Source organism: Roseomonas elaeocarpi, from assembly GCF_042433915.1.
GTDB classification, from domain to species: Bacteria; Pseudomonadota; Alphaproteobacteria; order Acetobacterales; family Acetobacteraceae; genus Roseomonas; species Roseomonas elaeocarpi.
The window spans coordinates 55920-169082 of sequence record NZ_JBHLUN010000002.1; the positions used below are offsets into that span (position 1 = coordinate 55920).

Sequence of the window (113163 nt, forward strand, 5' to 3'; positions counted from 1 at the left end):
CCACCTGCCCAACGACCGCTACGTGCTGGGCCCCCAGGCGGTGCAGGCCGTGGCGCAGATGTGGACGCGCATCGGTGTGAAGACGACGGTGGAGGCGGTGCCCTGGTCCGTGTACTCCGCCGGGGTCAACACGGGCGACTACGCCGTGACGACGCTGGCCTGGGGCAACGGCACCGGCGAAGGCAGCTACGCCCTCATCAACGTGCTGGGCAGCATGGACCCGCAGCAGGGACGCGGCGTCTCTAATTGGGGCCACTACAACAACCCCCAGGTGGACAAGGCCCTGGAGGACGCCATGCAGGAATTCGACGATGGAAAGCGCGAGGCGATCCTGCAGCACTCCGCGCGCGTGGTGGCGGAGGATGCGGGCATCTTTCCGCTGTTTCACTACCAGAACCTCTGGGCGGCCCGGCGCGGGTTGAAGGTCACGCCACTGACGTCCGACCGCACGACCGCCTCCATGGTCACGCCGGAGGCCTGACACAGCGATGAACCCAGCCGATATTCCGGACTTGGCCGAGCACCTGCTCGGCCTGGACGCCAACTCCCCGCTCGGTGAGCTGCGGCGACAGCGTGCCGACATCCTGCAGCACGAGGAAGGCGCCTACCGTGAGCTGGTGCTGCCGCCCTTTCCCGGCGGCGTGTCGCTGGCGGAACGCGCGGCGCTGGCGCTGCGCGTCGCGCTGATCGAGGGCGACACGGCACTGGGCGCCCATTACCGCGCGCTGCTGGCGGCCACGGGCGACGCTGTGTTGATCGCTGCCGCCGAAGTCTTCCCCCCGCCCGAGGGGCAGGACCGTCAGGCCGTCCTGTTCCGCTACGCCGACACTGTGGCGCGCAGGCCCGAGGCCATCGACCAGGCGGAGATCAACCGCCTCAGCGGCTTCGGCCTTTCCGCACAGGACATCGTGGCAGTCACGCAGCTGGTGTCCTTCGTGCCTTATCAGGTGCGGCTGCTCGCTGGTCTACGCCAGCTGATGGGGGAGAACGCCGCATGAGTCGCTTCACCATGGACGTTGTGGACTGGGAACCGCGCGTATCGCCGGTTGAGATCGAGACGGCAACGCCGGAACAGATGGCCGCGCTGGAAGCCTGTCCGCCAGCACAGCGCACCTCCGTGTACTTCCGCACGCTGGTGAACGACCCGGGCTCGCTGAGCCAGCGCGGTGCGTTGTTCACCAAGGTCATGTACGCCCCTCGCGGGTTGCCGCGTGCGGAGCGGGAGCTGGCGACGGCAGCAGTGTCCATCGTCAACGGCTGCATCTACTGTACATCCGTGCACGCCCGCCGCTACGTGGAGTTGAAGGGGCCGGAAGCAGCGATGCGCGCGTTGCTGGCAGAGGGCGTCGGCGCCGTTGGGCTGGATGCCCGCCAGCAGGCCATCGTGGACTACGCAGCGAAGATGACTGCACGGCCGCAGGACACAACCAGCGACGACCTGAAGCCGCTGCGGGCGGCAGGCTTCAACGATCTGGAGATCCTGGATCTGATCCACGCCGTTGCCATGTTCGCCAATGCCAACCGGCTGATGCAGGCCCTTGGTCGCTCAGTTATGCTTGACCCTACGTGAGAGAACACGCTGCTTTCGGAGACCGAAACGCGATGATCGGTGACCGGACGGAGACGATCCCAGGGGCCAGGATGTTGGAGCGGCCGAGAAGCAGTCAATCCTGAGCCAGATGTTCATCTGCGGCTGGAAGGCCAGCCTCGCGCTGACATCTGGTCTAGGCACAACGCGTTCAAGATGATCGCACCGGGTCGACAACCCTGAACCAGAAGAACTCCGAACTGAAGCAGTGCGTTGCCGGGAGCTTCCGAGCGAACGAGGATGGGAGGAGCGGGCGTAAGGGCCGGCCCGCTGACCGAGGAGCGGACCGGTCGTTCGAGGCGTGAATTCGTCGGACGGATGCTGGTAGCGAGCGTGTACTGGTCGCCGCGCGGCTCCATGGTCAGGCCCTGACGCGGGCTCCAGGCACCCTTCAGGTAGAAGACTGGAATGGTCGCCAGGTGTCGATGAGCCCGTCCAGCTCCGGATTGCTGTCGTGGCCGAGGCTGGAACACAGCCAAGCAGCTGTGCCCGGCGCACCTGCGCCGCCTGACGCAAAAGGCACGGCAACTGAGAGAACACCTTCGGCCAGCGGGCGGCACACGACCCGATGGGGGGGGCAGCGGGTTACGTAGGGCACGAGCCTCGGTAGGCAACCCGCAGCACCCCTGGGCAGCCGTCCACTTCGCCCTCCAGTCCTTCGACACGGCTTTCCTATGCGCCAGGCCCGCTTTTAGCTCTTTAGCCCTGCCCGACTTTCTTCCTCCGGCCCTCGATCGCTGATGGTCAACCTACCTTTCCGAACTTCGCCCGCATCCACACTACCACCCTTGCATACAAGCATTGGAGACGGGTAGGCTGATGATGTGACGGATTTTATGATCAATGCCGCGCGTCGGCGTCCGACAGTCGCCGACCAAGTGCGCCTCTACCTTCGGGAGCGGATCGTGGACGTGCGTCTGCTGCCCAACCATCCGCTCTCAGAAAATGAGATCGCCAATCAACTCGGGCTGAGTCGGACACCCGTCCGAGAAGCCTTCATCAAACTGGAGGAAGAAGGTCTCATCACCATCTACCCCCAGTACGGAACCTTCGTGGCGCCGATCCGGGTATCCGATGTTTATGATGGGCAATTCGTCCGGGAGGCCGTGGAGAGCGCTGCGCTCGTGCGCGTTGTGGATCGGATTCAGCCTTCGGACATCCCTCCCCTCAAGTCTTTGCTGCAAACGCAAGCGCGCTTTCAGGATGGCGACCCTGCGCCGTTCTTCGAGGCTGATGAGGCCTTGCACGCCAGCCTTCTCCGCATCGCGGGTCACGAACGCGCATGGCACGTGGTGGAAACGGCCAAGGCTCAGCACGACCGGGTGCGTCGCCTTAACGTTCGAAACCCACTTAAACGCAGTTCGGTGTTGCAAGAGCACCGTGAAATCTTAGACCGCGTGATTGCCCATGATACCGCCGGGGCCGTGGCAGCAATGTCCAACCACCTGCGTGGCGTGTTCATGTCGGTCGAGAATGTCATGGCACAGCATCCGGAGTTCTTCGTGTCGGCTGAGACGCTGCACGAAATGCCACGCCGCTTGCCGGTAAGGTCACGCGTCCCGCCCGCATCCCGAGCAGAACCCGGCCAACCCTGAAAATCCCGCTTCGCCTGTTACTGGCCCGAAGCTGTTCCTCGAGGATCCTATGCCATTCAAACTACCGCCTTCCCCTGATGCTCGACCAACAGAGACACCGATCCGGGTGCTTTACCTCACCCGCGGCGAACCCGAGCTTTATGCAGTAGCCCGCGGGTACGTTCCTCCCGGGTTTGAGCTTGTGACGCTGGAGACTGACAGTTCCGCCGAACTCGCCGCAGCATTGCAAAATTGCGAAGTGATTATCGTTGCTACGCGCCGCCTGGACGCGGAGATGGTTGCGGCCGCCCCGCACCTTCAGCTCGTCCTGCATCAGGGAGTCGGTTACCACGATACGATTGACGTTCCGGCATTGCAGGCACTGGGCGTACCGGTCGCAACGACGCCTGACGGTACGGCAACAGGCGTATCGGAACACGCTGTGATGCTGATGTTGGCCGCGTGCCGGCACCTGACCTTCGCCGATACCGAGCTGCGCGCCGGGCGCTTCCCCGTCAACGCGTTGCGTCTCGTGTCTCGGACCCTCGCCGGGCGGACTATCGGCTATGTGGGTATGGGACGCATTGGGCAGGCGACTGCACGTCGGCTTTGCGGATGGGGAACGAAGGGAATCTACACAGATCCCAGCCCCCTATCTGACCAAGTTGAGTCCGAGCTTGGACTTCAACGCGTGGAGTTCGAAGAACTCCTGGAGCGTGCAGATGTGGTAACCCTTCATCTTCCACTGACGGCCTCCACGCGAGGACTGATCAACGCCCGTGCCTTCGCGCACATGCGGCGTGGCACCGTACTAATCAACACTGCTCGCGGACCGATCGTCGACGAAGACGCGCTCCTGCAGGCGCTGGAAACCAAGCATCTCGGTGCCGCGGCGCTCGACGTGTTCGAACGGGAACCGGTTGGGCCCGCCCACCCGCTCGCACGGTTCTCGAACGTCGTGCTGACCCCTCATATCGCAGCCGGCACGCTGGATACCTACGGCGCCAAGATGCGCGGAGTTTTCGCGAACGTTGCCCGCTTCTACTCGGGACAGCAGTTGCAGGATCAGGTCGCCTAGCGGCTGTCTTTCCGCATCATCGGTAACAATCAAAACAACAGGTCCGTTCCCCGAGAACGGTCAGGAAATGCCTTGATGGACGACAACCGTGAAAATCTGCTGCTCAAGCGTATAGCGTGGCGGCTCGTGCCACTGCTGACCATTATTTATCTGATCGCCTACATCGATCGCGCGAACATCTCCTACGCCAAACTAACCATGGTGCAGGCACTACATATCACGGAAGCCGAGTTCGGCTTTGCTGCGTCTCTATTCTTCATCGGATACCTGATCTTCGAAGTGCCAAGCAACTTGGCATTGAACTATTTCGGAGCGCGGCCCTGGATTGCGCGGATCATGTTCACCTGGGGCCTCGCCACCGTACTGACAGCGTTCGTCTCCTCATCGACCTTCTTCCTGATCGTGCGCTTCATCGTCGGTACTTGCGAAGCCGGGCTCTACCCGGGACTTATCTTCTACCTATCGCTTTGGTTCCCACAGAAGCAGCGCACCGGCATCGTAGGCTTGCTGACCTTGGGCAGCAGCCTCGGCAACATGTTCGGCTCGCTGATCGGCGGTTACTCGCTCGAACTCGATGGCCTGTTCGGATTTCAGGGTTGGCAGTGGGTTTTCCTGATCACCGGGATGCCAGCTGTGCTGATGACCTTCGTCACGCTGCTCTACCTCCCCAACAGCCCACAGGAAGCTCGCTTCATCACGGATGAGGAGAGGAACACTCTCGACACCGCGCTGCGGCGAGATCCGCCGCCACCGAAGCCGGCCGGTGGCGCTCCTTGGACGCTAGGTTCGCTCCTCACGGTGCTGGCGCTGTCAGCGGGCTACGGCACCATCTCGGTGGCGATCTATGGCATTGCCTACTGGCTCCCGACCCTGGTGAAGGGGTTCGGGGTTAGCAGTGGCACCAACGGCCTCCTCAACATGGTGCCTTGGGCCCTCGCCTCCGTCGTCCTCTTTTGGCTTCCGCGTCGTCTGAGGAGCTTTCGCGCCGTTCTGATCACCGCCATGACCGCCGCTGCTCTTGGGATTGCTTTATTCCTGATCAGCGTTTCCCCGGTCTCCAATGCACTACGCTTTACGGCTCTCGCTCTGGGAGCGCCCACTCTCTACCTGATGATACCTTGCTTCTGGGCCACGCCTCCACGGTTGCTCCCGAGTGCCTTTCTCAAGGGGTCAGGCGGTGCCGCCGCGATGGCCGTGATTGTGTCGGGTTCGGGGCTCGGCGGCTTCGTAGCCCAAAACCTGATGCCTTGGATTGCTCAGGCTTCCGGTAGCGCCAGCGCTCCCATGATCGCTCCGGCAGTCTCTCTGCTGCTGCTCGGTCTCGCTGCCTTCGTAGTTCTGCTCTCCACCAACAACACGAGGGATGTTGAGGGCGAAACCGTTCCGGTGCGTTAGGACCGCGAAGTTTCGCCCGGCACAGCAGGCACAATCAGTCGATCGAGGCGTTGGCCCGTGCTGCGGGCCAGCGCCCGCCAAGGACATCAAGCATTATGAGTGCAGAGTTTCACAACCTCCTGGATCCGGCATCCTCGCCGACTAAAATGATACCAGAGATGGCTCGGGCGCCGCGCCAGATGAAGCGGATCTTCGCGCTGGAGGATCTGGAGCCTGCTGCTCGGCGCCTGCTGCCAAGTCCTATCTTTGGCTATGTTGCGGGAGGGGCGGAAACAAACTCGTCGATGACTGACAACCGTCGGGTCTTCGATGAAATCCAGTTTCTGCCGCGCATGCTGGTCGGTGTGGCCAATCGAACACTCGACTGCGAGGTGATGGGCAAGCATTACGCCCTCCCCTTCGGCATCGCGCCGATGGGAGTGAGCGCCCTTACTGGTTATCGCGGTGACCTTTCCCTCGCTCGCTCCGCTTCCCGTGCCGGGATCCCCATGATCATCAGCGCCGCGTCCCTGATCCCGTTGGAGGAGATCGCCGAAGCGGCTCCTGGTGTCTGGTACCAAGCCTATCTCTCAGGTGACAGGGAGGAAGCGGCGGCGATGGTCGAGCGCGTGTCCCATGCTGGCATCGATACCTTCGTGATCACCGCCGACAGTGCGGTTGTGCCTAGCCGCGAGAATAATCTGAGGACTGGATACCGCACGCCGATTCGCCCGAACTTAGCGCTTCTCCGGGACGGGATCATGCATCCACGTTGGTCGATAGGGACCTTTCTCCGCACTTTCCTACACCATGGGGTCCCACATTTTGAAAACGCGGCTCCAGGACGTGGAGCACCTCTGCTGTCTCGCCAAGCCGTACGTGACTTCTCAGGGCGTGAAGCGCTGGACTGGGATGTCGTAAGATTCGTGCGATCGCGGTGGAAGGGCCGCCTCGTCATCAAGGGATTACTGCACGCCGGAGATGTCGCGCTCGCCAGGCAGGCCGGTGCCGATGCTGTTATCCTTTCGAACCACGGTGGACGCCAACTCGATGGGGCGCTTTCACCCATGCGTGCGTTGCCTGCCGCACTCGAGCAAGCCAGTGGCATGTGCGTCATGATCGACAGCGGCTTTCGCCGTGGGACAGACATCTTGAAGGCCATCGGCCTGGGAGCCAAGTTTGTCTTCATTGGTCGTCCGTTCAACTACGCCTCGGCCTTGGCTGGTGAGGCTGGTGTCGATTACGTTATAGGCCTCCTCCGCACGCAACTTCGCGCTGATCTCGGTATGCTTGGCTTAAGGAGTATTCGAGAGATGAGCCAGGAAGTTCTTTTCTTGGAGAAGTTTGCGCGAGTCAGAGTTCAGTGAACTCCGCCCTACCGAGGTTTTCTCACTCGCGCTCGTGGACAAAGCTGATCCAGAGGAAAGCTGAGGCGATGGGCGAAGCCAAGATATGAGGCGGCGGTCTTGTCGTAGCGGGTGGCGACGCGCCGCCAGTTCTTCGGCTTGTTGAACATGCGCTCGATCCGGTTGCGCAGCCTGTAGGCGCTTCTGTTGTGCAGGATGGGCTGACGCCGTCCGCGCTTGGCTTGGATGACGGCCCGGATCCCGGTAAAGGCGATCTCACCGTCTAGGGCGGCTCGGCCCCGGCTGGTGCCGTGATCTCGTCCGGAAGTCCGCGTCGATCGGGGTGGAGTTTCTGGAGGCCGTCTGGGCTTCCTCACCTACGTGCTGTTCGAGCTCCTGGCCGGGGTGGGGATCCACCTGGTCCAGTACGGACTGCTCGGCCTGTCCATCGTGCTTTTCCCACTCCTCCTGCTCGCCTTCGGCGAGCCGGTGGGCTTCGCCGCTGCCTACGCGATCAGCACGGCCGCCATGGTGGGGCAGGCCTCGGCCTACACGGCGGGGGTGACGCGTCGCATGAGGCTGGCCGCGCCCTTTGCCGGTGTGCTGGGCGTCCTGTTCGGCTTCCTCTACGTCGTGCTGAACCTCGAAGCCGATGCCCTGCTGGTCGGTGCCGTGGCGCTCTTCGCCGCCCTCTCGGTGGTCATGATGGTGACCCGCCACGTGGACTGGTCGAAAGCCTGAGCCGGCGTGCTCGAACCAATCTCCTGTCCCGACCCTTCCCAGAGTCTCGGCACCGCGGATGCGGTGCCCTCTGTGGCCCTGGCTCGTTCAGCTGCAACCTCACGAGGTCGGCTGGACATCCAACTCCTTCCGGGCGCTCCAGGTGACGAAGTTCTCAGGGGCGTGCTGCTCCCTCGTGATCGCCGCCAGGTAGTGTGGCTTCCAGACATCCCGGACAAAGGCTTCCATCGTGGTGGGCAGCGAGGAGCGGTCGTCGTGGAACCGCACACGGCCATCGTTGAGCGCATCCAGTGTCTGACTGTCATCGAGCCACCGTTCGGAGGTCCCGAACCTCCTGAGGAACTCCGCTTCGATCTCGCGCCGCCTTCTGTCGACGAAGCGGTACTCCACCGGTCGGCCGATCTCGGTCCCGATGATGTTGGCCATCTCCGACATCGTGAAATCCATACCAAGCTCACGGACCATGCGGTGCTGACCGGTCGGATGCGTGAGTTCCCGGGCAGCCAGGTCGGCGATGTCTTCCGTGGCCACCCAGGGCGTCTTCACGTCCGGGTCCAGCGACCAGCCGATGCGACCATGTTTTGCGATCGCGTCGGTCCACATGAACAGGTTCTCCATGAACCAGCCAGCCCGCAGGTGCACCAGGTCCATGGTCTGGAGACGGTTCAGCACCTGCTCAAGCTGGTAGAAGGGCTGGAAGTGGCCGGTGCTCCCTCTCACCTCGGCTCCCATCGCTGTCAGGCTCACGGCCAGCCTGACCGGAGATCCCCGGAGTGCGTCGAAGAAGCGGAGGGCGACCTCGGGGTAGTGCCCGTGGATGTTGTTCCAGTCCGTCTTGACCATGAGGAACGCGGCATCGGCATCCTGGAAGAACCGGTCGAGCTCTCCCGCTCCGGTGTCGAAGCTCCCCAGGAGCGGCTCCGCGCCCATCCTGACCAGTGCGTCCAGCGCCGGACCGCCTCGCGACAAGGCTTTCACCTGGTGCCCGGCACCTAGCAGGGTGCGGGTAAGCCTGGCGCCGATCCGGCCTGTTGCACCGACGACGGCAATTCGCATGACGGTCTCCATTGCATTGGTGGCCGCCATCCGTAGCGCGTTGCGGCGCGCAGGAATTTGGAGATACTGCCATATGATCTCTAAATCCGGTCAATCCGCGGCAAAGCGACCGCCCTGCGGCAGCGGCTGCGATCTCGCCCGCTCGGACCGCCCGGCCTTCGCCCTGCACCTCGACTTCAGCGACTACGAGGCCGAGGTGTGCCAGCATCAGCACCGGCAGGGCCAACTGGTCCTGGCCCTGCACGGTGCCGTCACCTGCACGGCTGCGAACGGCCGCTGGATTGTGCCGCCAGGCTGCGGGGTCTGGATCCCGGGCGGCGTGCCGCACAGCAACCAGGTCACGGCCAACGCCCGCCTGTCCTACCTGTTCGTCGAACCCGACGCCGCGGCGCTGCCGACGCAGTGCTGCACGCTGTCGGTGTCGCCCATGCTCCGCGAGATGATCTTCCGCCTGACGGACGTGCCCGGCAGCTACGCACCGGACGGCCATACTGGCCGCCTGGTGCGGGTCCTGCTGGATGAGTTGGCGATGATGCCCAAGCAGAAGCTGGAACTGCCCGTGTCCGGCCATCCCAAGATCGCGGCCATCGCCGCCGCATTGACGGCGGAGCCCGGCGACCGCCGCACCATGGCTGAGTGGGCCGCCCACGTCGCATTGAGCGAACGGTCCCTGGAACGGCTGATGGTGGCCGAGACAGGACTGACCTTCGGACGGTGGCGACGCCAGTTGCATCTGGTCATCGCACTGCGCGAGCTCGCTGGCGGCGCTACGGTCCAGAGGGTGTCGAGTGACCTCGGCTACGAGTCCCCCACCGCATTCATAGTGATGTTCAAGAAGGCATTCGGAACGACGCCTGCTCGCTACTTCGCAACCTGACCGGTCGCACTCGTGACCTGTATGCGGCGCGCCGCTGCCTGACATTGAGCAGGGCCAGCGAGTATCGGGCAGCGCATCCTGCCGTCGCAGCTGCAGGAGTGCCGCTTGTAAGATATCTTCATGGAGCCAGGTTTTGCGGCCATTCGGCAGGACGGTGTGATCCGGGCAGGTCTGGCCCGCAGCCGTGTGGCAGATCTACTCCAGCCTCCTATCATCACGGCGCTGTTGATCCGTGAGGCGAGAATTGCTTGCACGGGATTCTACCATGCTCGTTATGAGCAGCGTCCGGTACGGTCCTGAACATCACTCGGATGACGGGATCCACGGCTGAAAGCTGCCAAGCACGGCTGGCTTGCGCCTGATGGGACGCCGGCTTTTCACATGCTTGATCTCACTGCGTTCACAGCATGGGTCCTGGATTGACATGACGCCGTTCCAGCCAACGACCACTACCCGGTTGTGCCGTGACGACGCCGTCGCGCATCACGACCACACCCCGAGCTATCGTGCAGATCGGCCAGCCGGTCACCGCCATTCCTTCGTAAGGCGTGTAGTCGATCGCGTGATTCATCAAAACATTGGTCATGGTGACCCGCTTGTTCGCATCCCACAGCACCAGATCCGCGTCAGCACCCACCGCGATGCAACCCTTCCGTCCAGCAAGCCCGGCAATACGGGCCGGGTTGGTGCTCACCAGCGCCACGAACTGCTCGAGCGTGATGCGCCCCTTCGATACTCCTTCCGAGAACAGGATGGGCAGCCGCGCTGCGAGGCCCGGGATGCCGTTGGGAACTTGGTCGAAGCTGGCGTCGCGCCCGTTCTTTGCCTTGCCACGGTCCCCATCGTAGGAGAAGCCGCAATGATCCGAGGACGCGACGTCAAGCACGCCGCGCCGGATCATCGCCCAGACACCCTCGTGGTCGACGGCGTCGCGCGGCGGCGGGCTGCACATGAACTTCGCGCCTTCGAAGCCGGGCCGGTCCATGTCCGCAGCCGTCAGCGTCACGTATTGCGGGCAGGTTTCGCCCCATACGTGCAGGCCACGTGCCTGGGCCCGCACGATCTCCTCCGCCACCTCGGCGCAGGACACGTGGAACACCTGAATCGGCTGCTTCACGAGTTCCGCCAAGGCAATCGCACGGCCCGTCGCCTCACGTTCCACCACCACGGGCCGCGACAGGGCGTGGTAACGTGGGCGGGTGTGCCCTTCGGCCAGAAACGCCGCCTGACGCCAGGCCACGGCGTCATGGTTCTCGCAATGGACGTGCACCATCAGCCCGTGTCGCCGCGCCGCCACCAGCACCTCGAGGAACTGCGCATCGGTCAGGTGCAGAGGGTCGTAGGTGAGAAAGGCCTTGAGCGACCCGACACCATCGGCGATCACCTGGGGCAGCTCCTCCTCCATCACCAGCGGCGTCGGGTCGGTGATGATCTGATGGAAGCCGTGATCGATCATGCCGCACGCCGCACGCTCACGATTGCGGCGGTGTTGTTCAAGGATGCCCTCACCACGGAACTGCGGCGTGAAGCAGATGATCGTGGTGGTGCCGCCGGAAAAGGCGGAACGGCTGGCGGAAACGAAGCTTTCCTCGTGCACGGTGCCGTCCGCCTGCGGCTCCTCCACGTGGCAGTGCGTGTCCACGCCGCCCGGCAGCACCAGCAGGCCGGAGGCGTCGATCACCTCGGCCGCCGAGCCGAGAGCCTCGCCCAGGGCGACGACGCGGCCGCCCAGCACCCCCACGTCGCAGCGCGTGGTGCCGGAGGCGGTGACCACGGTGCCGTTCCGTACGATCAGGTCGAGAGGGGACATCGCAGTGTATTCTCCCGTGCCGGCTCAGCGGTCGCGAAAAGGGTGCGTCGCGGCCCAATGCCGCGCGATCTCCGCACGCGGGGCGACCCAGGCTTCGTCGCCTGCCGCAAGAACGTGGTCGAGGAATCGTTCCAGCGCTGGGGCGCGCGAGAAATGGCCGATCATGCGCATATGCAGGCCGACCGACATCATCTTTGGCGCCCCGGCCCGTCCTTCCCGTCGCAACAGGTCGAACCCGTCGCTCAGAAAGGATGCCCATGCGCCGGGGCTGGCGAGCGGGCCCTGCATCTTGCTGTCGTTGGTCGCGAGCGAATAGGGCACCACCAGGTGTCCCTGCCCTCCCACCTCCGTCCAGAAGGGCAGGTCGTCGGCGTAGCTGTCGCTGTCGTACAGGAAGCCGCCGTGTTCGCGCAGCAGGCGGCGCGTGTTCACCGAGGGTCCGTAACGGCAGTACCAGCCTTCCGGCCGTTGTCCCAACGTGCGCTCCAGCGAGGCCACGGCGCGGGCGATGCGGTCGCGCTCCTCTGCCTCGCTCAGGGCGAAGTGGTTTTCCCAGCGCCAGCCATGACAGCAGATGTCGAGCCCCGCCTCACGGATCGCCGCGGCCGCTTCGGGGTTGCGCTCCAGCGCCAGGGCACAGGCGAAGATCGTCGGCTTGAGGCCGCGCTCGGCAAAGATCCGCAACAGGCGCCAGAAACCCGCCCGGCTGCCATACTCGAACATGCCCTCGGCCGCGAGGTCACGGCCCTGGATCCCGCGCGGCGGCCCGGCGGCATCGGACACGCCGGTCTCGGTCGCCGCGTCGCCGTCGGCGATCGAGGGCTCGGAGCCTTCCTCGAAGTTGATCACGAAGTTCACCGCGACGCGCGCGCCGCCCGGCCAGCGCGGATCGGGCGGATGGCCGCCGTAGCCCCGGAAATCCCGCTGCACCTCGTAGGTCATCGCCTGCCCTTCCTCCTCACGCCGCCATCCAGCCGCCGTCCACCATCAGCACCTCGCCCGTCAGGAAGCTGGCATCGTCGGAGGCGAGGAACAGCGCCGCGCCCGCCACATCCTCCGGCCTCCCGAGGCGCGGCCAGGGCGTCCTGGCGCGCGAATAGTCGAGCCAGCGCGGCTCCACCGCCCGTCCCGTCTTGCCGGTGAGGATCTTGCCCGGCGCCACCGCGTTGCAGACGATCCCCTGCCCCGCGTAATCGGCGGCGACCTGCCGCGTCAGGTAGGCGATGCCGGCCTTCGAGGTGCCGTAGGCCAGGGCCTCCGGCGCGGCCACCATGCCGTGCTGGGAGGCGAGGTTCACCAGCCGGCCGCGCACCTCCCCGCGGGGGTCCTGCAGCACCATGGCCCGCACGGCGGCGCGGCTCATCAGGAAGGTGCCGGTCAGGTTCACCGCGAGTACCCGCTCCCATTCCTCGCGCGTGCAGTCCAGCAGCGGCGTACCCGAGGCTATGGCAGCGTTGTTCACCAGCACGTCGATCCGGCCGTGCCGCGCCACGGCTTCGGCAACCACCGCCTCACACTCCTCCTCGCGCGACACATCGCAGCGGCGGAAGCGGCACTCGAGGCCCTGGGCACGCAGCAGCGCCTCGGTCGGCACGCCACCTTCGCGCACCTCCTCGGTGGTGTCGGCCACGATCACGCGGGCTCCTTCCCGCGCGAAACGGGCGGCGATGGCGCGGCCGATGCCGGAACTGCCGCCGGTGACGATCGCCACCCGTCCGGAAAGGCGATCCGTCATGGCCTCTTCCGCCTCACGTTACCCGTGCCGGCTGCGGCGTCCTCACCGCCACCGGCACCGCCCGGCCCGTGTCGGCGTAGCCCCGCCCGTAATGCGCTTCCAGCCGCACCTGTACGAGGTTCCACAGCGTCGTCAGCACCAGGTAGTAGACCGCCGCGACGCAGTAGAGCTCCAGAACCTCGAATTTCTCCTGCATCAGCACCTGGCTGCGACGCATCAGCTCTTCCAGCGAGATCACCGAGGCGAGCGAGGTCGCCTTCAGCAATCCGTTCAGGGAATTGCCCAGCGGCGGGATGATCAACCGCGCAACCTGCGGCATCAGCACCAGCCGCAGCGTCCGCCAGCGCGACAGGCCGAGTGCGCTCGCGGCCTCGGTCTGTCCCTTCGCCACGCCCTTGAACCCGCCGCGGATGGTTTCCGACAGGTAGGCGGCCTCGTTGAGGCTCAGCGCCGTCAGTGCGGAGGCCAGCACGCCCAGCTTGATCCCGGCCTGCGGCAGGCCGGTGTAGATCAGCACCAGCTGAACCAGCAGCGGCGTGCCGCGGAAGATCCAGACGTAGAAACCTGCGACACCCGACGCCAGCTTGTTCTTCGACATCCGCATCAGCGCAAGCACGGTGCCCAGGATCAGGCCGATGGCCATGGTGGCGATCGTCAGGCCGATCGTCACCAGCACGCCCTGCAGGAGGTAGGCGTTGGTCAGGTACGACAGAAAGGCTTCGACGCTGAACATCGACCAGATCCTTCCGTTGTCTCGAACTCTTCAGTGCAGGCCGCTCAGGTCGGACCCGTGCCGCGGATCGCGAACTCACCTGCCGGCAGGCGGGTCATGCCGAACTTATCGAACAGCCGGTCGTAGGTTCCGTCCGCCCGCAATCCGTTCAGCGCCACCGCCGCAGCCTGGGCCACGTCACGGTCGCGAAAGGCAAAGGTGATATCGGTGCCGAACAACCCGTGCAGCCAGATCTTCGCGACCTTCTTCTGCGCTAGATCGTTCGTGGTCTCGTCGATGTTGATCCCGGCTTCCAGCTGCCCGGCCCGCAGCGCCGCCACGGTTTCGCTGGCGGTGGAGAAGGTGCGGAAATCGATCGGCTTCAGGCCGCGCGCCACCATCTCGGCGTTGACCTCGCGCGACTTACGCTCCTGGTAGGTCGCGCTTTCCACGCCCACCACGCGACCCGCGAGATCATCGAAGCTGGTGATCGTCAGCTTGCTGTCCGGCAACGTGTAAACGCTGATCGCCTGCTGCGCGTAGGGCACCATGAAGAGGATCTTCGACCGTTCCTCGGTCCAGAACAGACCGGTGTTGATCGTGTCGAACCGTCCCGCGCGGAGACCCGGGATCATCGGCGGGAAGTCCATGCGCAGGAAGACCGGCTCCACGCACATCTTCGCCGCCATGGCCTTGGCCAGTTCAACGTTGAGCCCCTGCAGCTCACCCTTGCTGTCCACGAACTGCTGCGGCGGCAGGGTAGGGTTGATGGACATCTGCCACTTGCCCGCTTCCAGCAGGTGGTTGCCCCCGATGACGGGCTTGCAGGCCGGAGACTGCGCCTGGGCCTGCGTCGCAGCGGTCAGGAGAATTGCGCCAGCGAGACCGAGAAGAAGACGCCGAGTTCGCATCACAGGGTTCCCTTCCAAGGAAGTACCGGGCCGGCGCGGTGCGCGTCGGCTATGTTCCAAGGTGGAAGGCTATGCCTAGCAAGAAGCGTGCACGTCCCTGTTCGCACCGCTCCGGCCGAGGATCAACGAAGCATGCTCCGCGTCGATGACGACCTCGTCGCGGGCGTTCACGAGTTCCAGGAACTCCGTCACGATGCCGCGCCCCGGCTGACGGCTAGGCCGCTTGGCAATGAAGCGCATGCGAAGGTGCAACTCGTCGCCCGCGAGCACCGGCCGGCGGAAGCGGACCTTGTCCCAGCCCAGTGAAGCAATGGAGGTGGTCTCGTACAGGCGAAGCTCTGTTTTCAGCCCCTCCATCAGCGACAAGCCGAAGAGCCCGTGCGCGATCACCGCGGGGAAGCCACGCGCGCGGCAATATGCGTCATCCATGTGCAGCGGGTGGTGATCGCGCGTCAGTTCCGCGAAAGCTGCGATCTGCGCGGCCGTCATCCGGTGCGTGCCGGTGACGTATTCCCGCCCGACTTCCACGTCCTCGAAGAACAGGCTGCCGCTCATCGCGCCACCTTCGCGCGGGCGGCCTGCAAAAGGAAGCCGTCGCGCAACCCCATCGGACCGGGGCGGAACAGGCGCTCGTCCATCGGCTTCACCGCCGGGCTGACGAGGGGCGCGAAATCCATCCGATCGAGCACGTCCTCCTGCAGGCGCAGGCCCGGGGCGAGCTCGGTCAGTACGACGCCCTCGGCCGCCAGCTGGAACACCGCGCGCTCGGTCACGAAGGTGACCTCCTGCCCCTTGCTGCGCGCGAGATGGCCGCTGAAGCTCACCTGATCCACCACGCGCACGAACTTCCGCAGGCGTCCTTCGCACCGGATCTCGGGACCGCCCGCCGTGACCGCGACGTCGAGGCCACCGCCCGTCAGCGTGCCGCTGAACACCAACCGCCGCGTGTTCTGGGTGATGTTGATGAAGCCGCCGGCGCCGGCGAAGCGGTTGCCGAAGCGGGTGACGTTGACGTTGCCCTCGGCATCGACCTCGGCGAAGCTCAGGAAGGCGCAGCTGAGGCCGCCGCCGTCGTAGAAGTCGAATTGGTAGCCCTGATCCAGGATCGCACGCGGATTGACCGCGGTGCCGAATTCACGGGCATGCCCTGGCACGCCGCCGATCACGCCGGCTTCGACGGTGAGCGTGATCAGATCCTCGATCCCCTCCTCGGCCGCGACGTTGGGGATCATGGCAGACACCCCGACACCAAGGTTCACCACGTCGCCCGGTCGCAGCTCGAAGGCCGCACGACGCGCCATGACGCGGCGTTCGCTCATGGGGTCGGGCAGGATGGAGGAGGTCGGCACCCGCGTTTCGCCGCAGCGGCTGGGATCGAAGCGCGTGCCGAAGGTCTGCATCTGGTTCGGGTCGACCACGATGAAGTCGATCAGGTAGCCCGGGATCTTCACCATCTGCGGGTGCAGCGTGCCGCGGCGAGCCAGGCGCTCCACCTGGCAGATGACGATGCCGCCGGCGTTGCGAACCGCCTGGGCGATCGACAACTCCTCGCGCGTCGTCGCCTCGTGCTCCATGCTGACATAGCCGTCCTCATCCGCGGTGGTGCCGCGGATGATGGCGATCTTCGGCACGCCCGGCACGCGGTAGAGCAACCATTCCCGCATGCCCCGTTCCCGGTCCGGGAGGGTGACCAGCTCCACAAGCTGTTCTTCGGTCCGCGGGTTCATGCGGCCGCCACCCAGCCGCGGGTCCATGTAGGTTTCGAGACCCACATGGGTCAGCACACCAGGCTGGTTGGAGGCCATGGCACGGCAGAGCCCCGTCATCACGCCCTGCGGAAAGTTATAGGCTTCGATCTCGTTGTTATCGATCAGCGCCATGAAAGGCACCTGCGGGCCGTAGTGGCCGCCGATCACGCGCCGCACGAGGCCGCGATGCACGAAGTGGCACATGCCGTGCTCGGTGGTGGCACCGAGGCCGGTGACGTGAAACAGCGTCAGGTCGTGCGGCCCCTGCCCCGCCAGGAAGCGCCGCTCCACCGCCTCGATCACGGCTTCCGGCACGCCGGTGCCGCCATTGCCGCCGACGATGAGGAAGTCGCCGTCGCGGATCAGCGCGGCCGCCTCGTCGGCGCTGACCTGGCGCGGACCGATGGCGCTCACGTCACGCCATCTCCCGTTCGACCTGACGGGCGATGATGAGGCGTTGGATCTGGTTGGTGCCCTCGTAGATCTGCGCGAGGCGGACATCGCGGAACAGGCGCTCCACCCGGTATTCGCGGGAATACCCGTTGCCGCCGTGGATCTGCAGCGCGTTGGACACGTTGCGGGTGGCCATGTCGGTGGTGAATAGCTTGGCCTGCGCCGCTTCCTTCACGATCGGCAGCCCGGCGTCGTAGAGGCGCGCCGCGTGGTGGATCAGCAGCCGCGCCGCGTCGATCTCGGTGGACATGTCGGCCAGCATGAACTGCACCGCCTGGAAGTTGATGATCGGACCGCCGAACTGCTTCCGCGACTTCGCGTAGCTCACCGCGTCCTCGAAGGCCGCCTGGGCGATGCCGAGCGCCATGGCCGACATCATCAGGCGGGAAAAGTTGAAGTTCGCCATGGCCATCTTGAAAGCGCCGTTCTCGGGCCCGACCAGGGCGTCGGCCGGGGCTCGCACGCCATCGAGCGTGATCTGGCAATCCTCCAGCCCGTGCATGCCCAGCAGCTCCTCGTTCTTGCCGCGAAGCAGGCCGGGAGACTTACCGTCGAGCAGGAAGCAACTGATCGCGCGGTGCCCGCCATCCTCGGCGGTGCGGGCGAAGACCATCAGCGCGTCCACCACGCCCCCAAGCGTCACCCAGGCCTTGGTCCCGTTGAGCACCCAGCCCTCGCCGTCGCGCCGCGCGGTGGTGCGAAGGCCCGCCACGTCGGAACCATGGTCGGGCTCGGTAACGGCGGTGGCGGGGATGATCTCGCCCGACAGGATGCCAGGGATCCTGGCCTGCTGAGCGGCATTGCCGTGCTGGTCGAGGAACAGCGCCGCTTCCACCGGGATGGCGAAGGCATTGGCCACCGCGCCGGAACAGCGCGCCAGCTCCTCCATCGCCACGCAGGCGCCGAGCGCGCCCATGCCGGCCCCGCCCGCCTCCTCACGCAGTGCCACGGCAAAAAGGCCGATTTCCGCCATGCCGCGATAGAGCTCACGGTCGAAGCGGTCTTCCCGGTCGATTGCGGCGGCACGCGGCAGGACCTCGCGCTCCGCGAAACGTCGGGCGGTGTCGCGCAGCGCGACGAGTTCCTCGGACAGGAAGGGATGCATCGGCGGTCTCAGTCCGGTTGCACGTCCGAGGAAAGCCGGCCGCCATGGGCCACCTCGTCCTTGGCGCGATCAAAGAAGTAGATGGCCAGCGTCGCCTCGGGCACGCCGTAGTGCCGCGCCAGCGCCGGCGTCAGCGCCGCCGCCGCCGCGCGCCGCTCCGCCACGCCGCGACGGTAGGCGTGGACCTTCACGAAGATCCTCTGGGTTCCGGCCGCCTCGCCCGCCCGCCCGGCATGGGCGTAGTGCGCCCCGGCGACGTCGAGGAAGTAGAGCGTCACCGTCTGCGGCCCGACGGCGAAGGCCTCGCAGATCCCTGCGGTGACGCCCTCGGCCACCGCCTGACGGGTTTCGGGCAGAACGGGAGGTGCCAGGATCTCGACATAGGGCATGAACGGTCAGGCTTCCGTGTGGGGGCTGCAGGACTGTCGCCGGATCAGCCGCGCGCCGACGCGGTATTCCTGGCCGCGCCGCAAGGCCGCGCCGGCCCCACCGCCGAGGCGTTGCAACAGGCGATCGGCCGCCAGTTCCGCCATCGCCACCGCGCCGCTGTCCACGACGCTGATCGCCGGCCGCTGCCAGGCGAGGCCGGGCATGTCCTCGTAGCAGAGCAGCGAGAGCCCGTCCGGCACCGCGATCCCGCGCTCGGCGACGCCGCGCAGCACGCCCAGCGTCGACTCATGATTGGCCACGAAGAGGGCGGTCGGCCTGTGGGGGCGGTCCAGCAGCGCCGCGCAGCCAGCCAGACCGGTTTCCGGCACGTAGGGGCCGGCATGAACCAGCTCGGCCAGGAAGGGCAGCCCGGCCTCCTCCAGCGCGCGCCGGTAACCCGACAGCCGCTCCCGGCCCGAGGTGGTTTCCTGCCGCCCCACGATCAGCCCGATGCGCCGGTGCCCCAGTTCGAGGAGATAGCGCGTGCCGGCGTAGGCGCCTTCGGGGTCGGCCGCGAGCACGGTCTCGGCTTCCGCGGCCGGGTCCTGCCGGACCACGCAGACCACCGGCGTATTGCCGCGCTCCAGCATCGCGAGCTGCGCACCGTTCCGGCCGGTCGGGCAGATGATAAGGCCGTCCACCCGCTGGTCCGTCAGCGTCGCGATGGTTTCGCGCTCCCGCTCCGGCTCATCCGATGTCACGCAGAGCAGCATCTGGTAGCCCGCCGCCCGCAGCCGCTCGCCCACCACCTCGGCGAGCACGCGGAAGGACGCGTTGGTGAGGTTGTGCACCACCAGCCCGACCAGCTTGGAGGAGCGGGTCTTGAGCCCGCGCGCCAGCGTGTTGGGGCGGTAGCCGAGCTCCGCCGCGATGCGCTGCAGCCGCTGCTCCGTGCCACGGCTGGTCAGGCCGGCGCCGGTGAGCGCACGTGAGGCGGTGCTCACCGACACCTTGGCGGCGAGTGCCACGTCGCGAAGCGTGACCGGACCATTCATGCGGCGCAGCATGGACCGCAAACGTTTGCGGGCGCAAGCTGCATCTCGTCGGCATATTCGTTTGACCGCAACGAAGAACTTGCGTCAGATACGCCGCAATCGTTTGCGACAGCTGATCGTGGCGGGCGGCAGGAGAACTCCATGGACCTCACCGGCATCGGCGGCATCTGGCCCGCTTCCCTCACCCCCTTCGCCCCCGATGGCAGCATCGACGGAGGCGCCTTGCGCGCCCATCTGCGCCACCTGGCGGAAACCGACGGCGTTCGGGCGCTGGTGGTGAACGGGCATGCGGGCGAGGCCACTTCGCTCGATCGCGAGGAGCGTCAGGCCGTGATCCGCGCGGCGCGCGAGGTAGCGGGCGAGCGGGTCGGCGTCGTGGCGGGCGTGGTGGCGGAGGACACGCGCGGCGCCTGCGCGCTGGCCCGGGACGCGGCCGAGGCAGGGGCCGACGCGATCCTGCTGTTCCCGCCCCTCCTCTTCGCGGGCGGTGCGGAAGCGCGCCCCGAGATGGCGTTGCGCTTCGTGTCCGCGGTCGCCGCCGCCACGGCGCTGCCGATCGTGCTGTTCCAGCTCAGCCGCGCGTCGGGCCTCGGCTACGCGCCGGAGCTGCTGGGGCGCCTGTGCCGCGAAGTGCCCGGCATCATCGCCGTGAAGGAGGGCAGCGACATCCCCGCCGCCTACGAGGCCAGCCTGGAGGCCATCCGCGGCTGCGGGCGCCCGGTCACGGTGCTGACCACCAACAACACCTGGCTCTTCGCCTCCCTCGCCTACGGTGCGGACGGCATCCTTTCGGGCGTGGGCAGCGTGGCCTCGGCGATCCTGGCGGACATGTTTGCGGCCTCGCAACGCGGCGACATCGCGGCCGCCCGCCGCGCCAACGCGCGCCTGCTGCCGCTGACCCGCGTCTTTTATCGCCGCCCGGCGCTCGACATGCACAACCGGATGAAGACGGCGCTGCACCTGATGGGCCTGCTGCCCCACCCCGATCCGCGCCCGCCGCTGCTGCCGATCGAGCCCGCCGAGCGCGGCGAGATCCGTGCCGCCCTGGTCGCTGCCGGCCTGCTCGGCGCCTGAGGGGTTCCACACGCCATGAAGACCTTTCGCGGCACCTTTACCGTCATGGTCACGCCCTTCACCGAGGCGGGCGCGCTGGACCTCGCGGCATTGCGGCGCTTCGTGGACTGGCAGATCGAGCAGGGTATCCACGGGCTGATCCCGCTGGGCTCCACCGGCGAGTTCCTGAGCCTGTCCGACGAGGAGCACGTCGCCGTCGCCGAGACGGTGATCCGCCAGGCCGCCGGCCGCGTGCCGGTGCTGATCGGCACCGGTGCCGAGGACACGCGCGAGGCGGTGCGGCTGAGCCGCCGTGCAGAGGCGCTGGGCGCGGACGGCGTGATGATCATCCCGCCCTTCTATTCCACGCCCACCGAGGACGAGCTGTACCACCACTACAGGACGATCGCCGGCGCGATCGGCCTGCCGATCATGCTCTACAACAATCCCGCAACCGCCAACGTGGACCTCACGCCGCCGGTGGTGGCGCGGCTCTCCACCATCGACAACTGCCGCTACATCAAGGAGTCGACGCTCGAGGTCACGCGCGTGCGCGACATCCTGCGCCTGTGCGGCGACCGCATGACGGTGTTCGGCGGCATCCTGGGCTTCGAATCCTTCGTGGAGGGGGCGGAAGGCTGGGTCGCCGTCGCCTCCAACGCCGCGCCGCAGGCGCTGTCGCGGCTCTTCACCCTGGTGGCGGATGAGGAACGCGTCAGCGAAGCGCGCAGCCTCTACCTCCGTTACCTGCCGCTGATCGAATTCGTGGGCGGCCAGCGCTACGTCGCCGGCAGCAAGGCCTTGCTCGGCCATATGGGCCTGCCTGTCGGCACGCCGCGCCCGCCGCGCCTGCCGTTGCCGGACGCACAGGACGCCGTGGCGCGCGACATCGTAGCGAAGCTGGCGCTGCGCTTCGGCTGACGCGGTGCGGGGCGGAGGATCTGAACCCTCCGCCCCGCGCATCCACTCAGCCGGGACCGGTGCCACGGATGGCGAAGGGCTGGTCCGCGGGCAGCTGCGTCAGCCCGAACCGGTCGAACAGCTTGCCGTAGGAGCCGTCGTCGCGCGCAGCGGTCAGCGCCTTGGCCACGGCCTCGGCCACGCTCCGGTCGCGGAAGGCCATCGCGCTGGGCGCGCCCCCGAGGCGGAACAGCTCGGTCTTCACCACGCCGCGCCGGGTCATGTCCACGGCCATGTAGTCCAGCAGCGCCGCGGCATCGGCCTGGCCCGCCCGCAGCGCCGTCATCGCTTCCGTCGCGGTGGTGAAGCCGCGCACGTTGATGGCCGCCTTGCCACGCTTCACCAGGTCGTCGCTCAGGCCCTTGAGCCAGCGCTCCTGATAGGTGTTGACCTCGATCACCACGGTCTTGCCAGCGAGGTCGTCCGGATCCGCCAGTTTCAGGCTGCTGTTCGCCGGCACGGTGATGCTGATCGACTGCAACGCGTAGGGCACGAGAAAGAGGATCTTCGACCTTTCCTCCGTCCAGAACATGCCGGTATGGATGCCATCGAAGCGCCCGGCCTGAAGCGCCGGGATCATCGGCGGGAAGTCCATCCGCACGAAGCTCATCTGCAGGCAGAGACGCTTGGCGATGTCGTTGCCGAGCTCGACGTTCAGGCCTTGCAGCTCGCCCTTGCTGTCCACGAATTGCTGCGGCGGCAAGGTGGGATTGATCGCGAGCTGCAGCTTGCCGGCCTCCACCAGATGGCTCGGCGCGATCGCCGCGACGGGGGCGCAGCCTTGCGCCCGGGCGGAGGCCATGAAGGGCAGCGGCATCGTGAACAGGGCAGCGGCCAGAACAAGCTTGAAGCGCGTGCGTGATCTCAACGTCGTGTCTCCGGTTCGTCGCGTCACGGCGAAAGGCCGCGTGGCCGCAGGATCGAAAGCGAGGCTAGGGTTCAGCGTGTCACGCGCACAGCACGCGACACTATCAGAACAAGGCATCGAACTATGTCGCCAGCAAATAGGCTGCGGCGTCAGGCGCTGGCGCGCAGCGGCGGAAACGTATCGCGCAGCGTTTCGCGCACTTCAGCGAGGAAGGATCGCACCAGCCGCGACACCGGCTTGCCATGCGCCAGCACGGCGTAGATCGTGATCGGCACGGCCGGCCGGAATGGCCGCACCACCAGCCCCTCGCCGCCCGCTGCCGCGGTGAGCGGATCCACCACGCTGCTGCCCAGGCCACGTTCCACCAGCCGCGCACCCACGTTCATGAAGCGGACCTCGACGGTCGGTGCGAAAGGTTGCGCGGCGCGGCGGAAGGCTTCCGCCACCAGCCCGTGCACGCGCGTGCCGGCCGGCGGTGCGATCACCACGCCGTTCTGCAGGTCCCCCGGCGTGACGAAGGGCAGACTTGCCAGGGGGCTTCCCGCCGGGCACGCGCAAACCATGTCGAGCTGCACCAGCGGCTGCGCCTCGATACCCGGGCGGGGGTCGGGTTCCATCACCAGGCCCAGATGTGTGATGCCCGCTTCAAGTCCGTCCAGCATTTCGGTCATGGAGCGCGTCTCGATGCTCAGCGCGACCTTCGGATGGTTCGGCGCGAAGCGCTCCACCACTCGCGGCAGCAGCGACTCCGAGAGTTCCGCCGTCGCGGTGACGCGCACCCGGCCAATGCGACTGGCGCGCAGATCGCCTGCCTTCTGCCGGATACCCTGGAACATCAGGAACAACGGCTCGCTGTCCTGGAACAGCACCGCGGCTTCCTCGGTGGGGAGCAGCCGGTTGCTGACACGGTGGAACAGCGGAAAGCCGAGATGCGCCTCCATGTTCTTGATGGCGTTGCTCACCGCCGGCTGCGACATGCCGAGCTCAGTCGCTGCGCCCACTGTCGTACGCAGACGCATCACGGCACGCAGCACCTCGAGCTGGCGCAGGTTCAACATGACGCCTCCTCATCCTGAGAGGAAGCCAAGCAGGAACCGGGCCAGCCGTCCCGAGCCGCCTTACCGCGGCGTCAACACCTGCCGTTGAAAGTCGCGGATATGCGGCGTGAGGGGACCGAAGCCCTGCACCGCCGCGAATTCCGGCGAAGCATAGGCCTCGGGACCGCTGATCTCGTAGACCGCGACGTGGCGCGGACCGCCATCCTCGGACAGGTAGCGACGCGCCGAAAGCCAGCCCGGGCAGCCGAGAAGGTCGGGAATATGCTTCTCCTCGTACCAGCGATTGAATTCCGCCTCGATCTCGGGGGCGACGTTGACGCGCACGATGTGCAGCCAGGGCGTTCCAGTCATGCCATGATCCCTTCCACGCCTGCCGCGGTCATCGCCGCGCGGAGCACCGCGCGCTCCTCCGCGTCCAGTTCCGGCAGCGGCGCGCGGCAGGTCGCCTCCGGGATGCGGCCCAGCAGGTGCAGGCAGGCCTTCAGCCTCGGCGTGGCGAGACCCGGCGGCGCCGCGCCGTAGATCGCGCGTGCCAGCGGCTGCACCCGTTCGTGCAACTGCCGCGCTGCCGTCATGTCGCCCGCCCGCACGGCACGGTGCAGCGCCACGATCAGCTCCGGCACCACCGCCGCCAGGCTGACGAGGCTGCCGGCCGAGCCGGCGGCGAAGCAGGCGAGGAGATGCTCGTCACCCGACGCCATTACCGCGACACCGGGCCGCTCCGCCGTCACGACCTCGCGCGTCAGATCGTAGGCCGCGCTGTCCCAGCTGCCTTCCTTGATGCCCACCACGCGCGGAAGTTGCACCAGCGCCCGTAGCAGGGCAGGCGGAAAGTGCAGGCCGCCGGACCGGACCGAGCCCTGGAACAGAAAGAGGGGAAGCTCCGTCGCATCGTGGATTGCCTGGTGGTGGCGCAGCGCCACGCGCGGATCCACGCCCATTGCCCAGGAAAACGGCGCGAAGACCATGATGGCGTCGGCCCCGGCATCCGCCGCGTCACGCGACAGCGCCGCCGCCGACGCGCTCCCCTCGGCCGCGACGCCGGCCACCACCGGTGCCCGGCCGGCCGCCGCGCGCGCAAGCTGCACCACCCGGTGCATCTCCTCGGGCGTCAGCAGCGTGTTCTCGCCCGCGTGGCCATTGACCAGCAGGCCGTGCATCCCGGGGCAGCCCAACACGTCACGGAGGTGACTGGTGAAGGCCTCCTCGTCCACCGTGCCGTCGCGGCGCATCGGACAGACCACGGAGGCGTAGAGGCCGTGGAAGCGGGTGCTCATGCGGCGCTCTCCGCGAGCCCGGGCGGCGGACCCGGCTTTGGGCGCGGGTACTTCAACGTGGCGCGAGCCTTGAGAACCTCCAACCCCGCCTCGTTGCGGGCGCTGGCCTCCCACACGAGGGTGCGGGTGTCGGGGTGCCGCTCCGCGATCCAGACCTCGATCGTGACGGTGTCACCGTAGAAGACCGGGCCGGTGAACCAGAAGCGGTCCTCCACCGACACGCCGATCGTGCCCGCGAGCTCGGCCGTCAGGACGCTGGTGCAAAGCCCCGCCACCATGATGCCGGGCGCGAGCCGCCGTCCGAAGCGAGTGCCGCCGGCATAGCCCTCGTCCACGTGCACCGGGCCGAAATCCCCGGTGGCGGCGATGTAGAGCGCGCCGTCCGCCTCGGTGACCGTCTTGCTGACCACGGCGCGGTCGCCCACGGCCAGGCTGTCGAAGGGCTTGGGGTCGTACATGCCGCTCGGCCCTCAGCTGCCGGGATGGAGGCAGGCGGAGCGCGACGCGACGTCCCGCACCGGCACCAGCGTCGCCTCGCCCTCCATGACGGGGCCGGTGCCGTCGAGCAGGCCGGTCAGGCGCAGGTGCAGGGTTTCACCCTCGGCCGCCACGATCTCGGCCCCCGCCTCCACCGTGCCGCCCACCGGCACCGCGCCGAGGAAGCGCAGGTTCATCGCGCCGATCCGCCGCGATGGCCCGCCCAGCCGCGCAAGGCAGGTGCTGGCCAGCGCCCCCAGGATCAGCTCGAAGGCCACCATTCCCGGCGCACCCTCCGCCCTGGCGCGGGCGGCATCCACGTAGAGAGGGCCGAGATTGCCGGAGATGCCGGTGAAGAAGGCCTGCTCGGCACTGGTCAGCGTCTTGCGGAAGGTGATGCGCGCCCCGGGCTCTGGCATCGTGGCGGCGCTCACAGCGACAGCCCGTGCTTGATCACGCCGCGTGCGACCAGCATCCGGTGGATTTCGGAGGTTCCGTCGTAGATCCGCGTCACCCGTGCGTCGCGGTAGATGCGCTCCAGCGGCAGCTCCTTGCTGTAGCCGGCGCCGCCGAAGATCTGGATGCCGCGATCCGCCACGCGGCACAGCATTTCCGAGGCGCTGAACTTCACCATCGAAACCTTGTCGCGCGCATCCACGCCGCGGTCGATCTCCCAGGCCGTGTTGAGCACCATCATCCGCGTCGCGAAGATCTCGGCGGCAGAGTCCGCGATCATCTGCCCCACCATCTGGAATTCACCGATCGGCTGCCCGAACTGCCGGCGCTCGGCAGCCTGGACGCGCATCATCTCCAGCACGCGCGTCGCCATGCCGACCGCCCGGGCGCCGATATGGCCGAGGCGGATGGCCGACACGCTGCCCATAATCAGCCGGAAGCCGCCGCCGACCTCGCCCAGCACAGCGTCACGCGGGATGCGGCACTCGTTGAAGCTCAGCTCCGCGTGGCCGTAGCCACGATGGCCCATCATCGGCTGCTTCCGTGCCACGGTGAAGCCCGGGGTATCGCGGTCCACCAGGAACAGCGTGATGCCGCCGCGCGCACGCTTCTCGGCGTCGGTCACGGCCATGACGATGGTGTAGTCCGCCACGTCCCCATCGCTGATGTAGTGCTTGGTGCCGTTGAGCACCCATTCTTCGCCGTCGAGGTGCGCGGTGGTAGAGATCGCGGCCGCGTCGGAGCCGGCACCGGGCTCGGTGATCGCCATGGCGCAGATCTTCTCGCCACGCACGGTGGGCAGAAGGTAACGGTCCCGCTGCTCACCCCTGCAGACCATCAGCATCGGGTAGACCTGCCCGAAGACGCGACGGATCAGCGCGTCGGAGGTCTTGCCCAGTTCTTCCTCGACCAGGCACATCTCAACCACGGACAGGCCGCCGCCGCCGACCTCGGCCGGCATGTTCATGGCAAAGAGGCCCAGTTCCTGCGCCTTCGCGCGCAGCGGGCGCAGCTTGCCTTCGGGAACCTGGCCGAGGCTCTCGACCTCGGCTTCCAGGGGCTGCACCTCGGTGGTGACGAAGCGGCGCACCGTTTCCGTCAGCAGCCGGATGTCCTCGGGAACGGAAAAGTCGATCATGCCGCGGTTCCTTCCGGCCAGCTCACCGCGCCGCTTTCGCGCAGCGCCTCGATCTCACCTGGCGCGTAGCCGAGCTCGCCCAGGATCCCGCGCGTCTGAGCGCCCAGTGGCTGCGGCACCAGCCGCACCGCGGGTACCTGACCGTCGTAGCGGGCGGGGTGGCTCACCAGCGTCACCGGATGGCCGGTGGCGCCATCGAGCGTGGCGAAGGCCCCCAGGTGCTGGAGTTGCGGGTCGTCCGGCAGGTCGCCATAGTCGGCCACGGGAGCGTGCCAGATGCGCTCGCGCTCCAGCCCCGGCAGCCAGTGCGCGGTTGGCTGCTCGCGCAGACGCTCGGTGACGAGGCGGGCGATCTCCTCTCGCCGAAGCAATGCTTCGTTCTCGGGAATGGCGGCGAGGGCCGGCAATTCCAACGCCGCCCCGACCGTGGAAGGGGGCGACATGGACAGCGCCAGGTGACCATCCGCCGTAGCGTAGAGACCATAAGGACCTGCGCTGAACCAGGAGGCGATGCCCCCGGGCGCTCGTGGTGACGCGGAAGGAGCACCGTTCAGAAAGGCGGTCAGCGCCTCGGTTTGCAGGTCAAGCGCGGCCTGGAAGAGGTTGACCTCGACGAGGCGACCCGCCCCCGTACGCTCCCGTCGGAACAGTGCCGCCAGGATCGCCATGGCGTAGATCATCGCCGCGTGCTGATCGACCACCACCGCGCCAGCCGGAGTGGGCGGGCCGTCGGCGCGACCGCTGCGGGCAGCCAGGCCCGACATGGCCTGAAGCAGCAGGTCCTGGCCCGGTCGGTCCCGGTACGGGCCTGAGGAGCCGAACCCGCTGGCGGCAGCGTAGATCAGACGAGGGTTCCCGGCTCGCAAAGCTTCGTGCCCGAAGCCCATGCGCTCCATGGTGCCGGGCCGGAAGTTCTCCATCACCACATCCGCTTCACGCAGCAGACGCGCCACCACGGCTCGACCCTCCGGATGCTTCACGTCCACCGCGAGGCTGCGCTTGTTGCGGCCCGTTGAAAGGAAGTTGACGCTCTGCCCCCCGACGAAGTGCCCAGCGACGGCCCAGTTGCGGTGAAATGCGCCTCCTGGAGGTTCAACCGCGATGACCTCCGCACCGAGGTCGGCCAGGATTTGTGCCGCAAGAGGACCAGCCAGGAAGTGATTGAAGCTGACGACGCGAACACCCTCAAGAAGGTCCATGCCGCCGCTCCCGTGTCGGTCTAGGGTACATCCGCCGTACGCTCGCAAGGCTGCGGGACCAAGCCAAGGCGGTTAGCAATCCGAATCAGGCACCCCGGTATAACTTCGGTAAATGCAGATCTCTCATGCTCCGTCGCGAGGCTCACATGGCTCCAGGCGCTCCGGATCAGCCACTCCCGAGCGCCCGGACCGACACCGCAGCGGCCGAGGCACGATTTTCAACACCCAGCTTGCTGTAAATGCCTTCCAGATGCTTGTTCACCGTGCGTGGGCTCATCACCAAGATCTCGGCAATGTCGCGGTTGGACTTGCCGCGACCGAGCCAGAGCAGCACCTCTGCTTCGCGTACCGTCAGCCCGAGGCGCATGCGCAGCAGGTTCTCTTCGGCGTAGGGGTCGTGCGCCGTGACCCGGAGCAGGATCTCGTCCCGGCTGATGCGACCGACGTGATGAAACTCCACCGTGCGGCCATCAGGCAGGATTACGGTGGGCGGGGTGTTCACCTCGTCGCCGGCCGGCGGTACCCAGCCCGGAATGCGCGCCCCCTCTCCCACACCGGCCACCGCGGGTCTCGTGGCACCGGGAGCGGACGCGCCGACGAGGCGAAGGAGGATCGCCGCCTGGGGCGTGGCCCAGAGCACCTCACCATCACGGTCCACTGCCAGCAGGAAACGCCCGGCCACGTCCAGCGCCGCATGGGCACTTCGCGTCCGTCGCGCATTGGCCAGGTGCGCGCCGAGGCGGGCCAGCACCTCGCCCGGCACCACGGGCTTGATCACGTAGTCCACACCCCCCGCCTCGAAGCCGCGCACCACGTCCTCGCTGTCGGCCAGGCCGGTCATGAAGATCACGGGCACGGAAACGAGGCGCGCGTCGCGCTTCATGCGGCGGCAGGCCTCGAAGCCGTCCATCCCCGGCATGACCGCGTCCAGCAGCACGATATCGGGCGTGATGCGCTCGATCACCGCCATGGCCGCGGCGGCCGACTGCGCCACGAGCACCATGTGGCCCGCAGCCTCCAGCGTGTCGTTCAACATCCCCAGCGTGCCCGGGGCGTCGTCGACCACCAGCACGATGTCGCGGCGCGGCGCGTCAGCGGTCATGGGGGCTTCCCGGACCAGTTCCTGGGTCATCCGCCGCTTCCGAAGCCCCCGACAGGGCGGCCAGGAAGTCGTCCAGCCGGTACTCGGCGATCAGGCTCCGCAGGGCGGCAACGGCGTCGCGCGCGCCTGGATCTTCCCGCTCCAGGGCGTCCAGCCTGTCGCGGATACCGCCGACGTAGCCGATGACGGCCAGTTGCCGCAGCTCGGCCGCCTGTGCCGGAGCGAGGTTCAGCCTGCCGCCCAGCAACGGCGCAGGGGGCGCGTCAGCGAAGGTCCAGGCGATCCCGAGCAACCTGCCGATCTTGTCCAGCAGAGCCGGCAAGGACACGGGCTTGGCCAGCACGTCGTCGTGGTGGAGGCCCTCGCCGGTCGCCCCGACCTCGGGCACGTTGGCCGAGACGATGACGATCGGGGCGGACTGCCCCGCTTCCTCGCGCAAGCGCCGGGCCAGTTCCCACCCCGTCATCCCCGGCATGGCGATGTCGAGCAGGAAAAGGTCCGGTGCCGCTTCCCGGGCGATCCGCAATGCTTCCGGGGCGTCGGCCGCCTGCCGCACGGTGAAGCCCAGCGGTTCCAAGAGGTCGGCCACCAGCGCGCGGTGGTCGGGGTCGTCGTCGGCCACCAGCACCTCGGCCGGGCGGCCGCGCCGGGTCTGGCCGGTGATGTGCCGCTCGGGCGCCGTCTGCTGCGCCGGGACCTTACCCGAAAGCAGCAGCCTGACCCGGAAGCGGCTGCCTGACCCAGGCGTGCTCGCCGCGGTGATCTCGCCGCCCATGATCTCGGTCAGCGCCTTGGTGATGGTCAGGCCGAGCCCGGCACCGGGGGTCGCGGGCAGGCGCGCGTTTCCGCCGCGCTGGAAGGGTTCGAAGATACGCGGCAGGTCTGCCTCGGGGATGCCGATGCCGGTGTCCGTCACCTCGAACTCCGCCACCTCGGAACGAAAGCGCAGACGGAACGACACGCTGCCCCGCGGCGTGAACTTGATGGCATTGCTCAGGAGGTTGATGAGGATCTGCCGCAGCCGTCGCTCGTCGGCATGCACCACGGGCGGCACCCGTTCCGGGGGGTCGAACACGAAGGCGAGGCCCTTTGCCTCGGCCTGGAAGCGCATCATGTCGACAATCGCGTCCAGAAATTCCGGCAGCCGGATCTCGTCACGGTAAAGCTCGATCCGTCCGGCCTCGATCTTGGAGATGTCGAGCAGCCCCTCGATCAGCGCCGCCAGGTGCTCGCCGGAGCGGCGGATGGTGCGCAACCCGTCCCGCCGGCGCTCCGGGATCGACGGGTCGCGCTCCAGCAACTGCGCATAGCCGAGGATGGCGTTGAGAGGGGAGCGCAGCTCGTGGCTGATGCCGACGACGTAGCGGCTCTTGGCCTTGTTGGCCGCCTCGGCAACGTCGCGGGCCTTCTGCAGCGCGGCGTCGGTGCGCTTGTGGGCGCGGATCTCGTTCATCAGCAGGGTGGTCTGACGGCGTGTTTCCTCCTGCGCCACCAGCTGGCTCTGTCGCGCCAGTACCAGCGCCCAGGCCGCCACACCGCCGATGATGGCTAGCACGAAGAAGGCTTTCCGCAGCGCCGTGTCGAGGCCCGCGACGGCGGGCGCCTGCGCCCTGATCAGCAGGAACACAAGGCCGATCGTGGCGACGAAGAGCGGGAAGACCAGCAGGAAGGAGCCGACCGGCGTTGCGAGTGCCCCGGTCACGCGCGTCGGCAGCAGGCTTCGCAGCGATCCTATGACTTGCGCAGCCAGCCTCGCCTGCGGCTTGCAGCCATCGCCGCAGCGCGCGTCGAGCGAGCAGCAGAGCGAACAGATCGGGCCGGTGTAGACGGGGCAGTACGCCATGTCGCGCGGCTCGAAGACGTGCTCACAGATCACGCATTGCAGTTCGGTCCGCGTGGCCCAGGCAGCGCGGGGCTTGCGCGCCAGGTAGAAGCGGCCACCTGTGGCCCAGGCGATGGACGGGGCCGCCATGAAAGCCACGCCGAAGGCGATAAAGGTCGCGAAGGCCTGCGCCAACGAGCCCAGCACGCCGTGATAGGCCGTGAAGGACACGAGGACGGCGAGCGCCATGCTGCCCACCCCCACGGGATTTACATCGTAAAGGTGAGCGCGCTTGAATTCGATCCCCGGTGGCGACAGGCCGAGCGGTTTGTTCACCGCGAGATCCGCCACCAGCGCCCCCATCCAGGCCGCCGCGACGCCGCTGTAGACGGACAGGACGCTTTCCATCGTCTCGTAAGCGCCGAGCTCCATCAGCAGAAGGGCGATGGCGCTGTTGAACACCAGCCAGACCACGCGCCCCGGATGGCTGTGGGTGAGGCGCGAGAAGAAGTTCGACCAGGCAAGCGAGCCGGCGTAAGCGTTCGTGATGTTGATTTTGATTTGTGAGATCGCAACAAAGATCGCGGTTGCCGCCAGCACCAGCGTCGGCGAGGCGATGAGGTAGCCGAAGGCCAGCCGGTACATCTCGGCCGGCTGCACCGCGTGAAAGGCGGACATGCCCGCCCGGATCGCGGCGTAGGCGAGAAACGAGCCTGCCAGCAGCTTCATCAGGTCGAACAGCACCCATCCGGGCCCGCCCAGCAGCAACGCCGTCCACCACACGACCGGGCGTTGCGTGCGACGCGGCGGCAGGAAGCGCATGTAATCCACCTGCTCCGCCGTCTGGGTAATCAGCGCGAACAGGATGGAGGCCGCGGCGCCGAAGCCAAGGAGGTCGAAGCCGTCCGTTCCGCCCCTCGTCCCGTACTGGCCGCCATAGTCTGTCCAGTCCCTCAGCCAATCGGGCCGGGCGGTGGCGAGTGCCACCAGCGGCAGGATGTTCAGCAGCAGCCAGACAGGCTGGGTCCAGGTCTGCACCTGACTTATGAAGGTGATGCCGTAGGCCACCAGCGGCACCGCCACCACGGCGCACAGGATGTAGCCGAGCCAGAGCGGCACACCGAAGAAGCTGTCCAGCATCGTGGCCAGGATCACCGCTTCGATCCCGAAGAACAGGAAGGTGAAGGAGGCGTAGATGAGGGAGGTGACCGTGGAGCCGACGTAGCCGAACCCGGCACCCCGGGTCAGCAGGTCCACGTCCACCCCCGCCCGCGCGGCGTGGAAGCAGATCGGGATGGACAGCGCGAAGATGAGCACCGACACGAACAGGATGGCGGCCACGCTGACCGTGAAGCCGTGCGTCACCGTCAGCGCCCCACCGATCGCTTCCAGCGCCAGGAAGGAGATCGAGCCCAGGGCGGTATTGGCCACGCCGAAGGCTGACCACCTGCGCGCCCGCTCCGCCGTGAAGCGCAGCGCGTAGTCTTCCATCGTTTCGTCAGCGACCAGGCGGTTGTAGTCGCGCCGGATGCGGATGATGCGCTGGCGCGTCGGCAATCGGGCCTCGGGCGGATGGGGTGCGATCCGAGGGTGTTCCACCCCCCGGTGGGGCGTCAAGCGCAGCCTCGGCTACGTCATTCGACGTATTCGCCCCCGGAATGAGCAAGAGCAGCATCCCCCGGCCATGATCCATATGTCCCGGCCGCCGGGACGCTGCCAGGAGAGATCAATGACCCAGCAGACCCAGGGTATGTCGCGTCGCGGCCTCGGCCGGCTGGCACTTGGCCTGGGCGGCGCCCTGGCGCTGCCCGCCATCCGCCCAGGCTTCGCGCAAGGCGCGCCGATCAAGGTCGGCGTGCTCCATTCGCTGTCGGGCACCATGGCGATCAGCGAAACGGCGCTCCGTGACACGGTGCTGATGATGATCGAGTGGGCCAACAGCCAGGGCGGGCTGCTCGGCCGCAAGCTGGAGCCGGTGGTGGTCGACCCCGCGTCGAACTGGCCGCTGTTCGCCGAGAAGGCGCGCGAACTACTGGCGGTGAGCAAGGTGGACGTGACCTACGGCTGCTGGACCTCGGTGTCGCGCAAGTCCGTGCTGCCGGTCTTCGAGGAGCTGAACGGATTGCTCTTCTATCCCGTACAGTACGAGGGCGAGGAGCAGTCGAGGAACGTCTTCTACACCGGCGCGGCGCCGAACCAGCAGGCGATCCCGGCGGTGGAATACCTGATGGGCAAGGACGGCGGCGAGGCGAAGCGCATCGCGCTGCTCGGCACCGACTACGTCTATCCCCGCACCACGAACCGCATCCTGCGCGCGTACCTGAACAGCAAGGGCATCGCGGACGCCGACATCATGGAGGAATACACCCCCTTCGGGCACTCCGACTGGCAGGGCATCGTTTCCAGCGTGAAGCGCTTCGCGGGCGAGGGCAAGCGCACCGCCATCGTTTCCACCATCAATGGCGACGCCAACGTTCCCTTCTACCGCGAGCTCGGCAACCAGGGCATCAAGGCCGAGGACATTCCCTGCGTGGCGTTCAGCGTCGGGGAAGAGGAACTGGCCGGCATCGACACCAAGCCGCTGGTCGGCCACCTCGCGGCCTGGAACTACTTCATGTCGGTGCCGGGCAAGCCGAACGACGACTTCAAGGCGATGTGGCGTGCCTACATCAAGAACGACCGCCGCGTGACCAACGACCCGATGGAAGCCACCTACACCGGCTTCCGCATGTGGATGCAGGCCGTCACCAAGGCCGGCACCACGAGCGTGGATAAGGTGCGCGAGGCCATGTACGGCCAGAAACTGATGACGCCCTGCGGCTACGAGGAAACAATGGGCACCAACCACCACCTGTCCAAGCCGGTTATGATCGGCGAGGTGCAGGACAACGGGCAGTTCAACATCGTCTACAAGACGCCCACCGCCATCCCGGCCGAGAACTGGTCGCCCTACATTCCCGAGAACAAGAACCGCCGGGGCTGAAAGCAGAAGGGCGGCGGGGCGACCCGCCGTTCGCACGAGCCATGACGCGCCTCCTCCTCCTTCTCGTTCTGCTTTGCGCCGGGCTTCCCGCGCGAGCGCAGGACGCTTACCTCGATGCCCTGCCCGGCCTCGCCGGCGGCTTCGGCGCCCAAGCGGAAGCGGTGGAGCGGCTGGGTGCGTCGGGAGACCCGCGCGCTCTTCCTCTGCTGCGCGCCCTGTCCGATGGACAGCTGAGCAAGCGCGAGAACACGCTGATCCTGAATGGCACCGACGCCGCAACCGGCCAGCCGCTTGATGCCGCCGGTGCCGAGCCGGTGCGCATCAACAACCGCGTTCGCGCTGCCCTGCGCGGGGCGCTGGGCCGCCTCCAGCTCATCTCCGCCAATGCCGACGAACGCCTCGCCGCGGCGGACGCGGTGTTCCGCAGCCGCAGCGCCGAGAACATCGCGCCGCTGGAAGCCGCCATCGCCCGGGAAAGCGTGCCCCGCGTGCGGGAACGCCAGCAGCTGGCCCTGGCCGCATCGCGCCTCGTCACCGACGATCCGGTGGTGAAGCGCCAGGGCATCGCGACGCTGGGCGAAGCTTCCTCCGAGGAGGCGCGTGCCCTGCTGCTGGAGGCCCGCGCCGCGAACCCCGAACTTGCTGCCGAAGCAGATCGGGCGGTCGCGGCCATCGACGGCCGCCTCGCCTTCAAGCGTGCCGCCGAAACCCTGTTCCAGGGCCTGTCGCTGGGCTCCGTGCTGCTGCTGGCGGCGCTGGGCCTCGCCATCACTTTCGGCGTCATGGGCGTGATCAACATGGCGCACGGCGAGTTCGTGATGCTCGGTGCCTATACCACCTTCGCGGTGCAGGAAGCCTGCCGCGGCATTCCCTGGCTTCTGCCCTGGTCGCTGCCGTTGTCCGTTCCCGCCGCCTTCCTGGTCGCTGGCCTGGGCGGCGCGCTGCTGGAGCGCGGGCTGATCCGCCACCTGTATGGCCGGCCGCTCGAAACGCTGCTGATGACCTTCGGCGTCGGCATGATCCTGCAGCAGGCCGTGCGCCTCCTGTTTGGCGCGCAGAACCGGGAGGTGCTGTCGCCCGCCTGGATGCAGGGTACGCTGTCGCTGCCGGGCGGCATCCTGATCACCCAGAACCGTCTGTGGGTGATCGTGTTTTCGCTTCTCGTGCTGGGCCTGGCTGTCGCCGCCATCCGGCTGACGCGCTTCGGGCTCGAGATGCGCGCAGTGGTGCAGAACCGCCGCACCGCGGCCACCATGGGCATCCGCACCGGTCGCGTGGACGCGCTGACCTTCGCCTTCGGATCCGGCATCGCCGGCATGGCGGGCGTGGCCCTGAGCCAGATCGACAACGTGTCGCCCAATCTCGGCACCGGCTACATCATCGACAGCTTCATGGTCGTGGTGTTCGGCGGCGTCGGCAGCCTGGTCGGTACGTTGGTGGGTGCCATGGGCCTGGGGGTGCTGAACAAGATGATCGAGCCCTGGGCCGGCGCCGTGCTGGCCAAGATCGCCGTGCTGGTGATCATCATGCTCTTTATCCAGCGCCGTCCGCGCGGTCTCTTCGCCCTCAAGGGTCGGGCGGCCGAGGCATGAGCGCCAGCACGACCTCCGCCCCCGTCTCGCGCGGCATTCCGGCACGCGCGCTGTTACGCGGTGCCATCCTCCTCGCCATCGCGCTGCTCGCGCTGCTGCCGCTGCTCAACCTGCTCCCGGAAGGCAGCGTGCTGCGGGTGTCCGACTTCACCGTTTCCGTCACCGGCAAGTGGATCTGTTACGCCGTGCTGGCGCTGGCGATCGACCTTGCCTGGGGCTACTCGGGGATCCTTTCGCTCGGCCACGGGGCATTCTTCGCACTGGGTGGCTACGCCATGGGGATGCACCTGATGCGCCTCATCGGTCCCCGCGGCGTGTACGGTCACCCGGTGCTGCCGGACTTCATGGTCTTTCTGGGCTACCGGGAGCTGCCCTGGTACTGGCTGGGCTTCGATCACTTTCCCTACGCAATCCTGATGGCAATGCTGGCCCCGGGACTGCTCGCCTTCGTGGTAGGCTACCTGTCTTTCCGCAGCCGTATCACCGGCGTTTACTTCTCGATCATCACCCAGGCGATGACCTACGCGCTGATGCTCGCCTTCTTCCGCAACGACATGGGCTTCGGCGGCAACAACGGCTTCACTGACTTCAAGGAATTACTGGGCGTGCCGCTGAATACGCGAGGCGCGCGTGCCGGCCTGTTCTACGCCGCGCTGGTGCTGCTGGCGGGCTCGCTCGCCCTGTGCACCCACCTCGTCGGCACCAAGCTCGGCCGCGTGCTGGTGGCAGTGCGCGACGCCGAAAGCCGGGTGCGCTTCCTGGGCTATTCCGTCACCGCCTTCAAGCTTTCGGTCTTCGTGCTGTCCGCCGCGCTGGCGGGCCTCGCCGGTGCGCTCTACGTGCCGCTGGTGGGCATCATCAATCCCGGTGAGTTCGCCCCGGCCAACTCGATCGAGGCGGTGATCTGGGTGGCCGTCGGCGGCCGAGGCACGCTGGTGGGCGCCATCCTCGGTGCCTTCTCGGTGAACGCGCTCAAGACCTGGCTTACCTCCGTTGCGCCCGATCTCTGGCTTTTCGTGCTCGGCGGCCTCTTCGTCGCCGTCACCCTGTTCCTGCCGCGCGGCCTGGTCGGATTGTTCCGGGGCCGCGCGATGAGGAACGAGCCATGAGCCGGCCCGCCCTCTACCTAGACGGCGTTTCGGTGGTCTTCGACGGCTTCCGGGCGCTGAACAACCTGTCCCTGATCGTCGATCCCGGCGAGCTGCGCGCGATCATCGGCCCCAACGGCGCGGGCAAGACCACGATGATGGACGTCATTACCGGCAAGACCCGCCCCACCGCCGGCACGGCCCGCTTCGGTGACCACGACCTGACGCGGCTGGACGAGGCGCGCATCGCCAATCTCGGCATCGGCCGCAAGTTCCAAAAGCCCACCGTCTTCGACGCGTTGACGGTGTTCGAGAACCTGGAGCTGGCGCTGAAGGCGCCGCGCAGCCCCTGGCGCTGCCTGCGCTGGCGCCTGGACGGGAGTGCCCGCGCGCGGATCGGGGGAGTGATGGAGGAGATCGGCCTCACCCCGCGCGCCACGGATCGCGCCGCCATCCTGTCGCACGGGCAGCGGCAATGGCTGGAGATCGGGATGCTGCTGATCCAGGACCCGGAACTGCTGCTGGTGGACGAGCCTGTCGCCGGCATGACCGACCAGGAAACCGAGCACACTGCCGCCCTGCTCCGCCGCATTGCCGGAAGCCGCAGCGTCGTGGTGGTGGAGCACGACCTGGAGTTCGTGCGCGCCCTGAACAGCAAGGTCACGGTGCTGCACGAGGGCACACTGCTGTCGGAAGGCTCGATCGACGCGGTGCAGAACGACCCGCGCGTGGTCGAGGTCTACCTGGGCCGCTGAGGGAACACGCCAGACCATGCTGCGCGCTACGGATATCCGCCTTTCCTACGGCGCCAGCCTTTGCCTCCGCGGCGTCGGCCTGTCCGCCGATCCAGGCAGGATCACCTGCGTTCTCGGGCGTAACGGCGTCGGCAAATCCTCGCTGATGCGCGCGGTCATGGGGGTGGAACGCATCTCCTCCGGTCGCATTGAGTGGGAAGGCCACGACATCGCCGTGCTGCCACCGGCCGAACGGGCCCGCGCCGGAATCGGCTACGTCCCCCAGGGTCGCGAGATCTTCCCGTTCCTGACGGTAGGAGAGAACCTGGAAACGGCGCTGGCTGCCGCCCCGCGCGGCAGCAAGGTGCCGCCCGAGGTCTTTGATCTGTTCCCCATCCTGCGGCAGTTCCTGCGCCGCCGCGGCGGCGACCTGTCGGGCGGCCAGCAGCAGCAGCTCGCCATCGCGCGGGCGCTGACCGCCCGGCCGCGACTGCTCATCCTGGACGAGCCGACCGAAGGCATCCAGCCCAGCGTCATCAAGGACATCGCCCGCGTCATCCGCCATCTGGCCAGGGACCGCGGCATGGCGGTGGTGCTGGTGGAACAGTATTACGAATTCGCCCGCGACCTGGCGGACCGAATCTCGGTGATGGTACGCGGCGAGGTCGTGCTGGAAGGTGAGGCCGGGACGCTTGAGGAAGACGCCGTCCGTCGTCTCCTGACCGTTTGATCCGCGGCTGCACAGGTCTGGGCCTGCGGTTAGAGCTTGCTGGAACACAAGCTTCGCGGGATCACCGCAGCAATAGCGACGCACCGTTTCGTTCCGCTCCGGCCGCTGCGACGGCATGAGCACCGGGCTGTCCCGGAAGAAGCGTGGCCGGTCCGGCCACGCGAAGTTCCGATCAGGCTGAAGTCAGCAGCGCCAGCATCGCCACGGCCATGGCCGCCCCGGCACCGCGCGCCAGGAAGCGGGCCGGACCGGACTGCAAGCGACCGACGGCGACGCCCAGCGCGTGCAGCGCGGCAGTGGCCAGCAGGAAGCCCGCCGCGTAGGTCACGGCGCCGGCGCCCTCGATCATCTCGGCGCCGTGCGCATGGCCGTGAAACAGCCCGAACAGCACCGCCGCACCCGCCACCGCCGCCAGAGGCAATCGCAGCGCCAGCGCCACGGCGGCGCCGAGCACGATCACCGAGGCAGCGATACCCACTTCCACCATCGGCAGCGCCACCCCTGCCATGCCCAGTGCCCCGCCGGCGGCCATGCCGCCCAGGAAGGCCGCCGGCAGTGCCCAGACCGCCCGGCCGCCCAGCAAACCGGCGAGCAACCCGATCGCGACCATGGCCATGAGGTGATCGGCCCCACTGAGAGGGTGCCAAAACCCCGCCGTGAAACCCGAAACTTCGGTGACGCCGGTATGGGCGAGCGCCGGCATCGCCGGCAGCAGAAACGGCAACAGCAGAACAATCAGCAGATAGCGGCGCATCAGGCGGCACTCCCTTCCGGCGCATGGCGGTCGATGCCGCCAGCTTCGAGAATAAACGTGGCGATCTCGTTCACGCCCTGGTTTTCTTTGAGATTGGTGAACAGGAACGGCCGCGAGCCCCGCATCCGCTTGGAATCCCGGTCCATGACCCCGAGGTCGGCGCCCACCAGCGGGGCGAGGTCGATCTTGTTGATCACCAGCAGGTCGGAGCGCGTGATGCCCGGTCCGCCCTTACGCGGGATCTTGTCGCCGGCGGACACGTCGATGACGTAGATCGTCAGATCCGCCAGCTCAGGCGAGAAGGTGGCGGCCAGGTTGTCGCCGCCGCTCTCGATGAACAGGATTTCCAGGCCTGGGAAGCGCTCGTTCATCTCCTCCACGGCGGCGAGGTTGATCGAAGCATCCTCGCGGATCGCAGTATGCGGGCAGCCACCGGTCTCGACGCCGGTGATCCGCTCGGGCGCCAGCGCGCCGGAGCGGGTGAGGAACTCCGCGTCCTCGCGCGTGTAGATATCGTTGGTGATCACCGCGATATCGTGGGTGTCGCGCAGGTGCTTACAGAGTCGGTCCGTGAGTGCGGTCTTGCCGGAGCCGACGGGGCCGCCGATGCCGACACGGAAAGGACCGTTGCCGGCACCGGCACGGGGCGAAGCGTTCATGAGCGGAAGAGCCTTGTGTACTGCGTTTCATGGCGCATGGAGAAGAGGTCGAGGATCGGGGACGCCGTTCCGACCTCCTCGAGGTCAGCCAGCAAGGCCGCCTCCGTCGCGGCGGTGACGGCGGCAAGCAGGGCCGCGGTGGCGATCTGGCCATCAGTCTGTCCCAGCGGCACGAGCCGGACACCCGCGGAAACGAGGCTGGCGGCAAAGCCGGCGAACCATCCGAACAACGCCGCACGCAGCGGCACACCGTTCCAGGCCGCCGCCGCTCCGAAGGCCACCGGATGCGCGAGGCGACGAGGGTGGCGTGCCGCCAGGGCGGCGAAGCGCGGCTCCGGCCAGGCGCTTGCCGTCACGGTGGCGAAGGCCGCTCCCTGCGCGCTGCTTTCCAGCGCTGTCTCGGCCGTGCCGCGCCAGGCGGCGGCGAGTTCGGCCACTTCGTCCAGCACGACGTCGTCATCCGCCCCGGCGGCGCGCCACGCGGCGGCGAGCAAGGGTCCGTCCACCGCGCCGACGCCGCGGCGCAGTGCGGCCTCGACAAAGGCGATCAGGTCAGCGCGGTTCTCCACCGCACCATCTTGCACCGCTCGCTCAAGCCCGTGGCTGTAGGTATAGGCGCCGACCGGGTAGGCCGGGGATGTCCAGGCGAGCAGGCGGTAAAGCGCCGCATCGCCTTCAGCCATGGTGGTGATGGTGGTGGCCATCGCCGTGATCGTGCGCGTGGCCGTGCGAGTGCTCGTGCCCGCCTTGCGGATGCTCTCCCTGAGCGTGCTGCGGGCCGTGGTGATGCCCGGTCTGTCGGTTGTGCTCACCGTAGGCGCCGCCTTCCGGGTTAAAGGGCGCCTGCACGCTCCGCAGCGTCGCACCGAGGCCCCGCAGCATCGCCGTGATGACGTGGTCGTCGCGGATCAGGATCCGGCCGGCGTCGATCTCGGCGGGCAGGTGACGGTTGCCGAGGTGCCAGGCCAACCGGGCGAAATGGGCGGGATCGGTGGAGGTCACCTCCACCAGCGGCTCCGGCGCCGCGCGCACGGCCACTGCCCCACCTCCCTCCAGCGCAAGACCGTCGCCGTCGCGCAACACCACCGCGTCCGGCAGGTCGAGCACGAAAGCAAAGCCACCCTCCCCGGTATAGCGGCGGCGGCGGCGGTGACGATCATCGAAGTCGAGGGTGATGGTGTCGCGTGCCGCGCTTGCGTCCCAGCGCCCCGCAGGAAGGACGGTGGTGGCGCGGGGAAGGATGCTGTCGGTCATGTCGTGCCTCAGAACAGGAAATAGCGCTGCGCCATCGGCAGCACGCGCGCGGGCTCGCAGACCAGCAGCTCGCCATCGGCGCGCACCTCGTAGGTCTCGGCATCCACCTCGATGCGGGGAAGGTAATCGTTGAGCACCATGTCGCGCTTGGAAATGCCACCGCGCGTGTTCCGCACCGCCAGCAGCGGGCGCGACAGCCCCAGCTTCTCGCCGATCCCTGCGTCCAGCGCGATCTGCGACGTGAAGGTCACGGCCACCGCCGGCAGCGCCTTGCCGAAAGCGCCAAACATCGGGCGGTAATGCACCGGCTGCGGCGTGGGGATGGAAGCGTTGGGGTCGCCCATCGGCGCCATGACGATGGTGCCGCATTTCAGCACTAGGTCTGGCTTCACGCCGAAGAAGGCAGGGGCCCACAGCACGAGGTCGGCCAGCTTGCCCACCTCCACGCTGCCCACATGCTCCGCGATGCCCTGGGAAATGGCAGGGTTGATGGTGTACTTGGCGATGTAGCGACGGGCGCGCAGGTTGTCGTTATCGCCCACCTCACCGGGCAGGCGACCGCGCTGCTGCTTCATCTTGTGTGCGGTCTGCCAGGTGCGGATGATCACCTCGCCCACGCGGCCCATCGCCTGGCTGTCGGACGACATCATGGAAATGGCGCCGAGGTCGTGGAGGATGTCCTCGGCCGCTATTGTTTCGCGGCGGATGCGGCTTTCCGCGAATGCCACGTCCTCGGGAATCCGTGGGTCGAGGTGGTGGCACACCATGAGCATGTCGAGATGCTCATCCAGCGTGTTCACCGTGTAGGGCATGGTGGGGTTGGTGGAACTCGGCAGCACGTTCGGCTCGCCGACCAGGCGGAGGATGTCCGGCGCGTGGCCGCCGCCGGCCCCTTCCGTGTGAAAGGCCTGGATTGTGCGGCCGCCGATCGCCTTGATCGTGCTTTCGACGAAGCCGCTCTCGTTCAGCGTATCCGTGTGGATGGCGATCTGCACATCCAGCGCATCCGCCACGGCGAGGCAGGTGTCGATTGCCTTCGGTGTCGTCCCCCAGTCCTCGTGCAGCTTCAAACCGGCGGCGCCGGCCTGGATCTGCTCCTCCAGCCCACGCGGCAGCGCGGCATTGCCCTTGCCGAGGAAGCCGAGGTTCACCGGGAAGCCTTCGGCCGCCTGGAGCATGCGGGCAAGATGGAAGGCGCCGGGCGTCGCGGTGGTGGCGAGCGTGCCGTGAGCGGGACCGGTGCCGCCACCGAACATCGTCGTCACGCCAGAGGCCAGCGCGTGCTCGATCTGCTGCGGGCAGATGAAGTGGATGTGCACGTCGATCCCGCCCGCGGTCAGGATCTTGCCCTCGCCTGCGATGATTTCCGTGCCTGGACCTATGACGATGCCCACACCCGGTTGCGTGTCGGGATTCCCAGCCTTGCCAACCGCGGCGATCCGCCCGTCCCGTACGCCGACATCCGCCTTGTAGATGCCGGTGTGATCAAGGATCAGCGCGTTGGTGATGACGGTGTCCATTGCCCCGCCGTCCCGTCCGACCTGGGACTGTCCCATGCCGTCGCGGATCACCTTGCCACCGCCGAACTTCACCTCCTCGCCGTAGGTGGTGAAGTCGCGCTCAACCTCGATGACGATATCGGTATCGGCCAGCCGTACGCGGTCGCCCGTGGTCGGGCCGTACATGCCCGCGTAGGCCGAGCGGGAAAGGCGGACAGGCATGGCTACAGGGCTCCTTCCACGTCACCGCGGAAGCCGTGCACCACCCGCGCGCCTCCGCAGGGGATCAGTCGCACGGTGCGGCTCTGACCCGGCTCGAAGCGGACGGCGGTACCGGCGGCGATGTCCAGGCGCTGGCCGCGAGCTTTGTCACGGTCGAATAGCAAGGCGGGGTTCGCCTCGGCAAAGTGGTAGTGGCTGCCGACCTGCACGGGGCGGTCGCCGGTATTGGCGACATCCAGCTCCGTGACCGGGCGCCCGGCGTTCAGCTCGAGGTCGCCGCCAGCAGGAAAGATCTCTCCGGGGATCATGCTCGGTCTGCTAGCGGATCGGCGCGTGGACGGTGACAAGCTTCGTGCCGTCGGGGAAGGTGGCTTCCACCTGGATCTCTTGGATCATCTCGGCCACGCCCTCCATCACCTGGTCCCGCCCGACCACGCTCGCGCCGTCTCGCATCAGCTCGGCAACGGAGCGGCCATCGCGCGCCCCCTCCACCACGAAGTCGGTCACGAGCGCCACGGCCTCGGGGTAGTTCAGCCGCACGCCGCGTTCCAGCCGGCGGCGTGCCACGTTCGCCGCCATCGCAATCAGCAGCTTGTCCTTCTCGCGCGGCGTCAGCTGCATCCCGATCTCCCTGGCTGCCTCATTCCCTGGAACCGGGCCGGCAGCGAAGAATGCCCTCGGAACGAGACTATGGGGATGATCCTACGTGGTCCAGAGCCGCGGCAGCGTTGCCGGAAAGCCCAGCCAAGCCGCGCGCAGGAGCGGCACCGCCCCGGCCAGCCACCTCCGGACCTCAACTGCGGGGCCCAGCCAACGCAACAATGCAACACCCTCGCGCGGCAAGGTCGCCGCGCCGAGCGGCCCGGCCAGCTCGCGTAGGAGCGGCAGGTGGGCACTCACGTCCTGCCCAGCCAGCAACAGCGTCGCGAAGGCTCCCGCCCCGCCGAAGCCGAAACGGTCTTTCAATGCCGTCCCGGGCTCATCCAGCCGCGTCGCATCGATCCAACTTAATTTCCCCGCCACGCGCAGCCGCCACGCGTCATGTAACGCACCGCTCTCGAAGTACTCTCCTCGGGCAGATCGCCCGAAAACCAGCATCTCCGCTGCCAGGAGCCGCGCACACGAGGTCATCTCCACCTGCAGTCGTCGCTTCAACCGGGCGCCGTTGAACAGGATCGTTTCCTGCGGGAGCCACTCTAGCCGTGCACCCGCTTCGATCCTGAGCGAGGTCTGGATCACCGTTTCAGGTCCCAGCGACCGGTATATCTTCTCCGCCGCCGGCGTGCAGAGGGTGGCAGTGCCACCCTCACCCACCATTACCTCCAGGCTCAGGGCGTCGCCCCCCGCGAGCCCCCCGGCGGTGTTGACCAATGCTCCCAGCGGTGGCTCTCCCGCTTCCACGCGCGGGAACAGCACGCGCGACGGAGCCTGCTGGTACAGGTGCTTCAGGACGGTGTCGCCGCCGAGACGTCCGAAGCGAAGGTCGATCGCGCCGTCAGCACGTTGATGCGACGGAACAGCACACCCGGCAGCATGAGACAGCATCAAAATCCACTCTCCGGTAAGCCGGGTCGATCGCGCCCCGCGACTGATAGAGCCAGATCCCTGATCAGGCACAACCACCCGACCAGACGGCGTTGTGCAAGGAGCCGGTGCCGGCCCGAAAGGATCGACGGGCGGGCGGAGCCCGGCTGAACCGCCCTTGAGCGGAGTTCTCCCCGCTCCACCCCTTTTCAGCTGCCGATCGCCCTCGCCGCCGCAGTTTCCCGTTCCGGCACCTGGCCGCCCGGCTCCGGGATGACGCGCCAGAGGTCACCCGCGCGGAGAGCATCGTCTGGTCTGGACCTGGTCCCTGTCAGATGTTCGGCGCGGGGGAGCTTCGTTCACGCCGCGTGCTCCCCCTTCCGGCGAGGCCCTCTCCCAGCCCCTTCGCAACGTGACCGATCTCGCGAAAGCCCGGACAGCGTAGAGCTCAGATCTGTTCAGCATCAAAGAGGCGAAAGACTGCATCCGGGTACTGCGTCCAGCGCAGCCGGCTGGAGGAGGCCTGAAGGATGGCATCGAAATGGAGGAACAGCATCGGCGCATCCTCCACCAGCTTTGCCTGCGCCTGGCGGTAGAGCGCGGCGCGCGCATCGCGCGACGACTCCGAGCGGGCACGCTCCAGCAGTTCCGCGGCCTCGGCGCCGTCGTAGCCCGCGAAGTTGTTCGGGCCGCCCTTGGTGAAGTAGTTGTAGGTGTTGCCGTCCGGGTCGTAGCGGCCGCTCCAGGGCGCCATGCAAAGGTCGAAGTCGCGCTGCCGCAGCACCGTGATCAGGCTGGTCGGATCGATCTGGCGCACCTCGACCTTGAAGCCCGCAACCCCTGCCTGCGCCTGCAGCACCTGGGCGATCCGCACCAGTTGGGGTGAGTTGGTGACGGTGATCGTAACGGGCACGGGGGATGCCGCGCCCGCCTCGGTCAGCATCGCCTTGGCGCGCGTCGCGTCGAAGGGGATGCCCTTTTGCGCCTCGTCGAAAGCCCAGCCCACGGCAGGCGACAGCGGACCGTGCGAAACGCGGCCGGTGTTGAAGTACACCACGCGCTGGATCACCTCCGGGTCGATCGCGGCGGTAAAGGCGCGCCGCACCCGCGCGTCGTTGAAGGGCGCACGGGTGCAGTTGAAGGCGAAGGCGTTGAAGCCCAGGCTCGGCATTTGCGCCACGTGGACGTTGTTCTCGCGCGCCAGCGCCGCCACGGCCTGCGGCGGCACGCCGTCGATCAGCTGCAGGGTGCCGGAGCGCAGGTTGGCCAGCCGCACCGTCTCGTCGGGCAGCGGGCGATACACCAGCCGGTCGAAGTTCTTCGGGGCGCCCTGCCAGTAGCCATCGAACTTCTCGAGCACGAGCTCGGCATTCTTGGTCCAGCTCGCGAGCTTCCAGGGGCCGGCGCCCACGGCCTGGGCGGCGAAGTCGGCACCCAGCCGCTGTACCGCGGTGGGCGAGACCATCATGCCCGCCCGGTTGGTCAGCACCAGCGGCAGCGGCGCATAGGGCGCGCTCAGGGCGATCTCAAAGGTCCTTGGACCCGTTACCGTCACCTCCTTGAGCGGTCCGAAATCAGCGCGACGGATGGAGCCGGAGGACGGGTCCATGTAGCGGTCGATGTTGGCCTTGGCGGCCGCGGCGTCGAGGGGCGTACCGTCGTGAAAACGCAGGTTCTCGCGCAGCGTGAAGACGTAGCGCAGTGGGTCGGCCATCTCGACGCTGGCAAGGCCAGGCACAACGGAGCCGTCGGGACGCGCCACCAGCAGCGTTTCGTGCAGGTTGTAGAGAACCTGTGTTTCAAAGAACGAGGCGGAGAAGGCCGGGTCCAGCGTGACCGGGTCCGACACCACGCCGATGTTCAGCGTGCCGCCGGGCGCGGCTCGGGTGGCGGCACCCTGCGCGAAGGCGCCCCGCGCCGCGACCAGGGCTGGTGCGGCGAGCGTGGCGCCGAGCAGGGCGCGTCGTGTGTTGGCCATGGTGGCGTCTCCGTAGGGAACAGGTTGGCAGATCTGTGGCGAAGAAGTCCTAGTCGCGCGGGTCGAGGCGGTCGCGCAGCGCGTCGCCCAGGAGGTTGAAGCCCAGCACGGTGAGAAAGATTGCCGCCCCCGGGAACCAAGCGAGCCAAACGGCCTGGTCCAGGAAGCCCACGGCGTCGTGCAGCATGTTGCCCCAGGAGGGCGTCGGCGGCTGCACGCCCAGACCCAGGAAGGAAAGGTAGCTCTCGGTGATGATGGAAGAGGCCAGGAGCAGCGAGGCCTGTACCAGGATCGGCGACAGGGCGTTGGGCAGAACGCAGCGCAGGAGGATACTCACCTCGCCGAAGCCCAGGGCGCGCTCGGCCGATACGAAGTCGAGGTTGCGCAGCGCCAGCGCCTGCCCTCGCGCGACGCGCGCCAGCACCGGCAGGTTCACCGCCGCGATCGCGATCACGGTGACCGGCAGCGAGGCGCCCAGCGCCGCCGTGATACCCAGTGCCAGCAGAATGCCGGGAAACGCCAGCAGCACGTCCATGCAGCGCATCAGCGTGCCATCGGTCCAGCCGCCAACATAGCCCGCGACGAGGCCGATGGGCGTACCCAGCAGCAGCGCCGCGGCAACGCTCGACAGCCCCACCAGCAGCGACACGCGCGCGCCCTCGAGGATGCGCGAGAGCACATCGCGGCCGAGGTCGTCGGTTCCCAGCAAGTGCGTGGTGGAAGGAGCAGCCAGCGTTGCCAGGAAGTCGGGCTCGGCCGGCGCGTAACCACTCACTGCTGGTCCGAGCACCGCCGCCAGGAGCACCAGGAACACGAGCGCGACGCCGAGCAGGCTGCGCGGTTCGCGCAGCAGCCGCCACCAGGAAGAACGCTGTCCCGGTGCGAGCATGGCAGCGCTCATCGCCGTGCCCTCAGCCGCGGGTCAAGCACGGCGTAGAGCACGTCCGTGGCGAGGTTGACCAGCACGAACAGCGTGGCCGTCACCAGGATCGCGCCCTGCACCACGGGAAAGTCGCGCGCGAAGATCGCGTCCACCGTCAGCTTGCCGATGCCCGGCCAGGAAAACACACTCTCGGTGATCACCACGCCACCCAACAGCTGTCCGAGCTGAAGCCCGATCAGCGTCACCACCGGCAGCAGCGCGTTGCGCAGACCGTGACGCCAGATCACGCGCCGCCGCGACAGCCCCTTGGCTCGCGCCGTGCGGATGTAGTCGGCGCTCAGCACCTCGATCATCGCGGCGCGGGTCATGCGCATGGTGGCCGCAGCCATCGCAGCGCCCAGCGTAAGCGCCGGCAGCACGATATGGGCCAGTGCTGCGCCCGGATCTTCGAGGAAGGGCGCGTAGCCGGAGGAGGGCAGGAGCGGCAGGCCGATCGAGAGTGCCATGATCAGAAGGATGCCCAGCCAGAAGCTCGGCAGCGACAGCCCGCACAGCGCGATTACGGAGGCCGCGAGGTCGGCCGCGCTGTTGCGTCGCGCCGCCGCCACGATGCCGGCGGGAATGGCGATGACCAGCGACACCACGGTCGCCGCCAGGCCGAGCTGCAGCGTTGGTATCAGCGCGGCGCCGATCACCGCCGTCACCGGGCGGCCGGTTTGGATGGATCGGCCGAGGTCGCCCGTCAGCACCTGGCCGAACCACGCCAGGAAGCGTACCGGCAGCGGGTCGTCCAGCGCGTACTTGGCGCGCAGCGCGGCAATGGCGGTGGGGTCGGCCTCCAGCCCCAGCATCGCCGTCACCGGATCTCCCGGCACCATCGACAGCAGCGCGAAGGATAGTACGCAGAGGCCGAACAGCACTGGCAGGAGCGAAACCAGGCGGCCCAGGATCATGCGCATGGCGGGGCGGGTTCCCTCAGGCTTCCGTGGGCGCCGGGGCGCGGTCGCGAGCCCGACGATAAGCGGCGATGCGGGCCGCCACCGGCGTTGGCTCGGTCGGCCCGGCCGCCGTGTCGGTCGCGGCAGGCAGGCTCTCAGCGAACAGGCAGGCGGAGCCGTGGTTCGGCGCGATGAGGCGCAGCGGCGGATGCACACCCTCGGTGCAAACCGGGTGCGCGTCGGGGCAGCGGCCGTGGAAGCGGCAACCGGGCGGGAGAGCTGCGGGGTTGGGCGGCTCACCAGTCAGGGGCGCGTGAGTGCGGGCGCCGTCGGTGCGGGGCGCAGCCGCCAGCAGCGCACGGGTGTAAGGATGCCGGGGATCGCGAAAGAGCTGCGTGGTCGGGGCGGTTTCCACCAGCCGGCCCGAGTACATCACGGCCACCCGGTGCGCGAGGTGCCGCACCACCGCCAGGTCGTGGCTGATGAACAGCAGCGCCACGCCGGTGTCGCGCTGGAGATCCTGGAGCAGGTTCACGACCTGAGCCTGCACCGATACGTCGAGAGCCGAGACCGGCTCATCGCACACGATCACTTCGGGCTGGACGGACAGGGCGCGGGCAATGGCGACGCGCTGCCGCTGGCCGCCGCTGAACTGGTGTGGCAGGCGGTCGAGCTGGGCGGGCGATAGCCCCACCTGTTCCATCAGCGCGGCGGCCCGGCGCTCGGCCTCGCGCCCGTCACACAAGCCATGGAGTCGCATCGGGCGCACCAGCACGTCGCGTATACGCTGGCGCGGATCAAGCGACGCGAAGGGGTCCTGGAACACCACCTGGATGCGCCGCCGCATGGCGCGCAGAGCCCGACCCCGCAAGGCCCGCAGGTCGGTCCCGCCAAGGCGCAGTGCGCCTTCGTCGGCGTCCTGGAGGCGCAGGATCAGCCGTCCTAGCGTGCTCTTGCCGCAGCCGGACTCGCCCACCACCGCCAGGGTTTCTCCCTGGTTCAGGTACAGGTCCACGCCGTCCACCGCCACCATCCGCTGATTGCCGGGGAGCGGGAAGGTTTTGCGCAGCCCTTGCACGACGAGCAGCGGTTCTCGCCCGTGGGCCGGTTCGGTGGCTCCGGTCACGCGGCCAGCCCCGTTGCCAGCCTGTCCACCGGGGCGCGCCAGCAGGCGGCGCGATGGTTCGGCCCCATCTCGCGCAGCGGCGGCTGCTCCCGGCAGACCTCGGCTGCGAAAGGGCAGCGCGGAGCGAAGCGGCAGCCCGGCGGCGCGGTCCCGGGGGCGGGCATGCGGCCGGGAATGGGCTCCAACCGGTCTACCGTGCCCGACAGCGACGGCATCGCAGCCAATAGCGCAAGCGTGTAGGGGTGCTGCGCATCGCTGAACAACGTGGCGGCGGGCGCCTGCTCCACCACGCGACCGGCATACATTACCGCGACCTCGTCGGCGATCTCGGCCACCACGCCGAGATTGTGGGTGATAAAAAGGATTGCGGTGCCGGTGCGGTCCCGTAGTTCCAGCAGGAGGCGCAAGATCTGCGCCTGGATTGTCACGTCAAGGGCCGTGGTCGGTTCGTCCGCTATCAGCAGCCGAGGCTCGCAGGCCAAGGCCATGGCGATCATCACGCGCTGCCGTAGACCGCCGGAAAGCTCGTGCGGGAAGCTGTCGAGACGGCGCTCGGCGGCGGGCACCTGCACCTGTCGCAGTGCCGCGAGCGCGCGAGCGCGCGCCTCGGCCGCACTCAGCCCGCGGTGCACGCGCAGTGTTTCACCGATCTGATCGCCCACGGTGAAAACCGGGTTCAGCGAGGTCATGGGTTCTTGGAACACCATCGCCATGCGGTCGCCGCGCAGTCGGGTCATCGCCCGCTCATCCAGCGCGCGCAGGTCAGTGCCCTCGAACTCCAGCGCCTCGGCGGCAACCTCGTTGGCTCCTTCGGGCAGCAAGCGCATCAGCGCCATGGCGGACACGCTCTTGCCCGAGCCGGACTCCCCCACGACGCAGAGGATGCGGCCCCGGTCCAGGCGCAGCGACACGTCCTCGACCACCCGCACCCTGCGGCCCGGGGGACCGAGTGAAACGGTCATCCCCTCCATCCGCAGGACGGGATGCGGCGCAGCGGCGATGGTGCCTGTCAGCCCGGCCGCCATCACTCGGCCACCAAGGGGTGAAGCTCGGCTGCGGTGGGTAGTGCCAGGAAGGCGCCCGGACGTGCCACGGCCAGCGCCGCAGCTTGTTGCGCCACCGCAGCAGCGGTGATGGCACTCCGCCCCACGGCCAGCAGCGCTGCAAGAACGCCGCAGAAGGTGTCGCCCGCCCCGCTGGTGTCCACGACGCTGGTGGCCGAGGCAGGAAGGTGGTGCACCGTGCCTTCCCCGGACAGGAGACAGCCATCGCCGCCCAACGTCACCACCACGGTTTCTGCGCCCAGCGCGCGCAGCGCCTGCACCGCTGCGGGCCCGTTCGTGCCGGTCAGGTCCCGCGCTTCCACCGCATTGGCGACCACCACGTCGCAGCGCCCGAGCACGGCGTGCGCCGCCTCCCCCGCCAGAGCGGGTTCCAGCGGCGCGGTGTTCAGCATCACCCGCGCTCCGCGCGATGCGGCGGCCTCGATCGCGGCCAGCGTGGCGGCAGTGCCGAGATTGCCCTGTAGCAACAGCCAGTCACCGGCATCGAGCCTTTCGGCGAAGCTGACCGCCGCGGCGACGGGAAAGCCTGCCGCGCAGGCGCCGGAAGTGACGATGCTGTTTTCCCCACCGAGCGAGACCAGCAGCACCGACAGGTCCGTCGCCACCGCAGTCGGACGCAAGTCCAGATCCACGAAGCGTTCCGCCTGAAGGCGATGAGCAATCTCCCGGCCCTCGCCGTCGTCGCCGATCGGGGCGCAGAACGCCACGGGCAGCAACCCGGTACGCGCAGCCACCGTGGCCTGGTTCAGTCCCTTGCCGCCGGGCGCGCGGGACGCGGCACCGCCCACCAGCGTTTCCCCGGCCTCTGGCAGGCGCGGGACCGGCAGGCTGATGTCCAGCCCCGCATTGCCGAGGACGAGGAGGCGGCTCACGCGCCAGCCTTGCCGGCGCTGGTGCCGTCCGCCGGCGGGCGGGCGCGGTCGGCCTCAAGCATGAAGCTGCGCAAACGTTCCGGATCCACCGGGTTCCACCACACGCCGTCACGCTTCAGGTAACTCGCCACGATCACGCCGTCCGCGGCGGCGAAGATGTCGCCCACGTTGTCCGGGGTGACACCGGAGCCGATCACCACCGGCAGCGCCGTGCCGTCGCCGATGGTGCGGATCTCCTCCATGGTGGCGGCGTCACCGGTGCGCTGGCCGGTGGCGATGGCCACGTCGGCATCGAAGAACTCCACGTCGCGCGCCAGTTCCGGGATCGAGCGGTCGCCGGTGATGGCATGCGCCCCGTGCTTGACGTGGACGTCGGCGAAAATCTTCACCGTGCGAGCATGCAGTTGTGCCCGGTAACGGGTTGCGAGCGCCGCAGGACCTTCCACGAAGCCCTCGTTGGCGATGTAGGCATTGGCCCATTGATTGACGCGCACGAAGCTGGCGCCGGACGCCTTGGCCACCGCCAGCGCCTGGAGCGCGCCATTGGCAAGCACGTTGACGCCGGTCACCAGTCCAGCGGCGCGTCGCACCGCCTCGGTCATCACCGCCATGCAGGCGGCGGTTTCGGGACCCAGGTGTTCGGGCTTGCTGAAGGGAATGTCGCCGTGGTTCTCGACGATCAGCCCGTCCACACCGCCGTCGCGGTACCGCAGCGCCTCGGCCACCGCGAAGCCGGTGATCTCCTCCATCGGCTGGCCATCGTAGCCCGGGCTGCCGGGGAGCGGCAGCGAGTGGATCACGCCGATCACCGCTTTGCGGCGGCCGAACAGCGCCTCGATCGCGTGGGGCTTGGGGCGAAAAACGGGCTTGGCGGGCATCAGTGGGTGCCCTCCCCGTCCTGCCGCATCGGACTCTGCCGCGTGACCCAGGCCAGGGCGTTGCGCCACAGCCGCGCGTAGCCGGGCCAGCGCACGAAGTCGTCGGGCAGCCAGTGCGGCCCGATGTCGGAGGTCCAGGCCAGGGTCCGCCCCTGCCCATGCTGTCCGGTCACCAGCAGCGGATGGCCGCCCTCCTCCTCCGGTAGCCTCGCCAGGACCTCGACCTCCGGCCCCTCGCGCAACACCACTTCGTTGGCGCCGAGCAGCAAGGGCCACTCGCCGTCCAGGCCGTTGAGGATCGGGTGCTCCCGGTTGCCGGTGATGTGCGGGCGGAAGCCTTGGGGCACCTCGAGGCGGTCATCGTAGGGTAGGCAGGTGACGGGCAGCGCATCCTCCACCGGGGTACGGTGCCAGCGACCACGGCCATCGATGCCCTGGAAGGTCAGGTACCCACCGATCATCATCAGACCGCCGCCCTCCGCCGTCCAATCGCGGATCAGTTTCAGCCGGTTAGGCGTGGGCTTGCCGTTCAACCAGACCGAGGGCGGCAGCAGCAGCGTGTTGGCGCCTATGTCGGACAGGATGATCGCGCGATAGCGGCGCAGTTCCTCCAGCGAGAAGGGAAAACCTTCCGCAGCCTCGTGCGCGGTCATGTAGGTCAGGTTGAACTCGCTGTCCCGCAGCGCCTCCACCAGCGGTTCCGCCCCTTTGTGGAAGGTGACGCTGCCGAACTGGTCGAAGCCCTTGTAGTGCGTGGCGGCGCTCACCCAGCTTTCCCCTACCAGCAGAACCTCGGTGCGTGACATTCAGGCGACTCCCGATACGGCTTTGTTTCTGGTGGTGCTACGAGGGCGGCTCGGCGTTGCCACTGAGGCACGCTCGATCAGTTCTACTGGCACGCGCCGCGGTTGCTCCGGCACCGGCTGGCCGGCAATGTGATCGAGAAGTGCCCCGACGCCGCAGGAGCCGATCTCTGCCACCGGCTGCCGTATCGCAGTCAGCGGCGGGCTCAGCAGGTGCAATGGCCCGACATCGTCGAACGCCACCAAGGACAGGTCAGTTGGCAGGCGCACCGACAGCTTGCGGGCGGCTGCGAGGACGCCCAGCGCCGTCTCGTCGCTGGTGGCGAAGGCCGCCGTAGCCGGCCAGGCCGCCTGCAGCATGCGCTCGGCTGCGTCCTGACCCTGCGCCGCCCCGTAGTCATCATAGCTTTCGAACACGATCTGCGCGGAGGAGCCACTAGACCGCACGGTTTCCGCGAAACCGCTGAAGCGTTCCACGGTGCTGAGCAGCCCGCGTGGGCCGCCAAGAAACGCCAGCCGGCGATGCCCAGCAGCCAGCAGGTGCTCCGCGGCCAGAACGCCGCCGCGGTAATTCTCGGCGAAGACCCGAGGCGCTTCGACGCCTGGTACGTCCTCATCCAACAACACGACCTTGCCAACGTCGCCGATGGCCTGGGCGAGGGCACCGTCATCGGCATGGTTGGTGACGAAGAGCAATCCGTCGGCATAGTCGCGTCCAAGGCGCGACAGCTCGTGCAACTCATGGCTCAAGCGGTTGCGGGTAGCGCAAACCAGGAGGTCGGTACCCCTTTCCTCGGCCGCACGCTCCACCGCGTCCACCAGAAGAGCAAAGAACGGGTTAGCGATGTCGGGCACGATGAGCCCAATGGTGTCCGTCCGCCCACGGCTTAGGCGTCGCGCATGGGGATTGGGACGATAGTTTAACAACGCAACTGCCTCTTTGATGCGGCGCGCGGTGTCCGGCGGCAGATCCAGCGTCCCGTTGAGAAAGCGAGATACTGCGGCCACAGACAGGCCGCTCTCGCGCGCAACGTCCCGCAACCTGACGGTGGGCTGCCTCGCCCCGGATCGGGAATTCTGCGTCCTCAACTGCTTTCCAGTAAAACGGTTTACAAACGATATTCAATGCGTACGCGGCGTCAAGCGCCAAATCTCCTGAAATCTTCTCAGGCGGCAATGACGGCTCGGAGGCTTATCCCCCTTCACTTCCCTTCGCGGGCTTTCGGCCGCGAGCCTGCGCAGCGACCCAGCGTGCATTTCCATCGCTGTTCCGCCTGGAGCGTTTGGAACTGGCGGGCCAGCAGCCGGTCAGCCCGGAAACAAGCCTTGTTCTCCCCAGCATAGCGCAGCGCATCCTGCCATCGCAGCTGCAGGAGTGCCGCTTACAAGATATCCTTATGGAGCCAGGTTTTGCGGCCATTCGGCAGGACGGTGTGATCCGGGCAGATCCGGCCCGCAGCCGTGTGGCAGATCTACTCCAGACTCCTATCAACACGGCGCTGTTAATCCGTGAGGCGAGAATTGCTGCACGGGATTCTACCATGCTCGTTCTGAGCAGCGTTTGGTACCGACCTGAACAGGATCTGGATTACGAGATCCACAGCTGACAGACTTCAAAGACTGTGGGCTCGCATCTGACGGGATAATGGATTTTACTTACCTCCTTTCACGGCGACGGCCTCGACGTGACAGATCAGCCTTCTATTACGACCACCGTCACAGCATGGACCGTGTTGAGCTTGCACGCGGATACCGTCACCCCCGGTAAGCGTGGCCATCAGGGGCAGAAGCGCCGCAGTCACTGCGGCTCTTTGCGCGGCGATACGTCACACAGCGGTCGCCTTGGAAACCTCGAAGCCCATCTCGAGGTGACTCCCGGAGGAGAATGCTCCCTCGTACTCGCCGAAGGGTGCGAGGGCGACGATGCGATCGTTCCCACTGCGGAGAGTGACGCGCAGGTGCGAGCCGAGAAAGGTCGCTTCCTCCACTGTCGCTGATCTGCGATGCATGCCGTCGTGTATATTCTTGCCCAGCATGACGTCCTCAGGCCGGACAGCCAGCGTGCGCCCTTCGAGTTCCACGAAGTTGCAATCGCCCAGGAAGGACGCCACGAAGCGGTTGGCAGGGCGGCGATAAAGCGCCTGGGGCGACCCGACCTGTTCGATCCGTCCTGCATCCAGCACCACGATCAGGTCGGACATGTGCAGCGCTTCCTCCTGATCGTGGGTGACGAACAGGATGGTGACGCCGAGCCGCGCCTGAAGCCGCTTGATCTCGCTTTGCAGGCTGCTGCGCAGGTTCTTGTCCAGAGCGCCCAGCGGCTCGTCCATCAAGAGGAGATCTGGCCGGATCACCAGCGCGCGGGCCAGGGCCACGCGCTGCTGCTGCCCACCCGAGAGCTGGCGCGGATAACGTCCCGCCAGGGGCGCGAGCCCCACCATCTCCAGCGCCTCAGCCACCCGCGCGGCAGCCTCAGCCTTGGGCACCCGGCGCATGGAAAGACCGAAGGCAACGTTGTCCTGCACCGACATGTGCGGGAACAGGGCGTAGTTCTGGAACACCATTCCGATGTTGCGACGGTTCACGGGCACGTGGCTGATGTCGCGGCCGCCGAGCCGGATGGCGCCGCCATCCAGCACCTCGAAGCCTGCGATCAGCTTCAGCAGCGTGGTCTTGCCCGAGCCCGACGCCCCGAGCAACGTGCAGAAGCTACCGCCCGGCACCGCGAGCGAGAAGTCCCGAAGGATCTGCGTCGGTCCGTAGGATTTGCGGACGCGGTCGATTTCCACCGACTGCCCCTGCGTCGGAGCATCGTTCATCGAGCGCGCCTTTGCAGTACGAGGTTGGTAAGAAGCACGGCCAAGGTGAACAGAACGATCAGCGCCGCGACCGCCGTGATGGTCGGGTTGATCTCATGCGCCACGCCTTCGTACATCAGCTTCGGCAGCGTGCGGCTGCGGACATTGGTCAGGAACAGCGCCAGCACCACGTCGTCGAAGCTGGTGATGAAGGCGAAGACGGCGCCGGCCAGGATGCCGGGCAGAATGGCCGGCAGCAGCACGCGACGGAACATGGCGGGCCAGCTGGCACCCAGGCCCAGGGCGGCGAGTTCCAGGTTGCGGTCGAAGCCCCGCAGGGCCGCGCGCACCGTGATGACCACGAAGGGCGCCGCCATGACGACGTGCCCGAGGCCCAATGCCCAATGGCCGCCGATCAGCCCCCAGGGTGCCAGGAGATAGAAGAGCCCGACCGCCAGGATGATCTGCGGCACGATCATGGGCAGGATGAACAGGGTTTCCAGCAACCGGCCAAGGGGTCCACGCAGCCGTGACAGGGCGAGTGCCGCGGCGGTTCCCAGGGTGGTCGCCCCCAGTACGGCGATCCCGGCCACCTGGAGGGAATTCCACAGCGAGGCGATCCACTGGGGACGGTTGAAGAACTCCTCGTACCAGCGCAGCGAAAAGTTGCTCGGCGGGAAACTCAGGAAGGGTGAGGAGCCGAGGCTCATCGGAAAAACGATCAGGATGGGCGCCAGCAGGAACAGCACCACGGCCACGCCGGCCATCACCAGGACCCAGCCCCCCGCCGAGCGGCCGCGAGAGCCGACGGCGAAGGGCGTGGCCGCCACCGGTGCCGAGCTGTCGCCCAGCAGCTTCTCCAACCCGAAGACGACCTGAAACAGCGAGAACACCAGCAGCGTCGCGCCCAGCACCGCCACCGACAGGGCTGCCGCCAGTCCCCAGTTCAGCTGCTCGCTGATGTTGAAGGCGATGAGCTGGGCGATCATGGTCTGCGCCGGACCGCCCATCAGCGCGGGCGTGACGTAGTAGCCGAGCGCGTTCATGAAGACGATCGTGGCACCCGCCAGCATCCCCGGCGCGGTCAGCGGCAGGAACAGCCGCCGGCACAGCGACCATGGGCCAGCCCCGAGCGTCTCGGCTGCGTGCACGAGGTTCGCATCGATGCCACGGAACGCGCTGTAGAGCGGCAGCACCACGAAGGGCATCAGCACGTGGCTCATGCCGATCAGGACGCCGGACATGTTGTACACGAAGGCGATGGGCTGCGCGGTCAGTCCGCCTTCGGTGAGCAGAGTGTTCAGCGCACCGTTGCGCTGAAGCAGGATGATCCAGGCGGTGGTGCGCACCAGCGAGCTGGTCCAGAACGGCAGCAGCACGCACAACGTCAACAGGCGCGTGACGCGCGGCGGCACCGTGGCCATCAGGTAGGCCACAGGATAGGCGAGCACCACCGAGATCAGCGTCACCAGCGCCGCGATCTCGAAGGTGGTCGCGAGCGCGACGCGGTAGGCCGGAACGGAGGCGGCGCGCAGGTAGTGCTCCCAGGGCCCCGTGGCACCCGCGAAGCTGAGTGACAGCAGCCGGCCGACCGGAAGGAAGAAGAAGATCACCAGGAACAGCAGCAGGGGCAGCACGAGCCACCCCAGCCGCCGTCCCGGCAGGCCGGCAGGAAGCGCGACGATCGCCATGCCGGTCAGGTCACGAAGAGCTGGCGGGGGAAGTTGGTCAGCCGCTCAATACCCGTCTCGGTGATGGCGATCGTTTCAGACATCCCGAAGCCGCAGGCCAGCACGTAGGTATGGAAAACCATGCCTGGCTGGAAGTGCCAGTCGCAACCCGGCGCCGCTTCCAGCGGTTCCCCGCCGTTGGGCTGCAGCAGCAGGCCCACGGAATAGAAGGTCTTGTTGGTATAGGTTTCGCGCAGCCCCGACGAGAGCACGCCGTCGCGGTAGATCGCGTCCGGGACGGCGGCCGCGACGCCCGGCGCCACGGCGGCGATCGCCGCGTCCTGGATGCGGATCAACTGCTCGACGATACGCTGGTCCTCGTCGGTGGCGACGCCGACCTTCATCGGGCGCATGAAGCGCGCGTGATAGTGGCGGACATTGGGCGTGCATTCCAGCTGCACCACGTCGCCGCGCGCCAGCACGCGGTCGGAATAGCCGCCGTGCAGGTGGAAGGCACGCTCGCCCGAGGAAAGTACGCCGGGCCCGGGCAGATCGCTGCCGGCACGGATTATGGCGGCGCAGATCTCGGCCGCCATCTCCCGTTCGGTGGAGCTTTCTCCGGCCGCCTCGATGCCCGCCTGCATCCCCGCTTCCGCCGCACGGGCAGCCTGACGCTGATAGGCTATCTCGGCCGGCGACTTGATCAGCCGCATCCGCGCCACGAGGTGGCCCGCATCCTCGATGATGGCACCGGGCAGTGCGTCCCGGATCGCCAGGAACCGGGCCGCGTTCAGCACCCAGGCGGACAGCTCCACCGCCAGGCGCGGCGTGGCGCCCAGCGTCGCCCGGATGGCGCGGATGCCCACGTCGATCGGTACGTCGCTGTCGGTCCACAGGTCGCGACCGGCGAACACGCAGGTCTGGTCGAGGTAGTATTCCTCGACGTCGCGCGCCACGAGCACCGGCTCGCCTTCGGCCGGGATGATGGCGAACTGGAAGGTGCCGTAGGCGCGCGTGAAGTAGCCGGTCAGCCAGGTGACGGATTCAGGCAGGAAGGCCAGCAGCGCATCCTGTCCCGCTTCGCGCAAGGCCGTCTGCACGCGGGCGACCCGGGCGAGGTACTCCTCGCGCGGGAACCAGGGTTCGGCGATCCCGCGCATCAGTTGCCCTGCATCACGGCGGTATACTTCTCCTGCGCTTCCTGCCCGTGCTTGGCCCACCACTCGATGTCCATAAACAGAGCGTTGCTCAGGCGCTGCGGCGTCGAGGGCAGGCGGTCTAGGCGCGTGGGCTCGATCATGCTCAGGGCATCGGTGCGCGTGGGGCCGTAGGCGACGTACTTGCTGAAACGCGACTGTGCTTCCGCCGAGCTCATGTAGCGCAGGAACTTCACCGCGGCGTCACGGTTCGGCGCGCCCTTGACGATCATGAAGTAGCCGACCTGCGGCACGCTCTGTTCCCACGCCATGGCGATCGGCAGACCCTCATCCATGCCGGATTGAAAGCGGCCGTTCCAGCCCAGTGCCATCACCGCGTCGCCGCTGCCGAGCGCCTGCACCGGCTGCGCACCCGAGCTCCACCACACCGCGACCTGTGGCCGGATGGCGCGGATCTTGTTCAGGGCGCGCTCCATCCCGGCAGGGGTGGAAAGCGTCGGGTAGACGTCGGCCGGGGCCACGCCGTCCGCCAGGAGTGCTGCCTCCAGCACCGTGGCGGGCTTGTTGGGCAGGGTGCGCTTGCCGGGAAACTTCGCTACGTCCCAGAAGTCGGCGAAGCTCGTCGGATGGGCACCGGGAAAGGCTTTGGTGGAGTAGCCGATCAGCGTCGAGAAGATTTCCGACGGCACGCCGTACGGGTTGCGCGCGCCGGGGATCACCTGGCTCTGGTCGACCATGTCGTCGGTGATGCGCTCGAACAGGCCCTGCTGCACGCCCAGCATCAGCCCGGCGCCGCCCGCTGTTACCACGTCCCAGGACACCGAATGCGTCTCGACCATGGCGCGGATCTTGGCGGGCTCTGGCCCGGTATCCTCGGTCACGGTGACGCCGGTGGCCTTGGTGAAGGGTTCGATCCAGGCCTGACGAATGGCATCTTGGTAGCTGCCGCCCCAGGAAGCAAAGACCATTTCCTCGGCCTGCGCGGCGGGTGCCGCGCCGACCACGGCCGTCAGCATGGTGGCGGCAAGGGCGAGCACCCGAAGGCGCTGCGGGAAGAGCGGACGCGTCATGGCGTTCTCCGGACGGTGGATGCCTGGGTTGGGTGGCGTCACTGCAGGCACAGGCGGGCGAAGTTGTGCAGCATGGTCTTGGCTGGCTCGGCATCGGTGGCCGAACGCTTCAGCGCGTCCACCTCCGCACCGTCGCGCTCCAGGCGCGGACGGCTGTCCTCGAACCAGACCTGTGCCTGGGCGCGCGTGACCTCGGGGTGGCCCTGGATGCCCCAGACCGGGCGATCGCGGTAACGCCAGATCTGGTTGGGACACAGGTCACTGCTGGCGAGCACGCGCATGTCGGGATGATCTGCGCGCACCTCGTCGTTGTGCCAGACGAACATGTGCACGCGCCCGCCCACTTGGCCGGCGATCGGATCCGCGGCTGCCTCAGGCACCACGTCCAGCCACTTGTAGCCCACCTCGCAACTTTCGCGGCGGAACACCTGGTCACGGCCGCACAGGGCGGAGGCCAGGATCTGGTGGCCGAAGCACAGGCCCAGCATGGGGATGCCCCGCGCCTCGGCATCCTGGATCAGCGCATGCTCGCGATGGATGAAGGGGATGTCCTCGTAGGCGCCATGCGGGCTGCCCGACAGAAAGATACCGGCATAGGAAGACAGGTCTTCCGGGAACTCACCCTCGAAGGCCCAATGAACATCCACCTCCAGACCTTCGGAGGCGAAGCGTTCATCGAGCCGTGCGACGGAAATCCGCTTCGGGCCGTTGGACAGGTAGAGGAGCTTGCGGCTCATGGTGCGGGGGTCCTCCGCAAGGTGGCGATAATGGCGTCGCGGGCGTGATCGAGATGCACCCGCATCAGCTCGGCGGCGCGCTCAGGCTCGCGCGCCGCGATGGCGTCGAGGATGGCGAGGTGTTCCTGCTTGCCCTGCTCGAAGCGGGCGGGGATGCGGTGCAGGCCGAACATGCGGGTCCGCTGGCGGAGTTCCGTCACCAGCCGTCGCAGCTCGGCATTGCCGGACGCGAGTGCGACGCCGAGGTGCAGCCTGTCGTCCAGCGCCCAATGCGCTTCGTCAGTGAGCAGCTGGCCCTTCTCCATGCCCAGGATTTCGGCACGAATGGAAGCGACCTCCCCTGCGTCCATGTGAAGCGCCGCCTGTTGCGCGGCCTCGCCTTCCAGCAGCCAGCGGATCCGGAGAATGTCCATGATCTCCGGCACCGTGATGGTGGCGACCACCAGCATCCGCCCGTTCCGCTGCAGGAGCCGCTCACCTTCCAGCCGGCCCAGCGCATCGCGCACCGGGGTGCGGGACAGGCCCAGCTCCTCGGCCAGGCGGCGTTCCTGCACGATCTGGCCGGCCGCCAACAGGCCTTCGTCCATCATGGCTCGCAGCCGGGCATAGGCGGTCAGGGCCAAGCTCTGAACATCCATCTGGGGCAGGGTTGGCACGCATCGCATGCCATAGCGGTATGCACGTGGTATGCCAGCGAGGATATGAACCCGTCGTTCGGCGCTCCGCACCCCCCCCCACTGCGAGCCGCCAGGCTTCAGGGCGGGCGGCGATGCCATGAGATGTTGAAACGTCTTCAGGGCAGGGCCACGCCGGCATGGGCAAGCGGTAAGGGCGCGGTGTTAGCTGGGCGCTTTGAACAGGAGCGACGGTGCCCTGGACAGCCGGCTCGCACCTATCACTCATCTGTACGGGACCGAGACCCATCTACCAGCGGCCAACTACATTGGCCGACATGGACCGTCATTGGTCACCACCCGGGCTCCGATCAGCCAGAGGCGATGTCGGCCGATCAAGGAGGTGCGAAACTCTTGATCGGTCTGACCCGGAGCAGGGATGAAACCCTACGCCCAGGCTGTCGAGCAGCATGGCACGCACTTACCCAAACGAAGACTGCTGTGCAGGGCGGACATCACCGCGATGATCTAAGCCGCCTGTGGCCCCTTCCACCCTTTTCGCTGGCAGCTTCAAGGCGGCTTAAGGGGCGACTGGAGGTGCTGCCAAAAGCGCAGGTCCGGGTGCTTATACCTAGCGTCCTTTCTGACACCGAGGCTGAGGGTCGACGATTGTCCCAAGGCGCTGAGAGTGCATTCGTCGACGCGGAATATAGCGTCCCTGGAGCATCAGCACTGACAGACTGGATCGCCGCGAGGACTCCTTATTGCTTCGGCGCCTTCCAGGCACCGCGTTGCCTTTCAATGTCGACGGCGTCACCATCTCCCTCGACAGACCCGACGGAGCCACATCATGAGCCAGCTTTCCTCACCGCCCCGTCGTGCACTCGGCCGTATGGCTCTGGCTGGCGCGGCAGCTCTGGTGGCCCCGCTCGGTCGTCCTGGCGTCGCGCGAGCGCAGGACCGCGCGAAGCTCCTGCGCTTCGTGCCGCAGGCAGACCTTGCGGTGCTCGACCCCGTGTTCACCACTGCGGCCGTCACCACCGCTCATGCCGAGATGGTGTTCGACAACCTGTACGGTCTGGATGAGCAGTACCGGCCACAGCCGCAGATGGTGCAAGGCCATACCGTCTCGGATGATGGCCTGACCTGGACCATGGTGTTACGCGACGGCCTGCGTTTCCACGACAACACGCCCGTGCTGGCCCGCGACTGCGTGGCCAGCATTCAGCGTTGGGGCGCGCGCGACATGTACGGCCAGGAGGTGATCGCGCGATCGCACGAGATTGCGGCGATGGATGACCGCACCCTCCGCTTCCGTCTCAAACAGCAGTTCCCGCTCCTGCCGGCGGCATTGGGCAAGAACGGCTCCTCGGTGCTGGTGATCATGCCCGAGCGGCTGGCGAAGACGCCCGCCACCACACAGGTGACGGAGATGGTAGGCAGCGGCCCCTACCGCTTCCTCGCGGAGGAGCGCATGTCCGGCGCCCGCGCTGCCTACGCCCGCTTCGAGGGCTACCTGCCCCGCCCCGGCGGCACGCTCAGCCGCCTCGCCGGACCGAAGGTGGCGCATTTCGACCGCGTCGAATGGCATATCATTCCCGACCAGGCGACCGCCGCCTCGGCACTGATGGCGGGCGAGGTGGACTGGCTCGAAACCACCTCGAGCGACATCGCGCCGATCTTCGCCGGCAATGACGCGCTCAAGGTTCGTCTGCAGGAGGACCGCTTCAGCACCATCCTGCGCTTCAACTGGCTGCAGCCGCCCTTCAACAACCCGGGCATCCGCCGTGCCTTGCTGGGCGCGGTCCACCAGCAGGACTTCATGACGGCAGGATACGGCTCCGACCCCACAAATTGGTTCGCCGACGTCGGCTTCTTCACCTCAGACTCGCCGATGGCCAGCAAAGTGGCGCTGGAGCCACTGCTGGGCCCACGCGACTTTGCGAAGGTGAAACGTGACCTCCAGGCCGCCGGCTACAAGAACGAGCGCGTGGTGCTGCTGCAGGCTGACGACTACCCGACGCTGAAAGGACTTGCGGAAATGGCAGCCGACACGCTCAAGCGCGCCGGCATGAACGTCGAGGTCCAGAACGGCGACTGGGGCACCATCAGCACGCGACGCGCCAACAAGGGGTCGCTGGACCAGGGCGGCTGGAGTGCCTTCGTCACGGGCCTGAGCAACACCATCGACCCGGGCGGCCATCTCGGCCTGCGGGCCAACGGGGACAAGGCCTGGTTCGGCTGGCCCGACAGCGCGAAGCTGGAGGCACTGCGACAGGACTGGCTCTCGGCCGGTGACGTGGCGGCGCAGCACAGCATCTGCGAAGGAATGCAGCGGCAGGCGATGGAGGACGTGCCCTACATCCCGCTGGGCGAGTACCGCACCCTTACGGCGCATAGTGCCGATCTGACCGGCTTCTCGCCCGGCGCACCGTTGTTCTTCGGTGTGCGGCGTCGCTGAAGCAACACCAATGCAATGCCAAGCTCTTGGTAAGGGAGCTTGAGCCCACACGTTAACGACGACGCAGCGGTCATCGGGGGGCTGTCGTACTTCCCGATGCCGTTCGGTGTCTTTACGCGATTCAGCAGAGCTGGGCAGGCTTGCCTCGTCCGCGCACGTAACGCGGCCGATTGATATCATACCTGGGCGAGTACAGGATCCATGATCCCTGATGTCGGCCCGCCGTGCAGGCCGGCTCAGCCATCTGCCAAGTGCCGCCGCCAGTCTTCTCAAAGATAATCGGGACCCAAGGTTGGAATCCTGCCACTGTGCGCACCATCGTCGCCGGTATTGCTGCGCCGCGGGCGCCAGAAGTCCGCAATGCCTACCACCTTCGCTGTCGATCCCGACGAGACGCCCCCGGCGGTCCTGGTAAAGGCCGATCCCTGCTATCGAAACGTGACACGGCAGCGATATTCATATCGGCTTTCCCCAGAAGGTAGTGTCTCGCCGGGTAGCTGTGGAGCAGGCAAACCTGTGCTATGTTGCACAGCTGATGCACCGTAGGCGAAGCTCTCAAGATCGCCTTGCTGAGATGAGGAGCTTTCTTGTCGCAGGAACGCCTGTCGTCATCGACAGACCTAGCTTCGCAACTGGAAATCCTCCGTACGACCTCTCTTACCCAGGCGGTCGAGGGCGAGTTGGAGCGAATGATTGTTGGCGGTGAACTGGCTGGTGGAAGCCACGTGTCCGAGCAAGCTCTGGCACAGAAACTAGGGGTTAGCCGCGGTCCGGTACGAGAAGCGTTCCGCTCTCTCGAGCAGGCTGGTTTGCTGGTCTCGATCCGTAACCGCGGTGTCTTCGTCCGGCTCATCGATCTGGCCGAGGTTCTTGAGCTCTACAGCGTTCGAGCTGCGCTGGAAGGCGAGATGGCGTCCAGTCTCTTCGGTCAGGTGACACCGGCGCTGGAAAAGAGGCTGCGCCAGGTCGTGCGCGACATGCGGAAGGTCGCCCGCAGCAAGGATTTCGCGGCCTTCTACCCGCTGAACATCCGCTTTCACGAATTTCTGGCTGACGCCTGCACCAACCGGCGGCTCGTGGCGACCTATCGCGGCGTCGTACGCGACCTTCACCTGTACCGACGGGAAAGCCTGGACCGCTTCGGATCGCTCCAGGGCTCCGCCGACGCGCACGCCCGCCTGATCGAGATCCTGCTGGCGGAGCCTGAAGCCGTGATCCGGGAGGAGTTCCGTGCGCATGTGTTGACCGGGCGCGAACGGCTGGAGCGGGGACACACCCAACCCTGAACCCGGGGAGGTGAGGTTCGCCGGCCCTTCCCGGAAGGGCCGGCGAATCCGCGGTGACGTCAGTGGCCGTCGCTGGTGGATGAGTTAACGGGCACGCCGCAGGTCACATTCCGCTTCGCGCATCCTGGGCTGACAGACCGACCGCGCTGGACGCAGCATGCAACTCAGGTTCCCACGTGAACGTCGGTCAGCTGCGGGAACCAGCTCTGCGCCTGCACGTAGCCCCGCAGCTTCGGCGACAATGCCCGTGGATTGAGGTCATGTGCCACGAAGACGTAGACCGCATCGTCCACCAAGAGTGCGTGCGCCTTCGCCAGCAGCGCGTCCTGTGCTGCCGGGTCGAAGGTGGCGGTGGCCTGTTCGATCAGCGCGTCTACCTCCGGGTTGCGGTAGCTGCCCCAGTTGAAACCGTCCGGCGGGTCCTTGCGGCTGCTGAACTGCCGGGTAAAGGCGGTGGCCGGGTCGATCGGACCGTAGCTGTTGTTGATGGCGTCGATGTTGCGGTTGACCTCAGCCCTGGCGCCGACACGCCGGCGGCCGCGGAGGGTTTCCCATTCCAGCACCTCGAACTGGAGGTCGATGCCGACCTCGGCCAGGTTCTGCTGGATGAACTCGTTCATCGGCTGCGGCTGCATCTGGCCGGATCCGCTGGTGGAGATTGCCACGCGCAGCACCGGCTTCTTATCGGGTCCGAAGCCAGCCTCGCGTAGCAGGCGCTTTGCTTCCTCGGGGTCGTGGCGGATCTTGAAGCTCGGCGCCCCGTACCAGGGATGCCCCTCGTAGACGTAGCCGGTGGCCGGCCGCATCGTGCCCCCCAGAAGTTCCGTCAGACCGTCGCGGTCGATGGCAAGGTTGACCGCCTTGCGCACCCGCAGGTCGTTCCACGGGCTGCCAGGCAGGCGGCTCGGCTCATAGGGCCAGATGTGGGGGTACAGGTTGGTGACCACCTGCATGCCACCCGCCTTCATGCCGGGCAGGATGTCGGGGGCGGGGGCTTCCACCCAGTCCACCTGCCCCGCCATCAGCGCATTGGAACGGGCGGTGGCGTCGGGGGTTGGCAGCAGCACGATCCGCTCTGCCTTGGGGATGCGCTTCAAGTCCCAATATTCGGCGTTGCGCACCAACGCGAGGCTCTGACGCGGCACCAGCTGTTCCACTCGGAAGGGGCCGGTGCCGGAAGGCCGCTTCGCGACCTCGCCCCAGTCGCGGCCGCACTCCTCCCAGCGGGTGGGGCTGGAGAAGAGAAGGTAGGAGACCTCGAAGGGGAAGAAGGCGTCGACTTCCCGGGTGGTGATGCGCACCGTGTCAGGAGCCAGCACGTCGTAGCCGGCGATGGCCGGCAGGCGACCACGCACCTGGCCGGCCTGGCGCGCATCGAACTGTGGCGAGGCCTCGTCATAGATCTTGTGCAGGTTCCACACCACGGCCGCGGCGTCGAAGAGGGAACCGTCGTGGAAGCGCACCCCCTGCCGCAACCGGAAGATCCAGTGGCGCCGATCGGCCGGGTCGGTTTCCCAGCTCAGCGCCAGTCCCGGCACCAGCTTCGGCGCGACGTCGGCGCGCGACAGGTCCCAGTTCACCAGCGCGTCGTAGATCGTGTAGCCCGTGAAGCGGTAGCCCTCCATGCCCTGATCCGGTTGTCCGGTGGTCAGCGGGATATCGGCCGCAGTCATGGCGATCCGCACGGTGCCGCCGCCTGAGGGTGCGGTGGTCTGGGCCTGCGCGGCAGCCGGCCGCAGTGCCGGCAGGGCGGCGAGCGCCGCACCGCCCAGCAGCAGGGCGCGGCGGTTCACAGAACGAATGGCGTTAGCCGTCGCGCCAACCGTCACCTCGGCAAGGCCGCTTCGGGACGCGGCGACGTCCCGGGCACGAGGAGAGACGGAGACGCCGGCCAGATGTGGCGTGCGTTCCTCCGCCTCGGCGGAGACGGCGCGAGGGGCATCATTGGAACGGCAGGGCATCTCAGATCTCCTGGCTCTCAGGCGCGGTAAGCAGGTCCTCGATCCAGCCCGCAATGGCGCAGAGCGACGCGTCGTGCTCGCGGAAGCCGCAGAGTTGCAGCCCGAGCGGGAGCTCCTCGCTGGCAAGAAGCGGCATGGAGAAGGCAGGGGCCGCCACCATGGTCCAGGGCAAGGGATAGGAGCGCGAGCCGGTGAAGGCATGATCGCGGATCGCCGGACCGGACGAGGACAGGGCCAGGAAGCCATCGGCGCGGGCGCGCAGGGCCTCGACCTTCACGCGCAGCTCGGCGCGACGGTTCAGCGCACGCTCATAGGCGGCCGCGTCCATCGCGGCGGCGTGGCGCAGCAGGTGCTGGATGCGACCACCCACCATGGCCGTCCCATGTCCCGCCACGTAGGTCCGCAGCGGCCAGCGGGCTTCCCAGGCCAGGATATCGTAGGAGTAGTCGTTCGCGTCGGCGAGCTCAGCTTCCAGGGCCGCCACCTCGGTATCAGCATGGCGGTCGAGGATCCGCACCCCTGCGGTCGCGATCCGTGCCAGCGCAGACTCGAAAGCGGCACGGGAATCCGGCGGCGTTTCAGCCCATCCCTGCATGTCCAGGCGCACCAGCACCTCGGGGCGACGCGGCGCCGGCGCTTCGACGGGGCCCTGGAGGCCCGGGTGCGGCGCATTGCCGCCGACGCCAGCGGCGATGGCCATGGCACCCGCCCAGGCATCGGCGCGCGAGGCCGCGATGATGCCCAAGTGGTCCTGCGACAGGGCCAGCGGCGTGACGCCGCCAGTGTTCAGTGCGTCATGGCTGGGCTTGAAGCCCCAGGCGCCGCAGTATCCGGCGGGCCGGATCGTGGACGCCTGGGTCTGCGTGCCCAGCGCCAGGCTGACCATGCCAGCCCCCACGGCGGCGGCCGAGCCCGAGGAGGAGCCACCGGGCGTGCGCGCGGTGTCATAAGGGTTGCGGGTGGGACCAGAATTGCCCACCGCGAACTCCGTGGTCACCGTCTTGCCCAGCACCACCGCACCTGCCTGGCGCAGCGCCAGCACGGCCGCCGCATCGCGCCGCGAGTGCCAGCCTTGGTAGATCGGGCTGTTCATTTCGGTCGGGAAGTCGGCTGTCTCGATCATGTCCTTGATTGCCACCGGCATGCCGTCGATGGGCGAGAGCGGCGTTCCCGCAGCCCAGCGCAGGGTAGCCGCCGCCGCCGCCGCGCGGGCCGCCGCGAGGTCATGCCGCACGAAGGCCCGCACCGATGGCTCGTGCTGGACCATTGCCGTGAGGCAGCGTTCAAGAAACGCCGTGGGCGTATCAGTGCCAGCACGGAATGCAGCAACGGCGCCACTGAAGGAGCGCGAAAGCCCCTCCTCCGGCGCGTAGGCGATGCGACGCGGGACGATGTCGGCCGGGAGCGGCGGGACAGCCCATTCGGCGGCTTCGGAAGCGCTGGTCTGGGACATGGCAGGCAACTCCTGTGCAAGACATTGAAGGCCAGGGGGATGGAGAGGTGCGGCGGGGATCAACCGTGGCGGAGCGCTGCGGCACCGGGCGTTACACGCACCGCCCTGGCGATGCGGGTGCCGACCCACGCGAACCGCACCGCAGCTACCGCTCAGCTCAAGGCGCGGCGCACCGTCTCAGCGGCGCTGCAGAGCGCGGCATCCTCGCGGAACTGTCCGACGAGTTGCAGGCCCAGCGGCATGCCGCGCGGCCCCTGCAGCACCGGCAGCGACAGCGCCGGAACGTAGAGCGCCGTCCAAAGCGTGTTGAATACCGGATCGCCGGTGACGGTGAGGCCGCTGAGCGCCTCGCCACGGGCACTGGGCGTCAGGACGACGTCCAGGCCACGCGTCAGGCTGGCGTATTCGCGTCGCATCTCCGCCAGCCGATCCAGCGCGGCATGGTAGTCGCGGCGCGTGACCCGCAAACCGTCGCCGGCGCGACCCTCCACGAGCACCGGGCTGAGCATCGCACCACGCTCGGTGCGCTCCCAGGCGATGGAACGTGCGAACTCGTAGCCCGACACGGTGCGGTGCAACGTCAGCACGTCAGCGAAGCCGGCCGGCAATTCGAGGTCGCTGATCCGGGCACCCGCCCGCCTGAGCCGCTCGGCGGCGTCCTCGATCGCGGTCCGGGTCGTGGGTTCCGCCTGATCCCAGAAGGGGCTGCGGCAGAAGCCAATCCGCAGGTCACCCAGGGGTGGCGGCGCGAATTCTTCGACAGGCTGCCGCAGCAGGGCGGCGCGCGACAGCACGATATCCTCCACGCCCTGCGTCATCAGTCCCAGGGTGTCGAAGCTGCTGGCACAGTCATAAACGCCGGAGCGGGTGAACTCACCGAAACTCGGCTTGTAGCCTACTACGCCGCAGAACGAGGCCGGGCGCAGAACCGACCCGGTCGTCTGCGTGCCCAGCGCCAGTGGTACCATGCCGGCGCCGACTGCCGCGGCCGAGCCGGACGAGGAGCCACCGGGCGTGCTGTTCGGGTCGTGCGGGTTGCGCGTCTTGCCGGGGTGGAAATGCGCGAGCTCGGTGGACACCGTCTTGCCGAAGCAGACCGCACCACCCTCGCGCAGCAGCGCCACGCAGCCGGCATCACGCGGGGAACGATAGCCCTCGAAGATCGGGGTACCATGGGTGGTGGGGAGCCCGAAGACCTCGATGATGTCCTTCACGCCGAAGGGAATGCCATGCATCGGCCCGGCAACGGGTGAACGGTCACGGTGGCGCGCCTCGGCCAGCGCGCCCTCGGCATCCAGCGCCTGCCAGGCCTGTACCGCCGGTTCGCGCTCGGCAATGCGGTCGAGGCAGAGGCGCGTCAGTGCCTCGGCCGTCAGGTCGCCGCGTGCGATCCGCCGCGCAGCCTCGGCGATGGTGGGAGCGGGGGATGTCATGCGCGTGCCTTTCAGGCGGCCAACAGGCGGATGCGATCCGGCGCGACCCAATGGTAAAGCGTGGCGCCCGGGTGCAGGCCCTCGGCGCTGAAGCTGTGCAGGCGGAAGCGGTGCTCGCCGGATCGGGCCCAGATCTCGTGCGCGCCGCCGGTGTAGAGCAGCTTCTCCACGCGGCTCTCGAACAGGTTGGGTACGTCAACCGGTGCGCTCGGCGCCATCTGCCAGTCCTGCGGTCGGACGCTCAGCAGTACCGGCCCGGACACGGCGGCGTCGTGGGCGCAGCGCAGGCTCCGACCGGAGGCTCGCAGGTCGACCCCGTCGGCATGACTGCCGACGACCTCCGCCTCGATCAGGTTCGTGGTGCCGATGAAGCCCGCCACGAACCGGGATGCGGGACGCTCATAGATCTCAGCGGGGGTTCCGGTCTGCACGACGGCACCGGCGTTCATGACCACGATCCGATCACTCATGGTCATGGCCTCCATCTGGTCGTGGGTGACGAAGACGGTGGTCAGGCCGGTCTTTTCCTGGAGCTCCTTGAGCTCGATCCGCATTTCCTCGCGCAAGGCCGCGTCAAGGTTGCTCAGCGGCTCGTCCAGCAGCAGGACGTCAGGCTCGTAGACCAGGGCGCGCGCGAAGGAGACTCGCTGCTGCTGCCCACCCGAGAGTTGTCCTGGGTAGCGCCCGGCCAAGGGGGTCAGGCGCACAAGCCGCAGCGCCTCCTCGACGCGGCGACGCCGCTCATCCTTGCCGACGCGCCGCAGGCGCAGCCCGTAGGCGACATTCTCGGCCACTGTCATGTGTGGCCAAAGACCGTAGCTCTGAAACACCATCCCAAGATTGCGCTGGCTGGTGGGTACGGACACGCCGGCTGCGGGGTCGCTGACGGTGCGACCACCGATCCGGATGGTGCCCGAGTCCGGCACTTCAAACCCAGCGATCATGTTGAGCGTCGTGGTCTTGCCGCAGCCGGAAGGACCCAGCAGCGTCACCATCTCACCGGCCTCGACCCGAAGGTCCACCCGGTGAACGGCCGTGACGGGGCCGTAGCTCTTGCGCAGCGCAGCGATCTCCACGGGTTTCATGGAATGGCTCCAGTCGGGTTGGCGAAGCGGGCAAGAAGCTTGATGAGAGCAAGAGAAGCGAGCGACACCGCCACCAGCACGAGGGACAGCAGGGACACGTACTGGAAGGAAGCCTCGTCCCAGAGCAGGTAGAGGGCCACGGCGACTGTCTCGTGGTTGGAGGTGTAGAGCATCACCGAGGCCGAGAGCTCGCGCATCATGCTGACGAACATCAGCATCCAGCCGGCGAGCACGCCCGGGATCACGACGGGAACGAGGATGCGGAAGAACGTCCACATCCAGCTGGCGCCACAAATCACCGACGCTTTCTCAAGATCAGGCGAGACCTGCAGCATGACGCTCGCCACCGACTTGATGCCGAAGGGCAGGTAACGGGTGATGTAGGCCAGGAACAGGATCGTGAAGGTGCCGTAGAGTTGGAAGGGAGGCCGGATGTATGCCCAGAGCAGGCCGACCGCGATCACCGCGCCTGGAATGGCGATGGGCGCCAGCGCCAGAAACTCCAGGAAGCAACGACCCCGCCAACGCTCGCGCGTGGTGAAGTAGGCGCACAGCGTGGCCAGCAGGACGCCGGCCGTGGCGCCACCGACGCTGAGCATCAGGCTGTTCCCGATGGCACGCCAGAGCATCGGGCTGGCCTGACCGGTGAAGAAACGGGTGATCCACTCAGTGGTCAGATTCGCCGAAGTGACCGGCAGGCCGGAGGAGCGGATGACGCTACCGTAGAGGAAAACTAGGTAGGGCAGCACTGCCGCCAGCAACAGGTAGAGTGCCGGCAGCATCAATACAGGGAGGCGCCAACGGCCGAGCCGCACGAGCTGCGCACGGAATGCCTTGCCACTGACCGTGGTGTAGCTCTTGTCTCGACCCAGCGCCCGCTGCTGCAGCCACAACGCCGCCGCGCAGACCAGGAGCAGGGGCATCGACAGTGCGGCGGCCTCGTTGAAGCGCGGTGGCACACCGCCCAGCAAGCGGTAGATCTGCGTCACAAAGACGTACTGCCCGCCCGGCGAGCCGATCGTGGCAGGAATGGCAAAGATCTCGAGTGCCTGGATCAAGACCAGCAGGGCGCTGGAGGCGATGGCCGGCAGCGCCAGCGGCAGCGTCACGGTGAAGAGGATGCGCAGCGGCCCGGCACCGGTGACTGCCGCCGCGTTCTCCAGCGACGGATCCATGTTCTGCAGTGACACCGAAACCAGCAGGAACACGTAGGGGGTGAGGTTCAGCGCCATCACCAGGACCATGCCGTGCAGGGTGAAGATGTTCACCAGCGGCGTGGTCGAGCCCGTGAGTGCCATCCAGGCCGTGTTGAGGAAGCCACTGTTCGGTCCACCCAGGTACGACCAGGCAATGGCCCCTACCATCGGCGGCGTGATGAAGGGCACGAGGGCCACGAGGTTGAACAGCCGCTTGAAGGGAACGTCGGTGCGGGCGATCACCCAGGCCATCGGCACGCCGACGGCCACGGCCGCCACGGTGGTGCCCACGGCCATCAGCACCGTGTTCCATAACACCGCCGGCAGGTACGGGCTGCTGAACACACGTTCGTAGGCACGCAGAGTGAAGCCGCCACGCATCGGATTGAGCTGCAGGCTGCCCAGCACCATCCAGAACAGCGGATACAGCACCAGAGCGGCGACGATGACCACGGTCAACACGCGCACCACATCCACCGTGGCCACGCGCCGCCGCCAGAGCGGGGTGGTGGTAGCCGGCAGCGTCAGCAGGGTGGGAGAGAGCTGCTTCACGACTCAGCCGCGGCCGTTCTGCAGGGTGCGGGTCATGAAGTCGCGATAGTCATCCTGCTCCTCAAAAACGCGCTTCCAGTCGGCCTGGAGCAGCGTCATGTGCTCGAACGGCTCGAAGCCTGCTGGGGGAGCCACGTCGCGGCGGCCGGAATAGCTACCCACGCGGCTGACCATGATGCGCTGCCCTGGTGCCGAGATCACGAAGTCGAAGACCTTCTCGGCCGTGGCGCGGTGCGGCGCCCCGGCGACGATGCCGAAGGGGGCAGGCACCACGGGGACGCCGTCGGCGGTCGGCGCGAAGGCAATGGGCGCTCCCTGCATGATGCGCTGCTGGGCCAGGTATTCGAAGGTAATGCCGATGTCGCGCTCGCCACGCGCGACGGCATCCACGGTGCCGGGCATGCCGCTCTGGATCAGCACGTCGTTCTTGGCGAGTGCTGTGATGTAGTCCTTGCCGAAGCCCTTGGCGCCCCAGAAGAAGTCCCAGGTACCCGCGGCCTGGAACGGGTCCGCCGCGACGATGCGGCCGCGCCAGCGTGGATCAAGCAGGTCATGCCAGGAGTGCGGCAGATCGGCGGGCTTCACCTTGTCCTTGTTGTAGATGATGCGCAGCGTCGACACGCGCAGGGCTACCGTGCCAGTGCCGGGATCCTTCGCAAAATCGTAGAAGGCGGCCGCCTCGGGCCGCTTGGCGGCCTCGGTATCCACCCAGCCCTCATCGGCCAGCATGTACCAGCCAGGAGCGTAGCTGAAGTGCAGCAGGTCAATCTTCGCAGCGCCCGCGGAGCGCTCCGAAACGAAACGCTGAAACAGGCCAACGCCACCGCCACGCACCCAGTTCACCGTCAGATCCGGCATGGTTTCCTTCATGCCGGCGATGATCGCCTGATTATCCTCGGAGGTGAGCGAGGAGTAGAAGTTGACGTCGGCCGCGATGCCGGGACGCACGAGGCCGACCGCGACGACGAGTGCCAGACTGAGGCGAAGCAGATTTCTCATGAGCGGCTCCAGATCCTTGTGCAGATCGGCCAGCAGGCATTCCCGGGCCGGGATGCATGCGTGCGTGCGTTGAACGGCAGGTGAGCAAGCACCGTGCCAGCACTGAGTCCGTAGGGGTCCGAGAATGATGTTGCGATCATGTGCACTTCGCATCGGCACACTGCCGTGATTGTAGACAATTGACAGTTTGCCGTCAGCGGGGTGTTCTGGATCGCAGCAGAGGCGTTGCCCGGGGCCGACACCCCTCATCGCGTCTACCAGTCAACGGACGGAGATGCAGAGCCATGATCAGCTGGGGCCGGCATGGCCGAACAGCCGCCACCTTCGGCACTGGCATCGTGGGAGGACTGATCTTCCACGTCCTGCAACTGCCGCTCGCCTGGATGCTGGGGCCGCTGGTCAGCGTCGCGGCCGCCGGCCTGCTTGGAATGAGAACCTCGGTGCCGAAGCCGTCGCGCCAGTACGGCCAGGCGATCGCCGGGGTTGCGGTAGGACTCTACTTCACCCCAGGTCTGGTAGCCGAGTTGCTGCCGAACCTGCCCGCCATCGCTCTGGTGTCGCTGCTTTCGATCCTGTTCTCGGGGGTGGTGTCATGGGCGATTGCACGGCTGACCGGGATCGACGGCACGACGTCGTTCTTCGCGAGCCTGCCGGGTGGAGTGGCGGAGATGTCGGTGCTGGCCGAGCGTTACGGGGGCGATACGGCAATCGTGGCGCTCACGCAGTCGCTGCGTATCGTCATCGTGGTGCTGAGCATCCCGCCGTTGGTCTTCTATCTCGGCCGCCCCGGTACGCTCGACTGGGTGGCGGCGTCCATGCCGCTCAATATTCCTGCAATGATCGCGATGTTCGCTGTCGCAGCGTTCCTTGCCTGGCTGCTTGGGCTTCGGCGCATCCCTAACAACTGGCTGCTCGGCGGCATCCTGGTGGGCGCCTGCACGGCGTATTTCCGCCTTCCGCTGTCGAGCATCCCGACGCCGGTAAGCGACCTCAGCCAGCTGCTGATCGGGACCGCTCTAGGTGCTCGCTTCACCGCAGAGACCGTGCACAAGCTCCGACGCTTTATCCCCGCGAGCATTGCGAGCACGGTGGTGATCCTGCTCTTCAACGCGCTCCTGTCGTTGATCCTGACGGTGTTCATGTCGGACTCGCTGGAAACGTTGGTACTGGCAAACGCGCCGGGCGGCGTCGCGGAAACCAGCCTGACGGCGAAGGCCCTCCACCTCGGCGTGGCGACGGTGACTTCGTTCCACCTCGTACGGATCCTGTTCATCGTTTTGCTGAGCGCCCCCTTGTACGAGACGGCGGTGCGGATTGGGCTGCTCGGGAGAGTGCGTCAGGTTGACGCGTAATATGCGTCGCCAGGCCTCCTTGTGTCCTTTCGACTCTCGTTGTGGACCGCACCGAGACCGCTTGCGCGCCGGCCACGATGCTGGTGCGTGGCCTGTGGTCCAAGACTTGCAGAGACTTTCCGCGCTCGATGCGCGATATGAAAGGAGCCTGAAGCCCATGGCCGGTGACTCTCTGTCGCATCCCCTGCCTGACTTGGGGGGCTCTGCGCAGCCCCTGCTGACGGTGCGTGGATTGACCAAGCACTTCCCCCTGAAGGGCGGGCTGCTCAACCGTACCCGGGGCGTGGTGCGGGCCGTGGATGATGTCAGCTTCGAGCTCCGCAAGGGCGAGACGCTGGGCATCGTGGGCGAGAGCGGCTGCGGCAAGTCCACGACGTCGCGCCTGATCATGGCGCTGATGGCGCCCACAGCAGGTGAGGTCATCTTCGATGGGCAGACCGTTGGACCGGGCGGTATGACCATGAAGGAATACCGGCGTCAGGTGCAGATGGTGTTCCAAGACAGCTACGCCTCGCTGAACCCTCGCCTGACAATAGAGGAATCCATCGCCTTCGCACCGGAGGTTCATGGTCTTGCCCGTCGTGATGCCGTGGCCCGCGCCCGGGAACTGATGGTGGCGGTCGGGCTGGAGCCCGGTCAGTTTGCCCGCCGCTACCCTCACGAACTTTCGGGCGGGCAGCGGCAGCGCATCAACATCGCCCGTGCCCTGGCGCTGCGACCACGTCTCATCATCCTGGACGAGCCAGTGTCCGCGCTTGACAAGTCGGTGGAGGCGCAGGTGCTCAACCTGCTGGTGGACCTGAAAGCGCAGTACGGATTGACCTACCTGTTCATCAGCCATGACCTGAACGTGGTGCAGTACATGTCGGATCGTGTGCTGGTGATGTACCTGGGCCAGGTGGCCGAGCTTGGCCCAGTGGAGGCGATCTACGGCGGAGCGGCACATCCCTACACCGCCGCGCTGCTCGACAGCCGACCTTCTATGGATCCTTCGCGTCGCCGTACTGCAGCACCGCTGTCAGGCGATCCGCCCAATCCAGTCAATCCGCCCTCCGGCTGCCGCTTTCGCACGCGTTGCACCCATGCCGAGTCGATCTGCGCCAACATGCCACCACCTTTCGCGGAGGCGTCGCCCGGCCATAACGCTGCCTGCTTGATGCTGGTGCCGGGCAGCGGCCATAGTGAGGCGCGCGCCCGTGCAGCCTGACACCACCCTGCTTCATCCGGCTCGGGTCGAGGAGCCGCTGGTCCACGTACGCGGCCTTCAGGTTCGCTTCGTGTCGCGCGACGCTACGGTACACGCCGTCAACGGCGTCGACTTCGATCTAGGACGCAACGAGGCGCTCTGCATCCTCGGTGAGAGCGGATCGGGCAAGTCCGTCACACTCCGTGCGTTGATGCGGCTCAACCCACCTGCGCGGACACGTCTCGAAGGCACGGTGCGGGTCGGTGGTCATGACATCATCGCAACGCCCGAGCGCGAGATGGATGATATCCGCGGCGGCACGGTGTCCATGATCTTCCAGGAGCCGATGACCGCCCTGGACCCGGTGTTCACGATCGGCCGGCAGATCGCCGAGACGATCATCCGCCACGAGGGCACCAGTCGCCGCGACGCCGATCGTCGGGCGCTGGAGCTGCTCGAACTCGTGCAGATTCCCTCGGCGAAGCGCCGCCTGGCGGCCTACCCGCACGAACTCTCGGGAGGCCTGCGGCAGCGTGCGATGATTGCCATCGCGCTGTCCTGCCGCCCGAAGCTGCTGCTGGCCGACGAGCCGACCACGGCCCTCGATGCCACCGTGCAGATCCAGATTCTGCTGCTGCTGCGCCAGCTGCAGCAGGAACTCGGCATGGGCGTGATCTTCGTGACGCACGACCTGGGCGTGGCCGGCGAGGTCGCGGACCGCATTGCCGTGATGTACGCCGGCCGTTTCATCGAGGAAGGCCCAGTGGGTGCACTCATGCGGACGCCGCTGCACCCCTACACGCGGGGCCTGATGGGCGCCACGGTTCATGCCGGCCTCCGGGGACAGCGGCTGACCACCATTCCCGGAGCGCCCCCGAACCTTGAGCACCTGCCTCAGGGATGCGCCTTCGCGCCGCGCTGCACGCGCGTCACCGACGAGTGCCTGCCGCGGGTGCCAGCACTCCTGCGTACCCTGCCGGACCGCGGGGTGCGTTGCATCCATGCCGGGCCGCTGGCCTGACCGTGGAAAGGAAACGACGATGCTGTTCTACATCATCCGCCGCGTTCTCTATGCCATTCCCATCGCCCTGTCGGTCAGCCTGATCTGCTTTCTTCTGGTGCAGATTGCGCCGGGTGACCCCGTCAACGCCATTGTGCCGGCTGACGCCCCCGCGGCCGTGGTGGAGCAGATCCGCATCGCCTACGGGCTCGACAAGCCACTGCCCGTCCAGTTTGGCCTCTGGTTGCTGCGCGTGCTGCACGGAGACCTCGGCCGCTCGCTTGCCACCGGGCGGCCGGTGACCGACGACCTCGCGGTGGCGGTGGCCAACACGCTGCGCCTGTCGCTGGTGGCGGCGACGATCGGCTTTGCCGTCGGCACGCTGCTGGGCGCCGTCGCCGGGGTCTACCGCGGCAGCTGGCTCGACCGCGCTGCGGTGTCGGTTGCGGCCGCAGGCGTTTCGGTGCCCCACTACTGGCTGGGCATGGTGCTGGTGATCGTGTTCAGTGTGTTTCTGAATGCTCTTCCAGCCATGGGTGCGGGTCCCGGCGGCTCGGGGGAGTGGGTCTGGGACGCAGAGCACATCCGCTTCCTGGTGCTTCCAGCACTTACGCTCAGCGTCATCCCCATGGGCATTGTGACGCGCACGGTGCGTGGCATCGTGGCAGAATTACTGAACCAGGATTTCGTGAACACCCTGCGGGGGAAGGGTCTACGCCGCGGCGGCATCCTTCTGCATGTCACCAAGAACGCCGCGCCCGCCGCACTGGCGGTCATGGGGCTGCAGCTCGGTTACCTGATGGGTGGCTCCATCCTGGTAGAGACGGTGTTTTCATGGCCCGGCACCGGCTTCCTGCTGAACAGTGCAATCTTTCAGCGCGACATCCCGGTGCTGCAGGGCACAATCCTAGTGCTGGCACTGTTCTTCGTCACCCTCAACCTCGTGGTCGACCTCGTGCAGACCGCGCTCGACCCCCGCATCAAGCGAGCCTGAGGACCGGCCATGAGCATGACCTCCACCGCCGTGCCGGCCACGCTGGCTCCTGCCGCGCCGCCCCGCTCCTATTCCGGCTACTGGCAGGGCGTCTGGCGTCGGCTGCGACGCGATCCGACCACACTGTTCTGCGGCATCGTGCTGATCCTGATGCTGCTGGCCATCCTCCTGGCACCCTGGATTGCGCCAGCGGACCCTTACGCGACCAGCATGATTCGCCGCCTCAAGCCCGTGGGTTTTAACGGTCACCTGCTGGGCACCGACGAGCTCGGCCGCGACATGCTGACGCGCCTGCTTTATGGTGGGCGCTACTCTTGGTTCCTTGGCATCACGCCGGTGGTGATCGCCTTCGTGGTCGGCGGTGCATTAGGGGTAGCGGCGGGCTTCGCCGGTGGCTGGCTCAACATGCTCATCATGCGCGCGACTGACGTTTTCTATGCCTTTCCGTCGGTACTTCTGGCTGTGGCGATCAGTGGTGCGTTGGGGGCCGGTATCTTCAACGCCATGCTGTCGCTGACACTGGTGTTCATCCCGCAGATCATCCGCGTGGCCGAGACCACCACCACGGCAGTGCGCAACCTCGACTATGTGGAATCCGCACGAGCCTCGGGTGCCAGCAGCCTGACGATCGTGCGTGTGCACATCCTGCCGAACGTGCTCGGGCCCATCTTCGTCTACGCCACCGGGCTGATCAGCGTATCCATGATCGTGGCCTCTGGCCTGTCCTTCCTGGGTCTGGGAACCAGACCGCCAGAGCCAGAGTGGGGCCTGATGCTCAACACCCTGCGCAGCGCGATCTACACGCAGCCCCTGCTCACCATGCTGCCTGGCTTCTGCATCTTCGCCACCAGCCTCTGCTTCAATCTCGTCAGCGACGGGCTGCGCAGCGCGATGGACGTCCGCGGTTAAGCTTCGTACTCGCCGGCAGGCTCAGCCGCGGTGGTCCCGCGGCCGGGCGATCGGCCCACGGGCCCGTCATGAAGCCGCTTCAGTTCGAGGTCCGGCTCCCTCCGTGATATGGGAGAGCCGCGCCTCCGAGACCGATCGGGCCTGCGCCCAGGACCACAGTGCGACGGCATGTCGTCGGCGTGGGCATATGCGGGCCTGCGTTGAACTCGGTCGTCAAGCCTGGTCTTGAAGCCGTTGAAGACCGACTCAGTGGCAGTTTCGACCTGCTCAACGCCTCGTCGTGCCCGGGGCCTCGCGAGAGGACGGGCTTGGGGGCGGCAAGGGGAGAGGCCAACCTGCCTGCCGCCCGTGGCCACCCGGGTCAAACGGCTTCCCGGCCGAAGTGGTTCGCCGGCGCTGGCGTGACGATCAGATCGCGATGGCGTAGGCCGGACGACGTGGATCGGCGCCGGCCGAGATCAGGCCCGTGGCAGGATCGGTCCGCACCAGTTCCACGCAGCCGGCAACCGAGGTCCAGTCCGGCCAGTCCGCGACGGCGTGGCCGCGGGCAGTCAGTTCCCGCCGTACCTCAGTCGGGATGCGGCCTTCCAGCGCCAGCCGCCCGGGAAAGTAGTCGTGCGGAGCGGAGGACGACGGATAGGCGTAGGTGGCGAAGCGTGGCGCCTCGATGGCAGCCTGCGGCTCCATGCCGAAATGCAGAAGGTTCAGCAGCACCTGCAGCATGGCTTGCGGCTGCACGTCGTTGCCGGGCGTGCCGAAGGGCATGATGCCGCCACCGCGCAGTTCCACCATCGCGGGGCTAGGCGTCAGGCGCGGCCGCTTGCCGGGTGCGAAGCCAGCGGGATGCGCAGGGTCCACCCGGTTCTGCGAGCCGCGGCCGGACACCAGGAAGCCCAGGCCTGGCACCAGCGGCCCGGTCCAGGATCCGTCCGAGGGTGTGGCCGAGGCGGCGTTGCCCCAACGATCCACCACGGAAACGTAGGAGGTTCCGGCCTCAATGGGCGGCTCAATCTCACGCGATACCTCGGGATCGGCATCTTCACCCAAGCCGATCAGCCGTTCCGGCATGCCCGGATGAGCACGGGCATGATCAATGGCGGCCACGCGGCGGGCAACATGCGCGTCGGACAGCATCACCTCGACCGGCACGTCCACGAAGCGCGGATCGCCCACATGGTATTCGCGGTCCGCGAAGGCGGCCTTCAGGCTTTCCGCCACCAAGTGGATGTAACCAGCGCTGTTATGGGCCAGCCCGTTCAGCCCGGCGCGCTCCACGATCCGCAACGCCTCCAGCAGCACCGGGCCCTGACACCACGGGCCGCAGCCGAGCACCCGGTGCCCTTCCCAGTTCACGCTCAGCGGTGCCTCCACCGGGGAGCGGTAGCCGGCCATATCCTCCATGGTCAGGTAGCCGCCCTCGCGCGCTTGGTAGGCCGTGATCTCCCGCGCCAGATCACCGCGGTAGAAGGCATTCCGGGCGGCTGCCAGCCCGGCCGCGCGGCCGTGCTTCGCGGCCGCACGCTCCTGCTCGATCATGTAGTCCAGGGAACGGGCAAGGTCCGCCTGCACGAACTTCTCGCCCACCGCCGGCGGCCGGCCGCCGGGCAGGAACACGGCGGCATTAGCATCCCAGCGCGCATATTCCCGCTCGTGCTTCGCGATGTTGGACGCGAGCAGCGCGTAAACCGCGAAGCCCTCGGCGGCGAAGCGCCGGGCGAAGCTTGCGACATCGCCGAAGCTCATCGTGCCGTGCCGCTCCAGGGCGGTGATCCAGGCATCGGGCGCCGCCGGCACCACGGTGCGCAGAACCCCGGGCGGCATCTTACCACCGTGCTTTTCCCGAAACAGGTCGGGCGGGATCGAGGCGGGCCAGGTGCCCAGGCCGGCGATGGTTTCCACCCGCCCGTCCGCCATGCGGATCATGATGGGCGCGACGCCGGCGACGCTGACGATGTCGGGCTGCAGCACGCCCAGCGCGATGCCCGCTGCGCAGGCGGCATCCACCGCGTTGCCGCCAGCCTCCAGCACGGAGAAGCCGGCGGAGGCCGCGAGGTAATGGCCAGCGGCGACGGCGTGACGCGTGCCGGTGATGGTGGGACGGGTCTGGATCATCGGGCAGGGGCTTTCCTGTTCATGTCGTTGCTGCCTTCTTGGTTCGGGCTGCGTAGTCGGATCAGCGTCATGGGGCGGGTTCCACGTCCATGGCGCGGAAATGCCCGCCGCCGCGCTGGGGCACGCGGAAGCGGCTGCTGTAGGCCACCACGTCCACCTGGCGGTGCAGCGGCAGCAGGGCGACGTCGCTGAAGCCTATGTCCGCCGCTTCGGTCAGCAGCGCCTCGCGCTGCGCAGGGTCGATGGTGCGGGTCGCCTTCTGCACCAGCGCGTCGAGCGCCGGGTTGCGGTAGCCGCCCCGATTGCTGGACCGGTCCTCCATCCGCGTTGGCGTGACCAGATGATTGCGGAAGGCGCCGCTCGGCTCCCCTGTTTCGAGCGGCCAGATATAGGTGAACATGCTGAACTCGCGCCGATTGGCGCGCCCCACCCAGACGGCGTGCGGCATCACCTCCGGCTGCGCGCTGATGCCGGCGCGGGTCAGCATCTGCGCCACGGCCTGGCATATGGCGGCATCGTTGACGAAGCGGTCGTTCTGGCACTGCAGGGTCAGGCGGAACCCGTCCGGGAAGCCCGCCTCAGCCAGCAGCCGGTGTGCCCCCTGGGGGTCCGCCCGCAGCGCCGGCAGCCGGTCGGAATAGCCGTACTCCCCCGGCATCATGTACTGGTTGGTGGCGATGGCGTGGCCCTGCATGATGCGTCCCACGATCGCCTGCCGGTCGATGGCCAGGTTGATGGCCTGTCGCACCTTGAGGTTCCTCAGCGGGTTGGAGGTCAGGAGCCGACCGTCCGACGCCGTGATGCCGGGCGGCACACGGTCCGTGACGTCCAGCATGAAGCCGATCGCATCCGGCGAAGGATTTTCGGTGATGCGAAAACGCGGGTCCTCGGTGATGCGGGCAACGTCTCCCACCGGCACGCGATCGATGGCGTCGACGTCGCCCGCTGACAACGCGGCGACACGGGCGGCGGGCACGCGGATGAAGCGGATCTGCACCCTCTCCCAGTCGGGCACACCGCCCCAGTAGGCATCGTTGCGCACCAGCGAGATGGACTGTCCACGGTTCCACGATATCAGCCGGTAAGGTCCGGTGCCGATCGCCGCTCTGCCGGTGTTGTAGCTCTCGGTGGGTGCACCCTCCCCGTTCTTGCGGGACAGTATGGCGATGGCCGAGAGGTTCACCGGCAGCAGTGGCTCCGGCTCGGCGGTGTGCAGGCGCAGCGTCAGCGCGTCCACGACCTCGACCTTGTTCAAGGTGCCGAGATAGAGATTGAAGGAGGACGGGTTGTTGGGAACATCGGGCACCCGTGCCAGCGAGTAGGCCACGTCCTCCGCCGTCAGCGGCGTGCCGTCGTGGAACAGCACTCCCGGCCGCAGCCGGAACTCCCAGGTTGTGTCGTCCAGCGCAACCCAGGAACGGGCGAGGCCGGGCATCGGCTTCTGCTGGGCGTCCATGCGAACCAGCCCTTCGAACAGGTGAGGCGCGAAGGCCCGATTGCCGCCGTAGTTGTGGTAGTGCGGGTCGAGGGAACTCGGCTCCAGCGCCAGTCCCAGGCGCAGCTCCGCGGCCCCTGCCAGCAACGGCATCAGGTCCACAAGGGCGATGCAGAGCAGGCCAAGGCTCCGCAACATGCTTCGCGGCGCCATCAGTCGAGCTTCGCGCCGGATTTGCGAACCACCGTGGCCCAACGTGCGATCTCGACCTGCATGAAGTCTCCGAAAGCCTGGGCGCTGGAACTTTGTGGCCGCATGCCCGCCGTGATGATGGCCTTGCGGAACGCCTCGGACTCGGTGATCTGCTGAATCGCTCGGCTGACACTTCGGACGATCTCAGGCGGCGTGCCAGCAGGTGCGACGAAGCCGAGCCAGCCGCTCGCCTCGTAGGCTGGATATCCCGCCTCCGCGAAGCTCGGCACATCGGGCAGCAGGGGATCGCGAGTCTGACCGGTGGTAGCCAGCGCGCGCATCTGGCCGCTCATGACCGACGGCAGCACGGCGTTGATCGTGTTAAAGGTCATATTAACCTGGCCGCCAAGCGTGTCGGTGATGGCGGCCGGGCTGCCGCGATAGGGAACATGCACGATGTCCACCCCGGCGGTCATGCGAAACAGCTCTCCCGCCATGTGGGTCGAGCTGCCGCTCCCGGCCGAGGCCCAGGTGAGCATGCCGGGCTGCGCCTTCGCAGCGGCGACAACATCAGCCACGGAGCGGAACGGTGAGTCGAATTTGACTGCCAGGGCGCAATCATTCGAAGCACCGAGACCCAGAGGTGCGAAGTCCTTCAGCGGATCGTACGCGACGTTAGGCATCAACACGGGCGAGATGGCCAGGGAGGAGGAATTGACGACGCCGAGCGTGTAGCCGTCCTTGGGTGCCTTCGCGATCAGGTCTGTGCCCAGCGTGCCGCCGGCGCCGGCGCGGTTCTCGACGACGACAGGTTGCTGCCACAGGAGCTCCAGCTTCTGTGCGAGGATGCGGCCTAAAATGTCCTGACCAGCACCCGGTGCCGCGGGCACGATCAGCCGCACGGGTCGGTTAGGGTACGACCGTGCCTCAGGGGTTCCCTGCGCCGCTGCAACGGCTGGCGCAGCCACTGCGCCGAGTAGTGCTAAAACTGACCTACGGGCTATCGATGGCGCCGGTGGTTGCAAGTCACGCTCTGCTCGGTTCATACGGTTTCAAGCCCCCTTTAGGAGTGTCCCGCGCCCCGGTGTTCCTTCCTCAGTCCGCCGCCTTGATGGCGATCTCTGCAGTTCTAATCAGAGCTACCAAATTTTTTACTTGCTCGCTCTGCATGATCGATCAGGTACCAATGGGTGAGGATGAGTACCCCTTCAGCATCCCGCACGCTTGATCGCTGCTCGAGCCGCAGCATGCGCCATCTTCAATGATACCTTGCATTCATAATTTTCCGCATGTCATTCCTGAGAGTTGTGACTTAGTTTGCATGGTGCCTGCTCGGTGATGCCAGTTCAAAGCCTTCTGGGTGGCGATGCGTGAGGATCAGCACCGGCGCTGCCGAGGTTCTCGCCACATACCAGAGCGATTCAGCGATCGCGACCGTCCGGTCAGCCCGGCACCTAGAACTGCGGATCTCCTTAGGCTCAAGGCACCAGTACAGTCGGGAAGATCTGCCGAGTACCAAGATTTTACCTGCACAGTCACAAACGCGGTCGCCGGAAGTAGAGCGCCCGCCAGCGCGCGCCCCCCTCGTGACGCCGTGAGCGCTGGTGGACTATCTATTCCAAGCTTTGAAATAGCGATGAGTGAGCGGGAAGACAGATCGAACGCCAGACCTAAGCCGAACTTTTCAAGCTGATTTTATGGCCAGGAATGCTCTGTGCGGCGGCTGTCGGCCGCGTTATGGTTGATTATGGTGACCTGCAGGCTAAGTCGTAGCGCAGACGCTGCACCTGATGAATTCCCTGCTTTTAACAGGAGTATCAGGATTTTGATTTCTACATACTCGAGATTATCGCATCAGCGTTCGCTAGCGCCTGATCCGAACGTGCGCGTCGGGTGGGTGGACACGCGTGTGAGCCTTTGTTGGAGTAGCTTGGGAGGAGCCAGGCACGAGGCACAGGAAGGCGCTCTCCGCTTTGACCGCCGGCCGTGATGCCATCTCGGCCGCGCATGCCAGAAGCCGCCTCTAACCCCACCCCGCCCGCCCGCGCGCCAATGCCGGGCTACGGAGGTCAGGGAAAATTGCGGGTCGCTGTCGGTCGGCAACCTCCCTGGCAGGAAGGTTGCCGGTCGTGTTCGAAACGCGTCAGGCAACGACGTCGGTGGGTGGTGCCGGCAGGCGGGAGCCGCTTCCAAACCGTGCCCGGATCGCGAAGTAGCTCTGTGCCATCAACAGGATCGCGATCACGGCCAGGATCGTGCCGCTGATGGGGTGTCGGGCGAAAACGGTAAGGTCTCCGCGCGAGAGCAACATGGCACGGCGGAAGTTCTCCTCAACCATGGGCCCCAGCACGTATCCAAGCAGGATGGGAGCGATTGGAAAGTCCAGTGCCATGAAGATTGCACCGAAGATGCCGAAAGCGAGCACTTCGTAGATGGCAAACACGTCGTTGTTCACGGAATAAGCGCCGATTGCGATGAAGAACACGGCGGATGGAAACAGAAAACGATACGGCACCTGGAGAAGCTTCACCCAGATGCCGATCATCGGCACGTTCAGCACGATCAGCATAATGTTGCCGACCCAGAAGCTCGCGATCAGGCCCCAGAAAATGTCGGGGTGCTCGGTCAGGAGCCGCGGGCCCGGCTGAATGCCATGAATCAAGAGCGCGCCCAGCAGCAGTGCCATGACCGCATCGCCGGGAATGCCCAGGCTCATGGTCGGGATGAAGTCGACCTGCGTCTTCGAGTGCGATGCTGCTTCAGGGGCGGCGACGCCTGCGATCATGCCCGTGCCAAACTTCTCCGGTGTCCGTGACACCTTCTGTTCCAGCGCGTAGGCGATGAAGGTGGTGATCGTCGGGCCGGTCCCGGGCATCGCGCCGAACAATGTTCCCACCAGGGTACCGCGCAGCATTGGAAAGAAAGCTTCCCGGACTTCGGTTTTGCTGGGTCGCATGTCGCTCAGCTTAACCGCACGCAGGCTGCTGACGTGCTTCATTCGGTTCACGTGACGCAGGAAGTCTGCGATGCCGAAGACACCCATGGCAATCGACACCAATTCCATGCCGTCGGAGAGTTCCGCTATGCCGAAGGTGAACCTCTGCTGCCCCGTCTGAACGTCCGTGCCGACGGTGCTCAGAAGCAGGCCTATCACGGTCATGCCGAAGCCTTTGATCGGTGAGCCGCGCGACATGGTGGCTCCGGCAACCAAGCCCAGAAGCATGATCGAGAAGAGTTCCGTCGGTCCAAACTTGAACGCGACGGAAACCAGCAGCGGTGATGCGAACACCATGACGAGGATGCCGAAGGAGGCGGCGAAGAAGGACGATAGCATCGTCAGGCCCAGCGCCGTCCCGCCTTTGCCCTTCCGGGTCATCGGGTAGCCGTCGAGGCAGGTGATGGCATGGGGTGGGTGCGACGGCAGGTTCAGCAGGATGGCGCCGATAGCCCCGCCATACTGAGAGCCATAGAAAATGCCGGCGAGCATCAGGATCGCCGGAACGGGCTGCATGGGATAGGTCAGTGGCAGCAGCATGGAGATGGCCGTGAGGGCACCAGTTCCCGGCAGAACGCCGATCAAGTTGCCAACAAGGACACCGACGAAGCACCAGAGGAGATTGTGGGGCTCGAGAGCAAGACCAAAGCCGTAGCCGAGGTCCATCACGGACTGCCACATCAGATCGTCCCCTGACTGAACAGGGAGAAGGGAATTCCCAAGCCCCACCAGAAGATTACGACACCCGCCACAGTGATGGCGGCCGCGAGGGAGAGTGCGGCAAGAAGGCTGTTTTCGCGGTCACCCAGTGCAGCAACAAACACACAGGTGAAGGTGGCCGGCACCAATCCCGTGAGCTTTGCCAGGAACGCGAAGGCTAGCACGGAAACAGAGATACAGATCCATCCGCGCCATTCGGGCGGATGCTGTGCTGCGGCCGTGGCTGGGCGGCCGTGGCGGGCATTGCGCACAAAGTTACTGCTGATCAGCACCAGTCCTGTGAGCGCGAGGATGAGACCGAGACATACGGGAAAGAAGCCTGGCCCCATCCGGGTAAAGGTGCCGATCCGGTAACTTTGAGCCTGATAAGCGGCAGCCAAGCCCAGCACGATGAGTATCGATCCGCTGGTATAGTCCTTGAACCTGCTGCTCGTGAGAATGCCTGTCAGGAGCATCCCCCCTCCCCTCTTGTTCCTATTGTTCTTTTTCCGTATTCGCGCGAGCGAGGTTTACTCCACCATCAGGCGAAATGATCCGAGGAAGGATGTTGCCAGCGAATACGGCGTCAGCTGGAGGGTGGACTTCGGTGCAGCTACTCCGCAAGACCTGCACTGAGAATGACATGAAAGGTTTCGCATTTTTTATTTTAGCAAGAGGAGCACTTCATGATTCAAAAGCCAAAGGCGGTGCGGACACTTGGACTTCCCAGGCTGCTGCTGAGGTGATTCAAAGGTGCTTTGGCAAGGTAGCGTTAGGTGGTCTGGAGTGACTGGTGCTGAGCGATGCGGCATGGGAGTGGACGGCGCCGCTGATCTTCGGGCGGCTAGATCAGAGAGGCTCGACGGAGCGCAACAATTGGATGTTCGTTGAGGGCATGCTGTGGAGCGTGCGATCAGAGGCACCTTGGCGTGATCCTCCACAGATATTCGGCGAGTGGCACTGCGTGTTCGGTCGCTTCATCTGCTAGAGAGAGGTGTCTGACAGCGCCTCTTTGAGGCCACGCCAGACGATCCGGATTTCGAGTACCTGACAGTGGACAGCACCATCGTCCGCGCTCATCAGCACGCGGCGGAAGACGCCGGGGATTTACATCGCTTAGGCACGCGCAACCTCGCCACCGCTATGACCTAAGGAAGCACGCTGTCGGGTGAGCAGCATGCCGTGAGGGTGCGAGTGGCGGTTCGAACCATCGCGGATCTGCACCTCGATGCCAAGCTGCTGCACCCAGCCCAGGCCACCGAAGTCTGCCAACTCTGCGATGGATGACGTGTCCCTTAGCCACCTACCTTGCAGGGCCGCAGCATCTCCTTCAGCATCTGTGGCGAGGGAGATGGAATGGGCGAGATACTCGGCGACGCGACTGTCAGCAGCCCTGCTCCGGAACCACCTCCACCGCAACCAGCGACACTCACGGCGGCTCTCCAGCCTGCGATCAACGCCGCCCTGTGGCAGAACCATGAGCCGGTGCTGACCGAGCTCAGCCTCAGGGCCAGTGGAGATGGGGACCTGGGTGACGTCACCGTCGGCTTCTCCTGTGAGCCGCCCTTGATCGCAGCGCGAGCCTGGCGGCTGCAGGAGGGAGAAGTCCCTGCAGGACACTCTCACCGAGATCTTCCGGGCTGCCCACGCCAACCAGCAGGAGGGCGGGGCCAATACACTTTACCTGACGGTCGGTTCGCTCCTCTGGCGTGCCGAAGGACGGGAAGCTCCCTACCGCGCACCCATCATCCTCGTGCCCGTGGTGCTGGAGCGGCCCAGCGTGCGCTTCGGCTTCTCGCTGCGGGCGCACGACGACGAGACCCGGCTGAACTCGACCCTGCTCGAGATGCTCGAGCAGGAGTTCGACATCCGTTTTCCCTCACTGGAAGCCGAACGTCTGCCGGAGGATGAGGCTGGCCTAGACGTCCGGGGCATCCTCGACACGGTCCGTGCCAAGCTGCGCGACATCCCGGGCTGGGAGGTTACCGAGGAGGTCGCGCTCACCAACCTGTCCTTCACCAAATACCTCATGTGGAAGGACCTCGCCGACCGTGCGGCCTCGCTGCGCGAGAGCGAGGTCGCGCGCCGGTTGATGGACGGCCCAGCCAGTCGGGATGAGCGCGATCCCGGGCTGCCGGTTGAGGCGGCGGCGGAAGCACCAGCACCCGACATCGAGGCGGACACCGCTGGTCTGGTCTGCCCGCTGGAGGCGGACAGCTCCCAGCTGCGGGCCGTGGCGGCGGCGGGTGCCGGCCGGAGCTTCGTGCTGATCGGACCGCCCGGCACCGGCAAGAGCCAGACCATCGCCAACATCATCGCCGACACCCTGGCGCGCGGCCGCACGGTGCTCTTCGTTGCCGAAAGGCGTGCCGCCCTCGAGGTGGTGCAGCGACGCCTGCGCCAGGTAGGCCTGGGCGACTTCTGCCTCGACCGCTTGTCGGCCAGGACCAGCAAGGCGTCGGTGCTGGAGCAGATGAACCGCGCCCAGTAGGCGCGCGAAGACTTCGACCAGGGCGAGTGGGGCCGGGCCGGCGAGGAGATCGCGGCGCTCCGAGAGCAGCTGAACGGCTACGTCGGCGAGTTGCACCGGCGTGGCAGGAACGGCTGGACGCCCTTCCGGGCCACGGGGACTGCGCTGCGAGCCGATGCCGGCGGCGTGCCCGAGATTGTCCTCTCCTGGCCCGACGCCGACACCCACGCCACGGGCGACTACCAGCACCTGCAGGAAGCGGTCGGCGACGCCGCGGCGACCCTGACCCAGATCGGCGATCTCGCCGCGGCGGCGGAGCTAGGGCGACAGGGCGGTGGTGGAGGGTTCAGCTTCCGGATCACGGCCGGTGTTGCGCCGCGCCGCGTAGGCGCGCCCCGCGCGGGGAAGCGCCTGGGCAGAGCGGTCGAGTGCCATGGTGTGGGTAGTGGAGGAGCAATCCGGCATCTTCCTCATCTGGCGACATTCCGCCCGATGGGGAGGGCGAGCGGGATCTAGTAGTCCCCGGCTGCCGGAAGCTGGTCGAGGAAGTTTCGCGCATCACGCCGGATGGCCTCGACCCTGTCGGGGTCCATCCGGTCGAGTGTCTGGACCGCCTGCCGGAACCGCGGATTGCTGGCCAGGCGCTCACGATGGCGCGCCACGAAGTCCCAGTACAGGTAGTTGAACGGGCAAGCTTCCGCACCCTGCCGCTGCTTCACGTCGTAGCGGCAATGCTCGCAGTAGTTGGACATGCGATGGATATAGTTGCCCGACGCCGCGTAGGGCTTGGTCGCGAGCAAGCCGCCGTCGGCGTAAAGGATCACGCCAACAACGTTGGGCATCTCCACCCACTCGTATGCATCGTGGTAGACGACCAAGTACCATTCCTGCACCGTCTTCGGGTCGATCCCCGCGAGGAGGCAGAAGTTGCCCAGCACCATCAGCCGCTGGATGTGGTGGGCGTAGGCGTTGTCGCGCGTGTCTCCAACCGACTGCCGCAGACAGTTGAGATCGGTCTCGCCGGTCCAGAAGAAATCCGGCAGCGGACGCGTCGCGCCGAGCTCATTGCGTTCGCCATAGCCTGGCATCTCGCGCCAGTAGATGCCGCGGATGAACTCTCGCCAGCCAATCAGCTGGCGCACGAAGCCCTCGGCGGCATTCAACGGCGCCTCGCCGTCATGGTAGGCCGCCACCGCCGCCTCACAACACTCGGTGGCTGTTAGCAGCCCGCAGTTGATCAGCGCGGAGAGGTGTGAGTGGAACAGCAGCGGCTCGCCCTGTCGCATGGCATCCTGGTAGGCCCCGAAGCCCGGCAGTGCCTCGCGGACGAACCAGCCGAGGTAAGCGAGGGCATCCTGCCGGGTCACCGGGTAGTCAAAGCCGTCAAGCCGGCCGAAGTGGTTGCCGAAGCGCTGGGACACCAGAGCCAGAACCTCCTGCGTCACCAGATCCGGTACGAAGGCAGGGCGCTCGGGCGGGGTCACGCTGCCGGGCAAGCGGGCACGGTTCTCAGCGTCGAGGTTCCATTGGCCACCCTCGGGCTCACCATCCGCGGCCATCAGGTAGCCGGTGCGTCGGCGCATGGAGCGGTAGAAGTTCTCCATCAGCAGCGGCTGTCCCGTTCGGCCGAAGCGTGCGAAGTCGCGATGCGAGGACAAGAAGCGATCATCGTCCCGGATTTCCACCGGAATGCCCAGCATCTCCTCCCAGCCTGCCATCATCTCGGCGACGCGCCACTCGCCGGCTTCGGTGACCACCAGGCCGTCGATACCATGGCGTTGCAAGGCGCGCCGAAGCTCCCCGGTGAAGGAGCCCGTGTTGCCTGGGTCATCGAGCGCCACGTAGTCCACCGTGATGCCCTCCACCCGCAAAGCATCGGCGAAGTGGCGCATGGCAGAGAACAGGAAGGCAATCTTACGCTGGTGGTGGCGGACGTAGGTCGCTTCGTCGCAGACTTCAGCCATCAGCACCACATCGCACGGAGCCAGGTCGCGCAGGCTCGACACGTCGCGCGTGAGCTGGTCGCCGAGGACGAAGCGTAAGCGCGTCACCTAGGAGAAGCTCCCTTCTCTCCATGTCACACCGACGGACCTCCCGGTCGTGAGGAGCGTTGTCGGGCATGTGTGCTCGACCGGAGATGCCGCAAGTGGACGGTGATCCGCTGGCGCCTGACAGCGGTAGCGGTGACCAGCTCAGATCTTACCCAGCAACCACGAAGGCGCGGAAGCTCTTCCTTCCCGTCGCTTCTCGCAGCACCCCCTCGGCCACCAGCCGGTTGAGCAGCAGCAGTGCGCCCTGGTGGGTGAGGGCGAGCTTGGCCGCCAGCAGCGGTGCGGTGATCACCGGCCGCCGCAGCGCCAGCTCCACCACCCGCCCGAGGGACGACGACTTGCGCCCACTCGCCGCCAGCACCGCCGCGCGCTGCGCCACCTCGTTCAGCCGGTCGAGCTCGTCGAGCCCGCGCAGTGCCGCCTCGCGCACCCGCCCGAGGAAGGCCAGCGGCCAGCCGGCGGGATCGTCGAGGGGACCGCGCAGCACCGGCCCCAGCCGCCGCGGCCCGGCCCAGAACACCAGCGGCACGTGCCGCAGCCGCCCGCGCCGGCGCAGCAGCACGGCAGCCAGGAACACCCCCTGCCCCAGCTGCGGCACGGCGCTGTCGCCCTGCCCCGCCTCGCGCATCCACACCGCCACCCCCTCCGCCGCGGCGAGCAGCGGCGCCGCTTCGCGCCCTGCAGCGAGCCAGTCACGCCGCCAACGGTTGAACTCCGGCAGTGCGGCGGCCGGCGAGTGCGCCGCGGACGGCCAGGCGCTGTCGCCCAGGCTCCGCAGCGCCCGACTCAGGGCACTCGGGCTGTCGAGCGGGTCGGTGCTCCGCAGGGTCGCCAGCCGCTGCAGCAGCCGCGCCAGGGTGAGCGCCTGCTCCACCCTGGGCTCGTCCTCGAACTGCTCGGGCAGGTCATGGAGGGCCTGGGCGGTCTCGGTCAGCACGTGGGGCAGCCGGCCGGCGAAGGCAGCGGCGCTGTAGGAGCCAGTCAGGCGCTCGGCGCGTAGCGCCAGGTCGCGCGGGTGAAGGGTGACGCTGACCGCGGCCAGCCAGCCGGCGGCCTCGGCGAAGCTCAGCCGGGCGACCAGACCCTCGCGCACTGCCTCGGGCGCGGCGCCGGCCGCGGCGTCGAGGCGCGACAGTGCGTCCTCGGCCGCGGCCAGCGGCGCCAGTAGCCGCGCGGCGTTTTCGACCGCCGGGCGCGCGGCGGGCCGGGCAGACGGCCAGCCGGTCTCCTCCGCTTCGTCCTCGAACCCCTCGTCGTCGAACTCGTCGCGCACGCGGCGCCTCTCTGCTTCGCAGGGCCCCAGACCAGTGCCGAAGCACCTGGGCCGCCTTGCTTCTCACCACGCTAAGGCAGAGTTGTAACGCTAGCTCTGAAAGCTTACGGCATTTTCAGTTGCTCTGCATATCTTGGTTCACAAAAGCTCGAGCTTGAGCTCTTGTCCGCCCAGCGTATCTCCGAAAAACATTCCGTCCGCTAAGTGCCCTTCAGGATGAAACGGCGTGTTCGGGGCGAATGCGAGCCGCTAGCCTTGACGCCGATGAACCCGTGCGCGCCCTGCCCCGCCCGCCGACGGGTCGCTGACCCTGCACACCACGCTGCTCGGCGACCTCGTGGTGCCCGGCGGCGCAACCCGCGCGGCCGAGCTCGAAGTCCTCTCCGCCCGCGCCGCCGGGCCGCCGCGGCCATCCTGCCGGTGCTGCGCCGGCTGCTCGATACCCGCCCACCCGCTACCACGCCGCTGGGTGCGCGCGACCGGGCGCTGCTGGTGCTCGGCACCGGGGCGGTGCTGCGGCGCTCCGAGCTGGTAGGGCTGCTCTGGGGTGACGTCACGGTGGTGCCGGGCAAGGGCCTGCGCCTGCTGCTCCGCCGCTCCCAGACCGACCAGCGCGGCGCTGGCCAGGAGGTGGCGGTCTGGGCCAAGCCGGCCGAGCCGGCGCTCTGCCCGCTGGCGGTCTATCTTGCCTAGCGCAAGATCCGCGACCGAGGCGCCGACATCACCGGCGGCGCCTCGGACGGCGGGCGGCCGCTCTTCGTGGGGATGAGCAAGGCGGGCCGGCTGTCTACCGTCGCCCTGTCCGACAAGGCGGTGTGGTGGCTGGTGCGGCAGGCGGCCAAGGATGCCGGGCTGCCGGAGGGAGAGTGTACTCCGGCCACTCGCTGCGTGCCGGGCTCGCCACCGCCTCCGGCGAGGTCGGCGCCGACCACGCCCAGGTCATGCGCCAGACCCGCTACCGGTTGGCTGAGGTGGCACTCGGCTACCTCCGCCCTGCCGACCTGTGGAAGAACAATGTCACGGAGAAGGCGTTCGCGGCCGACAAGGAAGCGGGCTGAGCCGGAAAACGGGTCGCATCTTCAAAAAGGACGACTTCGGTTTGACTGCCGTAAAAAGGTGAAGCTTCCCCGGGGAGCGACCGGTCAAACGATTGCAGCAATCTCGGGGCTTCTCGAACAATCCTGAGTCCTTGCCGGACCGCTCATCATGCCGTCGCGTTCATGAGATGGTTCGATACGGTCGAGATAAACGCACGAAGACGTTGAAGGCGCCGTAGGTCACGGTGGTATCCCACCCAAACGTCTCGCGCAGGCGGCGGCGTCGACAGTTCTAGTCTGCGTAGACCTGCGGTCTGATTGCCCACGACGCGGGGCAGGGCACAATGCCGACGTCCCGCCTGCACATACGCCCCTGAACGTTGCGATCGTTCGATCGCAAAACCGCTCGTCCGTTGAGGAAACTTTCGATGAGCCCAGGGATGTCAGAGAAATGGCCATGCCGTTCGGTGGCCGCATGATCACCTTGCCACTCGACGTGACCGATGCGCCGGCAGCCAAGGCAGCGGTCGCAAGGCGGCCGAGACCTTCGGCGGGTTTGACGTGCTCGTGAACAATGCAGTCTACGAACTATTCGGCGCAATCGAGGAAGGTACGCCCGAAGAATATCGACCCATGTTCGAGGTGAACGTCTTCGGTCTGATCGAAACCACCAGAGCCGCCCTGCCCGTCCTGCGACGCTCCGCCGGAACGATCGTCAACATGTCGTCCGGCGCCGGCGTCGCGGGCGGCGGCGGCGCAGGCTATTACAACGCCGCCAAGTTTGCCGTGGGAGGGATCTCCGAAGCGCTCGCCGGCGAGCTGGAGCCGTTCGGCATCCGCGTGCTGATCGTCAAGCCCGGGCCTTTTCGCACCGATTTTCTCGGTCGTTCGATCACGATGGCCGTCAACGAGATGCCGGAGTACACCGCGGACTCGCGCAAGCACTACCGCGGAACCCACAACGGCAATCAGGCGGGCGATCCAGACAAGGCGATCGCGGTAATCCTGCGGGCGATCGACGCCGATGAGGCGCCACTTCATCTGCCGCTCGGCGACCGCGCACGCGATCGCCGAGCGAAAGCTGTTTGCCTTCCGCGGCAATATTGACGCCTAGCGCGACGTCTCGATCGCCAGCGATTTTGATCAACCCTGAGCCTTGGCCGAGAGCTCTGCTTGAACGTCAACATCTGACTGGAAGGCGACCATGATCGCTACTTCGAAGGGGTTTACTCAGCAACTGGTGCCGGTGAACGGCATCAAGATCAACACTGTCACGGACGGCTCAGGCCCCCGGGCCTTCTGCTTCACAGCTGGCCGGAAGCTGGTGGGAATGGCACAATGTGATGCCGTTGCTGATCGAGCGTTTCAGCGTGGTGTCCATCGATCTGCGCGGTACGGGCTTTTCCGACTGCCCGCTCGACGGTTACGATAAGGTGACGACGGCGCGCGACGCGCACGAGGTCATGGTTACCTTTGGGCATGAACGCTACGCCGTGTGCGGCCATGATATCGGTGGAATGGTCGCCTTGCCGCAGGCCGACATCTATCGTGAGGCCGTCACCCACTTAGCCGTCCTCGACATTCCGCTTCCCGGCTGGACCGAATGGGAGGCGACGAACGCCAGGCTCTGGCACTTCAGCTTCCATATGAACTGGGATCTGCCCGAGCGCCTGATTCATGGCCGTGAATACGACTATGTGTCAACTTTCATGGCATAGCGCTTCTACGATCACGGAACCTTCAATCCGGCAAACATCGAGATCTACGCGAAAGCGATGGCGCTTCCCGGCCGCACGCGTGGTGGCCTGGAATGGTATCGCACCCTCGCTGCCGATCATGCGACTGCGCTCGAGTACAAGAAGCAGCCGCCCGACATGCCGCTGCTTGGCCTGGGTGGGGGCCAGCGCTTCGGCACGCAGATGGTGCCGATGCTCAAGGAATTCGCCACCAATGTGACGGGCGGCTCGATCGTGTGGTGCAGCCACTATGTCGCAGAGGAGCAGCCGGATGAAGTCGCGGCCGCTCTGATCGAATTCCTCAAGGCCAGTTGAAACTCTGCGCACGCACCATCGTGGGCTGGGTGGATCAACTAAACAAGAATGGAGATTGTCATGACCGTACCCGTCATTCGCGGCGTCAATCATATCGGAATAACGGTGTCCGATATCGAAGCAGCAGAATTGTTCCTGGTGGAAGCTTCAGGCGGCCAAGTGATCTACCAATCCTTCGGACCGCAGGAGCCGCCGCGCCAGGGGTCCGAACTCGAGCGGGCCGTTGGCGCTTTACCCGGAACAGTCGTGCGTGCGCAGGCGATGGTCAAGATTGGAACCGGACCCGATATCAAGCTCTTCGAAATGCACGGCCCCAAGTAAGCTCGGCCGATCCGGGCAAGCGACTTTGGCATCACGCACTTCGCTCTCTACACCGACGACATCGACGGATCGGTTGAGCGCTTCGAAAAGGCTGGAGGCACCCCCTTCACCGAGCCGCGCGCTATCCCTTATGCAACCGAGAAAGGTCCTGGAAACAGGGTCTGCTATTGCCGCATGCCATGGGGCACGACGATAGAGTTCATCACCACGCCTGATCGTACGGCCTACCATGACCAGACGGATCTGCGCGGGTAGCAGGACGAAGACTGAACTGGGCGCGGGAACGGATCCGCAGCAGTTAAATCACGGCGATGCTGACGCTGTCGGAGTTTCGAAGAGTGAACAGCCGCGACGGTTGTCTTGACGGATCGACCATGCCGGACGTCAGTCCACCGGGTGAGCTTGACCTTCGTCCGCTCGTGTCTCATGCGCGCGATGCGCCGCGAGCGGCGAAGTTCCTACGACCTCATGGTCAGCACGGCGTCGCCTCCAAGCGCCTCGGTGGGCGAAGCGACGGTGGTGACGCTCTCAACTTCACCCGCTGGCCGAAGGCGGCTCGTCCGCTTCCGAGGCTAGATGCTGAGAAGCGGACAGTCGGAGAGCTATCTTTCTTTGCAAATGCCGACCGAGGGGTGCCTCCCAAACCATCCGCCCACAGGACAAACGATTGTAGATGGCGCCTGATGATCCCGACATGTGCGCTGGATCGACGATGCCTGAGCTTTTAACGCATTCGGAGGACGATGATGTCACTGCTGGCGGGGTTGGTTCGCTCTCGCAGGGTACGGACTTGGTCCTCCGTCACGGCCGCGGCGCGGTTACCCCAGGTGCTGCGAACGAAGGTCAGGACCTCGGCAACGTCGCGGTCCGACATCTGGTTCCGCAGTGAAGGCATATGGTAAGCGTCGGCGATGCCGCCAGCCACAACCCGCCCTGCGCCGTTCAGGGTAATGTTGATGGCTGACACCGCATCCTCCGCCAGCAGGGAGCTTGCGCCTGCCAGGGAAGGGATCCACTCGCCCCGCCCGCGGCCGTCGGCGCCATGGCAGGTGCCGCAGCGCGCCATGTAGATGCGGGCACTTGGCGTGGTGGCGGTGGTGGAGGGGTTGGCGACCAGCCGCGTGGCCGCCGTTTCGTATTGCCACGGCGCACCGTCCCGATCATTCCCCGGCAGGGATTTCAGGTAGCGCGCGATGCTGCGCAGATCGTCGTCCGTCATGAACTGGGTGGAGTTGTTGAATGCCTCCATCATGGAGCCGAAGACCACGCCATGGCGGCCCCGGCCCGTGCGCAGGTAGGCGAAGATGTCCTCCTCGCTCCAGCGGCCGAGGCCCGTGTTGTGGTCGTTGCGCAGGCTGGGCGCGTACCAGCCGTCGAGGATCGCGCCGGACAGATAGCGCTCGCTGCTGGCGTCCAGCGCCGTTTCCTGCATGGCGACACCGCGCGGCGTGTGGCAACTACCGCAGTGACCCGGTCCCTCCACGAGGTAGGCACCGCGGTTCCAGAACTCATCCCGCTCCGCCGCCGGACGGAAGGTGTTATCGGGCGCGAAGGCCAGATTCCAAAAGGCCAGCGGCCAGCGCATGTTGAGCGGCCAGGGGATGCTGCTTGCCTGGTTCTCCCGCGGCACCGGCGCCACGTGGTTGGTGAAGTAGTCGTAGAGTGCCTTGACGTCCTCGTCGCTCATCTTGGCGTAGGAAGGATAGGGCATCGCCGGGTAGAGGCGCCGCCCGTCGGCACCGACGCCGCGGCGCACCGCGTTGTCGAACTGCGCCAGGGTGTAGCTGCCGATGCCGGTTTCGCGGTCCGGCGTGATGTTGGTGGTGAAGATCGTGCCCAGCGGCGTGCCCATGGCCAGGCCGCCCGTGAACGGCGCGCCGCGCTCGGTGCTGTGGCAGGCGACACAGTCGCCCAGCCGCGCGACGTACTCGCCGCGCGCCAGCGGGATCGGCGCGCCGGCGGGCGCGGCCTGGTCGAAGGGAGAGGAAGGGACGCAGGTGGCGAACCACCACGTGCCTGCGGCGGCGACCACCAGGATCGCCAGGAGTGCGGAAAGTTGTCTCAATGCTTGTCAGCCCGTGTGCGGGGAGCTTGCGCTCCGCCCGTGAGGTTGGCGGCTGAGCGCGATGGATGTCTTGTCGCCCTGTCTCGGCCCGTGTCTCAGGCCGTGCCCGGCAGGGCGGCCCTGGAGCGCGGCAGGCTGCGCACCCGCTGCCCGGTGAGTTCCGCGACGGCATTCACTACCGCCGGTGCTGCTCCCGGCACCTCCGCCTCGCTGATGCCGTCCATGCGCCTGAGAACAGGAACGATAGATCATGACCTTTTCCGAGACTGCGTCCGTGCGTCCACTTGCCTTGGCGACCGGAGCTTCGATCGGCATCCGCTACGAGCTTACCCGCCTGTCCGCCGCCGGCGGACATGACGTCATCATCACCGCGACCGGTGAGAACCGCGATCTCGAGCGCGCCGCCAACGCGGTTCGTGCGACCGACGTCGACCCCATGCCGCTCGACGGATGTGGCGCTGGGCTACCTCCGCCCCACCGATCTGTGGGGTAATAACGTCACGGAGAGGGTTGTTCGCCGCGGCGGATAAGAAGGAGCAGAGATGAGCGGGCAGGATCCTGCTTTATCAAAAATCGGGAACTTCTGCTGCCTGCGGCTCGACCGAACTACCGCCACACGGCCATCCGAAAATAACGATGACTGAAGAAGTGTGCGATGAATTCGGAAGCACGAATCTAGGCTGTCGCCATGTGGTCCTGGTACTTCGCTCTTTGAGACGAGACGACAGTGATGACGGCCGCGTTCGCACCAGAACGGGCGTGTTCAGCGTCTAGGCAGTTGACGCTTCGTTGCATCGTTCCAGGCGAGATCGCGGTTGGCAAGCTGAAGATGGTTCAAGATGTTCGCTGCTTGGCACACCGCATGACTTCCTATCGCTAACCTTCCAGTCGGCGTTGATCCTCGCCAGAGCCATCTTCCTGACAACAAGCTAGCTCCGATGATCTACCAAACCTATTTTTGTGGATGGATCGCCAATTAGATCGCGCAAGGAGGAGGCACAAAGCATTCGAGAACCTGTTCTTGCTGCGCTGACCGAACGTGCTTCCAACAGGTTTCACATTGTCACTCGACCTGACGAAAGAACGACTATGAGCCTTCAGATCTACCCTATTGAACTCGGGAAGCTGGAGATGGACGCCAGCGGCCTCGTGCTCTTTCGCCGGCCTGGCCAAATGGTCACAATTCCATTCCTAGGCTTCCTGATCCTGGGCGGCGAGGCGCCGATCTTGGTGGACACGGGCCCACGCGACGCCGCCTTGTTCGAAGCATTCGGCATGAAGGCCTCGCAGCCACGTGAAATGACGATCGACTACCACCTGGCTCGACATGGGCTACGCAATAATGATCTCCGCTATGTCCTGCAGACCCACGCCCATCTCGATCACGTCGGCGGCCTCGACCAGTTCCCGATGAGCACCACCGTTGGCATCGCACGACGGGAGTTGGAGTTCGCCGCCTCGGGCATCATGGGTCCCGGCATGTACACCGCAGCGGACACCAAGCACCTGATCGACCGCCTGCACACCCGCGATGCCCTGCGCCTCTTCGATGTCGACGGCACCTTCGAGGAGGAGGTAATCCCGGGTGTCGCCGTGCGGCACACGGGCGGTCACACGGACGGCTCGATCTCCGTGCTAGTCGAAACGGCGGAGGGTATCGCCAACATCTGCGGCGACATCGTCTACAACGTGACGGACCAGCTAATCACGCCGCATCTCGACATCAATTTCAACGAGCCCACGATCACGGCCAATCGCTCAACGACGCAGCTGTCCGAGAAGACCGCGATCAAGCGGGCCCTGACCACCAGCCGCTTCCTGCTGCCTGGCCATGACCTGCCCGTTCTGGTTAGCGGCGGGCGGGTGGTGGGGCGGCTGGAGAACGCCTTTTCCAACCCTGCCGCCAAGGTGACCGAGGCGGCCGGCTACACGCCCCTCGCCGCCGCAGTAGCCCAGGGTGCCTGAACCGGCAGGAGGGCGGTCGCGGGCCGTCCCGCTGGCCGCCCCGCCGCACTCCCGCGACCATTCCTCCCTCCCCTGCCTTCATGCCGCCCCGGAGAGGCCGATGCCTAGTGACCGCCCGAGCACAAAGAACTTCCTGCTAGCCGCGGGCGTGGTGGCGCACACGCTGTGGACGAGTGTCGCCCCCACGATCGTGTATCCGCTCTATGCCCGGCAATGGGACCTGACCCCGACCGTGACGGCGGGCGTCTTTGCCGTGTACCCCCTGGTGGTTGTGGCGACGCTGATCCTGTTCGGCGGCCTGTCGGACACGCTCGGCAGTCGCCGCATGATGCTGTACGGCGTGGCCGCCTCGGCCATGGGCGTGCTGGTCTTCGGGCTCGCGTCCGACGTCGCCATGCTGTTCCTGGGCCGTGTCCTAATGGGCATCGGTGTCGGCCTGTCCGCAGGGCCGTCGGCGGCGGCTCTGGTGGAGGCTGCCGGTCCGGGCGGGGTCCGCAAGGCGAGCGCCGCCACGCTAATCGCCCAAGCCTTCGGCTTCGCCGCCGCCCTGCTTATCGGCGGGGCCCTGGCGCAGTATGCCCCCTATCCTACGCGCCTGAGCTTCCTGGTGCTCTTTCTCCTGCTGGTCGCGCTGCTGCTCGGCACCTGGTCGCTGCCGCGGCAGAACACCGGCCGCCCGGTGGCGTGGCGCCCCAGACTGCCCAAGATCCCGCGCGAGCTGCGGCGTCCCTTCTGGCTCGCGGCTTTCACAGTCATGACCGCCTACGGGAACGGGGCCCTGATCGGCTCACTCGGCGCGCAGATCGCGCATGAGCTGGTGCAGTCGGACAACCTCCTGGTCAACGGAACCACGCTGGCCCTATTTCCGGTCGCGCTCGGCATGGCAGGTCTGGGCGCACGGGGCCTGTGTGCCCCAGCGGTGATCCTCTGGGGGGCGGGCGCGTCGGTGGCGGGCATGGGCTGCATGGCCGCAGCCGTCAGCCGGCACGAACTTGGCTTCCTCGCCGTCGCGACCATGGGCTCGGGCGTCGGCTACGCGCTGATGGTTTACGGCGGCTTGGCCCTCCTCGGCGCAGCCGTGCCCGAGGCGGTCCGCGGCGCCACCACCTCCGCGGCGTTCCTGCTATCTTACCTATTCACCGGTGTCCTCACATTCGGCCTTGGGCGGCTCGCGACGGTGCTGGGAACGGGCACGGCGGTGATAACGGGCGTCCTGATCCTTGCCGCGCTCTGTGCGCTGGTGGTGCTGTTCACGGCGCGCCCGGGCGGCGGAGTGCGGCGCGCCGCAGCCGCCGTGACGCCGACGGGCACCGCGGCCGGACAGCGGACCCGGGCCTTCTAATGCCCCCACACACCTGGCGCGCGTTGGCCCACACCGCCGACAGCGCCACCCCACACCCGTTCAAGAGCGCAATGCGGCCTCGTGGCGATACTGCACACACCACCCGCGCGTAGAGAGGAGCCGTGCCATGCCTCCCCAGAGCTCGTCCCAGCCGGCCTCACCCGGCGCCGGATCGTCCGACGCCGGATCGTCCGACGCCGCGACACCAGCAACCCCGCACCAGGACGCTGCTGCCGCGAAACTCGCAGCCTACCCCGGTTTCAATCCGGGCCCAGGTCATGGCCCCGGCACGGCTGATCAGACCGGTGCATTGTGGCGGCAGGCTGCCTTCAACCAGGGGGCGGCCGGTGCGCTCCACGACTTCAACAACCTCCTCCAGGTCGTCCTCGGCGCCTTCCGCAGCATCGACGGACAGCTCGGAACCGCGCCCACTCACAAAATTCGCGACCTGTCCTCTCAGGGCCTCTGCGCCGCACAGCGGGCCGCGTCCCTGTCACGCGGCCTGCTGACCCGGGAACCGGTGCGCTCCGGCACGGGCGCCAAGCTCGAGCTTGCCGGCTTCCTGCGCAGCATCGTTCCCAAGGTGGCGATGATCGCGGGCGGCACGGTGGACGTCCGGCTCGAACACCGCGGAGGGCCGGTTCTCGTGTCATGCTCCGCCGACGAGATGGAGGACGCGCTGCTCAACCTCGCGGTGAATGCGCGCGATGCCATGGCGGCCGCCGGCACGCTGACGATCCGCGCGGAACTCGTGTCCGTGCGGAGCGCCTTCCCCGCGCCGTGCGAGCACCACGTTCGCATCTCGGTTTCGGATACCGGCTCCGGCATGTCGGAGGCGGTGAAGGCGCGCGCCTTCGAGCGGCATTTCACCACCAAGGGTCAGGGGGGTTCAGGCATCGGCTTAGCCGCCGTGAAGGAGTTCGTCGAACGCAACGGCGGCGATGTGTGGATCAGCAGCAGCCCGGGCCAGGGCACCATCGTGGCGCTCGCCCTGCCCTGCGAGCAGCACATCGATCCGGTTCCGACGTGCGGAGCCGCACCGGCGAAGTGGCGTGCCCTCCCCGCGCCGTGAGCCCCGCGACCGAGTCGAGACAGCCGGGAGGGGCAATGTCATGCCGCTACGGCCCTGCCGGGCCCGGTTGGCCGTGCTGCGGCAGCCCTTAATCCTGTTCAGCTGCCGGAGATCTTCCTACCGGGAACAGGCGCCCAAACCTGCCTATCGCCCCTACGCCGTCCCTCACCCGAGCCGGACGCCCTTGCGGCGGATCAGGTCGCCCCACACCGCCATGTCCTCGCCCGTCCTGGCTCGCAGCTCGGCCGGCGAGGCGAGGAGCGGCGTCAGGTGCAGCTCCTCCATGCGCGCCAGCAGGGCAGGCTCGCGCATCGCCGTGCCGATAGCCTCGGCAAAGCGCGCCGTGACGGGTTCGGGCAGTCCCGCCGGCCCCAGGATGCCGTACCAGCCCGGCACCCGGGGCACGCGCAGGCCCAGCTCCAGCAAGGTGGGCGTCGCCGGCAGCGCGTCCAGGCGCTGCGCCTCCATGACCGCGAGCGGCACCACGGTTCCTGCCCGGACCTGCTCCAGGAGGGAGCTGACCGGGCCAGCCAAGCTGTCCACCTCACCTGACACGAGGCTCGTCATCGGGTTCGCCGTGCTGATCGGGACGTGCAGCATCTCGATGCCAGCCGCATCGGCCACCATCTCCATGGCGAGGTGCGTCGTGTTGCCGATGCCGACGCTGGCGAAGCTCACCGCCCCGGGTCGCTCCCGCGCGCGAGCGATCAGCTGCTCCAGGCTGGTGAACCCGCTGCGCCGGCTCGCCACCAGCATGAACGGCGTGTCCGCCACCGCGCCGACATAGGTGAAGCTGTTCAGCGGATCGTAGGGCAGGTCGCTGTAGAGGACGGGGTTGAAGCTCAGCACCGAAGCGCCGGCCAGCATCAGCACCGAACCATCGGCCGGCTGCCGGGCCACGAGCCGGGCGGCGATGATCCCGTTGGCACCCGCGTGGTTTTCCGCCACTACTGGCTGGTCCAGCACGCGCGACAGGTTCGCCGCGATCAGCCGCGCCAGGATGTCCGGCAGGATGCCCGGCGCATTCGGCACCACCAGCCGCAGGGCGCCCGCCGGCTGGGCGCGAACGATCCGGCCCGGCCCGAGCAGCGCCAGCAACCCCGCACCCATTCCGATGGCATCACGTCGTCGCATGGTGTTCCCCCTTCATCGGGATTGCAGCAGGCCGTGGCAGGTCCAGCGAGGCCAGCAGCGCCTCGGCCCGCCGCCGGTCTGGCGAGGGCCAGTCCTCCTCGCCCTCCCGCAGCACCCCGTTCAGGAGGGCGCGCGCCTCATCGGGCCGGTGCTGCCGCCGCCGCAGCGCGGCCATGGCCGTGGCGGTCCGCAATTCCCAGACCAGCAGGCCCTGCTGCCGCGCCATCTCCAGCGACCGGGCGAGCAGCGCTTCCGCTTCCGCCGCACGGTCCGGCCCCCTCTCCAGCAGCGCCAGCGCGTGGACGCGCAGAACCTCGGCCGTGCACCACACCGGCGGCTCCGTCAGCGCCCGCGTCACCAGCCGGTCAGGAAGCACGCCGAGATCCATCACCGTAAAGGCTTCCAGGTAGCCGTCGCTCCACTCAGCGCCGGTGAGCGGTTCCTTCGGATCGATCGACAGGATCCCGGCCTTCGCGTCCAGGGCGCGGCGGAACAGGCGGCCCGAGCGGTTCCAGTGGGATAGCGCCTGGCTGGCGGAGTGTTCCAACAGCAGGGCGGCGTAGCGGCCGGCTGCCTCGTCGTCGCCAGTCCAGAAGCTGATCGGACAGGCCGCGTGGGTCAGCACGAAGCAGGTCGAGAGCGCGTGGCCACCCTCTATCGCCTCCTCCACCGAGGCCTCCATCTGCCGCCAGGCGGAGGCCGGCCGCCCGAGCAGCCACAGCGCCCGCGCCCGCATGGAGCCCGCAACCGCACGTTGCTCGTACTGGAAGCCGCTCGGCCCGTGGCCCTTCGCCTCGACGGGGCGGGCCAGCGTTTCCTCGGCGAGCGCCAGGGCCTGCCGCGCGTCGCCGCCATAGAGGTGCGAGAGCGTCCGCATGCGCGTGCCCATATGTGTCGGGTCACCCCACTCGCGCGAGCGGCGCACGAACTCCTCCGCGTGCTCCAGCGCCTGGGCGTAGCGCGCGTGCCCGTAGCTGCAAAGAAATAGGCCCCACAGCGCCCGCTGCTGAACGGCCGCGTCGCCCACCGCCTCGGCGATCGGCAGCGCGCGTACGAAGCAGGCCCGCGCCTGCGGCACCGGTCCTTCCGTGTTGTAGATGGCCGGCCCCAGCGCCACCAGCAGCGCCATTTCATCCTTCGGATCGTGGTCCGCGCCGTCCAGCGCCGCGAGCGCGCGCTCCGCATGCCCGCGATATTCCGCCATCAGCGAAAGGCCGAAGAAGGCCGGTGCCGCCGCGGCGGTCAGCGCCAGGCCCAGCGGCACGTCGCCTTCCTCGCCAAAGCACCAGCGCAGGGCCGCGCGCAGGTCGTCGATGCGGCGCCGGACGTCGGCCGAGGAAAGCGCAGCGATCCCGCGCCGCACCTGCGCGGCATGGCGCCGCGACACGGCGGCGGCCTCGCCCGTTCCGCGCAGCCGGCGCACCGCGTCGTGGCGCGTCGTATCCAGCATCCGGTAGGTGACCCGGTCGTCGTCCAGGATGACGGACAGCAGGGATTTCGAAACGAGGCTGTCCAGCCTGTCCGCTGCCTCGCCGAGCGGCATCTCCGCCTCCGCGGCCACGGCGGCCGCTTCTTCCAGCGTGAAGCTGCCCCGGAAGGCGCCCAGCGCCCGAAGCATCGCCTGCTCATCCGGCAAGAGGAGATTATAGCTCCAGTCCAGCGTCGCCTGCAGCGTGCGGTGCCGCGCGGCGGACGTGCGCCGCCCGGCCGTGAGCAGGGCGAGCCGGTCGTCCAGCCGTTTCTCCAGCCCTTCGACGCCGAAGCTGTCCACCCGCGCCGCGGCCAGTTCGATCGCAAGCGGCACGCCATCCAGCTTGCGGCAGATCGAGGCGGCCGCCACGGCGTCGTCCGGGGTGGTCCGCAGCCCTACCGAGGCCGCGCGTTCGAGAAACAGCGCCACGGCGGAGAAGCGTTGCGCCTCGTCTGGCGACAGCGGCGCATCGGGTGGCGGCACCGCGAGCGGACCCAGGCGATGCAGCCACTCCCCTTCCGCCCGCAGCGACTCACGGCTCGTCGCCAGCAGCGCCAGATCCGGCGCAGCCCGCAGCAGGTCCTCGGCCAGCAGGGCCGCGTCATCGACCACGTGCTCGCAGTTGTCGATCAGCACCAGCATCCGGCGCGTCGCGAGCTGCCGGCCGAGTTGCACCACATCGGCAGGCGGCGTCGCGCCCGGGCACAGCGCCCGCGCCGCTGCGCCGAACACGAGCTCTCCGCCCGAAACGGAGGCTAAGTCCACGAAGCAGACGCCGTCCGGATAGCGCGCCGCCAGCGCGCGGCCCACCGCGAGGGCCAGGCTGGTCTTGCCGATGCCGCCCGGTCCGATGATCGTGATGAGGCGCCGCTCTGGCAGTGCCGCCACGAGCCGCGCTAGGTCATCCTCGCGCCCCATGAGCGGCGTCAGCGCAGGCGGCAGCCGGTGCCGCGCTTCCACCGTCACGGTCGTGAGGGCCGCCTCCCCACGGCGGACGCTGCCCTCGAAGCGGTAGCCCTGTGCCGGATGGTTGGTGATCCGTGCCCCGGCCCCCATCGACCGCCGGAGCGCTGAGACGTGAACCCGGATGTTCGCGTCCTCGACAAACAGGTCAGGCCAAACCCGGGTCATGATGTCGCGGTTGCTGACCGTTTCCCCGGCGCGTTCGAGAAGGAGCTGGAGAATGGCGAGCGCACGGCTGCCAACCTGCAGCGGCACGCCGTCACGGCTCAGCCGCTGCTGCGCAACGGAGAGTTCGAAGGCGCCGAACAGGAAAACAGCGTCGGTCATGCTGGTCCACCCTCGCCGAGGTACCGGTCAGCCACGGCTCCATGCCGCGCCGTCCAACTCACGGCCTCGTTGGCCATACATCCGAAGACGGGATTTCACCAGCCGAAGGCCTGGAGGGAGCGCGCGCCGCAGCAACGCCGATCACGGCGTGCGACCTGCCCGTTACCATGCGCCGCGCGCCTGATCGTGGGGGGCGCTCGTCCGGCAGGAGACGTTCCGCCAATCATCCTGGCGGATCGCCGGACAGCATCGAGCCGAATACAATGCGCCCTTCAGGATAACAACCAAAACGATGTCGCCTAAGAAAATCCTGACGCGGCTGGAGTTGGGGCGAATCGAGATCGGCCATCGCGCCGTGCTGTCGGCCGGGTGCCACCAAGTCGTGTCGGGCACCCGTCCTGCGGAACGCGTGGTGTCGTTGGCTGACTCCTACCGTCGGCTCGCCACACCGGGTGGCCTCGTCATCAGCACGCCCATCACGGCGCGGCCGGCGGCGACGGCCACGAGCGGCTCCCCACTGTCCGAGCGCTGGTCATTCCTGGACCCGGTGTCCCAGGCTGCATGGCGAGCCACCATCCGGTCGGTCCACGATGAAGGCGGCCTGCTGGTGGCACGGATGCAGTGCCCTGGGAGTCAGGCCCTGTTCTCAACCTCCGCTGGAGGAGCACAGCAAGGGCGAGCCAGCTCCCCACCGGAGGAAGCGCTTTCGCACTGTGGTGCCTTTGCTACCGCCATGCGAGACTTGGAGTTTGACGGCATCGAGCTTTGCTGCGTTGTGCCAGACCCCGGTTCCTCGTATTCGGCCGTGACGCGGCAGGACTCCGCGGCCGGGGAAGCCGCACCGCAGCAACCGGTCGCCTTCCCGGCGGAGATCCTTCAGCTCCTGATCGACACCTGGGGCAGCGACCGTGTCGGCGTCCGCCTTTCGCCTTCCGTGGACGACAATGCGATGGACCCGTTCTGCGCCCTGCTGGCCATGCTGAACGACTTGGAGATCGCGTTTCTTCACTTGGCCGACGCGAAGCCGATCGAGCCCAAGGCAGGTGGCGTACGGATCACGGCGGCCGCGGCGCGCCTGCGCCACGCCTTCCGCTGGCCCGTGATCGCCTCGGGCGGTTTTTCCCTCCGGCAGGCGGTTGCCCTGGTCGATAGCCGCTGGGCCGATGCGATCTGCTTCCCGCATGAACAGGACGGGCCGACCCTGCTGGAGCAGCTGACCGCGCTGAAGAGCTGAACCGCGGGCCCGCCCCGCCTCCCTTCCAGGAGAAGCATCAGGCCGGGCAGCCATGATGGCCGGGTGGGAATTCACTCTTTCCCACCCCCTGGCGCACAGGTCATTCTGCGGCCGCCGGATCCGACCTGCGGGACGCACGGACCCGACCGACGCGGATCAGGTTCTCCCGGCCATCGCCCCCTGTCGGCGCCGCTGCTGCGACGCCCGATGAAAGCACCCTCAGGGCGCCGAACTGTTCTGCTGCAGGAAGGCGATGATATCGCCCCGGTCGGCATCGCTCGCGACGCGCACGGCCATACGCGTTCCCGGCACCTTCGCAGTGGGGTTGGTCAGGTAAGCGTCGATCTCCGTTGACGTCCATTGCAGCCCCGCGCCCTTCAGCGCGGGAGAATAGGTGAAGCCCTGGACGCTGGCCGCTGGCCGGCCCACGACGCCTTGCAAGGAGGGTCCCACACCATTGCGCGGCTGCGCCACCTGATGGCAGGCCGCGCATTGCCGCTGAAACAGCGTCTTGCCGTGATCGGCATCCGCTGCAGCGGCCGGAACAACGGTGGCGGCAAGCAACAGGAAGGAAGGTAACACTCGCATCACACGGCTCCAAAGCGGGTTTTGCTGAAGGGCAGACTGCGGACCCGTTGGCCGGTGAGGGCCGCGACCGCGTTGGCCACGGCGGGCGGCACGCCGGGCAGGCCGGGCTCGCCGACGCCCCCCATGGGCGCACCGCTCTCGACCACGCGCACGTGCACGCGCGGCATCCGCGTCCGGCTGAGGATGGGGTAGCTGTCGAAGTTGCGAGCCTGCGGCGCGCCCTTCTCGTAGACCACCTCCTCCAGCAGCGAGGAGGACAGGCCGAGCGCCACCGCCGACTGCACTTGGTTGGCGATGATCGCGGGATTCACGATGGAGCCCGGGTCGATCGCCACCCAGACATCGTGCACCTTCACCTCGTTGTCGCGGATCGAGACTTCGGCAATGGTCGCGACCTCCGTGTTGAAGGGCGTGGCCATGGCGACGCCGCGGGCGCGCCTCTCGCCATCGGCCACGAAGGGACCACGCTTCCATCCGCCCGAAAGCTCACCCACCGCGCGCAGCAGGTCGCGCTGACGCGGGCTGTCCTTCAGCAGCGCCATCCGCAGCTCGAAGGGGTCCTTGCCCCCGGCCGTGGCGATCTCATCGAAAAAGGACTCGTAGAAGTAGTCGTTCATGGAATGACCGACCGAGCGCCAGAAGGCGATTACCGTGGGATGGGGATGTTTCACGCAGTCCACCCGCTTATTGGGGATGGCGTAGGGCTTCTCGACGATCCCCTCGACCATGGAGGAGTCGACGGGTGGGTTGCCCATCGCCGCACCGAAGTAGCGGCCGATCGGCCCTTCCCCTACCGCGGCGGCCTGCAGCGCGACCGGCATACCGTTCGCGTCCAGCCCCGCCTTGAAGCGTGCGAAGCCCAGCGGGCGCACCGCGTCGCGCACGAATTCCTCCATGCGGCTCCAGATCACCTTCACAGGACGGTTGACCGCCTTGGCGAGCTGGATCGCCTGGTGGAAGGGATTGGCGAAGTCGTAGATGAAGTGTCGTCCGAAGAAGCCGCCCAGCATCGGCGAATGCAGCTTCACCTGCGCGGGCTCCAGCCCCGCCGTCCTGGCGGCCGCGGCCTGGAACAGTTCCGGCATCTGATTCGGCAGCCAAAGGTCCAACGTACCGTCGTCATTGAAGCGCGCCAGCGCTGATGGCGGCTCAAGCTGAGCATGGGCGAGGTACGGGGCATCGTATTCAGCCTCGATCACCTTGGCCGCGCCGCGCAGCGCCGTTTCCACGTCGCCGCTGCTATCCGCCGGTGCCCCGGAACTGCGCTCGGTCTTCAGCGCCGCCAGCATCCCGGCCGAGGAGAAGTCCTCCGGCACGCCACCCTGGCCCGCGGACCAGTTCACCCGCAGCGTCTCCACCGCCCGACGTGCGCGCCACCAGCTGTCGCCGAGAACCGCCACGGCGTCCTTCAACCTATGGATCGAGTGCACACCGGGCATGGCGCGCACCTCATCCTCGTTGACGAGGCTATCGGCCTCAGCGCCGATCCGCGGCGCGTGCTGCACGGCCGCCTGCAGCATGCCGTCCACCCGCATGTCGATGCTGTATTGCGCCCGTCCGGTAGACTTGTCGCGCATGTCTAGGCGCGCCACCGGCTTGCCGATGTAGCGGAAGGTCTTCGGGTCACGCAACGGCACATTCTCGCCGGGAGTCAGCGCCATTGCCTCCTCAGCCAGTGCGCCATAGGCGAGGCGGCGGCCGGAACGGCGATGCACCACCGTGCCATTCTCGGTCGCCAGTTCCTGCGGCTTCACCTTCCATTGCATCGCGGCGGCACGGATCAGTAGGTCGCGCGTCGTGGCGCCGAGGCGACGCATGATCTCGTAGGAGGAGCGTGTGGAAAAGGAGCCGCCGGTCATGCGCGTCCCGTTGACCACGAGGTAGTCGGTGCCCGGCGGAGCGCATTCCACCTCGAAGCGCGCGGGATCGACGTCCAGTTCCTCGCCCACGATCTGCGCCATGGCGGTGGCGATGCCCTGACCGCCCTCCACGAAGGGACTGAGCAGCCGCACGCGTCCGTCCGCGTGGATCTCCAGGAAGGCCTTCACGCGCGTGCCGGGACGCGGCGCGGCAGCGGCCGCTCCCTCACCCTGCGCCCGCGCCATGCGCCCGGGCAGGACGGCACCGAGGATCAGCGCGCCGAGGCCTGCGCCCAGGCTGCGCCGTGACAAGGACGGGAGCGGGGAAACCGTCGAGAGCGACTTGGCCGCATCGCGCGCGAAGGGAGGGATCATGCGGTCCACCTCGGTCTTTTCCTCAGGCGGCGGTGGCGGCGTGCCGGATGGCGTCCGCGATGCTGTTGTAGGTGCCGCAGCGGCAGAGATTCGTCATCGCCGCGGCGATGTCGTCCTCCGTGGGCTTCGGCGTCTGTCCCAGCAGCGCCGTGGCAGCGATCACCTGACCGGACTGGCAATAGCCGCATTGCGGAACCTGCCCGCTGACCCAGGCCTCCACGATCTTCCTGCCCGCCGGATGCCTTTCAATGGCTTCGATGGTGGTGATCTGGGCGCCGACCGCGCTCTCCACCGGCATGACGCAGGATCGCGTGGCCTGACCGTCAAGCAGCACGGAGCAGGCGCCGCACTGGGCGATGCCGCAGCCGTACTTGGTTCCGGTCATCCCGAGCGTGTCACGGATCACCCAGAGAAGCGGCGTGTCGCCTTCGACGTCGACCTGTCGGGCGACACCGTTGATGGTCAGTTCGATCATGCAACCTCCGAAGGGAAACGAGAAGCCGTCGCACGAGCGGCCGTGGCACGGCGCCGCGCGGGAGAGGGAAGCGGTGACGTGGCCAGGCTAGGGCCGGCTAGAGGAGGGCGGCTTGTCGTTTCGGCTGCTCCCGCCGCGCGTTCTGCACCGCCCCGGACTCTGCTCCTAGTGTTAAGCGGAAGTGCCGGCGAGCCTCCGCCGTTGGGCGTAAGGCGCGCGGATTTACATCGCTTTACTCACGTTAAGGAGGCTGTGCGCCCCATGAGGAGGGCCACGGGACGCACAGGCCGAGAACGGCCACCGAGAGCGGACCCGAGCAGGAAAGGCTCCTCCCATGCAGACCACGACCCTGACCGCCCCATCCGATATCGTCTCCGGCCGCCGCTTCATCCCCGCCAGGCAGATGGGCGGTGTCGCCGGACTCTTGGATGGGCGGCAGCACCGCCCCGGCCACGCCGCCCCGATCCTGACGCCGGCGCAAGACTGGGCCAGTGCCATGGTCACGACGACCTTGCCGCGTAACACGGTGCCCACACCGTCACGCGGCGGCGCCAGCCTGGCACCATGGCAGGAAAAGCGGGTGCGCGCCTTCGTGGAGGAGCATCTGCACGAGAGCGTTTCCGTGACGGACATGGCGGCGGTGGCGAAGCTGAGCCGCAGCTTCTTTTCCCGCGCCTTCGGAACGAACTTCGGCAACTCGCCGCACGCCTTCGTCATGGAACGGCGCATCGCGCGCGCCAAGGCCATGATGCTCGACACGAACGAGCCGCTGGCGGAGATTGCAGTGGCCTGCGGCCTTTCCGATCAGGCGCATCTTTCCCGCCTGTTCCGTCGTCAGGTTGACTGCACGCCCAGTGCCTGGCGCCGTCACGCCCGCGCCGCCGGCACCGCGCCCCAGGCCATGGCCGCGTGAAGAGCGAAGTCTTAGCCCCCGCTGCGGAGCAATCCCTAAGCGGAGGCGCCCCGCTCCAGGATTTCCGCCGCGCGGCGGAGGTCCGCCGTGTCAAAGCCTTCGCTGAAGCGGCCATGGAGCGCGCGCATCTCCGCCGCCATCTCGGCGGCGCGCTCCTGGCCCGCATGCAGGCTCACGAGGCTCATCAGGATCCGCAGCTCATAAGCCATCGCGCCCTGGCGCCGCGCCCAGTCTAGCGCCTCGAGCAGGACGGCCTCGGCCAGTGCCCTCTCCGAACCACCGGCAAGCATGACCTCCGCCTTCAGGTGCAGGAGGTTAGGCGTGTAAACGGTCTCGCCCCGCGCTTCCACGGCGGCCAGTGCCTCCTCGATGGCGAGGAGCGCTTCACAATGACGTCCCGCCGCGGTCAGTCCCTCGGCCAGGTGCGTCAGCAGCACCACCTCATAGAGGCGGCTGTTGACGCCGCGCAGCCTGGCGATGCTTTCCTCCAGCAAGGTCAAACCCGCCGCCGGATCGCCCCGGTGGATCGCGACCGCAACTTGGAAACCCTGCGCGGCGAAGCGTGACGGCGTCAGCCCGCCGCGCGCGGAACACTCGATCAATCGTGCCAGCCACTGCTCCGCCACTTCGATTTCGCCCGACCAGAGCGCTATCGGCAACGTCCACATCAGCGCGACGGCCAGGGTGACAGGGTCGCCGAACGCTTCGGCTTCCTCCACGTTCCGCGCCGCGACCACGCGCGCCCGGTCCGCGAAGCCCTGCATCCATAGGGAACGCGCCAGCGCATTGCCCACGTTCACCCGCTGGTCCACACCCATCCGCAGCACGTCGACGGAGCGCTTGCGGGGCAGCGTCACGATCGCCCGCTCCAGATGCTCGCGCGTTTTCCGGTGATTCCCGGCGAAATGGTGTGCGAGGCCCAGCATCCAATCGGCACCGCCCTGACTAGGCAGGTCACGGGCGCGCTCCAGCGCCTCGGCCTGCCGGCCAACGGTGAACATGGAACGGAAATGCCCGCCGCGCAGGTGGAAGGTGAAGAGTCCGTCCAGCGTCCTCGCTTGGTAGGCCGCGTCCCCGAGTGCCTCGGCGAGGGAAAGCGCGCGCTCGAGCGCCACTCGCACCTCTTCGAGATTGCCGCGCGTGAAAAGCAGCGGCATGGCGTAGCTCGTGCTCAGCTCCATCTCCCGGTGCGAGCCGCGCTCGGCCTCCGGCAGGATCTCCAGGGCACGCGCCGTCCAGGTCGCGCACTCGGCGAGGAGCGAGTGGTCGATGAACAGGAAGGCGGAGGCGCTGGCCAGGCGCACCGCCACCGCCGCCTCACCCTCGTCCGAGAACGCCCAATTCAGGGCGGCCCGGACATTGTCCAGGTCCGGGCGGAAGCCCAGCATCGTTTCGTCGGGTCGATCCCTGATCGCCTGCTCGAGCACCTGCAGGAAATGCAGGGCGTGATGCCGCACGAACATCGGCGCCTCGCCGTGCTCGGCCAGCCGCTCCAGCGCGTAGGCCCGCGTCGTGTCCAGCAGGCGGTAGCGCACGCCATCTGCGACGCTCTCGGCGACGACCAGCGACTTCAGCACGAGGTCGGCGAGGTGTTCGATGCGGTCGGCGGTCGGGATGTCCGTTCCGCAGGCCACGGCCTGCGCCGCCTCGAAGGTGAAGGATCCGGCGAAAACGCTTAAGCGGCGCAACAGGACCTTTTCGGTGTCGAGCAGGAGGTCGTGACTCCAGTCCAGGGTCATGCGCAGCGTCTGCTGCCGTGGAAGTGCCGTCCGCCGGCCCCGATTGAGCACCTCGAAGCGCTGATCGAGTCGCTTCGCCAAGCCCTTCACGCCGAAGGAGTCGATCCGGCCCGCCGCCAACTCGATGGCAAGGGCCAGCCCGTCGAGGCGACGGCAGATCTCGGACACGGCCGCCGCGCTGTCGTCGCTCAGCGCGAAGCCGCCGGCCTGGGCCGAGGCGCGCTCGATGAAGAGCTCCGCAGCGGGATAGGCCGCGACTTCGGCCGCCGTGATGGCCTCAGCGGGCGGCGGGCTGGCCAGCGCGGCGAGGCGGTGGACGTGCTCGCCCGCCACGCGCAGCGGCTCGCGCGTGGTGGCGAGGAGATAGACCTCCGGCGCCCGTGCGTGGATGAGCTCGGCCAGCAGCGCCACGTTGTCGATGACGTGCTCGCAGTTGTCCAAGATCAGCAGCGTGCGCGTTTCTTCCAGCGCCCTGACGATGCTCTCGCTCTCGTTGTCGGAACGGATCGGCAGGTTCAGCGCACCGGCGACCGCGCTCTGCACCATCCGCGGATCCTGCAGTGACGCGA

At 67.2% G+C, this 113163-nt stretch carries 103 protein-coding genes and 2 pseudogenes (2 of these 105 running past the window's edge); 39 read left to right on the plus strand and 66 right to left on the minus strand.

Annotated elements, in window-relative coordinates; all coding sequences use genetic code 11:
- From ACFFGY_RS02035 to ACFFGY_RS02070, 8 genes are all read left to right on the plus strand, one after another.
- Positions 1-481: the final stretch of an ABC transporter substrate-binding protein gene (locus ACFFGY_RS02035; protein ID WP_377042702.1), read on the plus strand. Its footprint begins 1118 nt before the window's first position; only the last 481 of its 1599 coding nucleotides appear in the window; the start codon falls outside the window, past its left edge; its stop codon occupies positions 479-481.
- 7 nt (positions 482-488) lie between these two features.
- Entirely contained in the window at positions 489-998 is a 510-nt protein-coding gene (locus ACFFGY_RS02040; protein WP_377042703.1) for a CMD domain-containing protein, read from the plus strand.
- A complete protein-coding gene (locus ACFFGY_RS02045) occupies positions 995-1570 on the plus strand; it encodes a peroxidase-related enzyme (RefSeq protein WP_377042704.1) in 576 nt (191 codons plus the stop codon). The genes ACFFGY_RS02040 and ACFFGY_RS02045 overlap by 4 nt, the downstream gene beginning before the upstream one ends.
- Before the next feature lie 854 nt (positions 1571-2424).
- The gene (locus ACFFGY_RS02050; RefSeq protein WP_377042705.1) at positions 2425-3183 is read left to right on the plus strand and encodes a GntR family transcriptional regulator; all 759 of its coding nucleotides are present in this window, start codon (positions 2425-2427) and stop codon (positions 3181-3183) included.
- 106 nt (positions 3184-3289) lie between these two features.
- Entirely contained in the window at positions 3290-4240 is a 951-nt protein-coding gene (locus ACFFGY_RS02055) for a 2-hydroxyacid dehydrogenase (RefSeq protein WP_377042706.1), read from the plus strand.
- Positions 4241-4315: 75 nt separating this feature from the next.
- Positions 4316-5635, plus strand: a complete 1320-nt coding sequence (locus ACFFGY_RS02060) for an MFS transporter (protein ID WP_377042707.1) — start codon at positions 4316-4318, stop codon at positions 5633-5635.
- 95 nt (positions 5636-5730) lie between these two features.
- Entirely contained in the window at positions 5731-6981 is a 1251-nt protein-coding gene (locus tag ACFFGY_RS02065; protein ID WP_377042708.1) for an alpha-hydroxy acid oxidase, read from the plus strand.
- Positions 6982-7323: 342 nt separating this feature from the next.
- Entirely contained in the window at positions 7324-7701 is a 378-nt protein-coding gene (locus ACFFGY_RS02070; RefSeq protein WP_377043191.1) for an inner membrane CreD family protein, read from the plus strand.
- 99 nt (positions 7702-7800) lie between these two features.
- On the opposite strand, the gene ACFFGY_RS02075 is transcribed toward ACFFGY_RS02070, so the two are convergent.
- Positions 7801-8787, minus strand: a complete 987-nt coding sequence (locus ACFFGY_RS02075; protein ID WP_377042709.1) for an NmrA family NAD(P)-binding protein — start codon at positions 8785-8787, stop codon at positions 7801-7803.
- 43 nt (positions 8788-8830) lie between these two features.
- On the opposite strand from ACFFGY_RS02075, the gene ACFFGY_RS02080 reads away from it, so the two are divergent.
- Complete coding sequence (locus ACFFGY_RS02080) at positions 8831-9634, plus strand: AraC family transcriptional regulator (RefSeq protein WP_377042710.1); 804 nt, start codon at positions 8831-8833, stop codon at positions 9632-9634.
- Positions 9635-10034: 400 nt separating this feature from the next.
- On the opposite strand, the gene hydA is transcribed toward ACFFGY_RS02080, so the two are convergent.
- From hydA to ACFFGY_RS02130, 10 genes are all read right to left on the minus strand, one after another.
- Positions 10035-11444 carry a dihydropyrimidinase gene (hydA, locus tag ACFFGY_RS02085; RefSeq protein ID WP_377042711.1) on the minus strand — a complete coding sequence of 470 codons (1410 nt, stop codon included), beginning with the start codon at positions 11442-11444 and terminating at the stop codon, positions 10035-10037.
- A 24-nt stretch (positions 11445-11468) separates the two neighbouring features.
- A complete protein-coding gene (locus ACFFGY_RS02090; RefSeq protein WP_377042712.1) occupies positions 11469-12386 on the minus strand; it encodes a polysaccharide deacetylase family protein in 918 nt (305 codons plus the stop codon).
- Between the two features lie 16 nt (positions 12387-12402).
- Entirely contained in the window at positions 12403-13179 is a 777-nt protein-coding gene (locus ACFFGY_RS02095; RefSeq protein ID WP_377042713.1) for an SDR family NAD(P)-dependent oxidoreductase, read from the minus strand.
- 13 nt (positions 13180-13192) lie between these two features.
- A complete protein-coding gene (locus ACFFGY_RS02100) occupies positions 13193-13912 on the minus strand; it encodes an amino acid ABC transporter permease (RefSeq protein ID WP_377042714.1) in 720 nt (239 codons plus the stop codon).
- Positions 13913-13956: 44 nt separating this feature from the next.
- The gene (locus ACFFGY_RS02105) at positions 13957-14802 is read right to left on the minus strand and encodes an ABC transporter substrate-binding protein (RefSeq protein WP_377042715.1); all 846 of its coding nucleotides are present in this window, start codon (positions 14800-14802) and stop codon (positions 13957-13959) included.
- Between the two features lie 75 nt (positions 14803-14877).
- Positions 14878-15357 (minus strand): MaoC family dehydratase, encoded by a 480-nt coding sequence (locus tag ACFFGY_RS02110; RefSeq protein ID WP_377042716.1) that lies wholly within the window; start codon positions 15355-15357, stop codon positions 14878-14880.
- Positions 15354-16964, minus strand: coding sequence for an acyl CoA:acetate/3-ketoacid CoA transferase (locus tag ACFFGY_RS02115; protein ID WP_377042717.1), 1611 nt, complete (start codon positions 16962-16964; stop codon positions 15354-15356). The genes ACFFGY_RS02110 and ACFFGY_RS02115 overlap by 4 nt, the downstream gene beginning before the upstream one ends.
- A 1-nt stretch (position 16965) precedes the next feature.
- On the minus strand, positions 16966-18108 hold the full coding sequence (locus tag ACFFGY_RS02120) for an acyl-CoA dehydrogenase family protein (protein WP_377042718.1): 1143 nt from the start codon (positions 18106-18108) through the stop codon (positions 16966-16968).
- Positions 18109-18116: 8 nt separating this feature from the next.
- Complete coding sequence (locus tag ACFFGY_RS02125; RefSeq protein ID WP_377042719.1) at positions 18117-18497, minus strand: tautomerase family protein; 381 nt, start codon at positions 18495-18497, stop codon at positions 18117-18119.
- A 6-nt stretch (positions 18498-18503) separates the two neighbouring features.
- Complete coding sequence (locus ACFFGY_RS02130; RefSeq protein ID WP_377042721.1) at positions 18504-19544, minus strand: LacI family DNA-binding transcriptional regulator; 1041 nt, start codon at positions 19542-19544, stop codon at positions 18504-18506.
- Positions 19545-19673: 129 nt separating this feature from the next.
- Here ACFFGY_RS02130 and ACFFGY_RS02135 point away from each other — a divergent pair, with 129 nt between their 5' ends.
- Complete coding sequence (locus ACFFGY_RS02135) at positions 19674-20606, plus strand: dihydrodipicolinate synthase family protein (RefSeq protein ID WP_377042722.1); 933 nt, start codon at positions 19674-19676, stop codon at positions 20604-20606.
- A gap of 15 nt (positions 20607-20621) precedes the next feature.
- A complete protein-coding gene (locus ACFFGY_RS02140) occupies positions 20622-21506 on the plus strand; it encodes a dihydrodipicolinate synthase family protein (protein WP_377042723.1) in 885 nt (294 codons plus the stop codon).
- A 46-nt stretch (positions 21507-21552) separates the two neighbouring features.
- Here ACFFGY_RS02140 and ACFFGY_RS02145 read toward each other — a convergent pair whose 3' ends face one another.
- From ACFFGY_RS02145 to ACFFGY_RS22750, 10 genes are all read right to left on the minus strand, one after another.
- The gene (locus ACFFGY_RS02145; RefSeq protein ID WP_377042724.1) at positions 21553-22413 is read right to left on the minus strand and encodes an ABC transporter substrate-binding protein; all 861 of its coding nucleotides are present in this window, start codon (positions 22411-22413) and stop codon (positions 21553-21555) included.
- A gap of 149 nt (positions 22414-22562) precedes the next feature.
- Complete coding sequence (locus ACFFGY_RS02150; protein ID WP_377042725.1) at positions 22563-23471, minus strand: LysR family transcriptional regulator; 909 nt, start codon at positions 23469-23471, stop codon at positions 22563-22565.
- 60 nt (positions 23472-23531) lie between these two features.
- A complete protein-coding gene (locus ACFFGY_RS02155) occupies positions 23532-23822 on the minus strand; it encodes a hypothetical protein (RefSeq protein ID WP_377042726.1) in 291 nt (96 codons plus the stop codon).
- Positions 23819-24748: a dihydrodipicolinate synthase family protein gene (locus tag ACFFGY_RS02160; protein ID WP_377042727.1), complete on the minus strand. Its 930-nt coding sequence runs from the start codon at positions 24746-24748 to the stop codon at positions 23819-23821. Before ACFFGY_RS02160 ends, ACFFGY_RS02155 begins: the two co-directional genes overlap by 4 nt.
- Positions 24745-25206 carry a MaoC/PaaZ C-terminal domain-containing protein gene (locus ACFFGY_RS02165; protein WP_377042728.1) on the minus strand — a complete coding sequence of 154 codons (462 nt, stop codon included), beginning with the start codon at positions 25204-25206 and terminating at the stop codon, positions 24745-24747. Before ACFFGY_RS02165 ends, ACFFGY_RS02160 begins: the two co-directional genes overlap by 4 nt.
- Before the next feature lie 12 nt (positions 25207-25218).
- Positions 25219-25644: a MaoC family dehydratase gene (locus ACFFGY_RS02170; protein ID WP_377042729.1), complete on the minus strand. Its 426-nt coding sequence runs from the start codon at positions 25642-25644 to the stop codon at positions 25219-25221.
- An 11-nt stretch (positions 25645-25655) separates the two neighbouring features.
- On the minus strand, positions 25656-26819 hold the full coding sequence (locus tag ACFFGY_RS02175; RefSeq protein WP_377042730.1) for an acyl-CoA dehydrogenase family protein: 1164 nt from the start codon (positions 26817-26819) through the stop codon (positions 25656-25658).
- Entirely contained in the window at positions 26816-28018 is a 1203-nt protein-coding gene (locus tag ACFFGY_RS02180; RefSeq protein ID WP_377042731.1) for a CaiB/BaiF CoA transferase family protein, read from the minus strand. The genes ACFFGY_RS02175 and ACFFGY_RS02180 overlap by 4 nt, the downstream gene beginning before the upstream one ends.
- A gap of 166 nt (positions 28019-28184) precedes the next feature.
- Positions 28185-29120, minus strand: a complete 936-nt coding sequence (locus ACFFGY_RS02185; RefSeq protein WP_377042733.1) for a response regulator — start codon at positions 29118-29120, stop codon at positions 28185-28187.
- Positions 29110-32499: a hybrid sensor histidine kinase/response regulator gene (locus tag ACFFGY_RS22750; protein ID WP_456316141.1), complete on the minus strand. Its 3390-nt coding sequence runs from the start codon at positions 32497-32499 to the stop codon at positions 29110-29112. The genes ACFFGY_RS02185 and ACFFGY_RS22750 overlap by 11 nt, the downstream gene beginning before the upstream one ends.
- 172 nt (positions 32500-32671) lie before the next feature.
- Here ACFFGY_RS22750 and urtA point away from each other — a divergent pair, with 172 nt between their 5' ends.
- The 5 genes from urtA to urtE are packed head-to-tail and all read left to right on the plus strand — an operon-like array spanning position 32672 to position 38069.
- On the plus strand, positions 32672-33925 hold the full coding sequence (urtA, locus tag ACFFGY_RS02200) for an urea ABC transporter substrate-binding protein (protein ID WP_377042735.1): 1254 nt from the start codon (positions 32672-32674) through the stop codon (positions 33923-33925).
- A gap of 41 nt (positions 33926-33966) precedes the next feature.
- The gene (gene urtB / locus ACFFGY_RS02205; protein WP_377042736.1) at positions 33967-35517 is read left to right on the plus strand and encodes an urea ABC transporter permease subunit UrtB; all 1551 of its coding nucleotides are present in this window, start codon (positions 33967-33969) and stop codon (positions 35515-35517) included.
- Positions 35514-36626, plus strand: coding sequence for an urea ABC transporter permease subunit UrtC (gene urtC / locus ACFFGY_RS02210; RefSeq protein WP_377042737.1), 1113 nt, complete (start codon positions 35514-35516; stop codon positions 36624-36626). Before urtB ends, urtC begins: the two co-directional genes overlap by 4 nt.
- Entirely contained in the window at positions 36623-37360 is a 738-nt protein-coding gene (gene urtD / locus ACFFGY_RS02215; RefSeq protein ID WP_377042738.1) for an urea ABC transporter ATP-binding protein UrtD, read from the plus strand. Before urtC ends, urtD begins: the two co-directional genes overlap by 4 nt.
- A gap of 16 nt (positions 37361-37376) precedes the next feature.
- Positions 37377-38069, plus strand: a complete 693-nt coding sequence (gene urtE / locus ACFFGY_RS02220) for an urea ABC transporter ATP-binding subunit UrtE (protein WP_377042739.1) — start codon at positions 37377-37379, stop codon at positions 38067-38069.
- Between the two features lie 172 nt (positions 38070-38241).
- On the opposite strand, the gene ACFFGY_RS02225 is transcribed toward urtE, so the two are convergent.
- The 17 genes from ACFFGY_RS02225 to ACFFGY_RS02305 form a co-directional block, all read right to left on the minus strand.
- Entirely contained in the window at positions 38242-38823 is a 582-nt protein-coding gene (locus ACFFGY_RS02225; protein ID WP_377042740.1) for a HupE/UreJ family protein, read from the minus strand.
- Positions 38823-39482 carry an urease accessory protein UreG gene (gene ureG / locus ACFFGY_RS02230; RefSeq protein WP_377042741.1) on the minus strand — a complete coding sequence of 220 codons (660 nt, stop codon included), beginning with the start codon at positions 39480-39482 and terminating at the stop codon, positions 38823-38825. Before ureG ends, ACFFGY_RS02225 begins: the two co-directional genes overlap by 1 nt.
- Entirely contained in the window at positions 39479-40186 is a 708-nt protein-coding gene (locus ACFFGY_RS02235; protein WP_377042742.1) for an urease accessory protein UreF, read from the minus strand. The genes ureG and ACFFGY_RS02235 overlap by 4 nt, the downstream gene beginning before the upstream one ends.
- Positions 40158-40736 (minus strand): urease accessory protein UreE, encoded by a 579-nt coding sequence (locus tag ACFFGY_RS02240; protein ID WP_377042743.1) that lies wholly within the window; start codon positions 40734-40736, stop codon positions 40158-40160. Before ACFFGY_RS02240 ends, ACFFGY_RS02235 begins: the two co-directional genes overlap by 29 nt.
- Positions 40737-40744: 8 nt before the next feature.
- The gene (gene ureC / locus ACFFGY_RS02245; protein ID WP_377042744.1) at positions 40745-42457 is read right to left on the minus strand and encodes an urease subunit alpha; all 1713 of its coding nucleotides are present in this window, start codon (positions 42455-42457) and stop codon (positions 40745-40747) included.
- 2 nt (positions 42458-42459) lie between these two features.
- Entirely contained in the window at positions 42460-42765 is a 306-nt protein-coding gene (locus ACFFGY_RS02250; RefSeq protein WP_377042745.1) for an urease subunit beta, read from the minus strand.
- Between the two features lie 10 nt (positions 42766-42775).
- Positions 42776-43078, minus strand: a complete 303-nt coding sequence (locus ACFFGY_RS02255; protein ID WP_377042746.1) for an urease subunit gamma — start codon at positions 43076-43078, stop codon at positions 42776-42778.
- An 81-nt stretch (positions 43079-43159) separates the two neighbouring features.
- Entirely contained in the window at positions 43160-44002 is an 843-nt protein-coding gene (locus ACFFGY_RS02260) for an urease accessory protein UreD (protein WP_377042747.1), read from the minus strand.
- A gap of 427 nt (positions 44003-44429) precedes the next feature.
- A complete protein-coding gene (locus ACFFGY_RS02265) occupies positions 44430-45959 on the minus strand; it encodes an ABC transporter substrate-binding protein (protein ID WP_377042748.1) in 1530 nt (509 codons plus the stop codon).
- Positions 45960-46008: 49 nt separating this feature from the next.
- A complete protein-coding gene (locus ACFFGY_RS02270) occupies positions 46009-46860 on the minus strand; it encodes an ABC transporter permease (RefSeq protein ID WP_377042749.1) in 852 nt (283 codons plus the stop codon).
- The gene (locus ACFFGY_RS02275) at positions 46857-47801 is read right to left on the minus strand and encodes an ABC transporter permease (RefSeq protein WP_377042750.1); all 945 of its coding nucleotides are present in this window, start codon (positions 47799-47801) and stop codon (positions 46857-46859) included. The genes ACFFGY_RS02270 and ACFFGY_RS02275 overlap by 4 nt, the downstream gene beginning before the upstream one ends.
- A gap of 16 nt (positions 47802-47817) precedes the next feature.
- Positions 47818-48906, minus strand: a complete 1089-nt coding sequence (locus ACFFGY_RS02280; protein WP_377042751.1) for an ABC transporter ATP-binding protein — start codon at positions 48904-48906, stop codon at positions 47818-47820.
- Positions 48903-49931, minus strand: coding sequence for an ABC transporter ATP-binding protein (locus ACFFGY_RS02285; protein WP_377042752.1), 1029 nt, complete (start codon positions 49929-49931; stop codon positions 48903-48905). The genes ACFFGY_RS02280 and ACFFGY_RS02285 overlap by 4 nt, the downstream gene beginning before the upstream one ends.
- On the minus strand, positions 49931-50842 hold the full coding sequence (locus ACFFGY_RS02290; protein ID WP_377042753.1) for a PfkB family carbohydrate kinase: 912 nt from the start codon (positions 50840-50842) through the stop codon (positions 49931-49933). Before ACFFGY_RS02290 ends, ACFFGY_RS02285 begins: the two co-directional genes overlap by 1 nt.
- On the minus strand, positions 50839-51720 hold the full coding sequence (locus tag ACFFGY_RS02295; RefSeq protein WP_377042754.1) for a BtpA/SgcQ family protein: 882 nt from the start codon (positions 51718-51720) through the stop codon (positions 50839-50841). The genes ACFFGY_RS02290 and ACFFGY_RS02295 overlap by 4 nt, the downstream gene beginning before the upstream one ends.
- Positions 51720-52526, minus strand: a complete 807-nt coding sequence (locus ACFFGY_RS02300) for a glutamine amidotransferase (RefSeq protein WP_377042755.1) — start codon at positions 52524-52526, stop codon at positions 51720-51722. The genes ACFFGY_RS02295 and ACFFGY_RS02300 overlap by 1 nt, the downstream gene beginning before the upstream one ends.
- Positions 52527-53612 carry a LacI family DNA-binding transcriptional regulator gene (locus ACFFGY_RS02305; protein WP_377042757.1) on the minus strand — a complete coding sequence of 362 codons (1086 nt, stop codon included), beginning with the start codon at positions 53610-53612 and terminating at the stop codon, positions 52527-52529.
- Between the two features lie 185 nt (positions 53613-53797).
- Here ACFFGY_RS02305 and ACFFGY_RS02310 point away from each other — a divergent pair, with 185 nt between their 5' ends.
- Positions 53798-54130 (plus strand): UTRA domain-containing protein, encoded by a 333-nt coding sequence (locus ACFFGY_RS02310; RefSeq protein WP_377043194.1) that lies wholly within the window; start codon positions 53798-53800, stop codon positions 54128-54130.
- Between the two features lie 219 nt (positions 54131-54349).
- Here ACFFGY_RS02310 and ACFFGY_RS02315 read toward each other — a convergent pair whose 3' ends face one another.
- Genes ACFFGY_RS02315 through ACFFGY_RS02340 form a run of 6 tightly spaced genes read right to left on the minus strand, consistent with a single transcriptional unit; the run spans position 54350 to position 60578 of the window.
- Entirely contained in the window at positions 54350-55342 is a 993-nt protein-coding gene (locus tag ACFFGY_RS02315) for an ABC transporter ATP-binding protein (protein WP_377042758.1), read from the minus strand.
- On the minus strand, positions 55339-57012 hold the full coding sequence (locus tag ACFFGY_RS02320) for an ABC transporter permease subunit (protein ID WP_377042759.1): 1674 nt from the start codon (positions 57010-57012) through the stop codon (positions 55339-55341). The genes ACFFGY_RS02315 and ACFFGY_RS02320 overlap by 4 nt, the downstream gene beginning before the upstream one ends.
- Positions 57013-57017: 5 nt before the next feature.
- Positions 57018-58151 (minus strand): M24 family metallopeptidase, encoded by a 1134-nt coding sequence (locus ACFFGY_RS02325; protein ID WP_377042760.1) that lies wholly within the window; start codon positions 58149-58151, stop codon positions 57018-57020.
- Entirely contained in the window at positions 58151-59218 is a 1068-nt protein-coding gene (locus ACFFGY_RS02330; protein ID WP_377042761.1) for an ABC transporter substrate-binding protein, read from the minus strand. Before ACFFGY_RS02330 ends, ACFFGY_RS02325 begins: the two co-directional genes overlap by 1 nt.
- A 38-nt stretch (positions 59219-59256) precedes the next feature.
- The gene (locus tag ACFFGY_RS02335; protein WP_377042762.1) at positions 59257-59955 is read right to left on the minus strand and encodes a type 1 glutamine amidotransferase; all 699 of its coding nucleotides are present in this window, start codon (positions 59953-59955) and stop codon (positions 59257-59259) included.
- On the minus strand, positions 59952-60578 hold the full coding sequence (locus tag ACFFGY_RS02340) for a GntR family transcriptional regulator (RefSeq protein WP_377042763.1): 627 nt from the start codon (positions 60576-60578) through the stop codon (positions 59952-59954). Before ACFFGY_RS02340 ends, ACFFGY_RS02335 begins: the two co-directional genes overlap by 4 nt.
- Before the next feature lie 841 nt (positions 60579-61419).
- Here ACFFGY_RS02340 and ACFFGY_RS02345 point away from each other — a divergent pair.
- Both ACFFGY_RS02345 and ACFFGY_RS02350 read left to right on the plus strand, forming a co-directional pair.
- Positions 61420-63030 (plus strand): ABC transporter substrate-binding protein, encoded by a 1611-nt coding sequence (locus tag ACFFGY_RS02345; RefSeq protein ID WP_377042764.1) that lies wholly within the window; start codon positions 61420-61422, stop codon positions 63028-63030.
- Between the two features lie 587 nt (positions 63031-63617).
- The gene (locus ACFFGY_RS02350) at positions 63618-64316 is read left to right on the plus strand and encodes an FCD domain-containing protein (RefSeq protein ID WP_377042765.1); all 699 of its coding nucleotides are present in this window, start codon (positions 63618-63620) and stop codon (positions 64314-64316) included.
- A 164-nt stretch (positions 64317-64480) separates the two neighbouring features.
- On the opposite strand, the gene ACFFGY_RS02355 is transcribed toward ACFFGY_RS02350, so the two are convergent.
- The 6 genes from ACFFGY_RS02355 to ACFFGY_RS02380 form a co-directional block, all read right to left on the minus strand.
- Positions 64481-66109 carry an ABC transporter substrate-binding protein gene (locus ACFFGY_RS02355; protein WP_377042766.1) on the minus strand — a complete coding sequence of 543 codons (1629 nt, stop codon included), beginning with the start codon at positions 66107-66109 and terminating at the stop codon, positions 64481-64483.
- Between the two features lie 169 nt (positions 66110-66278).
- On the minus strand, positions 66279-67730 hold the full coding sequence (locus tag ACFFGY_RS02360; RefSeq protein WP_377042767.1) for an amidase family protein: 1452 nt from the start codon (positions 67728-67730) through the stop codon (positions 66279-66281).
- A 152-nt stretch (positions 67731-67882) separates the two neighbouring features.
- Complete coding sequence (locus ACFFGY_RS02365) at positions 67883-69163, minus strand: amidase (protein ID WP_377042768.1); 1281 nt, start codon at positions 69161-69163, stop codon at positions 67883-67885.
- A gap of 11 nt (positions 69164-69174) precedes the next feature.
- Positions 69175-70248, minus strand: a complete 1074-nt coding sequence (locus tag ACFFGY_RS02370) for an ABC transporter ATP-binding protein (RefSeq protein WP_377042769.1) — start codon at positions 70246-70248, stop codon at positions 69175-69177.
- A complete protein-coding gene (locus ACFFGY_RS02375; protein WP_377042770.1) occupies positions 70245-71996 on the minus strand; it encodes an ABC transporter permease in 1752 nt (583 codons plus the stop codon). The genes ACFFGY_RS02370 and ACFFGY_RS02375 overlap by 4 nt, the downstream gene beginning before the upstream one ends.
- A gap of 3 nt (positions 71997-71999) precedes the next feature.
- Positions 72000-72995: an ABC transporter substrate-binding protein gene (locus tag ACFFGY_RS02380; protein ID WP_377042772.1), complete on the minus strand. Its 996-nt coding sequence runs from the start codon at positions 72993-72995 to the stop codon at positions 72000-72002.
- Between the two features lie 284 nt (positions 72996-73279).
- Between ACFFGY_RS02380 and ACFFGY_RS02385 the strand changes: the two genes are divergently transcribed.
- The 5 genes from ACFFGY_RS02385 to ACFFGY_RS02405 all read left to right on the plus strand — a co-directional run bounded on the left by ACFFGY_RS02385 (position 73280) and on the right by ACFFGY_RS02405 (position 78436).
- Positions 73280-74347 (plus strand): AbrB family transcriptional regulator, encoded by a 1068-nt coding sequence (locus ACFFGY_RS02385; RefSeq protein ID WP_377042773.1) that lies wholly within the window; start codon positions 73280-73282, stop codon positions 74345-74347.
- A 157-nt stretch (positions 74348-74504) separates the two neighbouring features.
- Complete coding sequence (locus tag ACFFGY_RS02390) at positions 74505-75554, plus strand: ABC transporter ATP-binding protein (protein ID WP_377042774.1); 1050 nt, start codon at positions 74505-74507, stop codon at positions 75552-75554.
- Entirely contained in the window at positions 75544-76554 is a 1011-nt protein-coding gene (locus ACFFGY_RS02395; protein WP_377042775.1) for an ABC transporter ATP-binding protein, read from the plus strand. The genes ACFFGY_RS02390 and ACFFGY_RS02395 overlap by 11 nt, the downstream gene beginning before the upstream one ends.
- 19 nt (positions 76555-76573) lie before the next feature.
- Positions 76574-77527 (plus strand): ABC transporter permease, encoded by a 954-nt coding sequence (locus tag ACFFGY_RS02400; protein WP_377042776.1) that lies wholly within the window; start codon positions 76574-76576, stop codon positions 77525-77527.
- A 9-nt stretch (positions 77528-77536) separates the two neighbouring features.
- A complete protein-coding gene (locus ACFFGY_RS02405) occupies positions 77537-78436 on the plus strand; it encodes an ABC transporter permease (RefSeq protein ID WP_377042777.1) in 900 nt (299 codons plus the stop codon).
- A gap of 408 nt (positions 78437-78844) precedes the next feature.
- Here ACFFGY_RS02405 and ACFFGY_RS02410 read toward each other — a convergent pair whose 3' ends face one another.
- The 5 genes from ACFFGY_RS02410 to ACFFGY_RS02430 form a co-directional block, all read right to left on the minus strand.
- Positions 78845-80548, minus strand: coding sequence for a gamma-glutamyltransferase family protein (locus ACFFGY_RS02410; RefSeq protein ID WP_377042778.1), 1704 nt, complete (start codon positions 80546-80548; stop codon positions 78845-78847).
- A gap of 67 nt (positions 80549-80615) precedes the next feature.
- Positions 80616-82181 carry an ABC transporter substrate-binding protein gene (locus ACFFGY_RS02415; RefSeq protein ID WP_377042779.1) on the minus strand — a complete coding sequence of 522 codons (1566 nt, stop codon included), beginning with the start codon at positions 82179-82181 and terminating at the stop codon, positions 80616-80618.
- A 14-nt stretch (positions 82182-82195) separates the two neighbouring features.
- The gene (locus ACFFGY_RS02420; protein ID WP_377042780.1) at positions 82196-83077 is read right to left on the minus strand and encodes a tripartite tricarboxylate transporter substrate binding protein; all 882 of its coding nucleotides are present in this window, start codon (positions 83075-83077) and stop codon (positions 82196-82198) included.
- 1241 nt (positions 83078-84318) lie between these two features.
- A complete protein-coding gene (locus ACFFGY_RS02425) occupies positions 84319-85836 on the minus strand; it encodes a tripartite tricarboxylate transporter permease (protein WP_377042781.1) in 1518 nt (505 codons plus the stop codon).
- Between the two features lie 14 nt (positions 85837-85850).
- Positions 85851-86345, minus strand: coding sequence for a tripartite tricarboxylate transporter TctB family protein (locus ACFFGY_RS02430; protein WP_377042782.1), 495 nt, complete (start codon positions 86343-86345; stop codon positions 85851-85853).
- 167 nt (positions 86346-86512) lie between these two features.
- Between ACFFGY_RS02430 and ACFFGY_RS02435 the strand changes: the two genes are divergently transcribed.
- The 3 genes and pseudogenes from ACFFGY_RS02435 to ACFFGY_RS02445 all read left to right on the plus strand — a co-directional run bounded on the left by ACFFGY_RS02435 (position 86513) and on the right by ACFFGY_RS02445 (position 88360).
- Positions 86513-86659, plus strand: coding sequence for a hypothetical protein (locus ACFFGY_RS02435; RefSeq protein ID WP_377042783.1), 147 nt, complete (start codon positions 86513-86515; stop codon positions 86657-86659).
- Positions 86660-86961: pseudogene (locus ACFFGY_RS02440) on the plus strand (transposase); the annotation flags it as partial.
- Between the two features lie 517 nt (positions 86962-87478).
- Complete coding sequence (locus ACFFGY_RS02445; RefSeq protein WP_377043195.1) at positions 87479-88360, plus strand: DUF4011 domain-containing protein; 882 nt, start codon at positions 87479-87481, stop codon at positions 88358-88360.
- Positions 88361-88657: 297 nt separating this feature from the next.
- On the opposite strand, the gene ACFFGY_RS02450 is transcribed toward ACFFGY_RS02445, so the two are convergent.
- The 3 genes from ACFFGY_RS02450 to ACFFGY_RS02460 all read right to left on the minus strand — a co-directional run bounded on the left by ACFFGY_RS02450 (position 88658) and on the right by ACFFGY_RS02460 (position 91663).
- Positions 88658-88813 carry a hypothetical protein gene (locus tag ACFFGY_RS02450; protein WP_377042784.1) on the minus strand — a complete coding sequence of 52 codons (156 nt, stop codon included), beginning with the start codon at positions 88811-88813 and terminating at the stop codon, positions 88658-88660.
- Between the two features lie 38 nt (positions 88814-88851).
- A complete protein-coding gene (locus ACFFGY_RS02455; RefSeq protein ID WP_377042785.1) occupies positions 88852-90390 on the minus strand; it encodes a cryptochrome/photolyase family protein in 1539 nt (512 codons plus the stop codon).
- A gap of 148 nt (positions 90391-90538) precedes the next feature.
- Positions 90539-91663, minus strand: a complete 1125-nt coding sequence (locus tag ACFFGY_RS02460) for a helix-turn-helix domain-containing protein (RefSeq protein ID WP_377042786.1) — start codon at positions 91661-91663, stop codon at positions 90539-90541.
- 420 nt (positions 91664-92083) lie between these two features.
- Between ACFFGY_RS02460 and ACFFGY_RS02465 the strand changes: the two genes are divergently transcribed.
- From ACFFGY_RS02465 to ACFFGY_RS02490, 6 genes and pseudogenes are all read left to right on the plus strand, one after another.
- Entirely contained in the window at positions 92084-92356 is a 273-nt protein-coding gene (locus ACFFGY_RS02465; RefSeq protein ID WP_377042787.1) for a site-specific integrase, read from the plus strand.
- A gap of 173 nt (positions 92357-92529) precedes the next feature.
- Entirely contained in the window at positions 92530-92721 is a 192-nt protein-coding gene (locus ACFFGY_RS02470) for a site-specific integrase (RefSeq protein ID WP_377042788.1), read from the plus strand.
- A 522-nt stretch (positions 92722-93243) separates the two neighbouring features.
- A pseudogene (locus ACFFGY_RS02475) lies at positions 93244-93807 on the plus strand (SDR family NAD(P)-dependent oxidoreductase); the annotation flags it as partial.
- A 203-nt stretch (positions 93808-94010) separates the two neighbouring features.
- Entirely contained in the window at positions 94011-94418 is a 408-nt protein-coding gene (locus ACFFGY_RS02480; protein WP_456316145.1) for an alpha/beta fold hydrolase, read from the plus strand.
- A gap of 57 nt (positions 94419-94475) precedes the next feature.
- Positions 94476-94751, plus strand: a complete 276-nt coding sequence (locus ACFFGY_RS02485) for an alpha/beta fold hydrolase (protein WP_377042790.1) — start codon at positions 94476-94478, stop codon at positions 94749-94751.
- Positions 94752-94811: 60 nt separating this feature from the next.
- Positions 94812-95072, plus strand: a complete 261-nt coding sequence (locus ACFFGY_RS02490) for a VOC family protein (protein ID WP_377042791.1) — start codon at positions 94812-94814, stop codon at positions 95070-95072.
- A 724-nt stretch (positions 95073-95796) separates the two neighbouring features.
- On the opposite strand, the gene ACFFGY_RS02495 is transcribed toward ACFFGY_RS02490, so the two are convergent.
- The gene (locus ACFFGY_RS02495) at positions 95797-97137 is read right to left on the minus strand and encodes a c-type cytochrome (protein WP_377042793.1); all 1341 of its coding nucleotides are present in this window, start codon (positions 97135-97137) and stop codon (positions 95797-95799) included.
- Between the two features lie 95 nt (positions 97138-97232).
- Entirely contained in the window at positions 97233-97361 is a 129-nt protein-coding gene (locus ACFFGY_RS02500) for a hypothetical protein (RefSeq protein WP_377042794.1), read from the minus strand.
- 26 nt (positions 97362-97387) lie between these two features.
- Here ACFFGY_RS02500 and ACFFGY_RS02505 point away from each other — a divergent pair, with 26 nt between their 5' ends.
- From ACFFGY_RS02505 to ACFFGY_RS02520, 4 genes are all read left to right on the plus strand, one after another.
- Positions 97388-97630, plus strand: a complete 243-nt coding sequence (locus tag ACFFGY_RS02505; RefSeq protein WP_377042795.1) for a hypothetical protein — start codon at positions 97388-97390, stop codon at positions 97628-97630.
- 596 nt (positions 97631-98226) lie between these two features.
- On the plus strand, positions 98227-99102 hold the full coding sequence (locus ACFFGY_RS02510) for an N-acyl homoserine lactonase family protein (protein WP_377042796.1): 876 nt from the start codon (positions 98227-98229) through the stop codon (positions 99100-99102).
- Between the two features lie 100 nt (positions 99103-99202).
- Positions 99203-100444, plus strand: a complete 1242-nt coding sequence (locus ACFFGY_RS02515) for an MFS transporter (protein ID WP_377042798.1) — start codon at positions 99203-99205, stop codon at positions 100442-100444.
- A gap of 127 nt (positions 100445-100571) precedes the next feature.
- Entirely contained in the window at positions 100572-101516 is a 945-nt protein-coding gene (locus ACFFGY_RS02520; protein ID WP_377042799.1) for a sensor histidine kinase, read from the plus strand.
- 165 nt (positions 101517-101681) lie between these two features.
- On the opposite strand, the gene ACFFGY_RS02525 is transcribed toward ACFFGY_RS02520, so the two are convergent.
- Together ACFFGY_RS02525 and ACFFGY_RS02530 are read right to left on the minus strand one after the other, a co-directional pair.
- Complete coding sequence (locus ACFFGY_RS02525; RefSeq protein WP_377042800.1) at positions 101682-102650, minus strand: Bug family tripartite tricarboxylate transporter substrate binding protein; 969 nt, start codon at positions 102648-102650, stop codon at positions 101682-101684.
- On the minus strand, positions 102637-105411 hold the full coding sequence (locus ACFFGY_RS02530; RefSeq protein ID WP_377042801.1) for an ATP-binding protein: 2775 nt from the start codon (positions 105409-105411) through the stop codon (positions 102637-102639). The genes ACFFGY_RS02525 and ACFFGY_RS02530 overlap by 14 nt, the downstream gene beginning before the upstream one ends.
- A 292-nt stretch (positions 105412-105703) precedes the next feature.
- On the opposite strand from ACFFGY_RS02530, the gene ACFFGY_RS02535 reads away from it, so the two are divergent.
- The gene (locus tag ACFFGY_RS02535; protein WP_377042802.1) at positions 105704-106645 is read left to right on the plus strand and encodes a beta/alpha barrel domain-containing protein; all 942 of its coding nucleotides are present in this window, start codon (positions 105704-105706) and stop codon (positions 106643-106645) included.
- A 219-nt stretch (positions 106646-106864) separates the two neighbouring features.
- On the opposite strand, the gene ACFFGY_RS02540 is transcribed toward ACFFGY_RS02535, so the two are convergent.
- Genes ACFFGY_RS02540 through ACFFGY_RS02550 form a run of 3 tightly spaced genes read right to left on the minus strand, consistent with a single transcriptional unit; the run spans position 106865 to position 109942 of the window.
- Positions 106865-107233, minus strand: a complete 369-nt coding sequence (locus ACFFGY_RS02540) for a c-type cytochrome (RefSeq protein WP_377042803.1) — start codon at positions 107231-107233, stop codon at positions 106865-106867.
- Positions 107233-109467, minus strand: coding sequence for a xanthine dehydrogenase family protein molybdopterin-binding subunit (locus ACFFGY_RS02545; protein WP_377043197.1), 2235 nt, complete (start codon positions 109465-109467; stop codon positions 107233-107235). The genes ACFFGY_RS02540 and ACFFGY_RS02545 overlap by 1 nt, the downstream gene beginning before the upstream one ends.
- A 22-nt stretch (positions 109468-109489) precedes the next feature.
- Complete coding sequence (locus tag ACFFGY_RS02550) at positions 109490-109942, minus strand: (2Fe-2S)-binding protein (protein WP_377042804.1); 453 nt, start codon at positions 109940-109942, stop codon at positions 109490-109492.
- A gap of 334 nt (positions 109943-110276) precedes the next feature.
- Here ACFFGY_RS02550 and ACFFGY_RS02555 point away from each other — a divergent pair, with 334 nt between their 5' ends.
- Positions 110277-110855 (plus strand): helix-turn-helix domain-containing protein, encoded by a 579-nt coding sequence (locus ACFFGY_RS02555; RefSeq protein WP_377042805.1) that lies wholly within the window; start codon positions 110277-110279, stop codon positions 110853-110855.
- Between the two features lie 35 nt (positions 110856-110890).
- Here the strand turns inward: ACFFGY_RS02555 and ACFFGY_RS02560 are convergent, their stop codons facing one another.
- Positions 110891-113163, minus strand: the 3' portion of a protein-coding gene (locus ACFFGY_RS02560; RefSeq protein ID WP_377042806.1) for an ATP-binding protein. It continues 583 nt past the right edge of the window; only the last 2273 of its 2856 coding nucleotides appear in the window; its start codon lies beyond the right edge, outside the window; its stop codon occupies positions 110891-110893.

Excerpts from the sequence above, each read along its gene's own strand:
- ACFFGY_RS02040 (WP_377042703.1), top strand. The coding sequence starts at position 489 with ATGAACCCAGCCGATATTCCGGACTTGGCCGAGCACCTGCTCGGCCTG.
- ACFFGY_RS02045 (WP_377042704.1), top strand. The coding sequence starts at position 995 with ATGAGTCGCTTCACCATGGACGTTGTGGACTGGGAACCGCGCGTATCG.
- ACFFGY_RS02050 (WP_377042705.1), top strand. The coding sequence starts at position 2,425 with ATGATCAATGCCGCGCGTCGGCGTCCGACAGTCGCCGACCAAGTGCGC.
- ACFFGY_RS02060 (WP_377042707.1), top strand. The coding sequence starts at position 4,316 with ATGGACGACAACCGTGAAAATCTGCTGCTCAAGCGTATAGCGTGGCGG.
- ACFFGY_RS02065 (WP_377042708.1), top strand. The coding sequence starts at position 5,731 with ATGAGTGCAGAGTTTCACAACCTCCTGGATCCGGCATCCTCGCCGACT.
- ACFFGY_RS02075 (WP_377042709.1), bottom strand. The coding sequence starts at position 8,787 with ATGGCGGCCACCAATGCAATGGAGACCGTCATGCGAATTGCCGTCGTC.
- ACFFGY_RS02080 (WP_377042710.1), top strand. The coding sequence starts at position 8,831 with ATGATCTCTAAATCCGGTCAATCCGCGGCAAAGCGACCGCCCTGCGGC.
- hydA (WP_377042711.1), bottom strand. The coding sequence starts at position 11,444 with ATGTCCCCTCTCGACCTGATCGTACGGAACGGCACCGTGGTCACCGCC.
- ACFFGY_RS02090 (WP_377042712.1), bottom strand. The coding sequence starts at position 12,386 with ATGACCTACGAGGTGCAGCGGGATTTCCGGGGCTACGGCGGCCATCCG.
- ACFFGY_RS02095 (WP_377042713.1), bottom strand. The coding sequence starts at position 13,179 with ATGACGGATCGCCTTTCCGGACGGGTGGCGATCGTCACCGGCGGCAGT.
- ACFFGY_RS02100 (WP_377042714.1), bottom strand. The coding sequence starts at position 13,912 with ATGTTCAGCGTCGAAGCCTTTCTGTCGTACCTGACCAACGCCTACCTC.
- ACFFGY_RS02105 (WP_377042715.1), bottom strand. The coding sequence starts at position 14,802 with ATGCGAACTCGGCGTCTTCTTCTCGGTCTCGCTGGCGCAATTCTCCTG.
- ACFFGY_RS02110 (WP_377042716.1), bottom strand. The coding sequence starts at position 15,357 with ATGAGCGGCAGCCTGTTCTTCGAGGACGTGGAAGTCGGGCGGGAATAC.
- ACFFGY_RS02120 (WP_377042718.1), bottom strand. The coding sequence starts at position 18,108 with ATGCATCCCTTCCTGTCCGAGGAACTCGTCGCGCTGCGCGACACCGCC.
- ACFFGY_RS02125 (WP_377042719.1), bottom strand. The coding sequence starts at position 18,497 with ATGCCCTATGTCGAGATCCTGGCACCTCCCGTTCTGCCCGAAACCCGT.
- ACFFGY_RS02130 (WP_377042721.1), bottom strand. The coding sequence starts at position 19,544 with ATGCTGCGCCGCATGAATGGTCCGGTCACGCTTCGCGACGTGGCACTC.
- ACFFGY_RS02135 (WP_377042722.1), top strand. The coding sequence starts at position 19,674 with ATGGACCTCACCGGCATCGGCGGCATCTGGCCCGCTTCCCTCACCCCC.
- ACFFGY_RS02140 (WP_377042723.1), top strand. The coding sequence starts at position 20,622 with ATGAAGACCTTTCGCGGCACCTTTACCGTCATGGTCACGCCCTTCACC.
- ACFFGY_RS02150 (WP_377042725.1), bottom strand. The coding sequence starts at position 23,471 with ATGTTGAACCTGCGCCAGCTCGAGGTGCTGCGTGCCGTGATGCGTCTG.
- ACFFGY_RS02155 (WP_377042726.1), bottom strand. The coding sequence starts at position 23,822 with ATGACTGGAACGCCCTGGCTGCACATCGTGCGCGTCAACGTCGCCCCC.
- ACFFGY_RS02160 (WP_377042727.1), bottom strand. The coding sequence starts at position 24,748 with ATGAGCACCCGCTTCCACGGCCTCTACGCCTCCGTGGTCTGTCCGATG.
- ACFFGY_RS02165 (WP_377042728.1), bottom strand. The coding sequence starts at position 25,206 with ATGTACGACCCCAAGCCCTTCGACAGCCTGGCCGTGGGCGACCGCGCC.
- ACFFGY_RS02170 (WP_377042729.1), bottom strand. The coding sequence starts at position 25,644 with ATGCCAGAGCCCGGGGCGCGCATCACCTTCCGCAAGACGCTGACCAGT.
- ACFFGY_RS02175 (WP_377042730.1), bottom strand. The coding sequence starts at position 26,819 with ATGATCGACTTTTCCGTTCCCGAGGACATCCGGCTGCTGACGGAAACG.
- ACFFGY_RS02180 (WP_377042731.1), bottom strand. The coding sequence starts at position 28,018 with ATGGACCTTCTTGAGGGTGTTCGCGTCGTCAGCTTCAATCACTTCCTG.
- ACFFGY_RS02185 (WP_377042733.1), bottom strand. The coding sequence starts at position 29,120 with ATGACCGCTGACGCGCCGCGCCGCGACATCGTGCTGGTGGTCGACGAC.
- urtA (WP_377042735.1), top strand. The coding sequence starts at position 32,672 with ATGACCCAGCAGACCCAGGGTATGTCGCGTCGCGGCCTCGGCCGGCTG.
- urtB (WP_377042736.1), top strand. The coding sequence starts at position 33,967 with ATGACGCGCCTCCTCCTCCTTCTCGTTCTGCTTTGCGCCGGGCTTCCC.
- urtC (WP_377042737.1), top strand. The coding sequence starts at position 35,514 with ATGAGCGCCAGCACGACCTCCGCCCCCGTCTCGCGCGGCATTCCGGCA.
- urtD (WP_377042738.1), top strand. The coding sequence starts at position 36,623 with ATGAGCCGGCCCGCCCTCTACCTAGACGGCGTTTCGGTGGTCTTCGAC.
- urtE (WP_377042739.1), top strand. The coding sequence starts at position 37,377 with ATGCTGCGCGCTACGGATATCCGCCTTTCCTACGGCGCCAGCCTTTGC.
- ACFFGY_RS02225 (WP_377042740.1), bottom strand. The coding sequence starts at position 38,823 with ATGCGCCGCTATCTGCTGATTGTTCTGCTGTTGCCGTTTCTGCTGCCG.
- ureG (WP_377042741.1), bottom strand. The coding sequence starts at position 39,482 with ATGAACGCTTCGCCCCGTGCCGGTGCCGGCAACGGTCCTTTCCGTGTC.
- ACFFGY_RS02235 (WP_377042742.1), bottom strand. The coding sequence starts at position 40,186 with ATGGCCACCACCATCACCACCATGGCTGAAGGCGATGCGGCGCTTTAC.
- ACFFGY_RS02240 (WP_377042743.1), bottom strand. The coding sequence starts at position 40,736 with ATGACCGACAGCATCCTTCCCCGCGCCACCACCGTCCTTCCTGCGGGG.
- ureC (WP_377042744.1), bottom strand. The coding sequence starts at position 42,457 with ATGCCTGTCCGCCTTTCCCGCTCGGCCTACGCGGGCATGTACGGCCCG.
- ACFFGY_RS02250 (WP_377042745.1), bottom strand. The coding sequence starts at position 42,765 with ATGATCCCCGGAGAGATCTTTCCTGCTGGCGGCGACCTCGAGCTGAAC.
- ACFFGY_RS02255 (WP_377042746.1), bottom strand. The coding sequence starts at position 43,078 with ATGCAGCTGACGCCGCGCGAGAAGGACAAGCTGCTGATTGCGATGGCG.
- ACFFGY_RS02260 (WP_377042747.1), bottom strand. The coding sequence starts at position 44,002 with ATGCTGTCTCATGCTGCCGGGTGTGCTGTTCCGTCGCATCAACGTGCT.
- ACFFGY_RS02265 (WP_377042748.1), bottom strand. The coding sequence starts at position 45,959 with ATGGCCAACACACGACGCGCCCTGCTCGGCGCCACGCTCGCCGCACCA.
- ACFFGY_RS02270 (WP_377042749.1), bottom strand. The coding sequence starts at position 46,860 with ATGAGCGCTGCCATGCTCGCACCGGGACAGCGTTCTTCCTGGTGGCGG.
- ACFFGY_RS02275 (WP_377042750.1), bottom strand. The coding sequence starts at position 47,801 with ATGCGCATGATCCTGGGCCGCCTGGTTTCGCTCCTGCCAGTGCTGTTC.
- ACFFGY_RS02285 (WP_377042752.1), bottom strand. The coding sequence starts at position 49,931 with ATGGCGGCCGGGCTGACAGGCACCATCGCCGCTGCGCCGCATCCCGTC.
- ACFFGY_RS02295 (WP_377042754.1), bottom strand. The coding sequence starts at position 51,720 with ATGCCCGCCAAGCCCGTTTTTCGCCCCAAGCCCCACGCGATCGAGGCG.
- ACFFGY_RS02300 (WP_377042755.1), bottom strand. The coding sequence starts at position 52,526 with ATGTCACGCACCGAGGTTCTGCTGGTAGGGGAAAGCTGGGTGAGCGCC.
- ACFFGY_RS02315 (WP_377042758.1), bottom strand. The coding sequence starts at position 55,342 with ATGAACGATGCTCCGACGCAGGGGCAGTCGGTGGAAATCGACCGCGTC.
- ACFFGY_RS02320 (WP_377042759.1), bottom strand. The coding sequence starts at position 57,012 with ATGGCGATCGTCGCGCTTCCTGCCGGCCTGCCGGGACGGCGGCTGGGG.
- ACFFGY_RS02325 (WP_377042760.1), bottom strand. The coding sequence starts at position 58,151 with ATGCGCGGGATCGCCGAACCCTGGTTCCCGCGCGAGGAGTACCTCGCC.
- ACFFGY_RS02330 (WP_377042761.1), bottom strand. The coding sequence starts at position 59,218 with ATGACGCGTCCGCTCTTCCCGCAGCGCCTTCGGGTGCTCGCCCTTGCC.
- ACFFGY_RS02335 (WP_377042762.1), bottom strand. The coding sequence starts at position 59,955 with ATGAGCCGCAAGCTCCTCTACCTGTCCAACGGCCCGAAGCGGATTTCC.
- ACFFGY_RS02345 (WP_377042764.1), top strand. The coding sequence starts at position 61,420 with ATGAGCCAGCTTTCCTCACCGCCCCGTCGTGCACTCGGCCGTATGGCT.
- ACFFGY_RS02360 (WP_377042767.1), bottom strand. The coding sequence starts at position 67,730 with ATGTCCCAGACCAGCGCTTCCGAAGCCGCCGAATGGGCTGTCCCGCCG.
- ACFFGY_RS02365 (WP_377042768.1), bottom strand. The coding sequence starts at position 69,163 with ATGACATCCCCCGCTCCCACCATCGCCGAGGCTGCGCGGCGGATCGCA.
- ACFFGY_RS02370 (WP_377042769.1), bottom strand. The coding sequence starts at position 70,248 with ATGAAACCCGTGGAGATCGCTGCGCTGCGCAAGAGCTACGGCCCCGTC.
- ACFFGY_RS02380 (WP_377042772.1), bottom strand. The coding sequence starts at position 72,995 with ATGAGAAATCTGCTTCGCCTCAGTCTGGCACTCGTCGTCGCGGTCGGC.
- ACFFGY_RS02385 (WP_377042773.1), top strand. The coding sequence starts at position 73,280 with ATGATCAGCTGGGGCCGGCATGGCCGAACAGCCGCCACCTTCGGCACT.
- ACFFGY_RS02390 (WP_377042774.1), top strand. The coding sequence starts at position 74,505 with ATGGCCGGTGACTCTCTGTCGCATCCCCTGCCTGACTTGGGGGGCTCT.
- ACFFGY_RS02400 (WP_377042776.1), top strand. The coding sequence starts at position 76,574 with ATGCTGTTCTACATCATCCGCCGCGTTCTCTATGCCATTCCCATCGCC.
- ACFFGY_RS02405 (WP_377042777.1), top strand. The coding sequence starts at position 77,537 with ATGAGCATGACCTCCACCGCCGTGCCGGCCACGCTGGCTCCTGCCGCG.
- ACFFGY_RS02410 (WP_377042778.1), bottom strand. The coding sequence starts at position 80,548 with ATGATCCAGACCCGTCCCACCATCACCGGCACGCGTCACGCCGTCGCC.
- ACFFGY_RS02415 (WP_377042779.1), bottom strand. The coding sequence starts at position 82,181 with ATGTTGCGGAGCCTTGGCCTGCTCTGCATCGCCCTTGTGGACCTGATG.
- ACFFGY_RS02425 (WP_377042781.1), bottom strand. The coding sequence starts at position 85,836 with ATGGACCTCGGCTACGGCTTTGGTCTTGCTCTCGAGCCCCACAATCTC.
- ACFFGY_RS02430 (WP_377042782.1), bottom strand. The coding sequence starts at position 86,345 with ATGCTCCTGACAGGCATTCTCACGAGCAGCAGGTTCAAGGACTATACC.
- ACFFGY_RS02435 (WP_377042783.1), top strand. The coding sequence starts at position 86,513 with ATGAAAGGTTTCGCATTTTTTATTTTAGCAAGAGGAGCACTTCATGAT.
- ACFFGY_RS02450 (WP_377042784.1), bottom strand. The coding sequence starts at position 88,813 with ATGAGGAAGATGCCGGATTGCTCCTCCACTACCCACACCATGGCACTC.
- ACFFGY_RS02485 (WP_377042790.1), top strand. The coding sequence starts at position 94,476 with ATGGCGCTTCCCGGCCGCACGCGTGGTGGCCTGGAATGGTATCGCACC.
- ACFFGY_RS02490 (WP_377042791.1), top strand. The coding sequence starts at position 94,812 with ATGACCGTACCCGTCATTCGCGGCGTCAATCATATCGGAATAACGGTG.
- ACFFGY_RS02500 (WP_377042794.1), bottom strand. The coding sequence starts at position 97,361 with ATGGACGGCATCAGCGAGGCGGAGGTGCCGGGAGCAGCACCGGCGGTA.
- ACFFGY_RS02505 (WP_377042795.1), top strand. The coding sequence starts at position 97,388 with ATGACCTTTTCCGAGACTGCGTCCGTGCGTCCACTTGCCTTGGCGACC.
- ACFFGY_RS02510 (WP_377042796.1), top strand. The coding sequence starts at position 98,227 with ATGAGCCTTCAGATCTACCCTATTGAACTCGGGAAGCTGGAGATGGAC.
- ACFFGY_RS02515 (WP_377042798.1), top strand. The coding sequence starts at position 99,203 with ATGCCTAGTGACCGCCCGAGCACAAAGAACTTCCTGCTAGCCGCGGGC.
- ACFFGY_RS02520 (WP_377042799.1), top strand. The coding sequence starts at position 100,572 with ATGCCTCCCCAGAGCTCGTCCCAGCCGGCCTCACCCGGCGCCGGATCG.
- ACFFGY_RS02525 (WP_377042800.1), bottom strand. The coding sequence starts at position 102,650 with ATGCGACGACGTGATGCCATCGGAATGGGTGCGGGGTTGCTGGCGCTG.
- ACFFGY_RS02530 (WP_377042801.1), bottom strand. The coding sequence starts at position 105,411 with ATGACCGACGCTGTTTTCCTGTTCGGCGCCTTCGAACTCTCCGTTGCG.
- ACFFGY_RS02535 (WP_377042802.1), top strand. The coding sequence starts at position 105,704 with ATGTCGCCTAAGAAAATCCTGACGCGGCTGGAGTTGGGGCGAATCGAG.
- ACFFGY_RS02540 (WP_377042803.1), bottom strand. The coding sequence starts at position 107,233 with ATGCGAGTGTTACCTTCCTTCCTGTTGCTTGCCGCCACCGTTGTTCCG.
- ACFFGY_RS02545 (WP_377043197.1), bottom strand. The coding sequence starts at position 109,467 with ATGATCCCTCCCTTCGCGCGCGATGCGGCCAAGTCGCTCTCGACGGTT.
- ACFFGY_RS02550 (WP_377042804.1), bottom strand. The coding sequence starts at position 109,942 with ATGATCGAACTGACCATCAACGGTGTCGCCCGACAGGTCGACGTCGAA.
- ACFFGY_RS02555 (WP_377042805.1), top strand. The coding sequence starts at position 110,277 with ATGCAGACCACGACCCTGACCGCCCCATCCGATATCGTCTCCGGCCGC.